General features: G+C 72.6%; 100 protein-coding genes and 3 pseudogenes (2 of these 103 running past the window's edge). 67 read left to right on the plus strand and 36 right to left on the minus strand.

What is annotated here, in order from left to right:
- On the minus strand, positions 1-924 hold the 5' portion of the coding sequence (locus Air01nite_RS00785) for an efflux RND transporter periplasmic adaptor subunit (protein WP_203699784.1). 252 nt of this gene lie to the left of the window's left edge; the window shows 924 of its 1176 coding nt (coding positions 1-924); it begins with the start codon at positions 922-924; its stop codon lies off the left edge, out of view.
- A gap of 195 nt (positions 925-1119) precedes the next feature.
- On the opposite strand from Air01nite_RS00785, the gene Air01nite_RS00790 reads away from it, so the two are divergent.
- From Air01nite_RS00790 to Air01nite_RS00815, 6 genes and pseudogenes are all read left to right on the plus strand, one after another.
- A complete protein-coding gene (locus Air01nite_RS00790) occupies positions 1120-1683 on the plus strand; it encodes a hypothetical protein (RefSeq protein ID WP_239090406.1) in 564 nt (187 codons plus the stop codon).
- 414 nt (positions 1684-2097) lie between these two features.
- Positions 2098-2871, plus strand: a pseudogene (locus Air01nite_RS00795) (MIP/aquaporin family protein); the annotation flags it as partial.
- Between the two features lie 275 nt (positions 2872-3146).
- Positions 3147-4664 (plus strand): glycerol kinase GlpK, encoded by a 1518-nt coding sequence (glpK, locus tag Air01nite_RS00800; RefSeq protein WP_203699785.1) that lies wholly within the window; start codon positions 3147-3149, stop codon positions 4662-4664.
- A 68-nt stretch (positions 4665-4732) separates the two neighbouring features.
- Positions 4733-6436 (plus strand): glycerol-3-phosphate dehydrogenase/oxidase, encoded by a 1704-nt coding sequence (locus Air01nite_RS00805; protein WP_203699786.1) that lies wholly within the window; start codon positions 4733-4735, stop codon positions 6434-6436.
- A 67-nt stretch (positions 6437-6503) separates the two neighbouring features.
- On the plus strand, positions 6504-7718 hold the full coding sequence (locus tag Air01nite_RS00810) for an MFS transporter (protein WP_203699787.1): 1215 nt from the start codon (positions 6504-6506) through the stop codon (positions 7716-7718).
- Between the two features lie 19 nt (positions 7719-7737).
- Positions 7738-8715 carry a Gfo/Idh/MocA family protein gene (locus tag Air01nite_RS00815; protein ID WP_203699788.1) on the plus strand — a complete coding sequence of 326 codons (978 nt, stop codon included), beginning with the start codon at positions 7738-7740 and terminating at the stop codon, positions 8713-8715.
- On the opposite strand, the gene Air01nite_RS00820 is transcribed toward Air01nite_RS00815, so the two are convergent.
- Positions 8682-9248, minus strand: a complete 567-nt coding sequence (locus Air01nite_RS00820; protein ID WP_203699789.1) for a CGNR zinc finger domain-containing protein — start codon at positions 9246-9248, stop codon at positions 8682-8684. The genes Air01nite_RS00815 and Air01nite_RS00820 overlap by 34 nt on opposite strands.
- Before the next feature lie 19 nt (positions 9249-9267).
- Between Air01nite_RS00820 and Air01nite_RS00825 the strand changes: the two genes are divergently transcribed.
- Both Air01nite_RS00825 and Air01nite_RS00830 read left to right on the plus strand, forming a co-directional pair.
- Positions 9268-10461, plus strand: a complete 1194-nt coding sequence (locus Air01nite_RS00825) for an MFS transporter (RefSeq protein WP_203699790.1) — start codon at positions 9268-9270, stop codon at positions 10459-10461.
- A 64-nt stretch (positions 10462-10525) separates the two neighbouring features.
- Positions 10526-11854: a GMC family oxidoreductase gene (locus Air01nite_RS00830; protein WP_239090407.1), complete on the plus strand. Its 1329-nt coding sequence runs from the start codon at positions 10526-10528 to the stop codon at positions 11852-11854.
- Here the strand turns inward: Air01nite_RS00830 and Air01nite_RS00835 are convergent.
- A complete protein-coding gene (locus Air01nite_RS00835; RefSeq protein WP_203699792.1) occupies positions 11844-12425 on the minus strand; it encodes a TetR/AcrR family transcriptional regulator in 582 nt (193 codons plus the stop codon). The two genes, Air01nite_RS00830 and Air01nite_RS00835, sit on opposite strands and share 11 nt — an antisense overlap.
- A gap of 69 nt (positions 12426-12494) precedes the next feature.
- Here Air01nite_RS00835 and Air01nite_RS00840 point away from each other — a divergent pair, with 69 nt between their 5' ends.
- Genes Air01nite_RS00840 through Air01nite_RS00855 form a run of 4 tightly spaced genes read left to right on the plus strand, consistent with a single transcriptional unit; the run spans position 12495 to position 17242 of the window.
- Positions 12495-13358 (plus strand): NAD(P)-dependent oxidoreductase, encoded by an 864-nt coding sequence (locus Air01nite_RS00840; RefSeq protein WP_203699793.1) that lies wholly within the window; start codon positions 12495-12497, stop codon positions 13356-13358.
- 29 nt (positions 13359-13387) lie between these two features.
- Complete coding sequence (locus Air01nite_RS00845; protein ID WP_203699794.1) at positions 13388-15841, plus strand: FUSC family protein; 2454 nt, start codon at positions 13388-13390, stop codon at positions 15839-15841.
- A 32-nt stretch (positions 15842-15873) separates the two neighbouring features.
- A complete protein-coding gene (locus tag Air01nite_RS00850; RefSeq protein ID WP_203699795.1) occupies positions 15874-16686 on the plus strand; it encodes an alpha/beta fold hydrolase in 813 nt (270 codons plus the stop codon).
- Complete coding sequence (locus Air01nite_RS00855; protein ID WP_203699796.1) at positions 16679-17242, plus strand: TetR/AcrR family transcriptional regulator; 564 nt, start codon at positions 16679-16681, stop codon at positions 17240-17242. Before Air01nite_RS00850 ends, Air01nite_RS00855 begins: the two co-directional genes overlap by 8 nt.
- Here the strand turns inward: Air01nite_RS00855 and Air01nite_RS00860 are convergent.
- Entirely contained in the window at positions 17239-18462 is a 1224-nt protein-coding gene (locus Air01nite_RS00860) for an FAD-binding protein (RefSeq protein ID WP_203699797.1), read from the minus strand. The two genes, Air01nite_RS00855 and Air01nite_RS00860, sit on opposite strands and share 4 nt — an antisense overlap.
- A gap of 19 nt (positions 18463-18481) precedes the next feature.
- Positions 18482-19387: an MHYT domain-containing protein gene (locus Air01nite_RS00865; protein WP_203699798.1), complete on the minus strand. Its 906-nt coding sequence runs from the start codon at positions 19385-19387 to the stop codon at positions 18482-18484.
- Between the two features lie 198 nt (positions 19388-19585).
- Between Air01nite_RS00865 and Air01nite_RS00870 the strand changes: the two genes are divergently transcribed.
- On the plus strand, positions 19586-20143 hold the full coding sequence (locus tag Air01nite_RS00870) for a GNAT family N-acetyltransferase (protein ID WP_203699799.1): 558 nt from the start codon (positions 19586-19588) through the stop codon (positions 20141-20143).
- On the plus strand, positions 20140-20478 hold the full coding sequence (locus Air01nite_RS00875) for a DUF952 domain-containing protein (RefSeq protein WP_203699800.1): 339 nt from the start codon (positions 20140-20142) through the stop codon (positions 20476-20478). The genes Air01nite_RS00870 and Air01nite_RS00875 overlap by 4 nt, the downstream gene beginning before the upstream one ends.
- 19 nt (positions 20479-20497) lie before the next feature.
- Here Air01nite_RS00875 and Air01nite_RS00880 read toward each other — a convergent pair whose 3' ends face one another.
- The 7 genes from Air01nite_RS00880 to Air01nite_RS00910 form a co-directional block, all read right to left on the minus strand.
- Positions 20498-23443, minus strand: coding sequence for a glycosyl hydrolase (locus tag Air01nite_RS00880; protein ID WP_203699801.1), 2946 nt, complete (start codon positions 23441-23443; stop codon positions 20498-20500).
- 97 nt (positions 23444-23540) lie between these two features.
- Positions 23541-25055: an ATP-binding protein gene (locus Air01nite_RS00885; RefSeq protein ID WP_203699802.1), complete on the minus strand. Its 1515-nt coding sequence runs from the start codon at positions 25053-25055 to the stop codon at positions 23541-23543.
- Positions 25010-25582 (minus strand): DUF4062 domain-containing protein, encoded by a 573-nt coding sequence (locus tag Air01nite_RS00890; RefSeq protein ID WP_203699803.1) that lies wholly within the window; start codon positions 25580-25582, stop codon positions 25010-25012. The genes Air01nite_RS00885 and Air01nite_RS00890 overlap by 46 nt, the downstream gene beginning before the upstream one ends.
- A gap of 36 nt (positions 25583-25618) precedes the next feature.
- On the minus strand, positions 25619-28018 hold the full coding sequence (locus Air01nite_RS00895; RefSeq protein WP_203699804.1) for a glycoside hydrolase family 3 protein: 2400 nt from the start codon (positions 28016-28018) through the stop codon (positions 25619-25621).
- Positions 28015-28857: a carbohydrate ABC transporter permease gene (locus tag Air01nite_RS00900; RefSeq protein ID WP_203699805.1), complete on the minus strand. Its 843-nt coding sequence runs from the start codon at positions 28855-28857 to the stop codon at positions 28015-28017. The genes Air01nite_RS00895 and Air01nite_RS00900 overlap by 4 nt, the downstream gene beginning before the upstream one ends.
- Entirely contained in the window at positions 28857-29777 is a 921-nt protein-coding gene (locus tag Air01nite_RS00905; RefSeq protein ID WP_203699806.1) for a carbohydrate ABC transporter permease, read from the minus strand. The genes Air01nite_RS00900 and Air01nite_RS00905 overlap by 1 nt, the downstream gene beginning before the upstream one ends.
- A gap of 22 nt (positions 29778-29799) precedes the next feature.
- Entirely contained in the window at positions 29800-31098 is a 1299-nt protein-coding gene (locus tag Air01nite_RS00910; RefSeq protein WP_203699807.1) for an ABC transporter substrate-binding protein, read from the minus strand.
- Between the two features lie 623 nt (positions 31099-31721).
- Between Air01nite_RS00910 and Air01nite_RS00915 the strand changes: the two genes are divergently transcribed.
- From Air01nite_RS00915 to Air01nite_RS00935, 5 genes are read left to right on the plus strand one after another with little or no spacing between them, the layout of a single operon-like run.
- On the plus strand, positions 31722-32561 hold the full coding sequence (locus Air01nite_RS00915; RefSeq protein ID WP_203699808.1) for a sugar phosphate isomerase/epimerase family protein: 840 nt from the start codon (positions 31722-31724) through the stop codon (positions 32559-32561).
- Between the two features lie 14 nt (positions 32562-32575).
- On the plus strand, positions 32576-33199 hold the full coding sequence (locus tag Air01nite_RS00920) for a ThuA domain-containing protein (protein WP_203699809.1): 624 nt from the start codon (positions 32576-32578) through the stop codon (positions 33197-33199).
- 55 nt (positions 33200-33254) lie between these two features.
- Positions 33255-34172 (plus strand): aldo/keto reductase, encoded by a 918-nt coding sequence (locus Air01nite_RS00925; RefSeq protein WP_203699810.1) that lies wholly within the window; start codon positions 33255-33257, stop codon positions 34170-34172.
- Positions 34169-34324 carry a hypothetical protein gene (locus tag Air01nite_RS00930; RefSeq protein ID WP_203699811.1) on the plus strand — a complete coding sequence of 52 codons (156 nt, stop codon included), beginning with the start codon at positions 34169-34171 and terminating at the stop codon, positions 34322-34324. Before Air01nite_RS00925 ends, Air01nite_RS00930 begins: the two co-directional genes overlap by 4 nt.
- 10 nt (positions 34325-34334) lie before the next feature.
- Positions 34335-34982 (plus strand): SDR family oxidoreductase, encoded by a 648-nt coding sequence (locus Air01nite_RS00935; RefSeq protein WP_203699812.1) that lies wholly within the window; start codon positions 34335-34337, stop codon positions 34980-34982.
- A 4-nt stretch (positions 34983-34986) separates the two neighbouring features.
- On the opposite strand, the gene Air01nite_RS00940 is transcribed toward Air01nite_RS00935, so the two are convergent.
- The gene (locus Air01nite_RS00940) at positions 34987-36039 is read right to left on the minus strand and encodes an AI-2E family transporter (RefSeq protein WP_505606713.1); all 1053 of its coding nucleotides are present in this window, start codon (positions 36037-36039) and stop codon (positions 34987-34989) included.
- A 318-nt stretch (positions 36040-36357) separates the two neighbouring features.
- Positions 36358-37041 (minus strand): helix-turn-helix domain-containing protein, encoded by a 684-nt coding sequence (locus tag Air01nite_RS00945; RefSeq protein ID WP_308439942.1) that lies wholly within the window; start codon positions 37039-37041, stop codon positions 36358-36360.
- Positions 37042-37683: 642 nt separating this feature from the next.
- Between Air01nite_RS00945 and Air01nite_RS00950 the strand changes: the two genes are divergently transcribed.
- The 7 genes from Air01nite_RS00950 (at position 37684) to Air01nite_RS00980 (ending at position 44876) form a co-directional block, all read left to right on the plus strand.
- A complete protein-coding gene (locus tag Air01nite_RS00950; RefSeq protein WP_203699815.1) occupies positions 37684-38907 on the plus strand; it encodes a sensor histidine kinase in 1224 nt (407 codons plus the stop codon).
- Position 38908: 1 nt separating this feature from the next.
- Entirely contained in the window at positions 38909-39571 is a 663-nt protein-coding gene (locus Air01nite_RS00955; RefSeq protein ID WP_203699816.1) for a response regulator transcription factor, read from the plus strand.
- 104 nt (positions 39572-39675) lie between these two features.
- Positions 39676-41946 carry a tetratricopeptide repeat protein gene (locus tag Air01nite_RS00960; protein ID WP_203699817.1) on the plus strand — a complete coding sequence of 757 codons (2271 nt, stop codon included), beginning with the start codon at positions 39676-39678 and terminating at the stop codon, positions 41944-41946.
- Positions 41947-42063: 117 nt separating this feature from the next.
- The gene (locus Air01nite_RS00965; protein ID WP_239090409.1) at positions 42064-42630 is read left to right on the plus strand and encodes a DUF8817 family protein; all 567 of its coding nucleotides are present in this window, start codon (positions 42064-42066) and stop codon (positions 42628-42630) included.
- Positions 42631-42754: 124 nt separating this feature from the next.
- A complete protein-coding gene (locus tag Air01nite_RS00970; protein WP_203699818.1) occupies positions 42755-43162 on the plus strand; it encodes an ester cyclase in 408 nt (135 codons plus the stop codon).
- Positions 43159-44118 (plus strand): Gfo/Idh/MocA family protein, encoded by a 960-nt coding sequence (locus tag Air01nite_RS00975; protein WP_203699819.1) that lies wholly within the window; start codon positions 43159-43161, stop codon positions 44116-44118. The genes Air01nite_RS00970 and Air01nite_RS00975 overlap by 4 nt, the downstream gene beginning before the upstream one ends.
- A gap of 17 nt (positions 44119-44135) precedes the next feature.
- Entirely contained in the window at positions 44136-44876 is a 741-nt protein-coding gene (locus Air01nite_RS00980) for an alpha/beta fold hydrolase (protein ID WP_203699820.1), read from the plus strand.
- Between the two features lie 367 nt (positions 44877-45243).
- Here Air01nite_RS00980 and ku read toward each other — a convergent pair whose 3' ends face one another.
- On the minus strand, positions 45244-46200 hold the full coding sequence (ku, locus tag Air01nite_RS00990) for a non-homologous end joining protein Ku (RefSeq protein WP_203699821.1): 957 nt from the start codon (positions 46198-46200) through the stop codon (positions 45244-45246).
- Positions 46201-46317: 117 nt separating this feature from the next.
- Here ku and Air01nite_RS00995 point away from each other — a divergent pair, with 117 nt between their 5' ends.
- From Air01nite_RS00995 to Air01nite_RS01015, 5 genes are all read left to right on the plus strand, one after another.
- On the plus strand, positions 46318-47502 hold the full coding sequence (locus tag Air01nite_RS00995) for an FAD-dependent monooxygenase (RefSeq protein ID WP_203699822.1): 1185 nt from the start codon (positions 46318-46320) through the stop codon (positions 47500-47502).
- 62 nt (positions 47503-47564) lie between these two features.
- Positions 47565-48071, plus strand: coding sequence for a toxin-antitoxin system HicB family antitoxin (locus tag Air01nite_RS01000; RefSeq protein ID WP_203699823.1), 507 nt, complete (start codon positions 47565-47567; stop codon positions 48069-48071).
- A 32-nt stretch (positions 48072-48103) separates the two neighbouring features.
- The gene (locus Air01nite_RS01005; RefSeq protein ID WP_203699824.1) at positions 48104-48946 is read left to right on the plus strand and encodes a DUF4097 family beta strand repeat-containing protein; all 843 of its coding nucleotides are present in this window, start codon (positions 48104-48106) and stop codon (positions 48944-48946) included.
- A gap of 89 nt (positions 48947-49035) precedes the next feature.
- Positions 49036-49980 (plus strand): ATP-binding cassette domain-containing protein, encoded by a 945-nt coding sequence (locus Air01nite_RS01010; RefSeq protein WP_203699825.1) that lies wholly within the window; start codon positions 49036-49038, stop codon positions 49978-49980.
- Positions 49977-50753: an ABC transporter permease gene (locus Air01nite_RS01015; RefSeq protein WP_203699826.1), complete on the plus strand. Its 777-nt coding sequence runs from the start codon at positions 49977-49979 to the stop codon at positions 50751-50753. Before Air01nite_RS01010 ends, Air01nite_RS01015 begins: the two co-directional genes overlap by 4 nt.
- A gap of 65 nt (positions 50754-50818) precedes the next feature.
- Here the strand turns inward: Air01nite_RS01015 and Air01nite_RS01020 are convergent, their stop codons facing one another.
- A complete protein-coding gene (locus Air01nite_RS01020) occupies positions 50819-51412 on the minus strand; it encodes a TetR/AcrR family transcriptional regulator C-terminal domain-containing protein (protein WP_203699827.1) in 594 nt (197 codons plus the stop codon).
- Between the two features lie 29 nt (positions 51413-51441).
- On the opposite strand from Air01nite_RS01020, the gene Air01nite_RS01025 reads away from it, so the two are divergent.
- The 6 genes from Air01nite_RS01025 to Air01nite_RS01050 all read left to right on the plus strand — a co-directional run bounded on the left by Air01nite_RS01025 (position 51442) and on the right by Air01nite_RS01050 (position 58160).
- On the plus strand, positions 51442-52680 hold the full coding sequence (locus Air01nite_RS01025; RefSeq protein WP_203699828.1) for a beta-ketoacyl-[acyl-carrier-protein] synthase family protein: 1239 nt from the start codon (positions 51442-51444) through the stop codon (positions 52678-52680).
- Positions 52681-52723: 43 nt separating this feature from the next.
- Positions 52724-53194, plus strand: a complete 471-nt coding sequence (locus Air01nite_RS01030) for a hypothetical protein (RefSeq protein WP_239090410.1) — start codon at positions 52724-52726, stop codon at positions 53192-53194.
- Positions 53195-53226: 32 nt separating this feature from the next.
- The gene (locus Air01nite_RS41820; protein ID WP_373310274.1) at positions 53227-53595 is read left to right on the plus strand and encodes a UBP-type zinc finger domain-containing protein; all 369 of its coding nucleotides are present in this window, start codon (positions 53227-53229) and stop codon (positions 53593-53595) included.
- 94 nt (positions 53596-53689) lie between these two features.
- Complete coding sequence (locus Air01nite_RS41505; protein WP_203699829.1) at positions 53690-56293, plus strand: DUF3376 domain-containing protein; 2604 nt, start codon at positions 53690-53692, stop codon at positions 56291-56293.
- Between the two features lie 81 nt (positions 56294-56374).
- Positions 56375-57388, plus strand: a complete 1014-nt coding sequence (locus Air01nite_RS01045; protein ID WP_203699830.1) for a LacI family DNA-binding transcriptional regulator — start codon at positions 56375-56377, stop codon at positions 57386-57388.
- A gap of 133 nt (positions 57389-57521) precedes the next feature.
- The gene (locus Air01nite_RS01050) at positions 57522-58160 is read left to right on the plus strand and encodes an HNH endonuclease family protein (protein ID WP_203699831.1); all 639 of its coding nucleotides are present in this window, start codon (positions 57522-57524) and stop codon (positions 58158-58160) included.
- Positions 58161-58208: 48 nt separating this feature from the next.
- On the opposite strand, the gene Air01nite_RS01055 is transcribed toward Air01nite_RS01050, so the two are convergent.
- From Air01nite_RS01055 to hrpB, 3 genes are all read right to left on the minus strand, one after another.
- Positions 58209-59237 (minus strand): nitronate monooxygenase, encoded by a 1029-nt coding sequence (locus tag Air01nite_RS01055; RefSeq protein WP_239090411.1) that lies wholly within the window; start codon positions 59235-59237, stop codon positions 58209-58211.
- Positions 59234-60631, minus strand: coding sequence for a M1 family metallopeptidase (locus Air01nite_RS01060; protein ID WP_203699832.1), 1398 nt, complete (start codon positions 60629-60631; stop codon positions 59234-59236). The genes Air01nite_RS01055 and Air01nite_RS01060 overlap by 4 nt, the downstream gene beginning before the upstream one ends.
- Positions 60632-60699: 68 nt before the next feature.
- Complete coding sequence (gene hrpB / locus Air01nite_RS01065) at positions 60700-63099, minus strand: ATP-dependent helicase HrpB (protein WP_203699833.1); 2400 nt, start codon at positions 63097-63099, stop codon at positions 60700-60702.
- Positions 63100-63196: 97 nt separating this feature from the next.
- Here hrpB and Air01nite_RS01070 point away from each other — a divergent pair, with 97 nt between their 5' ends.
- The 6 genes from Air01nite_RS01070 to Air01nite_RS01095 all read left to right on the plus strand — a co-directional run bounded on the left by Air01nite_RS01070 (position 63197) and on the right by Air01nite_RS01095 (position 69425).
- Positions 63197-63715 carry a DUF6328 family protein gene (locus Air01nite_RS01070; RefSeq protein WP_203699834.1) on the plus strand — a complete coding sequence of 173 codons (519 nt, stop codon included), beginning with the start codon at positions 63197-63199 and terminating at the stop codon, positions 63713-63715.
- 56 nt (positions 63716-63771) lie between these two features.
- The gene (locus tag Air01nite_RS01075; protein ID WP_203699835.1) at positions 63772-65046 is read left to right on the plus strand and encodes a WD40 repeat domain-containing protein; all 1275 of its coding nucleotides are present in this window, start codon (positions 63772-63774) and stop codon (positions 65044-65046) included.
- 48 nt (positions 65047-65094) lie between these two features.
- The gene (locus Air01nite_RS01080; RefSeq protein ID WP_203699836.1) at positions 65095-65763 is read left to right on the plus strand and encodes a response regulator; all 669 of its coding nucleotides are present in this window, start codon (positions 65095-65097) and stop codon (positions 65761-65763) included.
- Entirely contained in the window at positions 65760-67505 is a 1746-nt protein-coding gene (locus Air01nite_RS01085; RefSeq protein ID WP_203699837.1) for a sensor histidine kinase, read from the plus strand. Before Air01nite_RS01080 ends, Air01nite_RS01085 begins: the two co-directional genes overlap by 4 nt.
- Before the next feature lie 81 nt (positions 67506-67586).
- Positions 67587-68438, plus strand: coding sequence for an oxygenase MpaB family protein (locus Air01nite_RS01090; protein WP_203699838.1), 852 nt, complete (start codon positions 67587-67589; stop codon positions 68436-68438).
- Between the two features lie 75 nt (positions 68439-68513).
- Entirely contained in the window at positions 68514-69425 is a 912-nt protein-coding gene (locus Air01nite_RS01095; RefSeq protein WP_203699839.1) for a UbiA prenyltransferase family protein, read from the plus strand.
- On the opposite strand, the gene Air01nite_RS01100 is transcribed toward Air01nite_RS01095, so the two are convergent.
- Complete coding sequence (locus Air01nite_RS01100) at positions 69412-70398, minus strand: aldo/keto reductase (protein WP_203699840.1); 987 nt, start codon at positions 70396-70398, stop codon at positions 69412-69414. The genes Air01nite_RS01095 and Air01nite_RS01100 overlap by 14 nt on opposite strands.
- A 14-nt stretch (positions 70399-70412) precedes the next feature.
- Positions 70413-71270: a helix-turn-helix transcriptional regulator gene (locus Air01nite_RS01105; protein ID WP_203699841.1), complete on the minus strand. Its 858-nt coding sequence runs from the start codon at positions 71268-71270 to the stop codon at positions 70413-70415.
- Between the two features lie 126 nt (positions 71271-71396).
- Here Air01nite_RS01105 and Air01nite_RS01110 point away from each other — a divergent pair, with 126 nt between their 5' ends.
- Positions 71397-72419, plus strand: coding sequence for a zinc-dependent alcohol dehydrogenase family protein (locus Air01nite_RS01110; RefSeq protein WP_203699842.1), 1023 nt, complete (start codon positions 71397-71399; stop codon positions 72417-72419).
- Between the two features lie 4 nt (positions 72420-72423).
- On the opposite strand, the gene Air01nite_RS01115 is transcribed toward Air01nite_RS01110, so the two are convergent.
- Positions 72424-75150: an ATP-binding protein gene (locus Air01nite_RS01115; protein ID WP_203699843.1), complete on the minus strand. Its 2727-nt coding sequence runs from the start codon at positions 75148-75150 to the stop codon at positions 72424-72426.
- A 128-nt stretch (positions 75151-75278) separates the two neighbouring features.
- On the opposite strand from Air01nite_RS01115, the gene Air01nite_RS01120 reads away from it, so the two are divergent.
- From Air01nite_RS01120 to Air01nite_RS01155, 8 genes are all read left to right on the plus strand, one after another.
- A complete protein-coding gene (locus tag Air01nite_RS01120) occupies positions 75279-78008 on the plus strand; it encodes an ATP-binding protein (RefSeq protein WP_203699844.1) in 2730 nt (909 codons plus the stop codon).
- A gap of 54 nt (positions 78009-78062) precedes the next feature.
- Positions 78063-78845, plus strand: coding sequence for an MBL fold metallo-hydrolase (locus Air01nite_RS01125; protein ID WP_203699845.1), 783 nt, complete (start codon positions 78063-78065; stop codon positions 78843-78845).
- Positions 78846-78930: 85 nt separating this feature from the next.
- Positions 78931-79728: an alpha/beta hydrolase gene (locus Air01nite_RS01130; protein WP_203699846.1), complete on the plus strand. Its 798-nt coding sequence runs from the start codon at positions 78931-78933 to the stop codon at positions 79726-79728.
- A gap of 160 nt (positions 79729-79888) precedes the next feature.
- On the plus strand, positions 79889-80212 hold the full coding sequence (locus tag Air01nite_RS01135; RefSeq protein ID WP_203699847.1) for an STAS domain-containing protein: 324 nt from the start codon (positions 79889-79891) through the stop codon (positions 80210-80212).
- Between the two features lie 38 nt (positions 80213-80250).
- Complete coding sequence (metX, locus tag Air01nite_RS01140; protein WP_203699848.1) at positions 80251-81456, plus strand: homoserine O-acetyltransferase MetX; 1206 nt, start codon at positions 80251-80253, stop codon at positions 81454-81456.
- Positions 81457-81474: 18 nt separating this feature from the next.
- On the plus strand, positions 81475-82800 hold the full coding sequence (locus tag Air01nite_RS01145; RefSeq protein WP_203699849.1) for an O-acetylhomoserine aminocarboxypropyltransferase/cysteine synthase family protein: 1326 nt from the start codon (positions 81475-81477) through the stop codon (positions 82798-82800).
- A 7-nt stretch (positions 82801-82807) separates the two neighbouring features.
- Positions 82808-83290: a CoA-binding protein gene (locus Air01nite_RS01150; RefSeq protein WP_203699850.1), complete on the plus strand. Its 483-nt coding sequence runs from the start codon at positions 82808-82810 to the stop codon at positions 83288-83290.
- A gap of 44 nt (positions 83291-83334) precedes the next feature.
- Positions 83335-84585: an EAL domain-containing protein gene (locus Air01nite_RS01155; protein WP_203699851.1), complete on the plus strand. Its 1251-nt coding sequence runs from the start codon at positions 83335-83337 to the stop codon at positions 84583-84585.
- On the opposite strand, the gene Air01nite_RS01160 is transcribed toward Air01nite_RS01155, so the two are convergent.
- A complete protein-coding gene (locus Air01nite_RS01160) occupies positions 84582-85007 on the minus strand; it encodes a VOC family protein (RefSeq protein ID WP_203699852.1) in 426 nt (141 codons plus the stop codon). The genes Air01nite_RS01155 and Air01nite_RS01160 overlap by 4 nt on opposite strands.
- A gap of 77 nt (positions 85008-85084) precedes the next feature.
- Here Air01nite_RS01160 and Air01nite_RS01165 point away from each other — a divergent pair, with 77 nt between their 5' ends.
- Positions 85085-85669 (plus strand): TetR/AcrR family transcriptional regulator, encoded by a 585-nt coding sequence (locus Air01nite_RS01165; RefSeq protein WP_203699853.1) that lies wholly within the window; start codon positions 85085-85087, stop codon positions 85667-85669.
- Here Air01nite_RS01165 and Air01nite_RS01170 read toward each other — a convergent pair.
- Positions 85638-88106 carry an ATP-binding protein gene (locus Air01nite_RS01170; protein ID WP_203699854.1) on the minus strand — a complete coding sequence of 823 codons (2469 nt, stop codon included), beginning with the start codon at positions 88104-88106 and terminating at the stop codon, positions 85638-85640. The two genes, Air01nite_RS01165 and Air01nite_RS01170, sit on opposite strands and share 32 nt — an antisense overlap.
- A gap of 131 nt (positions 88107-88237) precedes the next feature.
- On the opposite strand from Air01nite_RS01170, the gene Air01nite_RS01175 reads away from it, so the two are divergent.
- Positions 88238-88651: a hypothetical protein gene (locus Air01nite_RS01175; protein ID WP_203699855.1), complete on the plus strand. Its 414-nt coding sequence runs from the start codon at positions 88238-88240 to the stop codon at positions 88649-88651.
- A 50-nt stretch (positions 88652-88701) separates the two neighbouring features.
- Here the strand turns inward: Air01nite_RS01175 and Air01nite_RS01180 are convergent, their stop codons facing one another.
- Entirely contained in the window at positions 88702-89784 is a 1083-nt protein-coding gene (locus tag Air01nite_RS01180; RefSeq protein WP_203699856.1) for a Kelch repeat-containing protein, read from the minus strand.
- A gap of 86 nt (positions 89785-89870) precedes the next feature.
- Between Air01nite_RS01180 and Air01nite_RS01185 the strand changes: the two genes are divergently transcribed.
- The 4 genes from Air01nite_RS01185 to Air01nite_RS01200 all read left to right on the plus strand — a co-directional run bounded on the left by Air01nite_RS01185 (position 89871) and on the right by Air01nite_RS01200 (position 92708).
- Entirely contained in the window at positions 89871-90251 is a 381-nt protein-coding gene (locus Air01nite_RS01185) for a hypothetical protein (protein ID WP_203699857.1), read from the plus strand.
- A 44-nt stretch (positions 90252-90295) separates the two neighbouring features.
- Positions 90296-90784, plus strand: a complete 489-nt coding sequence (smpB, locus tag Air01nite_RS01190) for an SsrA-binding protein SmpB (protein WP_203699858.1) — start codon at positions 90296-90298, stop codon at positions 90782-90784.
- An 82-nt stretch (positions 90785-90866) separates the two neighbouring features.
- Positions 90867-92081 carry an MFS transporter gene (locus Air01nite_RS01195; RefSeq protein WP_203699859.1) on the plus strand — a complete coding sequence of 405 codons (1215 nt, stop codon included), beginning with the start codon at positions 90867-90869 and terminating at the stop codon, positions 92079-92081.
- Positions 92082-92126: 45 nt separating this feature from the next.
- Complete coding sequence (locus tag Air01nite_RS01200) at positions 92127-92708, plus strand: TetR/AcrR family transcriptional regulator (protein ID WP_203699860.1); 582 nt, start codon at positions 92127-92129, stop codon at positions 92706-92708.
- Here the strand turns inward: Air01nite_RS01200 and Air01nite_RS01205 are convergent.
- Positions 92705-93181 carry a GNAT family N-acetyltransferase gene (locus Air01nite_RS01205; protein ID WP_203699861.1) on the minus strand — a complete coding sequence of 159 codons (477 nt, stop codon included), beginning with the start codon at positions 93179-93181 and terminating at the stop codon, positions 92705-92707. The two genes, Air01nite_RS01200 and Air01nite_RS01205, sit on opposite strands and share 4 nt — an antisense overlap.
- A 74-nt stretch (positions 93182-93255) precedes the next feature.
- Here Air01nite_RS01205 and Air01nite_RS40915 point away from each other — a divergent pair, with 74 nt between their 5' ends.
- Both Air01nite_RS40915 and Air01nite_RS40920 read left to right on the plus strand, forming a co-directional pair.
- On the plus strand, positions 93256-93519 hold the full coding sequence (locus Air01nite_RS40915; protein ID WP_239090412.1) for a hypothetical protein: 264 nt from the start codon (positions 93256-93258) through the stop codon (positions 93517-93519).
- Positions 93520-93551: 32 nt separating this feature from the next.
- Positions 93552-93980, plus strand: a complete 429-nt coding sequence (locus Air01nite_RS40920) for a DUF1810 domain-containing protein (protein WP_239090413.1) — start codon at positions 93552-93554, stop codon at positions 93978-93980.
- Here the strand turns inward: Air01nite_RS40920 and pgm are convergent.
- The 3 genes from pgm to Air01nite_RS01225 all read right to left on the minus strand — a co-directional run bounded on the left by pgm (position 93977) and on the right by Air01nite_RS01225 (position 97819).
- Positions 93977-95620, minus strand: coding sequence for a phosphoglucomutase (alpha-D-glucose-1,6-bisphosphate-dependent) (gene pgm / locus Air01nite_RS01215; protein WP_203699862.1), 1644 nt, complete (start codon positions 95618-95620; stop codon positions 93977-93979). The two genes, Air01nite_RS40920 and pgm, sit on opposite strands and share 4 nt — an antisense overlap.
- Before the next feature lie 78 nt (positions 95621-95698).
- Positions 95699-97054 (minus strand): ABC transporter permease, encoded by a 1356-nt coding sequence (locus Air01nite_RS01220; RefSeq protein ID WP_203699863.1) that lies wholly within the window; start codon positions 97052-97054, stop codon positions 95699-95701.
- Positions 97055-97057: 3 nt separating this feature from the next.
- A complete protein-coding gene (locus Air01nite_RS01225) occupies positions 97058-97819 on the minus strand; it encodes an ABC transporter ATP-binding protein (RefSeq protein ID WP_203699864.1) in 762 nt (253 codons plus the stop codon).
- A 111-nt stretch (positions 97820-97930) separates the two neighbouring features.
- On the opposite strand from Air01nite_RS01225, the gene Air01nite_RS01230 reads away from it, so the two are divergent.
- Entirely contained in the window at positions 97931-98719 is a 789-nt protein-coding gene (locus tag Air01nite_RS01230) for an endonuclease/exonuclease/phosphatase family protein (RefSeq protein ID WP_239090422.1), read from the plus strand.
- Here the strand turns inward: Air01nite_RS01230 and Air01nite_RS01235 are convergent.
- Both Air01nite_RS01235 and Air01nite_RS01240 read right to left on the minus strand, forming a co-directional pair.
- Entirely contained in the window at positions 98709-99500 is a 792-nt protein-coding gene (locus tag Air01nite_RS01235) for a hypothetical protein (RefSeq protein ID WP_203699866.1), read from the minus strand. The genes Air01nite_RS01230 and Air01nite_RS01235 overlap by 11 nt on opposite strands.
- Positions 99501-99539: 39 nt before the next feature.
- Positions 99540-100424 carry a fumarylacetoacetate hydrolase family protein gene (locus tag Air01nite_RS01240; RefSeq protein ID WP_203699867.1) on the minus strand — a complete coding sequence of 295 codons (885 nt, stop codon included), beginning with the start codon at positions 100422-100424 and terminating at the stop codon, positions 99540-99542.
- A 122-nt stretch (positions 100425-100546) separates the two neighbouring features.
- Here Air01nite_RS01240 and Air01nite_RS01245 point away from each other — a divergent pair, with 122 nt between their 5' ends.
- The gene (locus tag Air01nite_RS01245) at positions 100547-101071 is read left to right on the plus strand and encodes a septum formation family protein (RefSeq protein WP_203699868.1); all 525 of its coding nucleotides are present in this window, start codon (positions 100547-100549) and stop codon (positions 101069-101071) included.
- A 61-nt stretch (positions 101072-101132) separates the two neighbouring features.
- Here Air01nite_RS01245 and Air01nite_RS01250 read toward each other — a convergent pair whose 3' ends face one another.
- Positions 101133-101987: a LysR family transcriptional regulator gene (locus Air01nite_RS01250; RefSeq protein ID WP_203699869.1), complete on the minus strand. Its 855-nt coding sequence runs from the start codon at positions 101985-101987 to the stop codon at positions 101133-101135.
- A 68-nt stretch (positions 101988-102055) separates the two neighbouring features.
- Here Air01nite_RS01250 and Air01nite_RS01255 point away from each other — a divergent pair, with 68 nt between their 5' ends.
- Positions 102056-102904, plus strand: a complete 849-nt coding sequence (locus tag Air01nite_RS01255) for an EamA family transporter (RefSeq protein ID WP_203699870.1) — start codon at positions 102056-102058, stop codon at positions 102902-102904.
- A 5-nt stretch (positions 102905-102909) separates the two neighbouring features.
- Positions 102910-103278: a VOC family protein gene (locus Air01nite_RS01260; RefSeq protein WP_203699871.1), complete on the plus strand. Its 369-nt coding sequence runs from the start codon at positions 102910-102912 to the stop codon at positions 103276-103278.
- Here the strand turns inward: Air01nite_RS01260 and Air01nite_RS01265 are convergent.
- On the minus strand, positions 103275-106334 hold the full coding sequence (locus tag Air01nite_RS01265) for a discoidin domain-containing protein (protein ID WP_203699872.1): 3060 nt from the start codon (positions 106332-106334) through the stop codon (positions 103275-103277). The two genes, Air01nite_RS01260 and Air01nite_RS01265, sit on opposite strands and share 4 nt — an antisense overlap.
- 190 nt (positions 106335-106524) lie before the next feature.
- Between Air01nite_RS01265 and Air01nite_RS01270 the strand changes: the two genes are divergently transcribed.
- On the plus strand, positions 106525-108291 hold the full coding sequence (locus Air01nite_RS01270) for a galactose-binding domain-containing protein (RefSeq protein ID WP_203699873.1): 1767 nt from the start codon (positions 106525-106527) through the stop codon (positions 108289-108291).
- Positions 108292-108334: 43 nt separating this feature from the next.
- Here Air01nite_RS01270 and Air01nite_RS01275 read toward each other — a convergent pair whose 3' ends face one another.
- Together Air01nite_RS01275 and Air01nite_RS01280 are read right to left on the minus strand one after the other, a co-directional pair.
- Positions 108335-109225 (minus strand): expansin EXLX1 family cellulose-binding protein, encoded by an 891-nt coding sequence (locus Air01nite_RS01275; RefSeq protein ID WP_203699874.1) that lies wholly within the window; start codon positions 109223-109225, stop codon positions 108335-108337.
- A gap of 111 nt (positions 109226-109336) precedes the next feature.
- Complete coding sequence (locus Air01nite_RS01280; RefSeq protein ID WP_203699875.1) at positions 109337-110872, minus strand: DHA2 family efflux MFS transporter permease subunit; 1536 nt, start codon at positions 110870-110872, stop codon at positions 109337-109339.
- Between the two features lie 198 nt (positions 110873-111070).
- Here Air01nite_RS01280 and Air01nite_RS01285 point away from each other — a divergent pair, with 198 nt between their 5' ends.
- Complete coding sequence (locus Air01nite_RS01285) at positions 111071-111451, plus strand: hypothetical protein (protein ID WP_203699876.1); 381 nt, start codon at positions 111071-111073, stop codon at positions 111449-111451.
- A pseudogene (locus Air01nite_RS40925) lies at positions 111441-112124 on the plus strand (caspase family protein); the annotation flags it as partial. The gene Air01nite_RS01285 and the pseudogene Air01nite_RS40925, both read left to right, overlap by 11 nt.
- A gap of 179 nt (positions 112125-112303) precedes the next feature.
- Here the strand turns inward: Air01nite_RS40925 and Air01nite_RS01290 are convergent.
- Positions 112304-113931, minus strand: a pseudogene (locus Air01nite_RS01290) (MMPL family transporter); it runs 549 nt beyond the window's last position.

Consider the following 113931-nt stretch of genomic DNA (forward strand, 5'->3'; position numbering starts at 1 on the left):
CGCGCCGAACACCACGAGCGATCCGTCGGTCGTGCCGACCGGATCGACCTGCACGACGTTGGCCGTCAGCGGCGCGTCCGCGCGGTCGGCGAGCGTGACCGTCGCGGTCTGCCCGGCCGCGAGCCGGCCGGCGTCGGCCTCCGGGAACGTGGCGGTGACCTGCATGGTCGCGGGATCCGCCATGGTGACCACCGAGCTGCCCGCGGGCACCGACGCGCCGACCGCGCCGGAGACCGACAGGACCGTGCCCGCGACCGGCGCCTTGATCGTGGTGCCGGCCAGCGCGTCCTCCGCGTCGGCGAGCGTGACACCAGCGGCGGTGAGCTGCTGGCGGGCCCGCAGCACCGGGTCTTCGGTCGAGCCCGTGCAGGCACCGCCGGTGCGGCCGGCCGACGGCGCGGTCGTCGCCGGTGGTCGCGACTGCGTGCCTTGCGACGCACCCGGGCGGGCGGTGGCGCTGGGTCGGGCCGTCGGCGTCGGCGACGCCGGCACGGTCGGCGTGGTGCGCAGCGCGCTCTGCACCGTGCGGCCACCGCACGTGGCGGTCCCCGCCGACTCGGCCGCGTCCAGGGCGTCGCCGGCCCGGTCCACCGCGTCCCGCGCGGACGACACCCGCTCCTTGGCCGCCGTGTCGTCGATCCGGGCCAGGACCTGGCCCTTGGCCACCTTGTCACCCGCGTGCACGGCGAGCGTGGTGACCGTGCCCGCCGTGCCGAAGCCGAGCGCGTAGCTGCGGGCCGGCGACAGCGTGCCGGACGTCGCCACGGCCAGCGAGACCGCCCCGCGGTCGACCTTGGCGGTCTGCGCCGTCGACAGCACGGCGGGTGGTTCGCGGGTGAGCGCCACCGCCACCGCACCGCCGGCCGCGAGCAGCGCGACCACCCCACCAGCCACCCACGGCCACCGCCGCCGCCACAGACCCATGGGCGCAGAGTGTCCCGGGCGGCGGTCGGCGTTTCCTCGACCGCACCTCGGAGTTGGCTGGGAGCCGCGGTCCTGAGCTGATTCCCAGCTTCACCCGAGGTGGCCCGGAGGTCGCACCGGTTGCATGAGCCCCGCGTGCCGCGGGAGACAGCCCCGAACCCCGCGGCACGACCACACCCCCACATAGGAGGCGTCGTGCCCCGACGGTCAGGTTTCGTCCTCGCGGCGGCTGCCGCCATGCTCCTGGCCCTCGCCGGCTGCGGCGGCGAGAGCGACGCCGCGGGCGCGTCGGGCACGGACGACGGCGGCTTCACCGCTTACCGGGACTGCCTCAGCCAGCACGGCATCACGCTTCCGTCCGGCCAGCCGGGCGCGGGACAGGGACGCCCGTCCGGCTTCCCGTCCGGCCGGCCGGAAGGCTTCCCCTCCGGACGGCCCGAAGGTTTCCCGTCGGGGCGTCCGAGCGGCTTCCCGTCAGGTGGGCCGGGCGCCGGCGGGCCGGGTGGCGGCTTCGGCGGCCTCCGGCCCGAAGGCGTCAGCGAGGAGCAGTGGCAGCAGGCCCAGGAGGCGTGCGCGTCGGTCCGCCCGAGCATGGGGCCGGGGGGCCAGGGCGACCGCCGGGGCGGCGGCAACCGCGGTGCGGACACCGCCTACCGCAACTGCCTCAGCGACCACGGCGCCACGCCCGGCACCACGCCGAGTGCCGAGGCGGAGCAGGCCTGTGCGGTGCTGCGGCCCACGCCGACCCCCACCGCGTGACCACACCGGCCACGGTGGACGGCCGCGGCACCATCGGTTACCGCCATTGTGGATGGTGTGCGATCCGGACTCCCGGCACGGTGCGGCGGGTTAGCCTGACATAGGTGATCGACTCCGGCCGCGATTTCGGCCCCGGGAAATCGGGCGACACCTCGCATGCGCCGCATCCCGTCGTAAAAAAAGAGCAAATCTCGGGTTTAAAGCCATTGGCTGTGGCCCTATCAGAGGTCACGTGCTTGACTGACGGTGATAGAGGGCGAATCCGAATATTCAGACATAGCCGTTAGTTACGTGTCTATCCCCTGGTTGGGGCCTTCATCCTTTTTGTTGGCCTTCAGGCGCGCTTCCTTGCGGTGACTGCCATCAGCGATTCGCCAGGTTGCACGCTGTTGGGGGGCTAAAGCTGTGGCTGGGATGAGAGGAATTCTCAGCAGACAAAACATCGTGGTCCAGATGATTGCCGAATTCCTGGGCACGATGATTCTGCTGCTATTCGGTATCGGTGTAGTGGCACAGGTGGTGGCCGGTGGGTCAGCGCTTGGTGACCACAACTCGATCGCCTGGGCATGGGGTTTCGGTGTTGTGCTCGGTGTCTACACCGCGGCACGCATCAGTGGTGCGCACCTGAACCCGGCGGTCACGATCGCACTCGCCACGTTCCGCAAGTTCCCGTGGCGAAACGTCGTTCCGTACATCTTCGCGCAGGTCCTGGGCGCCTTCTGTGGTGCTCTCCTGGTGCGCTGGGCGTACAACTCGGTGCTGCACAACGCGGACCCGGGGCTGACCAGGAAGACGCAGATCGTCTTCTCCACCCTGCCCGGTAACGGCTCGTTGCCGGTCAGCCTGTGGGGCGGCTTCCTGGACCAGGTCATCGGCACGGCGATCCTGGTGTTCCTGATCTTCGTGCTGACCGACCGGCTCAACGACCCGCCGTTGTCGAACCTGACACCGTTCATGGTGGGTATCGTCGTTGTCGCGATCGGTATGGCCTGGGGCACCAACGCCGGCTACGCCATCAACCCGGCTCGTGACTTCGGGCCTAGATTGGCGTCCTACATCACCGGATACGGAACGGCCTGGCGAGATCAGTACAACCAGCTCTACTGGTGGGTGCCCATTGTGGCACCGATCATCGGTGGCCTCATCGGTGGTCTGATCTACGTCCTGCTCATCGGCCGTGTTCTGCCGTTCCTCCAGGCCGCAGCCCCGCCCGCGGGCCGTGGTGGCGAGATCGAGACTCCTGTCGACGCGACCGGCGCCGCCGAGACCGGCACGCCGACCGGCGAGCGGGGTCCGATCCAGCCTGGACCGCGCGGTGAGGATCCGCGTCGACCGGGTGGTGGTCCCGGAACGGGACGTGACTATCCGGGTGGCGGACGAGATCCCGGTGCCGGGCCGACAGATCCGGGGCCAGGGCCCAACAGATAGCGACCGGACCCACGAACCCGGAAGGAACGACTGAGATGGCGGATTACGTAGGCGCTATCGACCAGGGAACGACAAGCACACGATTCATGATTTTCGACCACGAGGGGCGCGAGGTCGGGCGCCACCAGGTCGAGCACGAGCAGATCCTGCCGCAGGCCGGGTGGGTCGAGCACGACCCGCTCGAGATCTGGCAGCGCACGCAGGAGGTGATCACCACGGCGATGAGCCGGCAGAACCTGTCGGCCGGCGACCTCGCCGCGGTGGGCATCACCAACCAGCGCGAGACGAGCGTGGTGTGGAACCGCCGAACAGGGCGGCCCTACTACAACGCGATCGTCTGGCAGGACACCCGGACGGACCGGATCGCGGCCGCGCTCGAGCGCGACGGCCGGGGCGACGTCATCCGGCGCAAGGCCGGTCTCCCGCCGGCGACGTACTTCTCCGGCGGGAAGATCCAGTGGATCCTCGAGAACGTCGACGGGGTCCGCGAGGCCGCGGAGAACGGCGAGGCCATCTTCGGCAACACCGACGCGTGGGTGCTGTGGAACCTCACCGGCGGACGGGACGGCGGTCTGCACATCACCGACGTCACCAACGCCAGCCGGACGATGCTGATGAACCTGGAGACGCTCGACTGGGACGACGAGCTCCTCTCGTTCTTCAACATCCCGCGGCAGATGCTGCCGGAGATCCGGCCGTCGTCGGACCCGAACCTGTACGGGATGACGAAGGCCAGCGGCCCGTTCAAGGGCGAGGTGGCACTTCCCGCGTCGCTCGGCGACCAGCAGGCGGCCACGGTCGGCCAGGTCTGCTTCGCCGTCGGCGAGGCGAAGAACACCTACGGCACGGGCAACTTCCTGTTGCTCAACACCGGAAACGAGATCGTCCACTCGCGGGCGGGCCTGATCACCACGGTCTGCTACAAGTTCGGCGACACGGACCCGGTGTACGCACTGGAAGGCTCGATCGCGGTGACCGGCTCGGCCGTGCAGTGGCTGCGCGACCAGCTCGGCATCATCCGCAACGCGGCCGAGAGCGAGACCCTGGCGCGCAGTGTCCGGGACAACGGGGGTGTCTACTTCGTACCCGCGTTCTCCGGTCTGTTCGCTCCGTACTGGAAGTCCGACGCGCGTGGCGCGATCGTCGGCCTGTCGCGGTTCAACACGGCCGGCCACCTCGCCCGCGCGACGCTGGAGTCGATCTGCTACCAGTCCAAGGACGTGGTGGAGGCGGCACAGAAGGACTCCGGGGTCACGCTGGACATCCTCAAGGTCGACGGCGGCATCACCGCCAACGACCTGGCGATGCAGATGCAGGCCGACGTCCTGGGTGTGCCGGTGAGCCGGCCGGTGGTCGCCGAGACCACCGCGCTCGGTGCCGCGTACGCCGCGGGCCTCGCCGTGAAGTACTGGAACTCGGTCGAGGAGCTGCGTGCGCACTGGCACGAGGACCGGCGCTGGACGCCCGAATGGAACGACCAGCAAAGGGCCGAAGGTTACAAGATGTGGAAGAAGGCCGTCGACCGGACGATGAACTGGGTCGAGGTCGACTGAGGTACCAACCGGGGCGTCGCAGGCGTACGCGCATGCGGCGCCCCACCGCATGACAGCAGGAGGTTGCCGTGGAGGCCGTGGCCCTTTCCGCAGCACAACGAAGCCGGGCACTCGCCGGGATGGCCGAGCGCGAGCTGGACATCCTGGTGGTGGGTGGCGGCGTGGTCGGTGCCGGCTGCGCCCTCGACGCGGTCACCCGTGGGCTGTCGACCGCGCTGGTGGAGGCCCGCGACTGGGCGTCCGGCACGTCCAGCCGGTCGAGCAAGCTGATGCACGGCGGCCTGCGCTACCTGGAGCAGTTCGAGTTCGGCCTGGTGGCCGAGTCGCTGCGGGAGCGTGGGCTGCTGCTGCAACGGATCGCACCGCACCTGGTGCATCCGGTGCAGTTCCTCTACCCGCTCAAGCACCGTTTCTGGGAACGCCCGTACGTCGGCAGCGGCCTGATCCTCTACGACACCATGGGGCTCACGTCGGGCACGGCGCGCGGCGTGCCGCACCACAAGCACCTGACCCGGCGCGGCGCGCTGAAGGTGGCGCCGGGCCTCAAGAAGTCGGCGCTGATCGGCGCGGTGCAGTACTACGACGGGCAGGTCGACGACGCCCGGCACACCATGACCGTGGTACGCACGGCGGCGAGCTACGGCGCGCTGGTGGCCAACCGGGCCCGCGTCCTGGACTACCTGCGCGAGGGCGACCAGGTGGTCGGCGCGCTGGTCGAGGACCTGATGACGGGCGAGACCCGCGAGGTCCGGGCCAAGCAGGTGATCAACTCGACGGGCGTGTGGACGGACGACACGCAGCACCTCGCCGACACCCGCGGCGAGTTCCACGTCCACGCCTCGAAGGGCGTGCACTTCACGGTGCCGCGCGACCGGATCCAGCTCGACACCGGGCTGATCCTGCGCACCGAGAAGAGCGTGCTGTTCGTCATCCCGTGGGGCCGGCACTGGCTGATCGGCACCACCGACACCGACTGGGACCTCGACAAGGCGCGCCCGTCGGCCACCTCGACGGACATCGAGTACCTGCTCGAACACGTCAACCGGGTGCTGGTCAACCCGTTGACCACGGCGGACATCGAGGGCGTCTACGTCGGACTGCGCCCGCTGGTGGCCGGTGCCGCGGAGTCCACCGCCAAGCTGTCCCGCGACCACTCGGTGGCCCGCCCGGTCCCCGGCATGGTCGTGGTGGCGGGCGGCAAGTACACCACCTACCGCAAGATGGCCGAGGACACGGTCGACGCGGCCGTGCGCGGGCTCGAACAGGAGAACGTGCCCGAGTCGGTGACCAGGGACATCCCGCTGCTGGGCGCCGACGGCTACCGGGCACTGTGGAACCAGCGGCACGAGCTGGCCGAGATCTGGGGCCTGCACGTGCACCGCATCGAGCACCTGCTCAACCGGTACGGCTCGCTCTGCTTCGAGGTGCTGCGGCTGATCGCGCAGGACCGGAGCCTGGCCGACCCGCTGCCCGGTGCCGACGACTACCTGCGGGCGGAGGCGCTCTACGGTGCCAGCAACGAGGGCGCGCTGCACCTCGACGACGTGCTGGCCCGGCGCACGCGGGCGTACTTCGAGACGTTCTCCCGCGGTGTCGAGGCGGCGCCGGACGCGGCCCGGCTGATGGGCCGGGTGCTGGGTTGGACGCAGGCCGACGTGGACCGCGAGGTGGCGGCCTACGAGCAGGCCATCGAGGCGGACCGCAAGGCGCAGGAGGCGACCGACGACCAGGCGGCCGACGCCGCCCGCCTGGTCGCGGTGGACCTGGGCTGACCGTTCACGAGAGGGGATCCGCGACCGGGTCCCCTCTCACCATCCCAACAACCTGTATAGTACAGCTATGTCCACCAACCCGTTCAAGCAGCCGCGCGCCGTCTGGGCGGTCGCGTTCGCCTGCGTCGTCTCGTTCATGGGCATCGGCCTGGTCGACCCGATCCTGCCGGCGCTCGCCGACGACCTGCACGCGACGCCGAGCCAGGTCTCGCTGCTGTTCACCAGCTACCTGGTGGTGACCGCGGTCGCGATGCTGGTGGTCGGCGCGGCCGCCAGCCGGATCGGCGCCAAGCGCACGCTGATCGTCGGCCTGGCGGTGATCGTGGTGTTCGCCGCGCTGGCCGGCGCGTCGGACTCGATCGGCGGGATCGTCGGCTTCCGGGCCGGCTGGGGCCTGGGCAACGCGCTGTTCATCGCGACCAGCCTCGCCGTGATCGTCGCCTCGGCCAGCGGCGGCTTCGCGGGCGCGATCATCCTCTACGAGACGGCGCTGGGCCTGGGCATCGCGGTGGGTCCGCTGCTCGGCGGCGAACTGGGCAGCATCAGCTGGAAGGGTCCGTTCTTCGGCGTCTCGGCGCTGATGTTCATCGCGCTGGTGGCGACCGTCGCATTCGTGCCGGAGCTGCCCAAGCCTGCGCGCCCGACGAGCCTGTCCGCGCCGCTGAAAGCGCTGCGGCACCGTGGGCTGCTGGTGATGGGCCTGACCGCGCTGCTCTACAACTGGGGCTTCTTCACGATGCTCGGGTACGCGCCGTACCCGATGGAACTGGACGCACACCGGCTCGGGCTGGTCTTCACGGGCTGGGGTCTGCTGGTCGCGCTGTTCAGCGTGTTCTTCGCGCCGCGGCTGCAGGCCCGGTTCGGCACGGCCAAGGTGCTCTACGTCAACCTCGCCGCGCTCGGCGTGGTGATGGCGGTGATCGCCGCCGGGGTGTCCACCCCGACGGTCGTGATCGTCGCCGTGATCGTCAGCGGCGCGTTCATCGGCATCAACAACACGCTGACCACCCAGGCGGTCATGCTGGTCTCGCCGGTCGAGCGCCCGGTCGCTTCTTCGGCGTACGGCTTCGTCAGGTTCATCGGCGGCGGCCTCGCACCGTTCGTCGCCGGCAAGCTGGCCGACGCGTGGTCCCTGTCGGTCCCGTTCTACGTGGGCGGCGTGACCTTCGTGCTGGCGATCGCGGTGCTCGCCACGGGCCACCGGCTGCTCGGCGAGGCAGAGCGGTCCATGGCGATCCCGGCCGCTGTCGAGACGGCCGCGCTGGCGGAGCAACCCGCCTAGGAGCTTCTAGACTGCGGCGGTGAGGATCGGGGTGCTCGGCGCCGCGCGGATCGCGCCGGCGGCGTTGTTCCGGGCGGCGCAGGCCGTCGACGGTGTCGAGGTCGCCGCGATCGCCGCGCGCGACCGTGCCCGCGCGGCGCGGTTCGCCAGGCGGCACCACATCCCGACCGTGCACGACTCGTACGACGACGTGGTCTCCGATCCAAGCCTGGACGCCGTCTACGTCCCGCTGCCCAACGGGCTGCACGCGCGGTGGACCCTCGCCGCGATCGCGGCCGGCAAGCACGTGCTGTGCGAGAAGCCGTTCACCAGCAACGCCGCCCAGGCGATCGAGGTGCGGGACGCCGCGGCCGGCACCGGGCTCGTGGTGATGGAGGCGTTCCACTACCGCTACCACCCCCTCGCGCGGCGGATGGCCGGCGTGGTGCGGGAGGGCCTGCTCGGCGCGATCGAGCGCGTCGAGACCTCGATGTGCTTCCCGCTCCCCCGCTTCCGCGACATCCGCTACCAGTACGACCTGGCCGGCGGGGCGCTGATGGACGCCGGCTGCTACGCGGTGCACTGCCTGCGGATGCTCAGCCCCGGTGAGCCGGTGGTGACCGCCGCCCACGCGCTGCCGCTGCGCCGGGACCCGCGCGTCGACCGGGCCATGACCGCCGACTTCACGCTCCCCGGGGGCGGCACGGGGCGGATCCAGGCGTCGATGTGGTCATCGACGGTGCTGAGCATCCGCGCCAAGGTGGTCGGCACCCGCGGCACGATGTCGGTGTTCAACTACGCGACACCGCAGCTCCCGTCGCGGTTCTCACTGACCGTCGACGGGCGCCGGCAGCAGGAGCGGTTCGGCGGCGAGCCAACCTACGTGCACCAGCTCCGCGCGTTCGTGGCGGCCGTGCACGGCCGGCGCACCAACCTCACCCCGCCCGACGACTCGGTGGCGACGATGTCGCTGATCGACGGGATCTACGAGGCGGCCGGGCTGCCCCTGCGGCCCTGACGCGCGGCCGCCCGGTGCGCGGCGACGCGTACCCGGCTCGCGCACGTTCCCGAGCAGAACCGCCGGGTCGGCCCGGCACCGGTCCGCAGCAACGCGTCGCGGCAGTCCTCGGCCGCGCACCTGCCCAGCACGTGCGCGCCGTGCTCGGCGACGAGCAGCGCGAGCCCCATGGCGCCGGACGCGGCGAGCCAGCCGCCCCAGGACGCGCCGGGTGGGTCGACGTGCAGATGCAGGGGTACGCCGGCGTGCGCGACCAGCCTCGGCCGGGCATTGCCGGCGAGCATGGCGTTGAGGCGCTCGGCCAGGGCGGCCTCGTCGCGCGCGTCGAAGACGGCGGTGAACGCGTCCCGGGCGGCCAGGGCGTCCCGCAGGTCGGCGCCGTCGACCTCGACCGGCTCGGGCTCGTCGTGCGCGCGCAGCAGGGCGGCGAGGTCACCCGGCGCGCGCAGCAGGTCGGCGTGCCGTTGCCTCGGCCCCGTGTTGGCGAGCGCGGTCGCGAGGGCGGCCCAGCGGGAGTATCCGAACGCGGTCACGCCTGTTACGGTACTCGACGTGCAACCCGTTACAGCGCCGACCCGCCTCCTGGTCGCGGCGACCGGCTCGCGCCTGGCCGACGAGGCGGCCGCGGTGGCGGTGGCGCTGCACGTGGTCGCCCGCACCGGCGACGCCGGCCTGGCCGGCCTCGTGGTCGCGGCGTTCGCCCTGCCGACGCTGGCCACGGGCCCGGTGCTGGGCGCCCTGCTGGACCGGGCCCGCCGCCCCCGCGCCCTGTTCCTGGCCAACCAACTCACCCTGGCGGGCGCGCTGACCGGCATCCTGCTGCTGGCGGGCCACGCCCCGGCGCCCGCCCTGATCGGCCTCGGCCTGCTGGCCGGGCTGACCGCCCCGGTGCTGACCGGCGGCTTCAGCGCCCTGGTGCCCCGCCTGACCACCGCCGGCGGGTTGCCCCGCGCCAACGCGGCCGACGCCGCGAGCTACGACGTCGCGGGCCTCGGCGGCCCCGCGCTGGTCGCGGTCGTCGCCAGCCTGGCCGACGCAGGCCCCGCGCTCGCCGCCACAGCGGCCCTGGCCGCGATCGCGCTGCCGCTGGTGGCCCGGGCGCCGATGCCGGGCCCGGCCGCGGAACCCGCCGACCGGGAGCCGCTGCCGACCGCGGTCCGCGACGGGCTCGCCCTGCTGTGGCGGGTCCGGCCGTTGCGGGCGGCCACCGCCGCGACCACACTGGGCTTCGCGGCGCAGGGTTTGCTGCCGGTCGGCTTCCCGCTGCTCGCCATCCACTTCGGACACCCGGCGGCCCACGGCGCCTGGTTCCTGACCGCGATGAGCGCCGGGTCCCTGGCCGGCGCCCTGGCCTCGGCCCGGCTGCTGACCCGGTTCGCGCCGATCCCGGTCCTCGCGGCTGCGCTTGCGGTGCTCGGCACGTCCCTGGCGGCGGTCGCCGCGGCGCCGACCCTGGTGGTCGCCCTGACCGCGGCGACGGCCGGCGGGGTGGCGACCGGCCCGATGCTCGCCGCGACCCTGGCGGTGCGCCAGCAGTCGGTCCCGGCCCGCCGCTACGGCCAGGTGGTCGCCACGGCGGCCAGCATCAAGGTCGGCGCCTTCGCCCTCGGCGCCTCGGTCACGGGCCCGGTCACCGCCTGGCTCCCTCCGCGCGGCGTGCTCCTCCTGGTCGGCGCGGCCCAGCTCGTCGCCCTGCTGCCGTTGGCCACCGCGACCGCGCCCCGCGTCGCGCAGATGACCCGTTGAGCTGCGGACGGCGCCCGGGCATGCCTAGCATCGACTGATGGGCCGATCCCCGGGAGGATCCGCCATGCGCTCGTACGACTATGTCGTGGTAGGCGCCGGTACGGCCGGCTGTGTGCTGGCCGCCCGCCTGTCCGCGGACCCCGACGTCAGCGTGCTCCTGCTGGAGGCCGGCCCCGCCGTGCCGCCCGCCGCGGACTGGGGTTTCCACACCGTTCCGCAGGTCGACGCCGATCGCGCCGCGCTCGCCTACCCACTGGGCAAGGCGCTCGGCGGTTCCAGCGCCGCCGACGGGCTCATGCCCGGGCTCGGCGACCCGGGCAGCTACGACGCGTGGGCCGAGGCCGGCGCCACCGGCTGGACCTACGACGCGCTGCTGCCGCTGCTCGGCGCCGGCGCGGCCTCGCCCTTCGGGCCCACCGCCGACCCGTTCTCGGCCGCCGCGCTCCAGACCGGGCACCACCCGCAGCCCGACCGGGACGCCGACCACGCCGAGGACCGGCTCGCGGCCGTCGCCGACCGGCCCAACCTGACCGTGCTACCCGGCGCGCAGGCCGTGGGGCTCGTCGTCGAGGACGGCGCCTGCCGCGGCGTGGCACACCAGGCCGCCGGGCGCACCACCGTGACCTGGGTGGACGGCGAGGTGCTGCTGGCCGCCGGCGCGATCGGGTCGCCCCGGCTGCTGATGCTCTCCGGCATCGGGCCCGGCGACCACCTCCGCGACCTCGGCCTGCCGGTGATCGTGGACCTGCCCGGCGTCGGCGCCAACCTGCACGACCACCCACGCTCGCAGGTCGCCTACGCCTCCGGCGCACGCCTGCCGGACGGCACCTCGCACGTGCTGGCCAGCACCGAAGCCGACGGGCCGCCCGACCTGCACATCGCGTTCGGCGCCCGGCCGCTGCATCCGCGCAACGAGCCCGGCGACGAGGACGGCTACTCGGTCGTGTTCGCCCTCACCCGCCCGCACAGCCGGGGCACCGTGCGGCTGCGCGACCACGACCCGTACGCCGAGCCGCTGATCGACCCGGCCCTGCTCGCCGACGACACGGACGTCGACCGCCTGGTGACCGGGCTGCGGATGGCCCGCGAGATCGGCGCCGCGCCCGCGCTCGGCGGCGTCGAGGAGTTCCCCGGTTCCACGGTGGACAGCGCGGCCGTGCTGGCGCAGTACGTGCGCGACACCGTGACGCCCTGCTCGCACCCGGTCGGGACCTGCCGGATGGGCATCGACGGCGCGGCGGTGGTCGACCCGGAGCTGCGGGTGCACGCCGTCGAGCGGTTGCGGGTCGCCGACGCGTCGGTGGTGCCGTCGATCGTCACGGGCAACACGCACGCGGCCACCCTGGCGGTCGCCGAGCGCGCCGCCCGGCTGGTCACCGGGCTCAGCGGGTGACGTAGCCGTCCAGCAGCGGGCCTAGCTCCCGGGCAACCGTGGTCAGCGCGCGGGTGTCGCGCTCGGCCCGGGCGATCAGGATCGCGCCCTCCAGCGCGCTGACCATCAGCGTGGCGGCGGCGGTGGCCTTGCGGGCCGGCACGCCCATGCCCACGAGCGCCCGGGCGATCGGCGCCCGCCACGCCGAGAACGCCGCCGCGGCCGCGGCCCGCGTCGACTCGGTGACCGAGGCGTCGACCGTGGCCGCCGCCACCGGGCAGCCCTGGTCGAAGCCGATGGCGGCGAACTCGTCGGTCCACTGCCGCACCATCGCGGCGAACAGCCGGCTCGGCGTCGGCCGCGCCATGCCCGCCAGGAAGCGGTCGATCCGGTTGGCCGCGTACCGGCCCGCCCAGTCGACCGCCTCGTTGACGAGCTGCTCCTTCCCGCCCGGGAAGTAGTGTCCGAGCGAGCCGCGCGGCGCCTCCGCGTGCGCCACCACGTCGCGCAGCCCGGTCGCCGTGACGCCCTCGCGCCGGATCAGCTGGGCCGTGCTGAACACCATCCGCTCGCGCGGACCGCGCTCGGCCATGCGCGCTCACCCCCTATGACGACTGTCATAACCGAGGCTACTATGACGGCCGTCATAGGGGGTGAGCGCATGCGGGTCGGATTCGCCGGTCTCGGCGTGATGGGTGCACCGATGGCGCACAACCTGCTCCGCGCCGGCACACCGCTGGTGGTCTGGAACCGCACCGCGGCAAGCGCCGAGCCACTGCGCGACGCCGGCGCGACGGTCGCCACGAGCCCGGCCGCGCTCGTCGAACAGGTCGACGTGCTGCTGATGATGCTGGCCGACGCGGCCGCCATCGACGCCACGCTCGGCGACGCGCCGCTCACCGACAAGATCATCGTCCACATGGGCACGACGGCCCCGGAGCACTCGCGCGCCCTCGCGACCACGGTCGCGGCGCGCGGCGGCCGGTACGTGGAGGCGCCCGTCTCCGGGTCCCGCAAGCCCGCCGAGGCCGGTGAGCTGGTCGTCATGCTGGCCGGCGACCCCGACACCGTGGCGATCGTCGAGCCCCTGCTCGCCCCACTGTGCCGGGCGGCGTTCACCTGCGGCCCCGTGCCCGGTGCCCTGACCATGAAGCTCGCCGTCAACCTCTACCTGATCACCCTGGTCACCGGGCTGGCCGAGGCCGTGCACTTCGCCGCCGGGCACGGGCTCGACCTGGAGCAGTTCGTCACCGTGCTCGACGCCGGCCCGATGGCGAGCGCGGTCTCCCGGGTCAAGGCTCGCAAGCTCGTCGACCGGGACTTCGCGGTCCAGGCGTCGATCGCCAACGTGCTCGACAACAACCGCCTCGTCGCGGCGGCCGCCCGCCAGGCCGGGCTGGCCTCCCCGCTGCTGGACGCCGCGCACGCGCTCTATGCCGAGACCCTGGCGCTCGGCCACGGCCCCGCCGACATGGCCGCGGTGCTGCACGCCATCGAACGCCGCACCACCACCCAACGGTGTTAGCCTGGGAGAAAGATTCTTAATTTCCCGATATGTCGGTGTTGGGGCGGGTGATGACCCAGGTCGCGTGGGTGAACGCCACGGCCCGCTTCGCCCACCGCCTCTGGGTCGACGGCGCCGTCCGCCGGGCCGCCCGGGCCGCGGTCGTGGCGCCCAGCGTCTTCGCGATCGGGCTCGAGGTCATCGGCTCCGTCTCGATCGGCACGTTCGCCGCCATCGGCGTGTTCTGCCAGCTCCTGCTCGTCGAGTTCGGCGGTCCCATGCGCGAGCGGATCCAGGCCGAGCTCTGGCTGGTCATCGCCGGCGGCGTCCTGATCGCGATCGGCACGCTGGTCTCACCGCACGTCTGGCTCGCCGCCCCGATCATCCTGCTCGTCGCGTTCCTCATCCTGTTCTCCGGCGTGGTCAGCTCCGTGCTGGCCGGCGCCAGCGTCTCGCTGCTGCTCGCGGTGATCCTGGCGGTGTCGCTGCCCGCGGGCGCCGGCCAGGTCATCCCCCGCCTGGCGGGCTGGGGGCTGGCCGCCGGCGCCTCGTTGCTCGCCGTCCGCTTCCTCTGGCCCTCGCCGGCCCGCGACCCGCTGCGCGCCCCGACGGTCGCCGCGTGCCGGGCGCTGGCCGACACGATGCACGCCGGTGCCGCGATCTGGCGCGGCGGCGGGCCGTCGCACGACGACTACACCGCCCTCGTCGACAAGGCGGACGAGGCCGTCCGGAGCCTGCACCGCGGCTTCCTCGCCACCCCCATCCGCCCCACCGGCCTGACCACCTCGGCCCGCACCCGCGTGCGGCTCATCGACGAGCTCGGCTGGATCCGCGACGTCGTCCGGCACCCCGTGCCCCGAACCTTCGGCACCGGACCAGCAGCCGCCACCGACGGCACCGGACCAGCGGACGCCGCCAGCAGCACCGGACCAGCGGACGCCGTAAGCGGCAATGGACCAACCGCGGCCGCCGCAAGCGGCAATGGACCAATCGCGGACGCCGCCGGCGGCAACGAACCAGCAGCCAGCGCCGGCGGCATCGGACCAACCGCGACCGCAGCAGGCGGCACCGAGTCGGCCGCCGCGGCCAAGGAGGCCACCGGTGACCTGCTGGACGCGGCGGCCGACCTCCTGGAGAACCCGGAGCGCCCGCCCGACGACCTGCACGCCGCACAGCGCCGGCTCGACGCGGCGCTGCGCCGGATGGGCACGGCGACGACGGCGACCCGGATCACCGGCGACGGCCGGTCGGCCGAGCTCGTGAGCGCGCTGGAACCCAGCTTCCGCGTCCAGGAGATGGCGTACGCGGTCCGCCTCGTCGCCCGCAACGTCGAGCTGAGCGTCGCCGCCGAGCGCCGCACCTGGCTCCAGCGCGCCCTCGGCCAGCAGCCCGGCGGCCTGTCCGGCCCGTTCGCCACGGCGCGCGAGCGCGCGCTTGCCCACCTCCAGTGGCACTCCACCTGGCTGCACAACAGCCTGCGCGGCGCGGTCGGCGTGGCCGCCGCGGTCGTGGTCGTCCACTACACCGGCGTCCAGCACTCGTTCTGGGTGATCTTCGGCGCGCTCGCCGTGCTGCGTTCCAACGCCCTCGCGACCGGGCAGAGCGCGGTGCGGGCCATCGCCGGCACCGTCGTCGGCTTCGTGATCGGCGCCGTGATCCTGATCGGCATCGGCACCAACATCGACGTGCTCTGGGCCCTGCTGCCGGTGGCCATCCTGATGGCCGGCATCGCGCCCGCGTTGATCTCGTTCGCCGCCGGGCAGGCCGCGTTCACGGTCACGCTGCTGATCCTGTTCAACATCCTCCAGCCGGCCGGCTGGCAGCTCGGGCTGATCCGGATCGAGGACATCGCGATCGGTGTCGGGATCAGCCTGCTGGTCGGGCTGCTGCTCTGGCCCCGCGGCGCCCGCGAGGAGTTGCGCGTCGCGCTCGCCGACGCCTACGACAGCAGCGCCCGCTACCTGCACGCCGCCATCGCGTACGCGGCGTCCTGCTGTGACGGCGCCGTCCGCCCGCCGCCGCCGACCGCGGAGGCGCAACGGTCCGCGGCGGCCGCCCGGCGGCTCGACGACACGTTCCGCACCTACCTCACCGAGCGCGGCGCCAAGACGATGCCGCTCGCCGAGATCACCAGCCTGGTCAACGGCGTGGCCGGGCTGCGGATCGCCTCCGACGCGGTGCTCGACCTGTGGCAGCGGGACCACACCAGCGCCGGCGACCGCGCCGCCGCCCGTTCGCTGCTGCTGCGCACGAGCCGGACCACCGAGCGCTGGTACGCCGACCTCGCCGCGAGCATCGCCGGTGAGCGCACGGCACCGGCTCCCGAACCCGCCGACGTGACCGCCGACCGCCAGCTGGTCGAGGCGCTCCAGCCCGACCTGACCGGCCAGGACGGGGGCGACAGCGCCACCGCCGTCCGGGTGATCTGGACCGCCGACCACCTCGACGCCGCCCGCCGGGTGGAGGTCAGCCTCGCCGAGCCGGCCCGGCGGACCGGGACTTGACGAACGAAGTTAATAGGGTTAGCTTTTTGGCTATGAACATTAACTACCTCGACCGCGGCGCCGGACGCCGCATCGCATACGACGTCCAGGGCGACGGCCCGCTGGTGGTCGGCCTGCACGGCATGGGCGACCTGCGCTCGGTCTTCCGGTTCACCGTCCCCGCCCTGGTGGACGCCGGCTACCGGGTCGCCACCTTCGACTCCCGCGGCCACGGCGACAGCTCCGACGGCTTCGACGCCTACGACGACGTGGCACAGGCCACCGACGCGCTCGACCTGATCGACCACCTCGGCGGCGGTCCCGCCGCGCTGCTCGGCAACAGCATGGGCGCCGGCGCCGCCGTCTACGCCGCGGCGGAGCGGCCCGCCGCGGTCACCGCGCTGGCTCTGCTGGGCCCGTTCGTCCGCGACCCGAAGCTGAGCGCCGGCGCCAAGCTGGCCGTCTCGCTGATGCTGCGCAAGCCGTGGGGTCCGGGCGCCTGGGCCGGCTACTACAAGCGCTACTACCCCGGCAACCCGCCGGCCGACCTCGCCGCGCACCAACTCCGGATCAAGCAGAGCCTGCGCAGCGCCGACCACCTGGCGTCGTTCCGGACCACCGCCGGCACCAGCCACGCGCCGGCCGAGCAGCGGCTGTCGCGGGTTTCCGCGCCGGCGCTGGTGGTCATGGGCGAGAAGGACATGGACTGGCCCGACCCGATCGCCGAGGCCCGCTTCGTCGCCGAGTCGCTCCACGCCGAACTGGTGCTGGTGCCCGACGCCGGCCACTACCCGCAGGCCGAGCGGCCCGACCTGGTCAACCCGGCCCTGGTCGCGTTCCTCGGCAAGGTGTCCGCAGGTGCCTAGGGCCGGCCTGACGCCGGCGGTCGTCGTCGACGAGGCGGCGCGGCTCGCGGACGAGGTCGGCCTGGACCGGCTGACCCTCGCCAAGGTGGCCAGCCAGCTCGGCGTGACCCTGCCCAGCCTCTACAAGCACGTCGCCGGTCTCGACGGGCTGCGCCGGCTGCTGGCCCTGCGCGGCATCCACGAGCTGACGGCGGCCACGACCGCGGCCGCCGTCGGCCGCAGCGGCACCGACGCGCTGCGCGCCGTGTCGGCCGCCTACCGCGACTACGCCCGCGCCCACCCGGGGCCCTACGCCGCGGCGCTGCGGGCACCGGAACGGGGTGACACCGAGCACCAGGCCGCGGCCGAGGGCGCGGTCGCGATCTTCCTGGCCATGCTCGACGGGTACGGCCTGAGCGGCGAACGCGCCATCGACGCCGTCCGGGTGGCCCGCAGCGCGCTGCACGGCTTCGTCGCCATCGACGCGGCCGGCGGCTTCGGCCTGCCGCAGAGCGTCGCCGCCTCGTTCGACCAGCTCGTCGAGGCCCTCGACCGCGCCCTGCGCACCTGGCCCTAACCGACCAGCTTGTCCACCAGGGCGTTGCTGAACTTGCCGGCCGGGTCGACGCGGGCGCGCAGCGCGCGGAAGTCGGCCATCCGGGGGTAAAGCGCGGCGACCTCGGTGGAGACGAAGCACTTGCCCCAGTGCGGCCGGGCGCCCAGCGGGAGCAGGAGCGCCTCGATGTCGGGCAGCAGGGCATAGACGCGCTCGGCGTCCTTGACCCAGGTGAAGTGGATGCCGACCACGTCGCCGCCGTACGCGCAGCTCAGCCAGAGGTCGTCGGCGGCCACCGTGCGGATCTCGGTGACCTGCAGCACCTCGGCGATCCGCGCGCCGAGCGGCCGCAGGGCGGCGAACGCCTCCTGGACCGCCGACCGGGGCAGCAGGTACTCGCTCTGCAGCTCCTCGCCGCGGCTCGGCGTGAAGGCCAGCCGGAAGTGCGGCAGCCGCTCGTGCCACGGCCCGGGCACGCCCTGCTGGCCGGTGACCGCCTCGGTGGGCGCGCCCGCCAGCATGTGCACCGGCTCGTCGGCCGCGGTCGCACCGAACAGGTCGGCGGGCAGGTCGCCGCGGCTCTTCAGCCAGACCTGCGCGATCCGGTCGCTCGACCAGTCGAGGAACAGGCTGACGCTGTAGGCGGCGCCGGTGAGCGCGTCGAACCCGGTCTCGGCCACCGACCACGGCAGGTCGCGGTAGACCGCTTGCTTGACCACATAGGACGGTTCGACGTCGAGGGTGACCCGGGTCACCACGCCGAGCGCCCCGAGCGCGACCACGCTGCCGGCGAAGTCGGGCTCGCCGCGGGAGACCCGGCGCAGGGCCCCGTCCGGGCCGATCAGCTCGACCGCGCGGACGGCGGCGGCGAGCGACCCGGTGCGGTCGCCGGAGCCGTGCGTGCCCGTCGCCACCGCGCCCGCGACGGAGATGTGCGGCAGCGAGGCCATGGTCGCCAGCGCCCAGCCGCGCGCGTCGAGCGCGACCGCGACCTCGCCGTAGCGGGCGCCCGCACCGACCGTGGCCGTGCCGGCGGCCTCGTCGAGCTCGAGGTCCATCGGCAACCCCGCGGTGGAGAGCAGGAGCCCGGGCGTGTCGGCGAGGCCGGTGAACGTGTGCCGCGTGCCGAGCGCCCGCACCCGGTCGGCGCCCGCGACCAGCTCGCGGGCCTCGTCGACCGTCGCCGGGCTGGCCAGCCGCGGCGCGCCGTACCGGTGGCTGCGGGCCCAGTTGAACTCCATGAGCAGCAACGCTAGGTGATCAGCGGCGGCTTTGGAACCGCGACGACAGCCCGTCGGAGCCCGGGTTGGGCTTGGCCGCGCCGTCGCCCGACCGGGCCGCGAGGCCGTGCGGGTCCGGCGCCGGCGCCGGCGCCTCGGGCGTCAGGCTGTCGAGCCGGTCGGCCATCCGGCTCTGGATGTACTCCACGCCCGCCCGGTCGTCGGCCGTCGGCGCGGCGAGCACCGCGTAGACGAGTCCGATCACGACCAGGATCACCGCGAGCACGATCGGCACGAGCAGGTTGGACGCCGTCGCGCCGGACGCGGTGCCCTGCTCCTCGTGCAGGGTGGCCGACATCGCGTACATGCCGGTGAAGTGCATGCCGTTGACCGCGACGCCCATCACGAGGGCCGAGCCGAACAGGGCGAGGGCGCCCCGGACGTTGGTGGCCAGCCAGAGCGCGACCGCGGCCGCGACCACCGCGATGGCGATCGACAGGCCGACCCGGGTGCTGTCGTAGTGGACCTCGGCGTGCAGCCGCATGGCGGCCATTCCGGTGTAGTGCATCGCCGCCACGCCCAGGCCGGCCACCACGCCGCCGATGAGGACCTTGACCAGCATGGACCGGCCCATTCCGGCGATGAACAGGCCGATGCCGACCGTCACGATGGCGATCAGCGCGCTGGCCGCGGTGAGACCGATGTCATAGCGGATCGGCGCCCCCGTGACCGAGAAGCCGAGCATCGCCATGAAGTGCATGCTCCAGATCGCGGTGCCGCCGATCGCCCACGCGGCGAGCATCAGCCACCAGGCCCGTTGCGCGGTGCCGTGTGCTTCGCGTGCGCGCTGCGCGCAGATCAGGCCGAGCACCGAACCCAGCACCGACAGCGCGTAGCTCAGCGCCGGAGTAATCCAGCCGTACCCGAATTGGTCGATATGAGCCATTGTCCGCTTCCGTCCCCCGCCAACTGGTTGCGAGATCAACAATGTCCCATCGATGGGACGATGAACATGCAACTTTCGGTCAGAAAGCATTGTGTAGCCTCACGCTGACCGGACGGCGTGCGTCGATGCATCGCGTCGGGCGTCCGATCAGCGGAACTCAGGGGCGTGGACACCACCTCGGGTGGTAGGAAGGCGGGCATGCCCGCACTGCTGCCGCCCACGGTCGACGTCCAGCGTTCCTTCCTCACGGCCATGGCCGAGTTCCGGTCCGAAGGGCGCGGCGGCGCCGGCGACGAGACGATGATCGGGCGCGAGATCCGGGAATATGGTGACCGCTGGGCTGACCCTGACGTCTTCGCCGACTACGTCACCGGCCTGCGCGCGGACGCGTTGGAGGAGTCGCCCCGGCCGGCGAACTTCGTGCCCGCCACCACACTGTGGTGGGTCGACGACGACGCCTACCTCGGCCGGATCGCGATCCGGCACCGGCTCACCGCGTTCCTGCTGGAGCTGGGCGGGCACATCGGGTACGACGTGCGGGTGACCGCCCGTCGGCTGGGTCACGCGACCGCGATGCTGCGCGCGGCGCTGCCGGTCGCGCGGGGCCTCGGCATCGAGTCCGCGCTGGTCACCTGCGACGTCGACAACGTCGGGTCACGGAAGGTGATCGAGGCCAACGGCGGCGTGTTCGAGGACGAGCGCGGCGGAAAACTGCGCTTCTGGGTGCCGACCGCGCCGGTAGGCTCGGGCCGGTGATCTACAAGCTGCTGAGCACCGCGGAATGGCGGGCCGCCGAGGCCGCCGGGGTCTACGCGGGTTCCGACTTCGACCGCGGCGACGGCTTCATCCACTTCTCCGCGGCCGACCAGGTCGTCGAGACCGCGGCCCGGGTGTTCGCCGGCCAGAGCGACCTGACCATGCTCGCCGTCGACCCGGACGTGCTCGGCGCCGACCTGCGTTGGGAGGTCTCCCGGGGCGGCGCGCTGTTCCCGCACCTGTACGCGGCGATGCCGCTGTCGGCCGTGGTGGCCGCGATCACGCTCCGCGACGACCTTCCCGTGGACGAGGCGGTGGCGGCGGCACTGCCCTGAGTGCCGCCGCCCGCGTGCCTCAGGAGACCGTGAACGGCACGGTCACCGTCGACTGCCTCCCTTCGGTGGCGGTGGCGTCGACCCGCACGGTGGTGGGCGCGTTGCCGATCGCGTTCCACACCTCCAGCTTCGCGCAGCCGCCGGTCATCGCGGCCAACGTCCCGGACGACGAGCGCAGCCCGGCGGCCTGGGTGTAGGTCTCGGTGCCGACCACCGGGTCCGTGGCGAAGTAGTTGTAGGTCTCGACCCGGCTGAAGGTGCCGGTGCCGGCCGGGTCGTAGGAGACCCGGGCCTGCACGCCCTGCGCCACCGCGGTGCCCGCGTCCACGTACAGCTGGAACGCCGTGGCACCGCCGACCGGGCCGCGCAGCCCGCACAGCGTGAACGTGGCCGGGTTGTGCGGTGTGCCGTCCCAGTTGCCGTTGGCCGCGGCGAGGGTGACGGTGGCCGCGCCCGCACCGGCCGATGTGGACAGCGCACCGCCGGACCGCACGAACAGCCTGTTGGAACCGACCGGCGGGTTGCTCGTGGGGGGATTGCTGGTCGGCGGGTTGCTGGTCGGCGGGTTGCTGGTCGGCGGGTCCGTCGGCGGGTTCGCGACCCCGCCACCGCCGCTCCAGGTGAACGCGCCCGTGGTGGCCGTGCGTCCGGCCGCGACCGTGAGCGTGCGGCCGTCGGAGAACCGTACGGTCAGCGGGTTCGCCGACACGTTGGTCGCCACGTACGTCCGGACGCCGTTCTTCGTGAACACCGCGTACAGCGGCGTGTCCGCGGTAACCGTCGTGTCGAGCGTGCCGAGCGCGGCGACGTTGCGTACCCAGTGGAAGGTGTGCGCCCTGGTCTCGCCGTCCTCGGGCGGGTAGCCCGGGTTGGCCCGCAGTGCGGCCAGCGCCGCGTCACCGGACCCGCCGGAGCCGAGCGCCCGGAACGACCAGAGCACGTCCTGCCAGACCGTCGGCTGGCCGCCGTTGTTACGCACGAGCTCGTCCCAGTTGATGTTCACATAGGCCGGCCGCTGGCCCAGGTAGAGCGAGCCGCCGGTGATGGGCAGCAGGTTGATGCCCTGGATCATCTCGGGCTCGCCGCTGAACCAGGTGGCGTACGCGCCGCCGTCGCCCCAGACCATGCCGACCGTGCTGTGCCCGAACGCCGCCGGGTAGTTGGTGTCGGACGAGTCGAACCAGTACTCCTGGATCGCCTGTGCCTGGGTGGTGTAGATGAACAGGCCGGCGTCGCGCACCGCGGTCTGTCCGGTCGCGATGCCCCACTGGATCAGGGCGTTGGCGAAGTTCATGCCCTCCGACGACGACTCCTGGTTGTTGCCGGCACCGAACGCCGCGTGCCCCGACGCCCAGTCGTGCCCGGCGTAGATGTCGAAGTCGCGCAGGAACGGGAACATCGCGTCGTTGCGCTGCCAGCTGTTGGCGTCGCGGATCAGCAGGTTGACCATCGCGCCGTACTGCGACTGTGCCGCCCAGGCCGGGTCGAACCGGGCCAGCGTGGCCGCCGCCGCGATGAAGTAGCCGTAGTGGAAGTGGTGGTCGTTGAGCTCGGTGTCCGACCCGTACGAGGCCGGGAACCCGACCAGCGTGCCCCAGGCGGCGTCGTACGCGAAGACCCGCTGGGTCTTGCCGGCCGAGGCGGTGAACCAGTCGGTCAGCCGGGTACGGATCGCGGACAGCATCCGGTCCCGCTGTGCGGTGCGGCCGAGCTGGTCGGCGATCTCGGCGAGCCGGGCTGCCCGACCGAGGCCCTTGCCGGTCCAGTAGGTGTCGTTGCCGACGCCGGCCATCGGGTCGCCGTTGGCCACCTGGTCGAGCAACGTGCCGAGGGTGGTCAGGTCGGCGCCGGTCGACGTGGCGACGGCCGGGACCTCGGGCAGCACGCCGTTGAACCGGATCGCGGTGGTGAACGAGGAGACCCCGACCAGCGTCTTCATCGGACCACGGGCCGACACGTACGTCGGTGTGATCGGTGTGCCGGAGGCCAGGTTCTTCCACTGGTGCGGATAGAGGCTCACCACTGTCGGCCCACCGCTGCCCTCGCGGGCGGTCGTGGTGAACGCGTACGTGGCGTTGACCGTGCTGGTCGCCTGGCTGTAGGACCAGCTCACCGTGGTGCCGGTGACGTGCCGGTGCGCGTACGTGGCGTAGCTGTCGGCCAGGGCGGTCCGCTCGGCGGCCGGCGTCGAGGTGGTGGTCGGCAGCAGCGCCACCGACAGGTAGCCGCGACCGGCCAGGGTGGACGTGATCGTGGCGCCGCTGACCGTCCACGTCGCACCGGTGGGCGCGAACGCGACGTAGTCGTGCCCGCGCATGGTGAAGCCCACCCGGTTGCCGCTGTTGACCCAGACGGCGGGTGCGCTCGGGAACGACAGCACGGCGTCGCCACCGCTCACCTGTGCGTACACGAAGGGCAGTCCGTGCCCGATCGTGGCGCGCAGGGTGCGGCCGTTGCCGGCCCAGTACGGCGAGACGGTCCAGTCAGTCCAGCCGTCGACCTTCACGTCGGGTGAGCTCAGCCCGGCGACGCCGAGGGTGAACTCCCGGCTGTACGGGTAGTGGTACTCCCCCACGGTCGTCGGCGTGCCGGAGACCGTCGGGGTGGTGGTGTAGGAGACGCCGAGGCCGTCGCCGGCCGGCTGGAACGACATCGGGTGCGCGTGCAGCGGTGCGGAGTACTGGCAGCCGACGTTGTCGCGCTTGTAGAGCAGCGACGACCACCAGTCGTTGGTCGGCACCGCGCCGGCCGGGGCGTTCGCGGTGACGTAGAGGCGGGGGTTGGCGGACACGCCGGCACACGCGACGGGCGCCGAGGCGCCGGCCGGGCGGCTGGTGGCATAGCTGCCGGCGCCCAGCGGAGCGGCACCGGCCGGGTCGAGCATCGTGAACGAGAGCGCGGTGGTCACCAGCGCCACGGCGAGGACGGCCGCGGGTGCGCGCCATCGGCGGGAGAACGGTTTCATGGAGCCTCCGGGGACGGTCGGGGGCGTTCTGTTGCAGAGCAGGTCACCAAACCCAGCGGCAGATGTCAATGGGTTCTCAGTTGACGAGAGAGCGCTCTCAGCGTGGGGCGGCCAGCGTGAGCACGTCGGCGAGGGCGAGCCGGGCGCCGCGAGCGGTCAGCCGGCGGTACCGCTGCGCGCCCAGCCGCTTCCGCAGGCGACCAGCGGTCTCGGCGTGGGTCTCCCGGTCGACACCCCACAGGTCGGACCCGGAGGTCCCGCGCACCCGCCCCGCCGCGCCGAACAGCGTCGCGGCCCGCTCGCTGTCGCCGGTGCGGTCGGCCACCGCGGCGAGACCGTCCAGCGCCCGCGGGATCGTCTCCCGGCTGCCGATCGCGACGCTGCGGTCGAGCCCTTCGCCGAGCTCGCCCGCGGCCCGGTCGAGGTCGCCCTGGCGCAGGTGCGCGAGCCCGAGCCCGACCAGGCCGTTGCTGACCAGCACGTCGTCCTCCAACTCGCGGGCACCGCGCACGCCCTCGTCGAGGACGGCGACCGCCTCGTCCTCCCGGTGCGCCGTCACCCGCGCCACGCCGAGCCCGAGCAACGCCAGCAGCAGCCACCACCGGTGGTCGAGGCGGCGGAGCGTGTCGACGGCGCCGCGCAGGTCGCGCTCTCCGGCGTCGGGATCGGTCGCCAGCACGCCGCACGCGAGCGCGATCGTCGCGGCCGCGCGCTCGTCGCCGAGCGCGACGAACCGATCGCGCGACGGCGGCAACACCTCCGCGGCACGGTCGTAGTCCGCGCCGAGGAAGGCGAGCATGCCGAGCACGAACCGGGCGTACGCGCGGTTGTCGTCGGTCAACGCGGTGCCCGGCGCCAGCGCCCGCTCCATCGCCTGCCGCACGTCGCCGGAGAGGCGCTGGTCGAACAGCAACGGCCAGATGGCCAACCCCATCCGCACCGCGGACCCGGCGTCCCCCGCGGCGACGAACCACCGCAACGCCGCACCGCAGTTGTCCTCGTCGGCGACACAGGTGCGCACCAGCGGACGGATCTTGCCGTTGCCGTCCAACTCGGCGCCGACGTCGAACGCTAGCTGGCGAAAGTACTCGGCGTGCCGCTGGTGCAGTCGGTCGGCCTCACCGGCGTCCGCGAGCCGGGCCAGCGCGAAGTCCCGCACGAGCTGCAACATGGAAAATCGAGGCTGACCGTGTACGGAGTGGTCCGCCCGCAGCAGGGCCTTGTCCACGAGGGACGCGACCCCGTCGAACACGTCGTCGCCGCAGATCGTCTCCGCAGCCGCCAGGCTGAAGCTGCCCGCGAACACGCCGAGCCGACGGAACAGCGTCCGCTCCGCCTCGTCGAGCAGGTGGTAGCTCCACGCGATCGTCGAGTCCAGCGTGCGCTGCCGGGAGGGCCTGTCCCGCGCGCCCGCACCCAGTGCGTCGAAGCTGCTGTCCAGCCGCGACAGCAGGTCGTCGAGCGCCAGCACCCGGGCCCGGGGCGCGGCCAGCTCGATCGCCAGCGGCAGGCCGTCCAGGCGCCGGCAGATCTCGGCGATCGTCCGCACCTCCGCGTCGTCGAGCGTCAGGTGTGCGCCCGCCGCCTCGGCCCGGTCGGCGAACAGCCGCACCGCGTCAGAGCGTTTCGCGGACTCGGCGCTGTCGGACCAGTCGCGACGGGCGCCGGGGGCGTGCCCGCACCGAACCGCTCGCTGAGCAGCAACGCGAGGTCCTGCCCGATGAGCGCGACCAGCTCGCCGGGTTGCGCGAACGTGCGGTAGGAGACGCCGCTGCGGGCCACCCGTTCCAGCATCTCGGCGAGCCGTGGCTCCCGGTGCGGCGCCGGCAGCTGCACGTACACGAGCTGGGGTTTGCCCGCGGCGGCGAGGAACTCGTCCTCGAGCCCGGAGACGGACCGGCCCGGTTCGACGGTCCCGTAGCTCTCGCCGTAGATCGCGACGAACACGTCGCTCTGCGCCAGGTAGGCGAGATAGAGGTCGCGCGGCGGATAGGGCCGGGCACCCAGCTCGAACATCACCGGCGTGAGGTGGAGTTGCTCGATCGCGCGCCGCGCGGCCACACGGGCGTCCGACAGCTCGTTCATCGTGGAGCTGACGAAGACGCGTAGCCGCTGGTCAGGCGTGCGGATTTCGGTCATACCCGGACGCAAGCCTACCATCCGGGTCCGACTCGTTCAGGCGTCCAGCGGGATCGTGAGCCGCAGGTCCGTCACCGATCTGCCGAGGCGGGCGCGCAGGGCCTGCGCGGGCACGACCCATCGCCGCGCCGCCGGGTCCCAGGTCTCCCGCGCGCGGCGCCTCACCCGGACCGTGGCCGTCACGGTCTCGGCCGGACCTGCCGTGACCACGGTGGCACCGGCCAGCCAGCGCAGGGGACGCTCGGGCGCCGACGCCGGGTCGACCGGCTCGAGGTAGCACTGCACCACTTCGGTCCCGGGTCGGGTGCCGGTGTTGGTCAGCTGGACCGTCACCGCCAGGTCGTCGTCGCCGGCCGTGGCCACGTCTGCCGTCTCGTAGCGCCAGTCGGTCCAGCCCAGGCCGTGGCCGAACGGTGCGGCCGGTTCCGCGCCCGCCCGCAGCCAACCGCGGTAACCGACGTGGATGCCCTCCGGGTAGCTCAGCACCAGGTCGTCGCCGGGGATCGGGCGCGGCGTCGGCACGTCGGCCTCGTCGGCCGGCAGTGTCCACGGCAGACGGCCCGCCGGCTCGGCCCGGCCGAGGACGACGTCGGCCAGGGCGGCCCCGGCCTCCTGCCCGGGGAACCACGTCCACAGCACCGTCGCCGCCCGCGTGAGCCACGGCAGGACGACCGGCGCACCGGCGTTGACCGCGACGACCGCGTCGGGCGCCACCGCCAGGATCCGGTCGACCAGCTCGTCCTGCCGGCCGGGCAGCGCCAGGCAGGTGCGGTCCCAGCCTTCCGACTCGACGTCGCTGTTCGTGCCGACGACCACCACCACGAGGTCGCACCGGCGGGCGAGCGCGACCGCCTCCGCGATCTCGTCCTCGACGGTCGGACCCGGCGGCCGCAGGCGCAGCTCGCCGCGGACGACGCGGCCGAAGCCCTCGGCCGGGATCGCGGTCAGCACGGCCCGCACGTCCACGTCGCGCGGCTCGTGGACGACGAGGTCGGCACCCCGTCCGGGCGGCGCGTTCACGCTCGAATCGAGGAAGACCTCGGGCCCGGCCGGTTCGTCGCCGGACGCCACCACGACATCGTCCACGCGGAGCACGAACCGCCCGACGGTGCCCAGCTCGATCCGGTAGTCGCCCGGTTCGGCCAGCCGGAGCACGGTGTGCAGCTCCACGGTCTCGACCTCGGCGGGCACGGCCCGGTCCCAGCCGTCCCACTCCGCCAGCGTGACGCTGCTGAGCAGGGCGCCCGCCGCGTCGAAGGCGCGCATCCGGGCGACGCCCGGGCCACCCTCCGGGTCGTGGCCGAGCGACGCGAGGTCCGCGGGTGGGAGGTGGACCCGCGCGTCCCCGCCGCGGGCCAGCGTGACCTCGGCGTGCGGCAGCGCGGCGGCGAACGCCTCGGGCACGCCGACGACCTGCCGCGGCGAGACGACCGAGCTGCCGCCGCCGAGCACGAACGGAGTCGCGGCGTTCGGCCCGATGACCGCGACCGACCGGACGGCCGCCGGGGCGGCCGGGAAGCCTCCCGGGTGCCGGCGCAGCACGACTGTGGACCGCGCGGCCAGCTCACGCAGGAACGCCCGGTCGTCGCCGAAGACGGGCGTGGGCTGCCCGCCGGTGCGGGCCGCCAGCCGCAGGATCCGTGCGACCTTGTCGTCGATGACGCTCTCCGGGACGCGGCCGTCCTTGACCGCGGCCAGCAGTTCCTCGTCCCACGGGCCACCGGGCCCGGGCATGACGAGGTCGAGGCCGCCGTTGGCCGGCCCGACCGTCGCGGTGGTGGCCATCCAGTCGCTGACTACGACGCCGTCGAACGCCCACTCTCCTTTGAGGACGTCGCGTAGCAGCGGCGCGTGTGCGGTCATCGGGCTGTCGTCTCCGTAGGCGTCCGCCCGGTTGTAGGCTGCCATCACGCTCCAGACGCCGGCCTCCCGGACAACACGCTCGAACGGCGCCAGGTAGACCTCCCGCAGGGCGCGCTCGTCCGCGCGGGCGACGTACCGCGTGCGGTCCCGTTCCGAGTCGTTGAGCACGTAGTGCTTGACGCACGCGGCGACGCCGTGGCGCTGGATCCCGGCCACGAGCGGGCCGGCGATCTCCGCGGTCAGCAGCGGGTCCTCGGAGAAACACTCGAAGTGCCGGCCGGCGTACGGCGTGCGCTGGATGTTGACCTGTGGTGCCAGCACCACGTCGACGCCGTGGCGGCGCGCCTCGACGGCGAACAGGTGCCCGAGCCGGTCGGCCACGGCCGGGTCCCAGGTCGCTGCCACCGCGCTCGGCGACGGGAACAACAGGGAATGGCCCTCCCCCGTGCCGCGCACGCCGACCGGCCCGTCGGAGAGCACCAGCGACCGGAGGCCGACCTCCGGTCGCGGATGCAGCACCCAGGTGGTCATCCCCGTGAGCAGCTCGATCTTCCGCGCGATGTCGAGGTTCATACCCGGATCCGCCCCAGTGCGTTGCCGCCCTCGTAGAGGAAGCGTTGACCGAAGAAATAGACCATCACCATGGGTACGGTCAGCAGCATGCCGCCGGCCATGATGAGGTTCCAGTCGGGGGTCTGCCCGACGTTGCTGGTCTGCGTCATCGCGTAGAGCCCCAGCGCGAGGGGATATTTCTCCGGGTCGTTGATGTAGATGAGCGGCCCCAGGAAGTTGCCCCACTGGAAGGTGAACGTGAAGATCGCGACCGTGGCCAGCGCGGGCACCGACAGCGGGACGATGATGCGCCGCCAGATGCCGAAATAGCCGAGCCCGTCCAGTCGCGCCGCCTCGTCGTACTCGGTCGGGATCTGCATGATGAACTGGCGCATCAGGAAGATGCTGTAGCCGCTGCCGAACAGCTGCGGCACGATCAGTGGCCAGAACGTGTTGATCCAGCCGAGGTACTGGAAGGTGACGAAGGTGGGGACGATCGTCGCCTCGTACGGGATCATCAGGGTGGCCAGCGTGACGACGAACCAGATCCGCCGGCCCGGTGCCCGCAGGCGGGCGAGGGCGTAGCCCGCGAACGAGGACGCCACCACCTGGCCGACCATCGACGGGATCACGATGACGACCGAGTTGAACAGGTAGCGGCCGAGGTCGGTGTCCGAGAAGATCCGGCCGTAGTTCGCGAACTCGAAGGTGTCGGGGAACAGCTTCGGCGGGAACGTCGTGACGTACTTCGTGCTCGCCAGCGAGGTGCTGACCATCCAGAGGAGGGGCAGCACCATCAGGGCGGTGCCGAACAGCAGGACCACGTACACCGGGATCCGTTGGCCCCACCGCGGGCGCATCAGCTCACCTCGCCTTCGTAGTGGACCCAGCGCCGCGACCACCGCAGGACGACCAGCGTCAACAGCATGATCATCACGAACAGCAGCACCGCGATCGCCGACGCGTAGCCCATCTTGTTGAACTCGAACGCGTTCTCGTAGAGGAACGGCACCAGCATCAGCGCCCCGGCGTTGTGGCCCTGTGTCACGACGTAGACCTGGGTGAAGACCTGGAGGGCGCCGATGATCCCGTTGATCAGGTTGAACAGGATGATCGGCGAGAGCATCGGGACCGTGATCGACCGGAACTGCCGCCACGGTCCCGCGCCGTCGAGCATCGTCGCCTCGTAGAGGTAACGCGGAATCGCCTGCAACGCCGCGAGGAACAGCACGACGCCGCCGCCGAGCTGCCAGACGCCCATGATGATCAGGCCGTCCTTGACCCGGGCGGGGTCGACGAGCCACGCGGGCCCGTCGACCCCAACCGTCCCCAGCAGCGAGTTGACGATGCCGGACGGTGCCAGCAGCCAGCTCCACAGCATCACGACCGCGACGATGGGTATGGTGCTGGGCAGGTAGAACGCGGTGCGGAACCACCGGCGCAGCACGATCGGCTTGTTGAGCAGCAGGGCGAACCCGATGCTCAGGGCGAGGTTGACCGGCACCAGGATCGCCGCGTAGTAGGCGGTGTTGCGCAACGCCAGCCAGAAGTTGCTCCCCTCACCGGTGAGCAGGCTGCTGTAGTTGCGCAGGCCCACCCACTGCGGTGGCTGGAAGAGGTCCCAGTCGGTGAAGCTGAGGACCACGCTGGCCACCAGCGGCACCGCATAGAGGGCCAGGATGCCGACGATCCAGGGGAGCATGAACAGGTAGAAGGCGACCGTCTCCCGCGTCCTGTTCGACATCGTGCGGCGCGTCGGCGCCCGCCCGCTCCGGGTCATGGTTCCCACCGGTCGACCTCCGTCAGCTGCCGGCCAGCGTGGCCTTGATGTGCGACGCCGCGTTGGAGGTCGCCTCCTCCACCGAGGCGCTTCCGGTGAAGAACGGGTAGAGATCCTGCTCCACCTGCTTGGCGATCTGGTTGGCCTGCGGCGGCCGGGCCGGGGAGAACACCTGGTTGCTGGCCTTGGTCAGATCCGCGTACGAGATGCCCTGCGGCAACGCCTTCTCCCACTCCGGGATCAGCGCCTTCGCGCTCGGCACGTCCTGTTGGTTGGCGACGATCGGCTCCTGGCCGTCGACCGAGAACATGTACTGGACGACCGCCCAGGCGGCGTCCTGCTGCTTCGACCGCGAGCCGACCGCGAGGCCGGTGCCGAAGGCCATCATCGTGGGGTTCGCGGCGTCCGGGCTCGGCGGCGGCGCGATGCCGAAACTGAGGCCCTGCTTGACGAAATCGGGAATGTCCCACAGGCCGGCCCAGATCATCGCCGTCTTGCCCTGCGCGAACAGGGCGTCCCGGTTGACGTTCTGGCCGAAGTCCGCGTAGTCCTGCAGCGTCGGCGAGACCTTCAGCTTGGCCGCCAGGTCGTAGTAGGTCTGCAGGCCCGTCCGGAACTGCGGCGAGTCGATGGCCGGCCCGTCGAGCGCGTCGTTGAGGATGGTGCCGCCGAACGAGCGGGTCACCGACTCGACCGCCTGCGGCCAGTTGTCGATGGCGACGCCGTACTGCGTGGTCTTGCCGCCCTCGACGATCGTCAGCTTCTTGGCCGCCTCGGTGAACTCGCCCCAGGTCCAGCCCGCCTTCGGCAGCGCGACGTTCGCCTTCTCGAACATGGTCTTGTTGTAGTAGAAGACGAGGTTGCCGCCGCGGTCCGGCAGCGCGAACTGCTTGCCCTTGAGGTTGTACCCGCTGATCCGGTTGGCATCCACGGTGTCCTCGAGCTTGAGCCCCGCGGACTGGATCCGTGGTGCGAGGTCGAGGATCGCGCCGCGCGAGGCGAGCGCCGGGCCGCGGGTGCTGTCGACGAGGATGATGTCGGGCGAGCTGCCGCCGGCGATCATCGTGTCGACCTGCTGGTCGTAGTTCTCGATCGGGATGTTCTTGACCGTCACCTTCACACCGGGATGGGTCGCCGTGTAGGCGTCGGCCCTTTCCTGATACGTCTTGGTGTCGTTGGTGCTGCCCCAGATCGACATGACAAGGTCGGCCTGGTCGGCCGTACCCGATTGTTCGGTATCGCTTCCGCATGCGGCGAGCCCGAGGCCCACCGACATCGCGGCGAAGACCGCCATCGCGCGCAGCGCGGCACGTCTTTTCATTTCTAGGTTCCTCTCCGCCGGAAAACCTAGTCGACTGTGCGGAACGCGACTGGTGGCCGGGAGCGCCCGCCGGCTTCCCACGGCGAGCGGCACCCGCCGCGGCACAGGGCGTGCCGCGGTTTGCGTCAGTCACGATGTACGCGAACCCATGCCGCGAAAGGCGATCAGACGATCGCTGGCATTCGGGTGGCGTGCCACGGAGCCCGGAGAGTCGTACTGACGACGTTCGCGCGTAAGACCATCCGGCACCCAGAGGCCGAGTGTTCGCGCGCCGTCGGCGGAGCCTTATCCCCCCTGCGCGGGCCAATAGGCCGAGCGCAACGGTCCGGCGCTTCTATGAAGCATCGAAGCTAAAGATAAGTCCCAGTACGAGCTATCCGACACCTCCTGTTGACGAGCACGAAACGATGTGACAAGGAGGTAACCACACTTGCTGACGGCCAGCAAGGGGGGTCTTTCTCGGCGACCCCCCCTCTTGCCGGCCGCTCCGCCGGTGTGGTTATGTCGAGAAGCCGTGAGCGAGGCCGGGTCTCCCGCCGCACACGGTCGGCAGCGCTTCCCCTGCCGTCACGTCTGCCACCGCACCCATTCGGTCCGCAGCGACCGGGAAGAGGCATGCCACCATGACCGACACGATCAAGCTCGGCCTTGTCACCGACGTGGTCCCCATCGAGGAGATCGCCGAAGGCTGGGACTTCTACGAGATCCCCAACTCCGTGCACATCCTGCCGTTGCACAGCGAGTCGACCTGGGCCGCCAACCGCGACCGCTACCTGGCCCGGGCGGTGCCGACGCCGGTCGCGAGCCACTACGTCAGCGGCACCGATCCGCTGCACGGCTTTGGTTCGTTCGCTTCGGGACCGTCGTACGACCGCGAGCAGCAGCTCTTCTGGGCGGCCCGGTCGTTCCGGCGGATGCACGAGATCGGCGTCACGGTCGCGGGTGTCTGGGGCGGCTTCTTCCGTTGCCCCGACGGCTACCCGCGGACCAAGGCGTGGGACGACGCGGTCAGCTTCTGCAACATCCTCGCCGACGAGGGCGAGCGCTGGGGCATCGACATCGCACTGGAGCCGAACGCCGACCCCGACACGCTGTTCCCCAGCTACACCGAGGGTCTGGCGTTCGCGAAGACGGTCAACCGGCGGGCGATCAAGATGATGGTCGACCTCAACTACTTCATCAAGCTGGGCGAGTCGTTCGACATCGTCAGGGAGGACCCGGCGTACTGCGTACACGTGCAGATGGCTGGTGAGGGCAACGGCCACTCCCAGACGAACATCGAGCCGCGCACCGAGGCCTACCACCAGCTGTTCACGGTGCTGAAGGACATCGGCTACCGGAGCACGGTGTCGGTGGCCGCGCCCTGGCTCAGCTCGACGGGCGACGATCCCATCAACTACGGGTACGAGACGCGGGTCACGCTGAAGTACATGCAGGACCTCCGCGACGCACACTTCGGCTGAGCGGAGCGGTCAACATGAAGGTCGCCGTCATCACCGAATGGCATCCGTTCGACGTCGTCAACTTCCAGCGGCTCTTCTGGTCCTTCGACGACATCGAGGCGTACCCGCAGCCCTGGGACATCTTCTGTAAGGACCCCGGACGCGACGGCTACGACGCCCTCGTGTTCTACAACATGAGCTTCCCCGCCCCGGCGTCGGACGATTCGCGCCGGCGCTACCTGGAGGACTCGTTCGGCACGACCGGTCAGGGGATCGTGCTGCTACACCACGCGATCCTGAGCTACGAGACCTGGCCGTTCTGGGACGGGGTGTCGGGCACGCGGGACAGGCGGTTCACCTATCACCCGGAGCAGGAGCTCCGGTGCGCAGTGGTCGGCGACCACCCGATCACGCGCGGGCTCGGCGACTTCACCGTCGTGGACGAGTCGTACGCGATGGCGGAGCCGGCGGAGGACAACGACGTCCTCATCACGACCGACCACCCGCGGAGCCTGCGGGCTCTCGCGTGGACGCGGACCTACCGGAACAGCCGCGTGTTCTGCTACCAGTCGGGTCACGACGACACGACCTGGCGCGACCCGACGTTCCGGACCGTGCTGCGGCGCGGCATCTTCTGGACCGCGGGACTACTGGACTGAATGGACGGCGGCCCGGGTGGATCTCCGGTCCACCCGGGCTCCACAAAGGAGACACATGAGGTACGTGGACATCGGCGGCTCCGGGCTGCTCGGCTCGACGGTGGCGCTGGGCTGCATGCGGATCGCGAGCCTCGACAAGGCCGAGCTGGTGAACCTGCTCGGTGTCGCCGTCGACGCCGGCATCAACCTCTTCGACCACGCCGACATCTACGGCGGCGGCCGGTGTGAGGAGGTCTTCGGCGAGGCGTTCCGGTCGGTTTCGGTGCGGCGGGAGGACGTGCTGCTGCAGACCAAGTGCGGCATCCGCGACGGGTTCTTCGACTTCTCGAAGGAGCACATCCTCGCCTCCGTCAATGGCTCCCTTTCCCGGCTGGGCACCGATCACGTCGACCTGCTCCTGCTGCACCGGCCGGACGCACTGGTCGAGCCCGCGGAGGTTGCGGCTGCCTTCGACGAGCTGCACGCCGCGGGCAAGGTGCGCGCCTTCGGGGTCAGCAACCAGCACCCTATGCAGATCGAGCTGCTGCGCCGGCACGTGCGCCAGCCGCTGGTCACCAACCAGCTCCAGCTCAGCGTGGCGCACACCGGCATGATCGACGCCGGGATCAACGTGAACATGACCAGCCCCGGGGCGTTCGACCGGGACGGCGGCGTCCTCGACTACTGCCGGCTGCACGGGATCACGATCCAGGCCTGGTCGGTCCTCCAGTACGGGCAGATCGAGGGCACGCTGCTGGACGCCGAGCAGTTCCCCGAGCTGGACCGGGCGTTGCGCGACACCGCCGACCAGCTCTCGGTCACGCCCGCGGCGGTGGCGGTCGCCTGGATCCTGCGGCACCCGGCGCGGATGCAGGCGATCGTCGGCTCGACCAACGCCGCGCGCGTCGCGAGCCTCGCGGCCGCCAGCGACGTGGAGCTGAGCCGGCCGGCCTGGTACGAGGTCTACCGCGCGGCCGGCAACCGCCTGCCGTGACCGTCAGGCCGGGCGCCAGCCCGGCCGGTGGACGTCGGCGCCTGGGGTATGCGGACCAGGGCCACCTGACCCGCGACTTCACCGCGGTGGTCGGGGAGCCACCGGCCTGTTACGCGCGCGCCCAGCCCGGCGCCGCTGCGGGCCAGGAGTAGCGTCGCCGGTATGAGGATCGTCATCGCCGGCGGCCACGGGCAGGTTGCCCGACTGCTCAACCGGCGGCTCGCGGACGCGGGCCACACACCGGTCGGCATCATCCGTAACGCCGCGCAGTCCGACGAGGTGACCGCGTCCGGCGCCGAACCGGTAGTGCTGGACCTCGAGAAGGCCTCCCGCGACGAGGTCGCCGCGGTACTCGCCGGCGCCGACGCGACCGTGTTCGCCGCCGGCGCAGGCCGAGGCAGCGGCCCAGCTCGCAAGTGGACGGTAGACCGGGACGCGGCGATCCTGCTCGCCGCCGCGGCGGCCACGGCCGGCGTACGCCGTTTCGTGCTGCTCTCCGCGATCGGCGCCGACGACTTCGACCGCACGCTGGACGACGACTTCGAGGTCTACCTGGAGGCCAAGAGCGCCGCCGACGCCGCGGTCCGCGACAGCGACCTCGAGTGGACGATCCTGCGCCCGGACGGTTTCACCGACAAGCCCGGCACCGGCAAGGTCACGGTGGCCGAGACGGTCGGCCGGTCGAGCATCCCGCGCGCGGACGTGGCCGCGGTGATCGCCGCGCTGGTGACCGGCACCCTGGCCGTGCACCGCCAGTTCGAGGTGACGGGCGGCGACACCCCGATCGACGAGGCGATCGCCGCCCTCTGACCGCTCAGGCCCGGGCAGGCGGCTGGTCGACCGACGACTCGACGTCGGGCACACCGGCCGCCTTCTCCTCGTCTTCGTCCTCGTCGGTGGGTTCGGTGCCGGGCGGCTCCCGGTCGGGCGTCGGCTCCCCACCGGGATGGTCGGCGAGGTACCGCACCGCGGTGTTGCCCACGGCGAGAATCGGCACGGCCACCAGACCGCCGACGATGCCACCGACCACTACACCGGTGGCGATCGCCAGAATGACGGCGAGCGGATGCAGCGCCACCGCCCTCCCCATGATCAGCGGCTGCAGCACGTGCCCTTCGAGCTGCTGCACGCCGATCACGATGGCGAGCACGATGAGAGCGCTGATCGGCCCCTGGGTGACCAAGGCGACCAGCACGGCGACGGCGCCGCTCACGGTCGCACCGATCACGGGGATGAACGCACCGAGGAACACGAGCGCCGCCAACGGAAGCGCGAGCGGGATCCCCATCACGGCGAGCCCGATCCCGATGCCGACCGCGTCGATCAACGCGACGAGAACGGTGGCCCGCACGTACGAGACGAGGGTGTGCCAGGAGTAGTGCCCGGCCCTGGCAACCGGCACCCGCGCGCCACGAGGCAGCAGCCGGCACAGGAAGGTCCAGATCGACTCACCGTCACGCAGGTAGAAGAAGAGCGTGAACAACGCGAGCAGCACACCGGTGGCAACCTCACCGATCGTGGTCGCCGTGCTCAGCGCCCCGGTCGCCAGACTGTCCCGGTTGTCCATGAACTGCCGCTGAAGCTGCTCGATCGCGTCGCTGACCTGACTCTGCGAGATGTGCAACGGACTGTTCGCGAGCCAGGTCTGCACCTCGTCGATCCCCTGCCCGACCTGATCGGACAGATCATCGAACTGCGCGATGAACGTCTGCACGATCAGACTGAGCCCGCCGAACACGACGATCAGCCCACCGATCAGCACCAACGCGGCGGCCAACGACCTGTTCATCCCGCGCCGCCGCATCGCGGCGGCCACAGGCTCGAGCAACGCCGCGAGCAGGATCGCCACCACGACAGGGATCAGCACGATCCGCAGAACCCCGATAACCCGGAACAAAAGGTACGCGGCGGCAACGAACAACACGATCCGCCAGGCCCAAGCCCCCGCGACCCGAACCGCACGAGGTATCCCGTCGTCAACGGTCGGCTTCGGATCAACCACCACCACCGGCGCAACGGCCGGCGCCAACCGCTGATTGGGAGTAAACGGCGGCGGCCCACCCTGCCGCCCAGCGGCACGCATGGTGCTACGCGCACGCTCCCGCACGGACTCGACCCACGTCATGCCGCACTGCGTTGCCCACCGGCGAGGACCCGGAAACCCACAACGGCGGCAAGCGCGAACCTAAGAAAACCCGTAGAACGCCAACTCGGTCGGAGGAGGCGGCACTCCACGATATTTCTGCACTCTCACTTCCCACTGACTCCGCCGCCGCTGCCGATCCCGCCGCCCCCGATCCCGATAAAACGTCTCAGGCGGCCGAGCCAGCCCGTAAAGATCCCCCCACCACTCCCCCAACAACGGATCAAGAATCACGTCAAGATGAGCGGGAAACCGCCGCGAGCCGCCATCGACCGTGTTGTCGCTCTCCACCATCGGCATCAGCCTGCGCCGAGTCTCATCGACAACCACGATCCGAAACCCGCAGGCCCCCAACAAGCGCTCAACCATGGCCAGGCTGGGAACCAAATCCCCGGACTCGATCCGCCCCACAGTGCCATGACTGGCCCCACTCTTCTTAGCCAACTGCCGCTGACTGAAATCGGCCCGCCGCCGAGCAGCCCGCACCAACCCAGAAACCGACCAAACAAGAGAAGCACGAACCGATCCACTCATGGCCCCAGCATGCCGCCCCACCACCGACCCCAAAACCCCACGCCAAAACCTGTGGATAACCCCGACCAGCCCACACCCACCACCGGCCGCTTTGCTCTGCATCCATATACGCACCACCCCGAGCCAGGGGTGGTGCGTATATGGATGCAGAGCAAAGCGTGGATGACAGGGTGGCTTGGCGACCTGGCTCATGGTTGGCGTTGAGGGCTGCTGACTGGCACGGCGCGTGACCGACCGGCACCGTGTTGGCCGTGATCGCCATCGATGACGGGATCGCCCGTTAGGCCCGTTATTACTCTGTTCGTCTCTTGGAGCCAGCCCCGGAGGTGCCTGCGCGTCGTCGTCGACTCGGCTGCCGGTCGCGTTGCTCCTCCAAGCGCTGGTTGGTCGATCGGGGTGTCCGTCCCCGAAATGCGCGAGGACCTCGCCGTCGCCCTCGCGCGGCACCACCTACCCTCACCCGGCGACGACCGCCGACGGCTGGCCGATCGGTCGGGTCTTGTGGCTGGCCCTGTAATGGTCGGTGGGGTCGACGGTTGGGCTCCAGGGCTCGGTGCGATTCGTGGACCTTCGGCGGTGCGTGGCGCGGGTGCGGGGCGGCGGACCTCTTGGGAGCGTGCGGTTGACCGCACTGGGATTGGGCGGGCGGCTCGGTGGTTCGGCGCTGCGGTGGTTGCGAGGCTGGGGCTGCGGGTGACGGATCTCGGGGCGGGTGGTGGCGGTTGTGATCTGCGAAGCTGGCATCATGGCGGTCATTGGGCTCGTCCTCGCCGTCGGTGCGGTGGGTGGGACGCCGGTGCCGGTCGTCCACTCCGCGTCGATCGAGGCGGCGCGGTGAGGGCCGTTCTGGTTGGTCCGTTCGAGTGGCGGACCTGGCGGCAAGTTCTGTATGCCGTGGCCGGGGTGGTGCTGTCGGCGCCCGCGCTTCTCGTGCCGGTTGTGCTTGTCGTTGTCGTGCCGGCGGGACTCGTTGGGGTCGGGCTGCCGCTGGTGGTTGGGGTGTTGTTGCTCGCCCGGCGGTTGCCTCGCTGGTTCGGCTTGTTGTCCCGGCCGTTGCTCGGGTGGGAACTGCCGCCTCCGCCGCCGTTGCGTGGGCGGACGCTGCTTGGTCTGGCGCGTTTGGTGTTGGTCGATGGGCGGGGCTGGCGGGCCGCCGTGTACGCGTTCGTGAAGGTGCCTTTGGCCTTTGTCTCCGCTTATGTGGCTGTGGTCGGGACGCTTTTTGCCGTTATGTTGATTTTCTCGCCGGTGTGGTGGGCCGTTGGCGCCGACGATCTCAGTCCGGTTGGCGTTGATCGGCGGGGCGACACCGCGTATGTCTCGGCTATCGGTGTCGTCTCATTGTTCTTGTTTCCGTGGTTGTTGCGCGGTCTGGTCGCTCTCGATCGCGCGTTGGCGACGTTGTTGCTTGGGCCCGGGCCGGCGGCTGAGCGCATCGACGAGCTGGTGACCAGCCGGGCTGCGCTGACCGCCGATGCCGCTGCCACGTTGCGGCGGCTCGAGCGTGACCTGCACGACGGGACCCAGGCTCGGCTCGTGGCGCTCGGCATGACCCTGGCCCGGATCGAGAAGAGACTCGGGCCCGACGAACACGAAGCGCTCGCGCTGGTTGACGCCGCCCGTGGTGGTGTGACCGATGCGCTCGACGAGCTTCGGGAGATCGTTCGCGGTATCCATCCGCCGGCGTTGGACGCGGGACTGCCGACCGCGCTCGGTACGTTGGCGGCGCGCAGTGGGCTGCCTGTCACCGTTTCGGTGTCGTTGGACCGCACCCCGTCGGCCGACGCGGCAACCACCGTGTACTTCACGGCCGCCGAATTGCTCAGCAACGCGGCCAAGCACGCTGGTGCGCGGACCGTGGAGCTGTCGCTCAGCGGCGCGGACGGGTGGTTACGGTTGGTCGTGACCGACGACGGGCGCGGCGGTGCGGCGGCCTCTTCCACGGGTACGGGTCTGCGTGGGCTGATCGCCCGCGCGCGGGCCCTCGACGGGCGGCTCGAGGTGTCCAGCCCCGACGGCGGTCCGACCACGGTCGTCTTGAGCCTTCCAGGAGCCTGATGTGCGTACCGTCATCGCCGAGGACAACGTGCTGATGCGCGACGGCATGTCCGCATTGCTCGGCGACCACGACGTGTCCGTGCTCGCCGCGGTATCCGACGCGGCTGGTCTGTTGGCCGCCGTCGAGGAGCATCGCCCCGATGTGGCGATCGTCGACGTGCGCATGCCGCCGACGTTCACGGACGAGGGTGTACGGGCGGCGATCGCCATCCGGTCTGCGTACCCGGAGACGGGTGTCCTGGTTTTCTCGCAGTGGGTTGAGACCGTGTACGCGAACCAGTTGCTCCGCGACCACCCCGAGCGGGTCGGTTACCTGCTCAAGGATCGGATCGTCAGCACGGCGGCGTTCCTGGACGCCCTGCGGCGCATCGCCGACGGCGGTGTGGCGCTGGATCCGGAGGTGATTCGGCAGCTGCTATCGGCACCCACAGTGGACGCCGGGCTGGCCCGGCTCACCCCGCGCGAGCGCGAGATTCTGGCGTTGCTGGCGGAGGGGCGCTCCAACGTCGCCATCGCGGCGGATCTGCGTCTGGCCGGCCGTAGCGTGGAGAAGCACGTCACGGCCATCTTCACGAAGCTCGACCTGCCGCCGGCGCCCACCGATCATCGCCGCGTTCGCGCGGTCCTGCGGTACCTCGAAGCCCAACGCCTGTCCACTCAGTAGGATGGCGCGTTGCCGGCCTCGGCCTGGTCGCGCGATCATCGACGCCAGGTGATGGCTCGTCTTACCGGGACCGGGGGTACATGCAGGCGCTCGATCCGCGCGCAGTGACGACCGTCGAGGAGTTCGTCGTCCTGTTGCGCCGCGTGCGGGACCGTTCGGGCCTGTCCTACCGGACGATCGCGAAGCGGGCCGAGTTGGCCGGCGCCGTGTTGCCCGCCAGCACGCTTGCCACGATGCTCACCCGGCGCACACTTCCCCGCCGGGAGCTCGTGTCGGCCGTCCTCGCCGCGTGCGAGGTGCCGCCCGGCGCGATCCGGCACTGGCTCGACGTCTGGGGACGCCTCGCGGAGCGCGCCGACGACGCCTCAGCCGACGAGGAGGATGGCGGCGCCGCGATCGGCCCTGTGCCGTTCCAGTTGCCTCCGCCGCCGCCCGCTCTCGTCGGCCGGGGTGCCGAGCTCGACCTGCTCGCCGCCGGACTGGCCGAGCCGCCGGGCGCGTGGCTGCTCACCGGTGCCGGCGGCGTCGGCAAGTCCGCCCTCGCGGTGTTGTCCGCGCACCGGGCCGGCGGGCGATACCCGGGCGGCTGTCTCTACGTCGACCTGCGCGGGGCCAGTGCCGAAGGGGCGCCGAGCGAGCCGTACGACGTGCTCCTCGGGTTCCTGCGCGCGCTCGGCGTGCGCATGGCGCCCGGCACGGTGGACGAGGCGAGCGCGTTGTTCCGCAGCATCACCGCCGACCGGGCCATGTTGGTCGTGCTCGACAACGCCGGTTCGGCGGCGCAGGTGCGGCCTCTGCTGCCCAGCGGCCCGCGGTCGACCACGCTGGTCACGAGCCGTTGGCGGCTGCCCGACCTCGACGTGACCGGGCGCCTCGCGGTGGAGCCGTTGCCGGCGGCCGGCGGGCGTGCGCTGCTGGCGCACCTGTGCGGTGCCGGCCGGGTGACCGCCGAGGCCGCGGCCGCCGCCGACATCGTGCGGCTCTGCGGTGGCTCCCCGCTGGCCCTGCGGATCGTGGGCGCCCGGGCCGCCAGCCGGCAGGTCCCCGGGACGCTCGGGGTCCTCGCCCAGCACCTCGGTGACGACGCCCGACATCTCGACGCGCTCGAGGTCGGCGATCTGTCGGTGCGCGCCGGCTTGCGGGTGGGATACCGGAGCCTCGTTGACGTCGACGCCACCGCCGCGACCTTGTTCCGGCTCGCCGCCGTGCCCGACTGGATCGAGCTGAGTGTGGATGCCTGCGCGGTCATGCTCGACGCGCCGGCCGTGACCGTCGACCGGGCGCTCGACCTTCTCATCGACGCGCACCTCGTCGAGGGCACGGCGCCGGGGCGGTTCCGCTACCACGACAGCGTGCGGATCTTCGCGCGCGAGCTGGCCGCCGCGTCGGATCCCGCGGACGCCCAGCTCGCGGCGCGGTCCCGGCTGGTGTCGGTGATGTTCAGCGCCGCCGCCGGTGCTGCCCGCACGCTCTTCCCGCACGACACGCTTCCCTATGGCGAGCTCGGCGCGACCCCACAGCGGTTGATCAGGGCGGACGCCACCACCGCCGAGGCCTGGCAGTGGCTCGAGCTGGAGCGGGTCAACCTGCGGATGCTCGCCGGTCAGGAGCTGGCGGCCGGCAACTGCCTGCCGGCGATCCGCGATCTGGGTGTCGCCGTCGCCAAGTACCTCGACTACGCGGGGCACTTCGTCGACCAGGCCCGGCTCGGGCAGATCGCGATCGACGCCGCGCGGCGGCTCGGCGACCGCAGCGGCACGGCGCAGGCACTCAACATGCTGGCGATCGCCATGCTGCGCCACGAGCGGCGGGGTGAGGGCATCGCGCTGCTCGACCAAGCGCTGGTGATCCGGCGGGAGCTGGGCGACCGGGCCGGCGAGGCCGCCTGCCTCAACAACCTCGGCAACGCCCATCGCGACGACGGCGACCTCGACGCGGCGTTGGGGTGCCTTCAGCAGAGCCTGGCGCTGCGGAAGGAGCTGAGCGACCGCTACAAGACCGGGTCGGCCCTCGACAACATCGGCATCGTGCTGCGCCGGATGGGCCGCTATCAGGAGGCGCTGGACCACCACCGCGCCGGGCTCGCGATCACCCGGGAGCTGGACGACCGGCTCCGCGAGGCGCTCGTGCTCACGAACCTCGCCGAGACCGAACACCTGGCCGGTCAACCCCGGCAGGCACTCGGTCACGCCGAACAGGCGCTGTCCATCAGCCGGGAGCTGCACCACGACCGCGGGCGCGGCCTCGCCCTGCAGGTGATGGGCGACGTCTGGACGACGCTCGGCCAGCCCGCGCGCGGACGGGCGTGCCACGACGAGGCGGCGGAGCTGCTGCACGAACCGGCGATCGGCGCGCCCACGCCGATCGCCGGCTGACCAGTGCGCCGGATGGCCCCCGAACGCCATCCGGCACGCGGTGTGGCAATCGTCGGTGCGCCGTACACCGATCGAAAGGATCTCGAACACTCTCGAACGAACCCGAACACCGGCCATGTGCGGTCGGGGCGGGGCAGCGGGGTCGACCCGGCCGAGGAGACGACCGGCGGGTGTCTGGTGATGGTGGACCAGGTCGCTCCCTACCATGCCGCCTTCACCGCGGCGATGCGGCAGGCGCACGGGAAGGTTCTTTCCAAGGGCCTGCCGCGGATCACGCGTTACCGGGCCGGTGCCTCACGGTTCACCGTGATGGATCCGTCCGGCAACTCGATCGTCTTCATCCAGCGCGACGAGCCGGCGGAGCTCGAGTACGGCGGCTCGAAGGAGCTGAGCGGCCTGGCGAAGGTCCTCGACAACGCCCGGATCCTGCGCGAGTTCAAGGAGGACGACCGGGCCGCGTACCGCTCGTTGAACTCCGGGCTGCGCCGCCACGGCGCCGGCGCGACCGCCGTCGAGCAGGCCGTGGCGCTGGCTGTCCTCATCGAACTGTCGACGGCTCTCGACGAGCCCGTGCCAGTCTGGGGAGACCGGCTGCGCCAGCTGACCCTGACCGCCGAGGAACGCCGCCAGGTCGATGCGGCCGTTGCCGACCCGGCGCTGCTGAAACCGTGGCTGCGCGCGTGATCGGTGCCAGTGGTACGCATGCGGCGGACGAGCCGCGCCATCGCGACCGCCAGCGCCCGCACCCGCTAGTAGGTTCGAGGCAGGGGGCGGATCGATGGCTGCTGAGCAGCGGAACCTGGAACTGATGCAAACGTTGGACGATGCCTGGAACGACCAGGATCTCGGGACGTTCAACAGCCGCCACGCGTCGGATGTGGTCGTGCGGTGGCCCGGCCGGCCCGAGACGCACGGGGGGCACGACCACGAGGTCGAGGCGCGGCAGTTCTTCGCGGCGTTTCCGGATCAGCACCTCGACAACCGTCCGTACAAGGTGCTCTTCGCGTCCGGTGAATGGACCTGTTCGGTCGCGCACTGGACCGGCACCATGACCGGGCCGTTGCCCGGTCCGGACGGCTCCGAGATCGCGCCCACCGGCAAGTCGTTCGCCGTGGACTTCTGCACCGTGGCGCACTGGGTGGACGGGAAGATCGTCGAGGAGAACCTCTTCTACGACCTGACGACCTTCATGAAGCAGATCGGGCTGGGGTCGTGACCGACGTCGGCGTCGGGATCGTCGGGACCGGGTACATCGCCAAGGGGGCGCACGGGCCCGCTGTGACGGAGACGCCGGGTGCGCGGTTGGCCGGGGTGCTGTCCCGGTCCGAGAGTGCGGGCCGGGAGTTTCTGTCCACATTCGATGCTTCCGACGCCAAGGCGTACGACGATCTCGGTGCGTTTCTCGCTGACCCGGGCATCGGGCTCGTCGTTGTCGCGTCGCCCGACGGGCTGCATTTCGCGCAGGCCGAGGCGAGTTTGCGGGCCGGTAAGCATGTCGTCGTCGAGAAGCCGATGGCGTTGAGCATGGGCGAGGCGCGCACGCTCGTCGATCTCGCCGACAGCGGTGGGCTGGTGCTCGCGGCCGGCTATCACCTGCGCTGTCATGTCGGCCATCAGCTGCTTCGGGAGCGGGTGTTGGGCGGCGAACTCGGCACGTTGCGGCATGTGCGGGTCAGTTGGCCCTTTCCGATCGCCGAGACCAACTGGCGGGCGCAGGGCGAGGTCGCCAAATGGTGGTCGTTGTCCGCGACCGGGACGCACTGTCTGGACCTGGCCCGGTGGTACGCGGACGACATGGCCGACTGGGCCCAGTTCCGGTCGGTTCTCAGCAACAGCAAATGGCACGCCCGCAGTGACGAGGCGGCGGTCATCGCGGCTCAGCTCGCCTCGGGGCCGACCGTCGACGTGCTCAGCGCGATGCAGTTCGACGCCTTCACCCGGCTGGAGCTGTTCGGCGACCACGGGTCCGCGGTCGCGGAGAACACGTTCGGGTCGCACGGCGGTGGCGAGATCACCGTCAACGGGGAACGGCTCGCCTACACGCCCGAGAACCCGTTCGAGCGCCAGCTCGCGGGTGTGCTGGCCGCCATCGCGGGTCAGGGTCCGCCGCCGGCGGACGGGGCCGTCGGGCTGCGGGCCGTCGAGGACCTGGTGCTCGCCGACGACCGCTGACGGCTACCGTCCGGTGGATGAGTCATCAGCTCTACTACGAGGACAGCGGGCGGGGCGACGCCGTCGTGCTCATGCCCGGCTGGGGTGGCAGCATCGTCGACCTCAATGGCGTACGCCGGGAGCTGGGGTCCGGGTTTCGGGTCATCGCCGTCGACCTCCCCGGTTCCGGGCGGTCGCAGCCGCAGCCGCGGGACTACCCGCCGACCTACTACCGCGACGACGCCCACCTCCTGCTCGGCCTGCTCGACGAGCTCCGGGTCGACGCCGCGCACCTGGTCGGCTTCAGCGACGGCGGCGAGGAGGCGCTGCTCATGGCGCAGCTTCAGCCGGCCCGGGCGCTGTCGGTGCTGACCTGGGGTGCGGCCGGCCAGATCGTGGCGTCGCAAAAGCTGCTCGACGGGCTCACCCGGCTCGTCGACGAGCCCATCGACGAGCTGAAGCCGCTGGCCGCGTACCTGGCGGAGAAGCACGGTGTGGCCGGCGCCCGCACGATGGCGAGCAGCTGGTCCCGGGCGATGGCCGCGGTCGTCGACGCGGGCGGCGACGTCAGCCGGTCCGGTGCCGCCGCGATCCGCTGCCCTGCCCTGCTGATGACCGGGACCTACGACCCGTTCTGCCCGCCCGAGCTGGTCGAGGAGATGGCCGGCGCCATCCCGCGCGGCCGGTTCCTGGAGATCATGGGAGCCGGACACGACGCGCACCTGTCGCATGCCGGGTTCCTGTCACGCACGGTCGTGTCGTGGCTCGCTGACCACTAGCCGTACTCGCCGCGGATGGGCAGGTAGTAGGCGGGCGTGAAGCTGGCGATGATGACGACTCCCGCGATCGGTGCGAACGCGCCGACGACGATGCCGACGCCCAGCCCGCGGTCCACAGGGTGATGCCGTAGAAGACGATCGCGGTCCCGACGCCCTCGTCCGCGCGGAGGGCGCCGGCGAGCACCCTCGTCGAGAACGGGAGGAAGGCGATCACCATCAGCAGCACGGTGTTGAAGAACAGGACGGCGCGGTCGACGTGGCGGCGTCACCGCGATCGCGAAGACCGCGTCGCTGAACGCGACGAGGCGGCCCGGATTACGCAGGAGGCGCGGCAGGTGGGCGGTGCCTCGCTGCCGCGCGGGAGCCATCACGCGACCCGGCGGCCGGTTTTCTTGGCAGTCTTCTTCGCGGGGGTCTTCTTCGCGGTGGTCTTCTTCGCCGTCTTCTTGGCCGTCGTGGTCTTCTTGGCGGCCGGCGCCTTCCGGGTGGCGGTCTTCTTCGCGGCTCCCTTCTTGGCCGCGGCCTTGCGGCCACCACCGGCGCGGCGGGACTTCGCGTCCTCGACGCTGCGTCGCAACACGTCCATCAGGTCGGTCACGTTCGTCGCCGCCGGGGCCGCCGCCGTTTCGGTGATCTCCTCGCCGGCCTTCTTCGCCTCGATCAGTTCGTTGACCCGGTCCGTGTAGGTGTCCCGGTATTCCTCGGGCTTCCACCCGCTGGCCATCGAGTCGATCAGCTGGGCCGCCATGCTCAGCTCCGTCGGCTTCAGCTTGATCCTGCCCGGCACGTCGGCCAGGTCGGCGGCCTCGCGGACCTCGTCGGCGAAGTACATGGTCTGCAGCACGAGCACGTCGCCGTCGGCGCGGATCGCGGTGAGGTATTCCTTGCCGCGCATGACCAGCGTCCCGATCGCCGCCCGGCCCGCGTCGACCATCGCGTCGCGCAACAGGGCATAGGTGCGCGTCGACTCCTCGCCGCCCGGGCCCAGGTAGTAGGCCTTCTGGTAGAAGACCGGGTCGATCTCCTCGACGTCGACGAACGCGTGGATCTCCAGGCTGCGGGACCGCCCGGGCGCGATCGAGTCGAGCTCGTCGGGGTCGAGGATCACGTGCTGCCCGCCGCCGATGTCGGCGCCGCGGACGATGTCGGCGTACTCGACCTCCTTGCCCGTGCGTTCGTTGACGCGCAGGTAGCGGATGCGGTCGCCGGTGCCCTTCTGGAACTGGTGGAACGAGACCTCGTGCTCCCGGGTCGCCGAGTACATCCGCACCGGCACCGCCACCAGCCCGAAGCTGATCACACCTGTCCAGATCGGACGCGCCATCCCCGACCACCTCCGTAAGCACCAGCAAGCACTACCGCGAGCCTCGCACGCAACCCGGTCGGTCGCTGACGAACAGCCGTCTTGCACAGATGTCTCAGACGTGCGTACCATCGATTCATGACACGCATCGCGAACGCGAGGATCCTGGTTTCGGGCGCCGGCATCGCCGGCACGGCGCTGGCCTGGTGGCTGGCCGAGCACGGCGCCGACGTCACCGTGGCCGAGCGGGCCGAGGAGCCGCGCGACGGCGGCTACAAGGTGGACATCCGGGGCGCGGCGCTGACCGTGGTCGACCGGATGGGCCTGCTCGACCAGGCCCGGGCCGTCCGGACGGGCGTGCGCGCCGGCTCCGTGGTCGACGCCACCGGCCGCCGGGTGGCCAGCATGGACGCCGACACGTTCGGCGGCCGCGTGCACGACGACGCTGAACTGCTCCGGGGCGACCTGGCCCGGATCCTGCGCGAAGCGACCACCGGAAGGGTCGGCTACCGGTTCGGCACCGAGATCGAGGCACTCGACCCGGACGGCACGGTGACCTTCGCGAACGGCGGCGCGAGCGAGCGCTTCGACCTCGTGGTCGGCGCCGACGGGCTGCGCTCACGCACCCGCTCACTGGCCTTCGGGGAGGGCGGCGTCCACGACCTCGGCCACTACATCGCGATCTGCTCGGTGCCCAACCACCTCGGCCTCGACCGCGAGGAGCTGACCTACGTCGGCCCGGGGCGCACCACGCTGGTCTACAGCACCGCCGGCCAGAGCGACGCCAAGGCGATGTTCCTGTTCTCCGGCGACGCGCCACGCCCGCAGGGGCAGGAGGCGCAGAAACGGTTCCTGACGCAGGCGTACGCGCAGGAGGGTTGGGAAGTTCCCCGCCTGCTCGAAGCGATGGGCGACGCCACCGACTTCTACTTCGACACGATCAGCCAGGCCCGCCTCGACCGCTGGTCGACCGGCCGGGTGACGCTGGTCGGCGACGCCGCCTACTGCGCCTCCCCCGCGTCGGGTCAGGGCACGAGCCTGGCGCTGGTCGGCGCCTATGTGCTGGCCGGCGAGCTGGCCACCGCCGGCCTCGACGAGGGTCCGCACCGCTACGAGGAGCTGATGCGCCCGTTCGTCGTCGCCAACCAGAAGCTCGGCCCGGCCAACATCAAGCGCATGGTGCTGCGCAGCCGCGGCCAGGTGCGGATGTCGATGCGGATGCTCGGGCTGCTCAACCGGCTCCCGGGCAAGGAGCGGATGCTGGCGAAGGTCGTCGAGCCGATCCACCGCGCCGCGACCGCGATCACCCTGCCCACTTACTGACCTCTGGCACCACGATGGCACCACCCCTTGCGGTGGTGCCATCGTGGTGCCATAGTAGTGCCATGGACCTGACGCCCTACGTCGACAAGCTCCGCGAGGAGTTGGCCGTCGCCGCCGAAGCTGGTGGCGACGAGGCCCGCGCGCTCGCCGAGCGGCTGACCGCTCCCCTGGACTCGGCCGTCCGGCTGGCCTTTCTCGAGGCGCTGTCGGCCGCGGCCGACGAGATCACCCGTGACCTGGCGCCCGGCTCGGTCGACCTGCGGCTGCGCGGCCGTGACCCGCAGTTCGTGGTCACGGTGATGCCAACTGGCACCACGCCGGCACCAACGCCGGCCGCCGCGCCGGTCGACGAGGCCGCGCTCACCGCGGGCGCCGCGTCGGCCCGGATCAACCTGCGGCTCCCCGACGAGCTCAAGGCCCGCGTCGAGACGGCCGCCGCCCGCCACCACGTATCCGTCAACACCTGGCTCGTCCGCGCGGCCGCCGCCGCCCTCGACACCGACAGCCAGCCCACCGCTCCCGATCGGGGCGCCGGCGAGGGCCAGCGCTTCACCGGCTGGGTGCGCTGACCCGAGCTCCAGACACACACGAGGGGACCACCATGCCCACATTCGACACTCCCACCGCCATCGACGTCGAGATCAGCCTCGTCGTCGGCCACGTGCGCATCACCGCGGACGAGCGCGACACCACGTCGGTCGAGGTCCGGCCGGCCAACTCGGCCGGCAGGTCGGTCAAGCTGGCCGAGGAGACCCAGGTCGCGTACGCCGACGGGCGGCTGTCCGTGCGCACTCCCAAGAACCTGACCCGCTGGTTCTCCGGCAAGACCGGCCTGATCGACGTCGAGATCGCCGTCCCGGCCGGCTCGCGGCTCACCGGCAGCACGGACGCCGGCGACCTGCACGTCACCGGCACGCTCGGCGACACCCGCTACAAGTCGGGCTACGGCGCGCTGCGGTTGGCACAGACCGGCCGGCTCCGGCTCGACACCGGCGCGGGTGAGATCACCGCCGAGCGCGTCGACGGCGACGCCGAGGTGACCACCGGCACCGGCCGCGTGCACCTCGGCCGGGTCGAGGGCGCCACCGTGGTCAAGAACTCCAGCGGCGAGACCTGGATCGGCGAGGCGGTCGGCACCGTGCGGGCCAACGGCGCCAACGGCAGCATCGAGGTCGACCGCGCGGCGGGCGGCGCGACGCTGAAGACGGCCAACGGCAGCGTCCGCGTCCGTGCGGCCGTGCGCGGCCAGGTCTCGCTCGACACCGCGGCCGGCTCGATCGAGGTCGGCATCCCCAGCGGCACCGCGGCCTGGCTCGACCTCGACGTCAAGAACGGCGCGGTGCGCAACAACCTCGCCGGCACGTCGGGTCCCGCGGAGACCGACGAGAAGGTCGAGATCCGCGCCCGCACCTACTTCGGAGACATCACGATCCAGCGGGCCTGACCCCCGCTCCCGCTCCACCACACCCGCAGCCGCGGCAGCTCTGCTGCCATGGCTACCCATGCTGCCCTGGTATCAAAGGAAGGACCATCATGACCGCGATCGAGGTGTCCGGCCTGCGCAAGGCGTACGGCAAGCACACCGTGCTCGACGGCATCGATCTGCACGTCGCCGAGGGGTCGGTGTTCTCCCTGCTCGGCCCGAACGGCGCCGGCAAGACCACCACCGTCGAGATCCTCACCACCCTGCAGGCACCGGACGCCGGCCGGATCGTCGTCGGCGGGCACGACCTGGCCCGGGACCCGCAAGGGGTACGCGGAGCCATCGGCGTGACCGGCCAGTTCTCCGCGGTCGACAACATCCTCAGCGGCCGGAAGAACCTCCAGCTCATGGCCGATCTGCGGCACATGGGCAAGCGCGCCGGCCGGGCGCGGGTGGCCGAGCTGCTGGAGCGCTTCGACCTCGTCGAGGCGGCCGGGCGGCCCGCGTCCACGTACTCCGGAGGCATGCGCCGCCGGCTCGACCTGGCCATGACGCTGGTCGGCACGCCGCGGATCATCTTCCTGGACGAGCCGACCACGGGCCTCGACCCGCGCAGCCGCCACACGATGTGGCAGAGCATCCGCGAACTGGTCGCGGCCGGCACGACGATCTTCCTGACCACCCAGTATCTGGAGGAGGCCGACCAGCTCGCCGACCGGATCGCGCTGCTCAACGGCGGCGTCCTGGTCGCCGAGGGCACGCCGGCCGAGTTGAAGCGGCTGGTGCCGGGCGGCCACGTGCGGCTGCAGTTCAGCGACCCGGCGCGGCTCGACGTCGCGGCGGCACGGTTCGCCGACGGTACGCGCGACGACGACGCCCTGACGCTCGACGTGCCCGGTGACGGTGGTGTGTCGTCCCTGCGCACCCTCCTGGACCGGCTCGCACACGAGCGCGTCGAACCCGACGGCCTCGCCGTGCACACCCCCGACCTCGACGACGTCTTCCTCGCCCTGACCGCCACCGCCCCCGCTCCCATCAAGGAGAAGGTCCGATGACCACCACCGTGCTCGACTCCGTGACGCTGTTCCGCCGGGACATGACGCACGCCCTGCGCTTCCCGATGATGACGATCAGCGGCATCGGCACCGCGTCATTTTTCCTGCTCCTGTTCGTCGGCGTGTTCGGCGACGCGCTCGGCGCGGACTTCCTGCCGGGGGACGGCGGCCACTACGTCGACTACATCGCGCCGGGCATCATCCTGATGGCCGCCGGCACCGGCACCGCGGCGACCGCGATCAAGGTCAACCAGGACATGCAGGAGGGCTTCATCGCCCGCCTGCGGACGATGTCGATCGCCCGCATGTCGGTGCTGACCGGTCAGGTGGTCGGCAGCCTGGTCCGCACGATCCTCAGCGTGGTCCTGGTCGTCGGCGTCGCGCTGGCGCTGGGCTTCCGCCCGTCGGCGACGCCGCTGGAATACCTTGCGGCGCTGGGCGTCTTCGCGATGCTGACGTTCGCGCTGACCTGGATCGCGGTGGCATTCGGCCTGGCCACCAAAACGGTCGCGGGGGCGAACAGCCTGTCGCTGATCCTCCAGTTCCTCCCGCTGATCTCGAGCGCCTTCCTGCCGACCGACTCGATGCCGGCCGGGGTGGCGTGGTTCGCCGAGCACCAGCCGTACACGCCGATCATCGAAACCCTGCGCGGCCTGCTGATGGGCTCGGGCATCGGCGCCAGCGCCTGGTGGGCGATCGGCTGGTGCGCGGTCCTGGCCACGGTCGGCTTCTTCTGGTCCCGCGCCCTCTACAACCGCCCGCGCGGCGCCTGAGGGCTAAGCAACGGTCCGCTATTAACGCTTTCCGCATAGGAACGGTCCGTTATTAACACTGCGTGTTAATAACGGACCGTTCCTTCGTGGACCGTCATCACGCCGGCTACGTCCACGTCGGCCGACGTGCCCGGGTAGCCGGACTCCGCGATCAGGCGGGCGCCGAGGACCGCGCTCCAGAACGTGCGGGCCTCCACTTCGGGCGTACGGTCGACCGCCCACCCCCGCCGCGCCAGGATCGCGGACAGGTAGTGCTCCGCCTGCCGGAACAGGACCGTCAGGTTCTGCTCCGCGAGCGGCCGCAACTCCGGGCGCCGTCGCGTGATCGACATCGCCTCGACCAGCGACGGCAGTGAGGGCAGGGCCAGCGCCGTGCGGGCCAGCGTCGTGCGGAACGCCTCCGGTGTGCGCTGGCGGCGGCCGATCGGCTCGAGCCGGGCCGCGTCGCGCAAAAACATGAGGAACGCCGCGTGAACGAACAGGGCGTCCTTGGAGCCGAAGTAGTAGGTGATCTGGTTCGGGTGCGCACCCGCCGCCGCGGCGATCTCGGCCACGTTGACCTGGTCGAACCCGCGTGCGGCGAACAGCTCGACCGCCCGGTCGAGGATCAGTGCACGGGTGCGCCGGCCGCGCAGCCTGGGTGGAACGGTGGTGGACACCTCTTAGTTGTATGCGATACAACTAAGGTATGTCCACCACCCCAGACGTCGTCGTCACCGGTCTGGGTGCGACGACCCCGCTCGGCGGCGACGTCGACGCCCTGTGGCAAGGAGTGCTCGCCGGCCGCTCCGGGGTCCGCCGGATCGACGACCTGGTCGCCGCGTTCACCTTCGCCGACGACCTGCCCGCCAAGATCGCCGCACCGATGGCGGTCTCCCCCGCCGACGCGCTGACCCGCGTCCAGGCCCGCCGCATGGACCGCGCCGAGCAGGCCGCCTTCGTCGCCGCCCGCGAGGCGTGGCAGGCCGCCGACACCCCCGAGGTCGAGCCCGAGCGCCTGGCCGTCGCGATGGGCACCGGCATCGGCGGCGTCACCACCCTGCTCGACCAGGACGACCTGATCGAGGAGCGCGGCCCCGGCAAGGTCTCGCCGCTGACCGTGCCGATGCTCATGCCCAACGGCCCGGCGGCCTGGATCAGCATCGAGTACGGTGCCCGCGCCGGCGTCTTCACCCCGGTCTCGGCCTGCGCGTCGGGCGCCGAGGCGCTGGCCCTCGGCGCGAAGCTGATCCGCGACGGCGAGGCCGACGTGGTCATCGCCGGGGGTGCCGAGGCGGCGATCAACCCGTTGACCATCGCGGGCTTCGCACAGGCCCGCACGCTCAGCCGCCGCAACGACGAGCCGGAGGCCGCCTCCCGCCCGTTCGACGCGGCCCGCGACGGCTTCGTGCTCGGCGAGGGCGCGGGCGCGATGGTCCTGGAGCGCGCCGACTTCGCCGCCGCCCGCGGCGCCCGGGTGCTGGGCCGGGTCGCCGGCTTCGGCATCACCGCCGACGCCTTCCACATCACCGGCCCCGACCCGACCGGCGCGGGCCAGATCCGCGCGATCCGCAAGGCCCTGGCCGACGCCGGCCTCGAGCCCGCCGACATCGTGCACGTCAACTGCCACGCCACGTCCACAGTGGTGGGCGACGTCGGCGAGTCGGCCGCGATCGCCACGGCGCTCGGCCCCGAGGCGGTGCTCACCGCCCCGAAGTCCAACATCGGCCACCTGGTCGGCGCGGCCGGCGCGGTCGAGGGCATCGTCGCGCTGCTCTCCGCCGTCGAGGGCGTGGTGCCCCGGACCCTCAACCTCGAGGAGAAGGACAAGGAGGTCACCCTCGACGTGGTGGCCGGCGCGACCCGCACCACCCGGCCCGGCCCGGTGCTGAGCAACTCCTTCGGCTTCGGCGGCCAGAACGTGAGCGTGATCTTCACACCTGCGTGACGGTCGTGATCTTCGGTGCCGGCGCAACGGTAAGGTCCCTGGCGTGGGACAACGGCGGTGGAGTGCGGTGCCGGCGGTCGCGCGGCCGATCGCGGACGCGGCCGACGACGCGGTGGTCGCGGCCGGGACGCGGGACGCCGAGGCGCTCGACGGCGCGGTCGCGCGGCTGGCCGCGTACGACCCGGCCCAGGTCGGTCTGCTGCTCGGCACCGTCGTGCGGCACGCGCTCGAGGAGGCCAACCCCGACGGGCTGAGCAGCGACGACGTGCGCGAGACGCTCAAGGCGGCGGTGACCGACGCCCGGCAGTGGCGCGGCGACGTCGACCCCCAGGTCGTGCTCCTGCTGCTCGCCGGAGCCCTCGGCGTGCACGAGCCCGACCCCGACGAGCCGCCGGTCAAGGCCGACGTCTCGGCCCGGCACGGCGCCCTGCTGGTCGCGCACCTGGTCGATCCGGCCACGTTCGCGGCGCGCCTGGAGCGGGCCGCCACGGAGCTGGCGCAGCACGCCGAGTGAGCGCGATAGGTTGATCGGGTGGGAGCGACACCGTGTTGAGGCGCCGTCGGGGCGGGTCCGGCGAGCCGGACGACGAGCGGCACGACAAGCCGTTACGCCTGTTCCGCCAGCTCGTCCGTTCCGGGCAGCTGCCCGTATACCAGCCCGAGCTGTGCGAGCACCTCGACGCCGCGCCGGCCCGTGACGTCGGCCGGCCGACCGCGTGCGAGGACCACCTGCCGACCGACGAGCCGGTGGTGCACCTGCGGGTCTGCCTCACCTGCGGGCACGTGGCCTGCTGCGACTCGTCGCAACCGAGGCATGCCACCAAGCACGCGCACAAGACCGGGCATCCGGTGATCCAGTCGGCCGAGGTCGGCGAGACCTGGCGCTGGTGCTATCCCCACGAGCTGCTCGGCTGAACGTGAAACACCGCCGGCAAACGGTCGTCGTACGCTAATTTTGCGAGGAATGCCCGATTAAGACCCGGGCGGCACCGAGCAGGAGCGGGCGACGATGCCAACCACCACCCACCCGACCGAGCTGCGCCTCGCGCTGGTCTTCAACGGCGGGGTCAGCCTGGCCGTCTGGATGGCCGGCGTCACCCACGAGATCGACCGGCTGCGCCGGGCCGAGGGACCCTGGCGCGACCTGCTGCGGGACGCCAACGTGCGGGTCGTCGTCGACATCGTCGCGGGTACGAGCGCCGGCGGCCTCAACGGCACCCTGCTGGCCTGCGCCGTGGCGGCCGGCGAGCCCCTGCCGAGCGAGCTGCGCGACCTGTGGATCCGAGACGCCGCGCTGACCACGGGAAAGCTGCTCGACGACACCGCCGAGACGCCGCACAGCCTGCTCGACGGCGGCTACCTGACGCGGATGATCCGCTCGGTCGTCGGGCCGCGCGCCCAGCGCGTCGCGGACCGCGGCGGCCACCCCGCCGATCCGGTCACGCTGTTCGTCACCGCCACCGCGACCGGCGGGCCGCAGCCGCGCGGCACGGACTCGCTCGGCCAGCGGTTCGGCTACGAGGACCACCGGCGGCTCTACCGGTTCGTCGCGGACGGGCAGCGCCAGGTGCACGACCCCGAGCTCGGGCCGCACCCGACGGTCCGCAACGACTTCACCGCGGGCGAGGCCCTGGTCACCGCGGCCCGCGCCTCGGCCGGCTTCCCGGGCGCGTTCCCGCCGGTCAGCGAGGAGCCCCTGCTGGCGCTGCCCGACCTGCGGGTACACCCGGACCTGCCGCACCTGCGCGACCTGCCGACCTTCCTGGTCGACGGCGGCGTGCTGGACAACGCGCCGTTCGCCCCGGTGGTCGAGGAGATGGCGCAGCGGACCGTCAACGGGCCGTACCGCCGGATACTGGCCTATGTCGTGCCCAGCTCCGGCGTGCGCGGCTCCGGCGCGGTGGTCCCCGCCAGCGACGTGGCCGGCTTCCGCCCGCCCCTGCACAGCGTCGTCTCCGGATCGCTGAACCTGCCGCGGGAGGTCGACTTCCGGACGGACGTCGACGAGCTCGACGAGCGGCTCGCGGTGGCCGAGGAGTCGCCGGCCGACCGCCTCTTCGACCGGCTGCACGGGCCGGCGGGCAGCGACCTGCGGGCCACGGCGGCCAGGCTGATCCAGGAGTACCGGCGGGCGCGTACCGTCGACGGGGTCTGGAAGGCGCGCCGCCTGCTGCGCCGCCGTCCACTCTCGACCGACCTCGGCCGCCCGGAGCGGGTCGACGTCTCCGAGCTGCTCGGCGACCACAACCTGTGGGTGCCGCCCGCCGGCACGCCGCTCGACCACGCGCTCGACGGTCCCCTGTGGACCTGGGGCGTCTCGGCCGCACAGCAGGTCGTCACGGTGATGCTCCGCGACGTGCGCCGCCACCTCGACGGCGACAAGCAGGCGCCCGAGTTCGCCGAGCCGCAGCGGCTCGCGCACGGGCTGAGCGCGGCGCTGGCGAAGATCCTGGCGATCGACTCCGCGGTGCGGCGGGCGACGCTGGACCACGCGCTGGCCGCCGGCGTGGGTCCGGCCGCGTCCGACGAGACGCTCGCCGGGGTGGTCAACGCCGCGTTCACGGAGCAGCGGGTACGCGAGCACCTGCTGGTGGTCGTCCGTTCCGCGACCTCGGCGTACGCGGAGTCGGTCGGCTCGGATCCGGCCGAGGTGGTGTCCCGGGCGCTGGCGGCCGAGGTGCTCTCGCGCGCGTTCGCGGAGCCGTCGATGCGCGCGCACACGCCGCCGTTCGACTTCGTGCGGATCGGGCCCGACGTGGACAGCCCGCTGGTCGCGCTCGGCGACTACCGCGACGTCGGCGACCGCAAGCTGTTCGGCACGCGGGTCGGGCACTTCGGCGCGTTCGCCGCCGACGGCGCGCGGGCCCACGACTGGCTGTGGGGCCGGCTCGACGCCGCCGCGCACTTGACCAGGCTGGTGCTGCGCGACGAGCCGCCGGCGGCGGTCGAGCGGCGGGTCGCGGCGGTGCAGATGGCGATCCTGGACGACGAGTCGGGGCGGGCGGGAGCGCCGGACGGTGCCGCGCTGCTGCAGCGGTTGGCCGCCGCGCACCACCGGGTCACCGGCGACGGGCGGGAACTGGTCCGCTCGTTCCTGCGCGGCGACGACGGGCGGTCGACCGCCACAGGCGTGGCCCGGGCCGCGACCCGGCTGCTCACCCACGGCTGCTTCCAAGCGGTCAACCCCTCCTCGGGTACGCCGCCGCGGGCCGGCTGGCAGCGCACGCTGGAGGCGGTCGTGGCACCGTCTCGGCCGGCCCGGCTGACGGCCGGCAACCGGTTGGCGCGGGCCGTCACGGGGCCGCTGCGGACCGGGTTGTGGACCGGGCTGAGCGACGACCCGACCCGGCTCGCGCGGCGGATGCGCACCCGGCTGATCATGCTGCTGCTCGGCTGCGCGGGCGTGGTGTTCGTGCTGGGCGCGCTGGTCGGCGCGGCCGCAGCGCTGTACCACAGCGGAGACCAGGTCATCCGGTGGACGACGTTCGGTGTGGTGCTCGCGGTGGTCGTCGCGTTCCTGACGGCGGCGTGGCGCACGCTGGCGGCACCGGACCCGGCGCCAGCTCCGGCCCCGGTCCCTCCCGAACCGGCGCCGGCCGCCGCGGCACCCTAAAGTTTTCGACATCGGTTTCGATTTGCCGACCAGGGGTGTAAGGTGCCGACACACCCCTTGGATCGAAGGTTTTCGAAACTCATGGCAGGCACCGGGCGACCGACCATGGCGGAGATCGCCAAGGAGGCCAACGTCGCGATCTCGACGGTGTCCAAAGTGCTCAACGGACACACGGACGTGTCGGCGGCGACCCGCAGCCGGGTCGAGCGGCTGCTGGCGGAACGCGGCTACCGCCGCCCGCGCGCGGTGCGCCGCGCCGGGCGGGGCAGCGACCTCGTCGACCTGGTGATCAACGACCTGGACAGCGTCTGGGGCCTGGAGATCCTGTCGGGCGTCGAGGAGGTCCTCGAGGCGGCCGGCCACGCCCTGGTCGTCTCGACGGTCCACAATCGCCAGTCGCTGACCCGGCGGTGGGTCGACTCGGCGCTGGGCCGCGGCTCGCTGGGCGCGATCCTGGTGCTCTCGGAGCTGACGGCCAGGCAGCAGGCGGACCTGGACCGGCGCGGCCTGCCGATCGTGGTGATCGACGGCGTGAGCCAGCCGCCGCCCGAGGTGGCGTCGATCGGCGCGACGAACTTCGCGGGCGGCTACGCGGCGGCCGAGCACCTGACGTCGTTGGGCCACCGCCGCATCGCCGCGATCGGCGGCCCGGAGCGGTTGCAGTGCACGCGGGCGCGGATCGCCGGCTTCCGGGCGGCGTTGGAGGCGGCCGGCGTGCCCGCTGACCGGGCCCTGGTGCGGTACGGCAACTTCATGCACGAGGGCGGGCTGCGCGGCGCGCAGGCGCTGCTGGCCTTTCCGGACCCGCCGACGGCGATCTTCGCGGGCAGCGACCAGCAGGCGACGGGCGTCTACGAGGCGGTGCGCCGGGCGGGGCTGACCATACCGGGCGACGTCAGCGTGGTCGGCTTCGACGACCTCAACTTCGCCGAGTGGACCGCGCCACCGCTGACCACCGTCCGCCAGCCGCTGCACGAGATGGGCGTGGCGGCCGCCCGCACCCTGCTGCGCATCGTCAACGGCGAGCGCCTGGAGTCGACCCGGATCGAGCTGGCCACCCACCTGGTCGTCCGCGGCAGCACCGCCGCGCGTTAACACGGCGTTCACGGTTCTGTGCCGGACGGCTGTGGACCTTGGACACACACATCTGGTTTCATCGATGCGACGTGCGCCGCGTCCCAGCCCGGAAACCCCCGTCCGGCCGCGGCCACAAAGGTCAGGAGATCCGATGGTCCGCACCCTCAGGGCCGCCGTCGCCGTGGCGGCCACCACCGTGGCCACCCTCGCCGTCACCCTCGTCGCCAGCCCCGCGCAGGCCACCCCGCCGAACATCCCGTCCTACAGCACCGCGCTGAGCCGGCTCAACTCGCTCACCGTCGCCGCCGAATCCCACCACTCGACCTACAACCGCGACCTGTTCCCCCACTGGATCACCATCACCGGCAGCTGCAACACCCGTGAGCAGGTGCTCAAGCGCGACGGCACCAGCGTCGTCGTGGACAGCAGCTGCGCGGCCACCTCGGGCCGCTGGTACAGCCCCTACGACGGTGCCACCTGGAGCGCCGCCTCCGACGTCGACATCGACCACATGGTGCCGCTGGCCGAGGCCTGGTCGTCCGGCGCCTGGGCGTGGACGACGTCGCGCCGGCAGACGTACGCCAACGACCTGGGCGGTCCCGAGCTGTGGGCCGTCACCGACAACGTGAACCAGTCCAAGAGCGACCAGGACCCCGCCACCTGGCAGCCGCCGCTGTCCTCGTTCCGGTGCACCTACGCCCGGGCCTGGATCCAGGTCAAGTACTACTACGGCCTCACCGTCGACAGCGCCGAGAAGTCGGCCCTGAACGGCATGCTCGCCACCTGCTGAGACCGCGCGCCTCATGACGACCTCGTGGCGGCGGGCCCGCCCGGGCGGTCAGGCCGTGGAGGACAGCCGGGCGAGGATCGTTGCCACGGGGTCGTCGGAGGCGTGGTGGAAGGCGGTGCCGGCCCACAGGTGGAGGTGGTCCGGGTCGTTGGTCGCCGCGGCCGCGCGGCGTATCGGGCGGGTCAGGTGGTGCAGGGCCGGGTAGCCCAGTGGGGCCGCATCGCTGTAGCGGTCCGTGAACGTGTTGCGGAGGCCGCGGGCCGGGCGGCCCGTGAAGGCGCGGGTGACCACCGTGGTCGTTCTGGCCGGGTCTGTCAGGGCCGCACGATGTGCCGGGGTCGTGCCCACCTCGCTGGCGCGCAGCAGAGCCGTGCCGACCGCGACCAGGCTCGCGCCCGCGGACAGCGCCGCGGTCACGTCGGCCGCGGTGCCGACGCCGCCGGCCGCCACCACCGGGAGCCGCACCGCGGACCGGACCACGGCGACCAGGTCCGCGAGCGGCAGTGCCGGCACCGGGCGGTCCGGTGTGAACGTGCCCGAGTGGCCGCCGGCGGCGGCGGACTGCACGACCAGGACGTCGATCCCTGCCGCGGCGGCCGCCTGGGCCTCCGGCACCGAGGTCACGGTCTGCGCCAGGACCGCGCCCGTCGCGCGCAGCAGGGTCAGGTCCGTGGCCGGTGGCAGGCCGAACGTGAAGCTGATCAGCGGGACCGGACGCTCGCGGAGCACGGCTACCTTGGCGGGCCAGCCGTCGTCGTCCTCCTGCGGCGCCGTGGGCAGAGCGACACCCAGGCGCGACGCCTCCGGCGCGAGCAGCGCCGCATAGCGGGCGTAGGCCGCCGCGTCGATCGGGATCGGGTTCGGGGCGAAGAGGTTCACCCCGAAGGGGACGCCGGCGGCGGTGACCGTGGCGACGTCGGCAGCCAGCGCCGAGGGTGTCAGGTAGCCGCCGGCGACGAAACCCAGCGCGCCGGCGCGGGCGGCGGCGATCGCCAACGCCGGTGTGCCCGGGCCCCCGGCCATCGGCGCGGCGATGACCGGCAGGGCCAGTGGGAGCCCGGGCAGCGCCGCTGTCACCAGGTCGTCGGCTTGCCGGGCTGGTAGAGCCAGGTCTGGAAGAACGCGTCCAGTTGCTGGCGGCCGTGCTTCTCGGCCAGTCGGACGAAGTCGGCCGTGGTGACGTTGCCGTTGCGGTTCTTGGCGTACCAGTCTCGGAGCAGGTCGAAGAACGCCTTGTCGCCGATCTTCACCCGCAGCGCCTGCAGGGTCATCGCGCCACGGTCGTAGACCGCGCTGCCGAACATGAACTGCGGGCCGCCCACGTTGGCCGGCGGGCGGTTCCAGAACGAGCTGGTCGCCGGGCGGGCGTAGGACGCCTCGAACGACTGCTGCGCCGTGTCGCCGCCGTGCTTCTCGTCGTAGATCCACTCGGACCAGGCCGCGAAGCCCTCGTTGAGCCAGATGTCCGGCCAGACCGTCAGGCTCACGCTGTTGCCGAACCACTGGTGCGAGATCTCGTGGACGACCGTGCCGGCGCCCGGCGTCGAGTCGTATTGCGACTTCGTCTGCGACTCGAGCGCGTAGCCGACCTCGGGCGCGTGGTCGACCACCCCGCCGCCGCTGGTGAACGGGTAGGGCCCGTAGAGCTGCGCGAAGAACGTGATCACCTCGGCCTCGGCCGCCAGCCGCTCGAACGCGCCCTCGGGCACCTCGACCGGGTCGACCGCGTGGTAGAGCGGAATCTTGCCGACCTTGCTGATCCGCAGCTCGAACACGCCGTTGGTGACCGTCGCGAGGTAGGGCGCCATCGGCGAGTCTTCCCGCCAGCGCCACGTCGTCTTGTCCTTGTGGTCGCGCTTGGAGATCAGCTTGCCGTTGCCGATCGCGGTGATGCCCTTGGGCACCGTCACCGTGAACTCGAACGTCGCCTTGTCGCGCGGGTTGTCGTTGGCCGGGTACCACCCCGGCGAGCCCTGCGGCTCGTTGACCACGAACGCGCCGTCTTCGGTGGGCACCCAGCCCTCGCTGCTGCCGTCGGGGTCGATCACCTCGGTCGGCGTGCCCGCGTAGTCGACCCGCACCGTGAACGTGCGCCCGGCGCGCAGCATCTTCCTGGGGCTGACGATCAGCTCCTGCCCGTCGCGGCTGAACCGGGCCGGCGCGCCGTCGACCCGCAGCGAGCTGATCTCGAAGCCGCGCAGGTCGAGGTCGAACTGGGTCAGGTTTTGCGTGGCCCGCGCGGTGATCACCGCGGTGCCGTCGAGGAAGTTGGTCGCGCGGACGTAGTCGAGGTCGAGCGCGTAGTGGCGCACGTCGTAGCCGCCGTTGCCGGCCAGCGGGAAGTAGGGATCGCCGAGACCCGGCGAGCCGATCGTCGAGCCGCCGGTGGCGGCGGCGGGGGTGGCGACCGCGAGGGCGGTCAACGCGGCAACCACACCGGTGAGGGCGCGTCGCAACAGGACAGACGACACTGGCGGTCCTCCTTGGGAGAGCGGCACGACGATCTTCGCACCACCCACCGACAAAACCCAGCGTCTACTCAGGCGGAAGGGTCGACCGGCCAGGCATGCCGCGGGTACCGGCCGCGCAGCTCCGCCCGTACCTGCGGATAGCCGGTCCGCCAGAAGGACTCGAGGTCGCGCGTCACCGCCACCGGCCGGCCGGCGGGTGAGAGCAGGTGTAGCAGCACGGGTACGCGACCCTCCGCCACGGTCGGCGTCGTCCGCCAGCCGAACGCCTCCTGGACCTTGAGCGCGACCACCGGCGCTTCCGGATCGGCGTAGTCGACCCGCAGCCGCCGCTCCCCCGGCCCGGCCACCCGCTCGGGCGCGACCGCGTCCAACCGCCCGGCCACCTGCCAGGGCAGCAGCCGCCGCAACGCACCGGCGACGTCGATCCGGGCGAGGTCCGCCCGCCGCCGCGCGGAGGCCAGGTCGGGTGCCAGCCAATCCCCGGCCAGCAGCGCCGCGTCGCTCACGTCCGGCCACGGCTCACCCAGGGCCTCCCGCGCGAACGCGAGCCGTTGCCGCAACGCGACCGCCGCCCGGTCCCACCGCAACACCCCGAGCCCCTCACGGCGCAGCCCCTCGTGCAGCGCCGCCGCCATCAGCGACGGCGGCACCGTCGACAGTGGACGCGATACCAGCACGACCGCGCCGAGCCGCTCGACCTCCTCCGCCACCACGTCGCCGCCCGACCAGGCGACCGACGACTCCGTGCGCAACAACCCCGCACCCGCCTCGCGCGCCGTGGCCTCGTCGATCGCCACCGCCGACCGGATCCGCGCCGATGCCCGACCCGGCTGGCGGTCGGCCGCCGCGACGGCCAGCCAGTCGACGCCCGCCAGGGAAGACCCCGGCGCGAGCTCAGCGGCGGTCCCACCGCTCATCAGGTACGCGGACCCGCCCGCACCCCGCGCCTTCGCCAACCGTTCCGGGTACGCCAACCCGACCACCAGCCCGGCCGCGAGGTCATCCGACATCCGCGCCCCGGACGCACCCCGACGGTCCAGCGACGCGCGCAACCGGCGCGCCTCCTCCCGAAAGGCACCGTCACCGCGCACCCGCCGCCAGCCCGCGACGAGATCCTCACCGGCGCTCTCCCGATCGAGCAGCGCGACCACCTCGGCGGCCCGGTCGGCTCCGACCACGTCGGCACCGTCGAGCAGGGCCCGCGCGAGCCGCGGATGGGTGCCCACCCCGGCGATCCGCCGCCCACGCGCCGTCACCCGACCGCTGTCGTCGACCGCACCGAGCGCGACCAACGTCGACGTCGCGACCGCCATGGGCCCGGCCGGCGGCGGATCAGGCAACGAAAGCCCCGCCCCACCGGGCGCGCCCCACAACGCCAGGTCGAGCGCGAACCCGGTCAGATCGGCCCCCTCGATCTCGGGCGCCGGCCGGGCCGGCAACCGGTCGTGGGCCGCCTTGGACCAGCAGCGATAGACGGTTCCGGGCCCCTCACGCCCGGCCCGGCCGGCCCGCTGCTCCGCGGCGGCCTTCGAGACGGGCACGGTCACCAACGCACCGAGCCCCCGCGCGTAGTCGGTCCGCGGCACCCGCGCCAGACCCGCGTCGACCACGACGCGTACACCCGGAACGGTCAGGCTGCTCTCCGCCACCGCCGTCGCGAGCACCACCCGCCGGTCCGGCGACGGCCGCAGCACCGCGTCCTGCACGGCCGCGTCCTGCCGACCCAGCAGGGGATGCACCGGCAGGTCACGCAGCCGCTCCGCGACCGAGGCGATCTCGCCCGCACCGGGCAGGAACACCAGCACGTCACCGGACCGCTCGCGGAACGCCCGCCGGGTGGTCGCGGCGACGTGGTCCAGCAGCCGCGGATCCACCCGCAGCCCGTGCGGCGGGTCGACCTTCGCCGGCGGCGCCCACACCACCGAGACCGGGTGCAGGGCGTCGTCGGCGGTGACGGTCGCACCCAGCAACTCGGCGAGCCGGGCCGTGTCAGCGGTCGCCGACGTGGCCAGCAGCCGCAGGTCGGGCCGCAGGTTGGCCCGCACGTCGACGCAGAACGCCAACGCCAGGTCGGAGTCGAGGTGCCGCTCGTGGCACTCGTCGAGGATCACGGTGTCGACGCCGTCGAGCGCCGGATCGTGCTGCAGCCGGCGCACCAGCAGCCCGGTGGTCACCACCTCGACCCGCGTGTCCGCCGAGGTCCTGCGGTCGCCGCGGACCGCGTAACCCACCCGACCGCCGACCCGCTCACCCACCAGCGCCGCCATCCGCCGCGCGGCGGCGCGGGTCGCCAGCCGGCGCGGCTCCGCGACCAGCACACGCCCGTGGCCGGCGAGGTCCAGCGGCACGAGGGTGGTCTTGCCGGTGCCGGGCGGTGCCACCAGCACGGCGCTGCCCCGGGCGTCGAGCGCCGCGCGCACCGCCGGCAGCACACGGCGGATCGGCAGGTCGGGTTCGTCGGGCAGCACCGCATCATGATCCCCCACCGGACGTTTCACCCGAGCGCGGCGCGGGAAAGGTGTGCGGACTTCACGACACGGGCACGACACGCGGCGGAGGGGCGGCATGAGCCGGGAGACCGAGAAGCAGCGGTGGGACCGCAACTTCAGCGACCTGCTGCAGGAGCTGCGGGTGGCGCAGACGGGCGTGCAGATCCTGTTCGCGTTCCTGCTGACGCTGCCGTTCAGCAACGGCTTCCCGCGCACGACGGCCTTCCAGAAGGACGTGTACGTCGTCGCCCTGATCGCCGCCGCGTGCGCCGCCGCCCTGATCATCTCGCCGGTCGCCTTCCACCGCGCGCTGTTCCGCCAGGGCCGCAAGCCCGAGCTGGTGAGATACGCGCACAAGGTCGCCACCGGCGGCCTGTTCTTCATGTTCATCGCGATCGTCGCGTCGGTCCTGCTCGTCATCGACTACGTCCTGCCGGCGCCGGCCGCGCTGGTCCTCTCGGTGTTCACGGGCCTGTTCTTCGTCACGTTCTGGGGCATCCTGCCCTGGTCGCGCCGCGACTGGGGCGAGCCGGACGAGACCGAGAAGCAGATGGAGGAACGGCGGGAGAACCCGGAGCGCTACGAACTCGCGTAGCGGCCGCCACAACCGAATCCGGCCCTGAGAGACTCTTGGTCTTCCGGGAGGCTGGGTTGCGGGACGTACGGGAACACATCAGGCGGTCGTGGACCTTGTCGGTCGTCGTGCTGCTGCTCGCGCTCATGGTCGCGGGCAGCGCACCAAGTGCTCTCCGGACCGCCGGCCCCGTCGCAGGGCCGAGCGTGCCGGACCGGACCGCCGGATACTCGACGTTCACCGGCTCGGTCACCGGCGCTCCTCCCGGCCGGGCGATCGCGCTGTACGGCTACGGCAACGGCGAGCTGTTCAACATGTTCCAGTCGCTGGTCGTCGGCGCGGACCGCGACACCTACCGCCGGGTCGACGCCATGGAGGACCGCGACCGGCCGTCCGCGCTGCTCGCACCCGACGGCACCCACGTCCTCCTCGGCGACGAGCGGGGCGCCACCGACGACCTGATCCTGGTCGACCTGGCGACCGGAGAGCGCCGGTCCATCCCGCTCGGTGCCACGGTGGGCGTGCGGCTGCTGGCCTGGTCACCCGACGGCCGCTCCGTCGCCTACAGCGCCGCTCCCCTGACCGACACCAGCGAGTTCGGCAGCGTGAACGTCGTCGAGCCCGCGGTGGCCCGCGACGGCACCCTGCGGCTCCTCGACGTCGCGAGCGGAAGCAGCACCGACCTGCCCTCGGTGGAACCGCCGTGGACGGCGGCGTTCGCACCCGACAGCCGCCGGCTCGCCGTGCAGGTCGGCCAGCAGGTGCGCCTGATCGGCCTCGACGGAACCGAGTTCGACACCGTGGACATCGCCGCGGGACGCGAACTGGCGCCCGAGGTCGGCTGGTCGCCCGACGGCCGGTTCCTCGCCACGGTGCCCTGGGTCGGCGACGGCCCGACGGGCGGGTTCACCGGCCACGGCATGTTCCTGTGGGACTCCGGCGACGTCTCCTTCGTACCCCTCGACGACGCCGACTCGACGCCCACCGCGGTCCCGGACGTGGCCAGACTGCTCGGCTGGCGCTCGGCGGACACGATGGTCGTCGCGACGGTCGACGACGCGCAGCACGTCACGCTGGCCGAGGTCGACCGGGCCACCGCCAGCCGCCGCACCCTGTCCCGTTTCGACACCGGCAGCACCTGCGAGCTGCACACCCAGCCGTGCATGGTGTTCGACCTGCACCTCGCCACGGGCCTGCTGCCGGACCTGACGGTCCGCGACGCCGGAAACCCGCAGCGCGGCGGCGTCGGGCCGATCATCGTCAACAGCCTCGTCGTGGCCACCCTCCTCGGCGCCGCCTACCTGCTGTGGCGCCGCCTCCGCCGGACGGGATCGGGTCCGCCGCGGGGCTGACCTGTCCGCGCCGAGGCTGACCCGCGGGCGCTCGTTAGCCTACGGGCCATGACGCAGCGGATCCGGTTGTTGATCGCCGACGACCAGGCGATGATCCGCGCCGGTCTGCGGCTCGTGGTGGAGGCGTCGGCGGCCGACTCGATCACCGTGGTGGGCGAGGCGTCCGACGGGCGTGAGGCGGTCGACCTCGCACGCCGGCTGCGCCCCGACGTCCTCGTCATGGACATCGCGATGCCGAGGGTCGACGGTCTCGCGGCGGCCCGCACCCTGTTGACCGGGCCGCACCCGCCGAAGATCGTCATGCTGACCATGTTCGACAGCGACGAGCACCTGTACGCGGCCCTGCGGCTCGGTGTCAGCGGCTTCCTGCTGAAGGTCTCGCCGCCCGAGCAGCTCGTCGCCGCCGTGCGGACCGTGGCGGCCGGCGACGCGCTCATCGACCCGGCCGTCACCGGGCGCGTCATCGCCGGCTTCGCCGGCCGGCCCGCACCCGGCCCGGCGCCCGGGCTCGACCGGCTCACCGGCCGCGAGCACGAGGTGCTGGTGCTGATGGCGCGCGGGCTGTCCAACGCGGAGATCGGCGAGCGGCTGCGGGTGGGTGAGGCGACCGTGCGTACCCACGTGGGTCGGATCTTCCAGAAGCTCGGCCTGCGGGACCGGGTGCAGGCGGTGGTCTACGGCTACGAGTCGGGCCTCGTCGAGCCCGGGGCACGATGAGCGGCTGGCGTCCGTCGCGGCTCGACGTGCTGTTGGCCGTGGCGGTGGCCGCCGCCGGCACGGTCGAGGCGTACGGCCGCGCGGGGCCGGGGCCCGGACACGTCCACCACCCCACCCTGCTCGCCGCGGGCGCGTTAGCCGGCGGGCTCGTGCTGGTCCTGCGCCGCCGCGTCCCGATCGGGGCGCTGGTCGCGCTCACCGCGCTGACGACGCTGCTGCGGGCGGTCGTGATGGACGCGGACTACCCGCTCGCCGCCTGGCAGTTCTACTCCAACCTCATCCTCGTGCACACGGTCGGCAGCGAGGTCGTGCGACCGCGCGTCCGGGCGGCCGCCGTGCTGGCCGTCCTCGCCGACTACGCGTTGCTGCAGACGCTGCCCGGCCAGGATCTCGCCGAGAGCCTGATCGTCGCGATCTTCATGGGCGTCGCCTACGGCAGCGGTGTCCTGCTCCGCCGGCAGACGGCGCGCACGGTGCGGATGGCCGAGGCGGCCGCGCTGGCCGCCACCACCGAACGCGCCCGGATCGCCCGCGAGCTCCACGACGTCATCTCGCACAACGTCAGCCTGATGACGCTGCAGAGCGGCGGCGTGCGCCTCCTGCTCGGCACCGATCCCGCCCGTGACCGGGAACGCGACCTGCTCCGCGGTGTCGAGCAGGCGGGCCGGGAGACCGTCGAGGAGCTGCGGATCATGCTCGGCCTGCTCCGCGACGGCACCGCCCCGGCCCGCCTCGACCGGCTCGACGCGCTCGCCGGGCCCGTACGCGAGGTTGGGCTCGACGTCCGGGTCGTCCGCACCGGCGCCGGCCGCCCGGTGGCGCCGGCGGTCGACCTGGCCGCATACCGCGTCGTGCAGGAGGCGCTGACCAACTCGCTCAAGCACGCCGGCGCCACCGCGGTGACGGTCACGGTCGACCACGCCCGGGACGCCCTGCGTGTCGAGGTCAGCGACGACGGCGCGGGCACGCCGGCGGCCGGAGACGGGCACGGGCTGGCGGGAATGCGCGAACGGACGGCCCTACACGGCGGCACCTTCGAGGCCGGCTCCCGTCCGGGCGGCGGGTTCACCGTCACCGCCGTGTTCCCACTCGCGGTCGCTCATCCGCAGCATCCGCAGGCCGATGACGCCCGCGCCGGCGACGTAGAGCAGGCTGCCGGCGACCATCCCGATCGGATAGATCGGTCCGGTGAGCACGCCGACCAGGATCGCCGGCGGCGCCCACCACGGGACCTGGCGGTCGAAGGCGAGGACCAGACCCAGCAGGAGCACGCCGAGCAGCCCGAGGAAGCCGGGGATCTGGAAGCCCCACTGGGCACCGGCGAGCGCCTCGTCGGCGATCCGGCTGCCGCGTTCGGCGCCGAACTCGCTCTCGAGCCGGGCGTAGAAGTAGTCGCCGAGCATGAGCGCCGAGAAGTTGACGACGCCCAGCAGGGCCACCGCGCCGGCGACGTGGCCGAGGACGACGGCGCGCCGGCGGGTCAGGTGGATCATTCCGACGATGCCGGGCACGAGCAGGACCCAGCTCCAGTGCAGCAGGGCCGCGCTGACCGACACCTGATCGGGATGGCGCCCGTAGGCGCCCGCGGCGGCGTCGCCCGCGCGCAGGGCCGGATCGACGACCAGCCCGGCGACGTAGACCAGCGGCGCGGCGACGAGGCTGACCCCGGCCATCCACCGGCGAAGCGTGTGATGCATGACGACCTTTCGACGAGAACGGACAGTGGCGAGCCGAAACCGTAAGCGGGCACACCCCGCGGCGTCGTCAACCGCGACGCGGACCTCCGGTCAGCGCGCACGCTGACGGTCGGTATGGTCGGTGCGATGAAAGGCCGGTACGCGCACCTGGATCGCATCCGTTCCCTCGATCCGCGCCGCGACCACGTCGCCATCTACCAGACGACCGTGCGCCACGAGTTCCCGTGGGACATGCGGATGGGGCTCAACCTCGCGTTCATCCGGACGTTCTCGATGCCTGAGGTCGCCGCGATCCTCGTCGGGACCGGTGAGCTGACCGGGCGCACGCAGCGCCGGCTCGACGACACCGGGCTGCTGATGTACGAGATCGTGGTGCACGGCCTCGACCACCCGCGCAGCCGGGACGCCATCCGGCGGATCAACCAGCTCCACCGGCCCTATCGGCACGTCCCGGCCGACGAGTTCCGTTACGTGCTCGCCTGCCTCGCGATCCTGCCCATGCGCTGGCTCGACCGCTACGGCTGGCGCCAGCCCTGCTGCCACGAACGGGAGGCCAGCTACGGCTTCTACCGGGACCTGGGCGAGCTGATGGGCGTCGACGGGCTGCCCCGCTCACTGTCCGAACTGGAGGCCTGGTTCGACGCGTACGACCGGGAGCACCTGCGACCCGACGACAACGCGGCGGCCATCGAGCGGGCGACCCGCATGCGCATGGTCGAGCGCCTCCCCCGCTCGCTCGCCCCGCTCGGCAACGCGATGGTCAGCGCCCTCTACGACCCGCACCTGCGGGCGGCCACCAAGGTCGGCCCACCCGCGTGGCCGGTCCGGGCCGCCCTGCACCTGGGCTTCAAGAGCCGCGCGCTGATCGTCCGGCATTTCCACCGGCCCCGCGCGGTCGCCCTGTTCGCGGACGGCATCGTCACCAAGTCCTATCCCGACGGGTACGAGATCAGCCGGCTCGGACCGCCCGCGGGCTGATCTCCCCCGCGCGGGGGATCAGGCTGCCTCTCCGAGGTGAGGCCGGGCGCCGCCGGCGCTCCTAGCGTCGGTCGCATGGCGATCACCGTTGCGGCACCATCGGAAACAACACGGGCCTGGGCGCTCGTGCGCCTGACCCGGCCGTGGTTCTGGCCCCTCAGCTGGGCCGGCGCGCTCTTCGGCGCCGTGCTGGCCACCGGCGGGTGGCTGCCACCGCGCGGTGCCGTGCCGGCGAGCGTCGCCGCCGCCATCGTCCTCGGTCCGCTCGTGTGGGCCACGGTGTTCGCCCTCAACGACCTGCACGACCTGCCCAGCGACCGGCGCAACCCGCGCAAGTCCTCCGCGCCGCTGGTGACCGGTGTGCTCACACCGGCGGACCTGCGCCGGTGCGCCGGCTGGTGCGCCGCCGCGGCCGTCGCGACGGCGACCGTCGCCGGCCCGGCGTTCGTCGCGGGCACCGCGATCGTGCTGCTGCTCGGCTGGCTCTACAGCGCCCCGCCGGTCCGGCTCAAGGCCCGCCCCGGCTTCGACGTCGCCGTCAACGCGATCGTCGTCGGCGTGTTCGGGCCGCTCGCCGGATGGTCGCTGCACCGTCCCGCCGCCGACTATCCGCCCGTTCTCGCGGTGCTCGGCGTCCTTCTGGCCGCGGCGCTGTACCTGCCCACGACGGTCCTGGACCGGCAGGCCGACCGCGCGGCCGGCTACGCCACCTCGGCCGTGCGCTGGAGCGCGGACGCGTGCTACCGCACCGGACTCGCCCTGTGGGCCACCGCGAACGCGATCTGGCTGGCCTGCTGCCACCTGGACGTCTTCGTCGTACGCGATTCGTGGCTGCTGCAGACCGTCGCCGCTCCCGTGCTGGTCGCCGTGTACGCGTTCCTCGCCCGGCAGCCGTCGATCCCACGGCTCGCGGTCGTCGCGCTGGCGTTCGCGGTGCCGGCGACGGATTTCCTCCTCGCCTACACCGGCGGGGTCACAGATTGGTGAGGCGTTCCAGATGCTCCGGATAGCGGGCGCCCTGCACGTCGATCCCGGCCGCGGCGGCGTCGATGTGCCGCAGGTCGTCGGCGCTGAGCGCGACGCCGGCCGCGCCGATGTTCTCCTCCAGGCGCTCGAGGCGGCGGGTGCCGGGGATCGGGACGATCCACGGTCGCTGCGCGAGCAGCCACGCCAGCGCGACCTGGGCGACGGTGGCGTTCGTGCGGGCGGCGACGGTGCCGAGCAGGTCGACGAGGGCCTGGTTGGCCTGGCGGGCCTCGGCCGCGAAGCGCGGGATGGTGGTGCGGATGTCCCCGGCGGTGAACGCGGTGTCCACTGTGATCGTGCCGGTGAGGAAACCCTTGCCCAGCGGGCTGTAGGGCACCAGGCCGATGCCGAGCTCGGCACAGAGCGGCAGGATCTCCGCCTCGGGGCGGTTCCACCACAGGGAGTACTCGTTCTGCAGCGCGGTGACCGGTTGCACGGCGTGTGCGCGCCGGACGGTGTCGGCGGCGGCCTCGGACATGCCGAAGTGCTTGACCTTCCCCGCCGCGATGAGGTCCTTGACGGCGCCGGCGACGTCTTCGATGGGCACGTCGGGGTTGACGCGGTGCTGGTAGAACAGGTCGATGCGGTCGGTGCGCAGCCGCCGCAGCGACGCGTCGGCGACCTGCCTGATGTGCTCGGGGCGGCTCGACAGGCCGGCCTGCCTGCCGTCGGCGTCGAACGCGAACCCGAACTTGGTCGCGATGACGACCTGGTCGCGCACGGGTTCGAGGGCTTCACCGACGAGTTCCTCGTTGACGAACGGCCCGTACACCTCGGCGGTGTCGAAGAACGTGACGCCGCGATCGACCGCGGCGCGCAGCAGGGCGATGTTGGCGGCCCGGTCGGGGCCGGGGCCGTAGCTCTGGCTCATGCCCATCGCACCGAAACCGATGGCGGAGACCTCGAGGCCGGCGCCGAGCGTACGCGTATGCATGTGACGAAGTCCTTCTATCGGGGGGAAGAGGCGGTCGCCGCCCAGCTCGCCAGCAGGCGCAGCGCGTCGGAGGCAGGGGTGCCGGGTTCGGCGCTGTAGGCGGTGAGGGTGAGCCCTGGGTCGGCGGGCATCGGCATGGCCTCGAAGCCGAGGTCGAGCCGCCCGACGATCGGGTGGTCGAAGTGCTTGACGCCCGTGTGGTGGAGGCGGACGTTGTGCGCGCCCCACCGGGTGCGGAAGTCGTCGCTGCGGGTCGCCAGCTCGCCGACGAGGTCGGTCAGGCCCTTGTCGTACGGGTCGCGACCGGCCTCGGTGCGCAGGAGCGCGACGGTCGTGTCGGCGGCTCCGTCCCAGTCGGGGTAGAGGTCCTCGGCGCTGGGGTCGAGGAAGCAGAACCGGGCCAGGTTGACCGGCCGGGCCGGCCGGTCGAAGGCGACCGAGTAGAGCGCCTCGCCCAGCCGGTTGACGGCGAGGATGTCGAGCCGGCCGTTGCGCACGAACGCCGGCGCGTCCGTCATCGCGTCCAGCAGATGCCGGGTGCCGGGCCGCACGTGCTGCCTGGCCGGGCGGCGGCGGGTGCGGGTGGCGGTGTTCGCGGCACGCGCCAGGTCGTAGAGGTGCGAGCGCTCCGCGTCGTCGAGCCGCAGCGCCCGGGACAGGGCGTCCAGCACGCTGTCCGAGACGCCGGACAGGTTGCCGCGTTCCATCCGGGTGTAGTAGTCCGGGCTCACCCCGGCGAGCATCGCCACCTCGGCCCGGCGCAGTCCGGCGACCCGACGGGTGCCGCCGAAATCGGGCAGACCGGCATCTTGCGGCGCGATCCTGGCCCGTCGAGAGGTCAGGAACTCCCGGATGTCGTCCCTGGTGTCCACGCCACCCACGCTACGACGGTCGCTCCCGGCGCATAGAGGTCCTGTCATTACCTGCTTCGCCAGTCACTGTCTGCCGGCGTCCTCGCCCGCTTTGCTGGTCGGGACACCCCACGAAGGAGAAATGACATGCGCAAGGTGGTCATCTACGCCCCGGGTGACGTACGCGTCGAAGAAAGCGAACGGCCCACCGTCGCCAAGCCGACCGACGCGGTCATCCGCGTCTCCGCGGCCTGCGTGTGCGGCTCCGACCTGTGGCAGTACCGCGGAGCCGAGCCGGTCGGCGACCCGCATCCGATGGGCCACGAGTACGTCGGCGTCGTCGAGGAGGTCGGCGCCGACGTCCGCACGATCAGGCCGGGGCAGTTCGTGGTCGGCTCGTTCTTCGCCTCGGACAACACCTGCGAGATCTGCCGGGCCGGCTACCCGAGCCGCTGCGTCAACCTGGAGTACGTCGGCGCCGGCGGCGCGCAGGCCGAGTACCTGCGCGTGCCGCTCGCCGACGGCACCCTCGTCGCGACCCCCGAGCTGCCGGACGACGACCTGATCCCGAGCCTGCTGACCGCTTCCGACGTGCTGGGCACCGGCTGGTTCGGCGCGGTCGCCGCGCAGGCCGGCCCGGGCCGGACCGTCGCGGTCGTCGGTGACGGCGCCGTCGGTCTGCTCGGCGTCCTCGCCGCTCGGCACCTGGGTGCCGAGCGGATCATCGCGATGAGCCGCCACGTGCCCCGGCAGAAGCTCGCGTTGGAGTTCGGCGCCACCGACATCGTCACCGAACGCGGCGACGACGGGGTGGCGAGGATCAGGGAGCTGACCGGCGGGCTCGGCGCCCACTCGGTGATCGAGGCGGTCGGCACGCAGGAGTCGATGATGCAGGCGATCCGCGCGACCCGCAGCGGCGGCCACGTCGGCGTCGTCGGGGTCGCACACGACGTCGCGCTGCCCGGCGACGAGGTCTTCTACTCCGCGGTCCACCTGCACGGCGGCCCCGCGCCGGTCCGTCGTTTCCTGCCCGACCTCGTCGACCTGATCGTCCGGCGCGAGATCGAGCCGGGCAAGGTCTTCGACCTCGACCTGCCGTTGGACCGGGCCGCCGACGGCTACCGGGCGATGGACGAGCGCCGCGCGATCAAGGCCCTGCTGCGGCCATAGGGGATCAGAGCACGCGGCCGAGCTGCCGGCGGGACTCGATCGCCAGCTTCCGGAAGACCTTGCGCAGGTGGTAGTCGACCGTGCTCGTGCTGATGAACAGCCGTTCGGCGATCTCCGGGTTGGTGAGCCCGTCCCGGGCCAGCGCGGCGATCGTGGCCTCCTGCGGGGTGAGGCCGTTGGCGGCGTCCGGACCGCGCTGCCGGGTGGTTTCGCCCGTGGCGTGCAGTTCCTGCCGGGCCCGGTCGGCGAAGCCCGGCGCGCCCATGTCCTCGAACATGGCCAGCGCGGTCCGCAACGCCTCCCGGGCGTCCTTGCGCCGTTTCTGCCGGCGCAGCCACTCGCCGTGCAGCAGGTGGGCGCGGGCGACGTCACCGACCGCGGCGGTGGCGCCCAAAGTGGACAGTGCGGACCGGTAGAGCGCGTCCGCGTCGGCCGGCGGCGCCAGCAGCGCCCGGGACCGGTCCAACAGGCCCAGCGCCCACGGCCTGCCGCTGGCGGTCGCCCGGTCGGTGAGCTGCGCCAGGGCCCGCTCGGCGAGGGGCCGGTCGCCCGCCCGGGCGGCGGCCTCGACTAGGTCTGGCAGGACCCGGCCGAACTCGCCGGCGGTCTCCTGGTCGATCAGCGCGTCCGCGACGGCGGCGGCCTCGGCGTAGTTGCCCGCCGCGAGCTCGAGCGTGACCAGGCCGACGCGGGAGAGGTTGGCGGCCGCACCGATGCCGAGCCAGGTCGACGCGGCGTGGGCGCGCTCGAGGCGCTCCCGGGCGTCCTGCGGCGCCCGCCACGCGACCTGCTCGGGGCTGCGGAAGACCTCCCACATCTCCGGCATGTCGGCCACCGCGCTGCGCAGCTCGCGCACCTCCAGCAGCAGCTCGTCCGCGGCGTCGAGGCGACCGAGCGTCGTCTCGTGCAACGACCACGAGTAGAGCACGGTCTCGAGCACGTGCAGGGCTCCGGTGCGCCGGGCGACGTCCGCGCAACGGCGCAGGACGGCTTCGCGGATCTCGTCGTCCCACAGCCGGGTCGAGGTGGTGACGACGACGAGGTAGTGGTCGAGCAGCTCCGCCTCGTCCAGCTCGCTGTCGGCGATGCGCGCGAAGGCACTCCGTAGCACCGGGATCGAGGCGCGGTAACCGGAGGTGACGAGCGTGCCGAAGCCGGCGAGCAGCTCGTCGGTCAGCGTGTCGCCGGTGGCGTAGGCCAGCGCGACCGCGCCGAGCTCGCGCATGTCGGTGCCCTCGGTCAGGTGCTCCGCGCGCAGTGCGAAGTCCACGGCGCCGAACAGCGCCTCGCGTGCCAGCTCCGGTGCCGCGGCGCGCAGTGTCGTGTGCGCGTCCAGACAGCTCTCGACCACCCGGGCCATCGCGCGTTCGCCGCCCACCGAAACCGTGGCACGACCGCGCAGCATCAGCCGGTTGCCCCGGTCGGTCGGCCCCAGCAGGTCGGGGTCGATGGCGTCGAGCAAACGGTGCGCCTGGCTGGGTGCGCCCGCGGTCAACGCGGCGTCGGCGGCGGCGAGCAGCCGCTCCGCGCGCAGGCGCTCGTCGGGGGTGAGCTCGGCGGCGCGGGCCAGGAAGGTGGCCCGGGCGGCGTAACCACCGCGACTCGCGGCGCGGTCGGCGGCGCGGACGAGGTCGGCCGCGACCGCTTCGTCCGGTTGGAGGCTCGCCGAGGCGCGGTGCCACGCGCGCCGGTCCGCGTCGTTCGTGCGGGTCGTCACCTCGGCCAACGCTCGATGCGCGGCCCGCCGCTGCGAGCTGGTCGCGCCGCCGTAGACGGCCGAGCGCACCAACGGGTGCCGGAAGCGCACCGTGCCGGCGAGGGTCACCAGCCGGGCCCGCTCGGCCGGGTCGGCGGCCTCCGGAGGCAGGCCCTGCGTCCCGGCCGCGGCGGTGACGTACCCGATGTTGCCCTGTGGCTCGGTCGCGGCGATCAGCAGCCACCGCTGGGTCGGGTCCGGAAAGCCGGCGATCTGCCGCAGGTAGTGCGCCTCGAGCCGGTGCCCGACCGGCAGCGGTTCCGGCAACAGGAGCGCACCGGAGAGCTGGTTGCCCGTCAGCGAGCCGGACAGGTCGGTGATCGCCAGCGGGTTCCCGCGCGTGGCGGCCGCGATCTGGTGTGCGACCTTGAGGTCGAGGGTTCCGTCGACGACCGACCGCAACAGGTCGAGCGCGTCCTGCTGCGGCAGCCCTTCGACGGGCAGCACCGGGAGGCCGTCGAGCACCGCGACGTCGTCGGTGCCGGTCCGGACGGTGAAGACCAGGCCGATCCCTTCGGCGTGTACGCGCCGGGCCACGAACGCGAGCACGTTGAGCGACTCCGGATCCAGCCACTGCGTGTCGTCGACGCAGCACAGCAGCGGGCCGCCGGAGGCGACGGTGGCCAGCAGCGACAGCACCGCGAGGCTCACCAGGAACCGGTCGGCGGCGGGGCCGTCAGCCATGCCGAACGCCGCCGACAACGCGTCGCGCTGCGTGTCCGGCAACTCGGCGAAGGCGTCGACCTGGGCGACGAGGAGGCGGTGCAGTGCCGCGTAGGGGAACTCCGACTCGGCCTCGACGCCGGCCACCCGCAGGACACGCAGATCTGTCGCCAGGTCGGCGGTCGCGTCCATCAGCGCGGTCTTGCCGATGCCGGCCTCGCCTCGGAGCACGACGACCTGGCTCATCCCGGCGCGCACCTGCGCGACCGACGCCGCCAGCGACGCCAGCTCGGTGTCCCGTCCAAGCAGCATCGCAGCAGACTACTCACCACGTGGCCGGAGACTACGTGGTCGACCGGATCGACTACGCACCTCCGTTGATGCGACGCGCGCCCCGGCGTTCCTAACCTGCGGCTGTCACCGTGTGTGGGGAGGCCGTCATGATCGATCCTGCCGGCCCGCACGCGATGCACGGCCGGGACGCCGAGTTGGCCGCCGTCGAACGGCTGCTCCGGGACGCCCGGGCCAATCGCGGCGCGGCGCTCGTCGTGCGCGGCGATCCGGGGATCGGGAAGACGATGCTGCTCGCGGCGGCCCGCGAGGCCGGGACCGCCGCGGGCATGGCGGTGCTGTCCACGAACGGCGCGGAGACCGAAGCGGCGTTGCCGTTCGCCGGCCTGCACCAGCTCCTCGCGCCGGTGCTGGGCGACCTGCGGGCGCTGACGCCGCGTCTGCGGCGGACGTTGCGGGGCGCGTTCGGGCAGGGCGACACCAGACCGGACCGGTTCACCGTCGGGCTCGCCGTGCTGGAGCTCCTCGGCGACCGCGCGGCCCAGGCACCCCTGCTGATCCTCGCCGAGGACGCGCACTGGCTCGACCCGGAGACCCTCGACGTCCTCGTCTTCGTCGCCCGCCGCCTCACGGTCGAGCCGGTGGCCGCCTTGATCGCGGCACGGGCTCCGCTGGACGGCACGGGCCTCGTCCACCTGCACCTGCGCGAGCTGGACGACGAGGCCGCCCGGCGGGTCCTGCACGACCGCTCCCCCGCGCTCGACCCGGGCCTGCGCGAGCGGATCCTGACCGAGGCGGCGGGCAACCCACTGGCGCTGGTCGAGCTGCCGGGCTGCCTCACGCCGGACAGCCCGACGGAGCTGATGCCGCTCAACGAACGCCTGGACAGCGCGTTCGCGGACCGGTTCGCCCAGCTGCCCGAGCCGACCCGCGCGTTCGTGGCCGCGTTCTCCGCCGACACCGGCGCACCGACGCCGGCGCTGGTGGCCGCCGCGGGCGCGCTGACCGGCCACGCGGTCGACACCCGGTGCATCCAACCCGCCATCGACGCGGGGCTGCTCCAGATCCACGCGCGGCGGCTGCGCTTCCGGCATCCGCTGATGCGGGCGGCGGTCTACCGCGCCGTCGACGACGTCACCCGGATGACGGTCCACCGCGCCCTGGCCGACGCGGCCACCGCCGACCCGGACCGGCGGGCCTGGCACCGCAGCGCCACCACGCTCGGCACGGACGAGGAGGTGAGCGCCGAGCTGGAGGCGACGGCGGGGCGGGCGGTCGAGCGGGGTGCGGTCGGCGTCGCCGTGGCCGGCCTGGACCGCGCGGCCGAGCTCACCGACGACCCGGCCCGCCGCGCGGCGCTGCTGCTGCGGGCCGCCGAGCTCGCCGCGGAGCTGCACGACCGGGGCCTCGCCGCCCGGATGGTCGCCAAGACCGACCCGGCGGCCTGCGACGTCGTCGACCGCGGCCGGCTGGCCCTGGTCGGTGACGTGGTCGAGCCCGGGGACGTGCGGGACACCGGCCGGATCGACCTGCTGTGCGGTCTCGCCGAGCAGGCCCACGCGGCCGGCGACACCGGCGTCGCGGCCGCGCTGTGCTGGCGGGCGTCCTCGCGCGTCTGGTGGGCGAGCCTGCCGGCGGAGGTCGGCGCCCGGATCACCGCGGTCCTCGACAAGATGGACCTCGACGCCGACGATCCGCGGGCGCTGGCGATCGGGGCGTACGCGCAGCCCGACGCGTTCGGCGCCGCGACGCTGCGGCAACTACCGGCCCTGGTGCCCGACCGGTCCGACATCGACGGGATGCGCTACCTCGGCGGCGCGGCCCTGATCCTCGGCGACTTCGTCACCGCGTCGTCCTACCTGAGCACCGCCATCGCCGGATACCGCGCCCGGGGGCGGCCCGCACCCCTCGCCCGCCTGCTGTCGTCCACCGGGCTCATCCGGCTGTGGCTCGGTCGCTGGCCCGCGGTCCGCGCCGACCTGGAGGAAGCCGAAGCGCTCGCGGCGGAGACCGGCGACCGGTTCTGGACCGTCGCGGCCCGCGCGAGCCAGGCCCTGCACGAGGCGATGAGCGGCAACGCCGGCGCCGCGACCCGGCTCGCCGACGCGGTGCTGGCCAGCCCGCTCCTCGCCGGGGTGCGGTTCGCCGCCGCGGCCGCGCAGCACGCCCGCGGCGTCGCCGCCAACGCCGCCGGCCGGCACGACGAGGCGTTCGACCTCCTGGTCCGCCTCTTCGACCCGGCCGACGCCGCCCACCACCTCGACCTGTCGGGGTGGGCGCTGCCCGACCTCGCCGACGCCGCCGTCCGCGTGGGGCGCCAGGACGACCTGCGGGAGATCGTCGGACGGGCGCGGGACCGGGCGGCCCGGCTGCCCTCCCCGATGCTGCACCGTTGCCTCGCGTACGCCACGGCCGTGCTGGCACCCGAACCGGAGGCCGGACCGGCGTTCGCCGCCGCCCTGGCCATGGACCTCGGACAGTGGCCCGTGCACCGGGCCCGCCTCGACCTCGCCCACGGGAGCTGGCTGCGCCGGCGCCGGCACATCCTGGAGTCCCGCCGGCTCCTGCGGGCGGCGCGCGACGGCTTCGACGCGCTCGGCGCCGGCGCCTGGGCCCGGCTGGCGCGCGAGGAGCTGCGCGCGGCCGGCGAGGAGAGCGCGAGCCGGGCGGTGCCCTCCGGCGAGCAGCTGACCGCCCAGGAGCTGCAGACCGCGATCCTGGCGGGGGCCGGGCTGAGCAACCGGGAGATCGGCCAGCGGCTGTTCCTCTCGCACCGGACCGTCAGCTCGCACCTCTACCGCGTCTATCCCAAGCTCGGCATCAGCGGCCGCGCCCAGCTCGCCGACGCCCTCGCCGCGCTCGACGCCCAGCCGCGCTGAACACCGTCACCGTACGGATGCGCGCCGCCCGCCGTCGTATCGATCCTTGCCGGTATGAAAAACGTGCGCGTGACGCATATCGGCGGCCCTACCGCGCTGGTCGAGGCGGCCGGCTGGCGCATACTCACCGATCCCACCTTCGACCCACCGGGCCGGCGCTACTCGTTCGGCTGGGGCACCAGCTCGCGCAAGCGCACCGGCCCGGCGCTGCGACCCGACGAGCTCGGGCCCGTCGACGCGGTGCTGCTCACCCACGAGCACCACGCCGACAACCTGGACGACCGGGGTCGCGCCCTGCTGCCCGACGTGCCGATCGTGGTCACCACCCGCGCGGGCGCCCGGCGGCTCGGCGGCGGCGCCCGCGGACTGCGGCCGTGGGCCGAGACGACCCTCACCGCGCCAGGCAGGCCACCCATCACCGTCACCGCGACACCGTGCCGGCACGGTCCGCCGCTCAGCCGCCCGATCGCCGGCCCGGTGGTCGGTTTCGCCCTGCACTGGGAGGGTCAGGAGCACGGCGTCTTCTGGATCACCGGCGACACCGTCCTCTTCCGCGGCGTGCGGCAGGTGCCCCGGCGCATGGTGGTCGACACGGTGCTGCTGCATCTCGGCGCCGTGCGGTTCCCCTCGACGGGGCCGCTGCACTACAGCATGACCGCCGCCGAGGCGGTGCAGCTGTGCACGCTGGCCCGCCCGCGCACGATCATCCCGGTGCACTACGAGGGCTGGGAGCACTTCACGCAGGGCCGCGACGCGGTGGAGAAGGCCTTCGCCGCGGCGCCCGACGACCTGGGCCAGCGCCTGCACTGGCTGCCACTGCGCACGAAACCGCACTAGCACCGTCAACGTACGGATACCGCGCGGCGCCTTGTTCGCCGAGCGTAGATCGCATCCTGCTCATCTTCCTGAAGGAGTACGACGCATGAGCACGATCGTCCTGGTGCACGGGCTCTGGGTGACCCCACGCAGTTGGGAGCACTGGGTCTCGTACTACGAGAGCAAGGGTCACCAGGTGCTGACCCCGGCCTACCCCGGCTTCGAGGTGGAGGTGGAGGCCCTGCGGGCGGACCCCACGCCGATCGCCACCGTCACGGTCCCGGAAACCGTGGCCCACCTCGAGAAGATCATCACCGCCCTGCCGGAGAAGCCGATCATCATGGGCCACTCCTTCGGCGGCACCCTGACCCAGCTGCTGCTCGACCGGGGCCACGGCGCCGCCGGCGTCGTGATCGACTCGGCGCCGCCCGAAGGCATCCGGGTCAACCCGCCGTCGCAGATCAAGTCGCTGTTCCCGATCCTCAACAACCCGGCCAAGCGCCACCAGGCCGCCGGGTTCACCGAGAAGCAGTTCCGCTACGCGTTCACCAACACACTGTCCGATGAGGACGCCCGCGCCGCCTACGAGCGCTACGCGATCCCCGCACCGGGCAGCTGGGTCTGGTCCTACGGACTGCTCGCGAACTTCACCCCGGGCAAGCAGGAGACCTGGGTGGACTTCCACAACCCCGACCGGGCGCCGCTGCTGTTCATCGCCGGCGGCGCCGACCACATCATGCCGCCGTCGGTCAACAAGTCCAACGCCGAGCACTACAAGGCGCCCGACACCGTCACCGACTACCACGAGTTTCCCGGCCGGTCCCACTGGACCTGCGCGGAGCCGGGCTGGGAACAGGTCGCCGACCACGCCCTGGACTGGGCCCTGCGGCACGCCGCCGCCTGACCCCCTGGGCGCGTCGTTCACCGGCCGCGGGCGACCGTGGCCGGTGAGTCGCGTGTGCCGGATGAGCCGGCACGGCGGCGCGCTTTCCGCCGTGCGGCGCAACCCGGCTCCGGTAGCGTCGATGTGATCGGTTGCCTGCCCGGGGCAGGAGGAGATGGTCATGACGCATGACTCCGTGCTGATGGTCACAGCCCGGGTCGACTCGTCGGGCGCGCGGGTGGTGCCGGTCGGCGAGGTCGTGATGGACACCGCCGACCGACTGCGCGGTGTCCTGCTCAACGCGCTCGGCCGGCGGCCGACGGCGTTGACCGTCGACCTGGGTGAGGTGTCGTTCCTCGACTCGACCGGGATCGCCGTCCTCGTCCAGGGCTACCGCCTGGCGGTCGAGTTCGCGGTGCCGATGACGGTCGTCAACTTCCGCCCTCCCGTGCGGCAGGTCCTGGAACTCAGCGGCGTTCTCCCACTCCTGGAAGGCGAACAGTGATCCCGTTGACCTAACGGGCCCAGGCTACGATCACACCCATGCTGCCCGCCCAGAAGATCAAAGCCGGGTCCGTCGGCAGCGTCGAAACGCGGTATCTCGACCTGCCGGAGCCGGTGCGCCTCGACTGCGGCCGCGACCTGCACCCGGTCCGGGTGGCGTACGAGACCTACGGAACCCTCTCGCCGGCGCGCGACAACGTCATCCTCGTGTGCCACGCCCTGAGCGGTGACGCACACGCCGCCGGCATCGCGAAGACGCCGCCCGCGGAGAGCACGCGGGACGGGTTCGGTGCGCAGGATCGCGACGGCACGACCGCCAAGGGGCTCGGCTGGTGGGACGGGATGATCGGCCCCGGCAAGGCGTTCGACACCGACCGGTTCTTCGTCGTCGCCACCAACCTGCTCGGCGGCTGTCGCGGCACGACCGGGCCGTCCTCGCCGGATCCCGCCACCGGCAGGCCCTACGGGTCGGACTTCCCGGTCGTCACGGTGGCCGACATGGTGCGCACCGAGCGGGCGTTCCTGGACGCGCTCGGCATCGAGCGGCTCGCGGCGGTGGCCGGCGGCTCCCTGGGCGGGATGCAGGCGCTGGAGTGGGCGGTCCTGTTCCCCGACCAGGTCGACTCCGTCGTGGTGATCGCCAGCACGCACGCGCTCGCGCCACAGGGCGTGGCCTGGAACGCGATCGCGCGTGAGGCCATCATGCGCGACCCGGACTGGCAGGGCGGTCACTACTACGGCACGGGTCGCGCGCCCGACGCCGGCATGGGTGTGGCCCGGATGGTCGGCCACATCACCTACCTGTCGGCGCCCGCGCTCGACGAGAAGTTCAGCCGGCGCCTGCAGTTCGCCGACGACATCCGGTTCACGATCGCCGAACCGGAGTTCGAGGTCGAGAACTACCTGCGCCATCAGGCCGCGTCGTTCGTCAAGCGGTTCGACGCCAACACCTACCTCTACACCTCGCGGGCGTTGAGCTACTTCGACCTCGCCCGGGAGCACGGCGGCGGATCGCTGGAGCGCGCTCTCGACGGCGTCATGGCGCGCACGCTGCTGATCGCGTTCAGCTCCGACTGGCTCTATCCGCCGGCCGCCCACGAGGAGATCGAGGTCGCGCTGCGCAACCTCGGCAAACCGGTCGAGTACCACCTGATCGACGCACCGTACGGCCACGACTGCTTCCTGCTCGAGGAGGCACGGCAGACGCCCGTCATCCGCCGGTTCCTGGCCAGCACCCCCGAGTAACGCCAGAAAGAGGTCAGCGTGACCACCGAACCCCACCGCGTCGAGGAAGCTCGCGCGTTCGGATTTGAGACCCGCCAACTGCACGCGGGGCAACGACCCGACCCGAACACGGGCGCACGCGCGGTGCCGATCTTCCAGACGACCAGCTACGTCTTCGAGGACCCGGAGTCGGCGGCCGCCTACTTCAACCTCCAGGAATACGGGAACACGTACTCCCGGATCATGAATCCGACCGTCGCGGTGTTCGAGGAACGGATGGCGAACCTCGAGAACGGCAGCGGCGCCGTCGCGTTCGCCAGCGGGATCGCCGCCCAGGCCGCGGCGCTGTTCACGCTGCTGGAGCCGGGCGATCACCTCGTGTCGTCCTCGGCACTCTACGGCGGCACCGTCAACCAGCTCAAGCACCTGCTGCGCAAGATGCGCGTGGAGCTGACCTGGGTCAACCCCGACGACCCGGACGCCTGGCGGCAGGCCGTCCGCCCCAACACCAAGGCCTTCTACGGCGAGACGATCGGCAACCCGGCCGGCAACGTGCTCGACATCGAGACCGTGGCCGCCATCGCACACGAGCACGACCTGCCGCTGATCGTCGACAACACGTTCGCCACGCCCTACCTGTGCCGCCCGATCGACTGGGGCGCCGACATCGTGGTCCACTCGGCGACGAAGTTCATCGGCGGCCACGGCACCAGCATCGGCGGCGTCGTCGTCGAGGCGGGCACGTTCAACTGGTCCAACGGTCGTTTCCCGGTCATCGCGGACCCGTCGCCGGCCTACCACGGGCTCAAGTTCCACGAGACGTTCGGCGAGTACGGCTACCTGATGAAGCTGCGCGCCGAGACCCTGCGCGACCTGGGCGCGGCGCTGTCGCCGTTCAACGCGTTCCTGTTCCTCCAAGGGCTGGAGACGCTGTCGCTGCGGATGGAGCGTCACGTCCACAACGCGCAGGCGGTCGCCGCGTTCCTGGAGTCGCACGAGCTGGCCGCGAACGTGACCTACGCCGGCCGGCCGGGCAGCAAGTATGCGGCGCTCGTCGAGAAATACCTGCCACGCGGTGCGGGCGCGGTGTTCTCCTTCGACTGCGCCGGCGGCCGGACCGGCGGGCAGGACCTCATCCGCGGCGTGACGCTCTGGTCCCACCTGGCGAACGTCGGCGACGCGAAGAGCCTCGTCATCCACCCCGCCAGCACGACGCACCGCCAGCTCAGCGACGACGAGCTCCAGGCCGCCGGCGTCGGGCCCGGCACGGTGCGGCTGTCGGTCGGCACCGAGTCCGTCGACGACCTGATCTGGGACCTCGCGCAGGGCCTCAAGAACGTCGCCGCGTCAGCGGCGGGGAGGTAGCACGCACATGACCGACCTCGAGCGCTACCAGGACCCGTCGACCATCCAACGGGTGATCCACACCGCGCGCACGATCGCGATCGTCGGCCTGTCCGCCAACGAGCTGCGCGCCAGCTACTTCGTCGGCTACTACCTCAAGCGACACGGCTTCCGCGTGCTCCCCGTGAACCCCCGCGAGACGGAGATCCTCGGCGAGAAGAGCTACCCGAGCCTGGCGGACCTCCCCGTGCCGGTGGACATCGTCAACGTCTTCCGCGCTCCGGACGCGCTGCCGGGCATCGCCCGGGAGGCGGTGGCGATCCAGGCCGGAACCCTCTGGTGCCAGTTCGGCGTGATCAACGAGGAAGGCGCGCGGATCGCGGAGGCCGGCGGCCTCACGGTCGTCATGGACCGCTGCCTCAAGATCGAGCACGCGCGCTACGTCGGCCGCATGAACTGGCTCGGCTTCAACACCCGCCGCATCACCTCGGTACGCACCGGACTCCAGTAGGCGCGACCCGGGCCGTTGCCCGAAACGCGAACTACTGTTGACGTGTGGCAAATGTGTCGTTGGGTGAGCTTCGTCACCGCGACAGCGAGTTCGTGCGGATCCTGCGGGATCGGCGGTTCGAGAGCGTTTTCCAACCGATCGTGCATCTGGCCAGCGGCGCGACGATCGGCTACGAGGCGCTGGTCCGCGGACCGGCGGGTTCGGCGTTCGCCGACGCGCACACGCTGCTGCGCCATGCCTACCTGAGCGGTCGCGTGGCCGAGTTCGACTGGGCCGCCCGCGCGGCGGCGTGCCGGGGCGCCATGGCCGCGCGGCTCGCGCCGGACCACCTCCTGTTCATCAACATCGAGCCGTTGGCGCTCGGCTCGGACTGCCCGCCCGACCTGTGGCCCGACATCGAAGAGGCGTTCACGCGGTTCCGGGTGGTGCTCGAGGTGACGGAGCGGTCGCTCGACCGCGACCCGCGGTCCCTGCTGGAAGGGATCGACCGCCAGCGACCCGACGTCGCCGGGCTCGCCGTCGACGACCTCGGCGCGAACCCCGCCGCGCTGTCCATGCTGCCGGTCCTGGCGGCGGACGTGATCAAGCTCGACCAGGCGGTCATCCAGGGCGGCCCCACGCCGTGGGCGATGCGGATCATGGACATCGCGTACGAGGAGGCGGAGCGCACCGGCGCGACGATCCTCGCCGAGGGCGTCGAGTCGCCCGTGCACGCCGCGTTCGCCCGCTCCGCCGGCGCGGTGCTCGGGCAGGGCTTCCACCTGGGGCCGCCGGCGCCGCTGCCCGCCGCCGGCCGGACGTCGCCCACTCCCCTGACCATCAACTCCGACCCGATTCCCGACCTCGCCACGCCCTTCGACGTGCTCGAGGAACGGACCACCGGCCGGGCGGACATCGCCTACGTCAACGCGCTCAGCCGCCACCACGCCGACCGGGCGGCCGAACTGACCGCTCCGGCGCTCTCGCTCCTGCTGCTGCCCGACCCGGGCCTGCTGACCGAAGCCGACCGGGCCAGACTGGCCCGGTTCACGCAGCGCGGCGTCGTCACCGGCGCGCTCGGGCCCGGCCTGCCGGACCCGCCCGCGGCCGGGGTCCGCGGGGCGCGCCTCCACGACCCGGCGCTCGACGGCCAGTGGGTCGCGCTGACCCTCAGCCCGGGCACGGCGTCGGCGATGCTGGCGCGGGTGGTGCCGGACGGCTCCGACACGTTCGAGTACGGCGTCACCCACGACCGCCGCCGCGTGGTCGCCGCGGCCCGCTGCCTGCTGCGCCGCCTCGGCGCGGGATCGGCCTAGGACTGCGCGGTTCCGGGAGCGAACGCGTCGGCGTACTCGGCGCTCGGCGCGATGTTGGTGATCACGTCGATCAGGACGCCGTCGGGGGCGGCGAGGATGAAGTGCCGCTGGCCGAAGTCCTCGCTGCGCAGCCCGAGCACCTCGGTGAGCCCCGCCTCGCCGACCAGGCGCCGGTGCTCGGCGTCCACATCGGACACTTCGAGGTTCAGCAGCAGGCCCTGCACCGGCTTGCGGTAGGCGGCCGGGAGCGTCGGATGAGCGTGGTCGAGCAGGGCGAGCTCGAACTGCGGTGCGTCGGCCCGGCGGAGGCTCACGTACCAGTCGGCCTCGAACGTCACCTCGAAGCCGAGGTGTCGGGTGTAGAAAGCCGCCGCGGCCGCGACGTCACGCGATGCGATCACCGGATAGAAGCTGGTCAGCATGTCGCCCTCCGCATTCACATACCGTGGGTATGTGAACGACGCTAGCTCGCATACCGCGGGTATGTCAAACTCGATCCGTGACGACGAGAGCCGCACAGCGTGCGGAGACCCGGCGGGCCCTGCTCGACGAAGGCCGGCGGCGGTTCGCCCGCGACGGCTACCACGCGGTCGTGCTGGAAGAGGTGGCCCGCGGGATCGGCGTCACGAAAGGCGCGGCCTACCACCACTTCGGCAGCAAGGCCGGGTTGTTCCGGGCGGTGGTCGCGGAGGCGCAGGACCGGATCGGTGCGGGCGTCGCGGCGGCGGCCGAGGCGCACGACGACCCCTGGGACCAGCTCGTCGCCGGTTGCCGCGCGTTCCTCGCGGCCGGGTCCGATCCCGAGTTCCAACGCATCGTGCTGCTCGACGCCCCGACCGTGCTGGGCTGGAACGAATGGCGGGAGATGGACGAGGCGTCCTCGGCAGCGCACCTCGGCGAGGCGCTGTCGGCCGTCATGGCGGCGGGGACGATCGCGCGGCAGCCTGTCGAACCCCTCACCCGCCTGCTCAGCGGCGCCATGAACGAGGCGGCACTGTGGATCGCCGGCACGCCCGACCCGGCGGCCTCCGTCAACGCCGCGATGGAGGCCCTCACCCGCCTGCTGGACGGGCTTCGCTCCTGACCGCGTCGGCGGCCGCGCGGGCTCGCGCCACGCGAGCCTTCTCCGCCAGCAGCGCGAACCCCCCGTCCTCGGCGAGGGTCACCGCGGCCGTCGCGTGGGTCACCGCCTCGTCCGGGCGGCCGTCGGCGCGCAGTGCGTCGGCCAGGGCGGTCAACGCCTCGATCTCCGGTTCCTTCGCCGCCGCGCCACGGGCCAGCGCCAGCGCCTGCTCGGCCGCGCCGATCCCGGTCCAGGACCCGTCGGCCGGTGCCGCGCCGCCCTGCGCCGTCCGGGCGGCGGCGATCACGACCAGCGCGTTCGCCGCGTTGGCAGGGTCGTCGATCTCGGTCGCCAGGGCGAAGGCGTCGGCGGCGTGCTTCAGGGCGGTCTCGTGGTCGTGGACCAGGTTCGCGACGTCGCCCAGGGCGACCAGTGCGACCGTGGTGCCGTAGCGGTCGCCCAGCTTCTCCTGAGTGGACAGTGCCGTCTGGAGGTGTTCCCGGCCCTGTGCCACCTCGCCGAGGTGGGCCAGGTTGAAGCCGAGACCGGACAGCACCATCGCCTCGCCGCCGAGGTTGCCCGTCTGCCGGTAGAGGGCGAGCGCCTGCGTCAGCACCTCGTTGGCCAGCCGCAGGTCACCCATCGCCGAGTGGAGCGTGCCGAGGTTGGCCAGCGCGACCGCCTCGCTGGCCGTGCGGCCGACCGCCCGGTAGATGGCGACCGCCTCCGCGATCCGGGTCGCGCCGACGCGCGGCTCGCCCAGCTCAGTGTGGATCACGCCCATGCTGCTGGCGGCCGACGCCTGCGCCTCCGGCCAGTCGATGTCGCGGGCGATGGTCGCGGCCGCGTCGAACTGTGCGGCCGCCGCGCGGAGCTCGGCCCGCACCCGGTGCGCGAGGCCGATGCTGAGATGCATGGCCGCGCGGCCGTGTCCGTCGCCGGCCACCTCCGCGGCAGCCAGGCCGCTGCGGGCGGCGCCGAACCAGTCGCCGTACGACCGGCGCAGCCAGAAGTAGCCCCGCAACGCGTCCGGTACCAGCCACGCCTCGGTTCCGCCGGTGGAGGCGGCGACCGCGACGAGGTTCGGCAGCATGCGGTCGACCCAGGCCCCGGCGGCCTCGGCGTCGTCGAACGCGGCGGCGGGCGCGTCAGCCTGCGGAATCGTGACCACCTGTGGGGCGAGCAGGGCGCCGGCCGAACGCACCGTCGTGAGGTAGTGCGCACACAACCTCTCCCGGGCCGCCGCGGCGTCGGCGTCGGGTCGTTCGCGGGCGAACTGGACCAGCAGGTCGTGCATGCCGAACTGGTCCGGAGCCTCACGGACGACGAGGTGTGCCGCCGTGAGCTCCGCGAGCAGGTCGACGGCCGGGCCGCCGAACAGCGCGGTGGCGGCGGCCAGGTCGAGGAACGGGCCGGGGTTCTCGCCCAGCAGCCGGAACGCGCGTTGGGCGCCGGCGGACAGCGTCCGGTAGGACCGGGCGAACGCCATCCGGACCGACGCGGCCGGGTCGCCGTGGAGGTCCAACGCGCGCAGCGCCAACGTCTCGGCGTACACGGTGATGTCGGTGGCCACCAGGTCGGCGATGGTGGCACCGACGATCCGCAGCGCGAGCGGCAGGTTGCCGCACGCCGTCGCCAGCCGGGCGACCGCGTCCGGCGGCGGCCCGGAGTCGCGGTCGACCATCTGCGTCAACAGGGCGACGCTCTCGTCGTCGTCGAGCACGTCGAGGTCGAGGCGGCGGGCGTGCTCGATCGCCACGAGCCCCGCGAGCCGGTCACGGCTCGTCACCAGCACCCGGCAGCCGGAACCGCCGGGCAGCAGCGGACGCACCTGCTCGGCGTGCGCGGCGTTGTCCAGCAGCACCAGGCACCGTTTGTGGTCGACGCTGCTGCGGTAGAGCGCCGTCGCCTCGTCCAGGTCGAGGGGCACGTCGGCCGCCGGCACCCCGAACGCGCGCAGGAACCGGGTCACCGCGTCGATCGGCTCCAGGGGACCGAGCGTGTCGTAACCGCGCAGGTTGACGTAGAGGTGGCCGTCCGGAAACCGGTCGCCGCGCTCGCGTGCCCACTTCGTCGCCAGCGCGGTCTTGCCCACGCCGGCCATCCCGGCGATCACGACGACGGCGGCCTCCGTCTCGTCGAGGAAGGCGAACTGCCGCGCGCGGCCGACGAACCCGGCCGCCGCCGCGGGCAACTGGCGTGGCCCGGCCGGCACCGGGTCGGCGCGGCCCGACCAGGCGTGGTCCGTGCCCGCCGCGACGAAGGCCGCCCGCTCGGCACCCGCCAGCCCCAGGGCGTCGGCGATCTGCTCGACGTTGCGGGGCCGCGGCCGCCGGCTCCCCCGCTCCATCTCGCGGATGGTCCGGTCGCTGACGTGCGAGCGCTCGGCCAGGGACTCCTGGGTCAGGCGCAACCGCACCCGATGACGACGCAGCAACTCCGGGAACGACTCCACCACGCTGCCGCGTCCTCCTGTCCGCCGGGCCACCGCAAACGTCCGGTGAAACGTCCTGTCACACGTCCGGTCGTGACTCTACGTTGATGGCCAGGCAAGCGCCGCCTGACATCGAACGGGGAGGACGATCCACTGTGTCCAGAATCAGACGGAACGTGGCCAGGATGCTGGTCGCCGGGGCCATGGTGATGGGCTCGCTGGTGGCGACCAGCACCGCCGCACAGGCGACGATCTACCAGCGGGAGATGCCCAAGGGCAGCTACCTGCTGCCGGGTGACGAGCTGCGGTACGTCGTCAGCACCATCACCGTGCGGCTGCGCATCGAGAACGGCACCTTGTACCTGCGCAAGAGCACCGCCGGCGTGCAGAAGCTGTGCTGGCTCCAGATCTACGCCAGCCACGCCGTCTACCAGCGCGACGGCAACTTCGTGACGATCAACAGCGCGGGCAACGTGTCGTGGGCCAGCAACACCGTGGGCCAGAGCGGCAACGCCCGGGTCGACGCCAACGGCTTCTACGTGGGCAGCAGGAAGATCGCTAGCTGCTGACCCCGCGGTGGCCGCGCCCGCCACGGGGGCCGGGCGCGGCCACCGCTGTCCTAATCGAACAGTCGCACCCGCAGGGCGGTGCCGGTGACCCGCGTGCGGTCGTCGTAGCCGCCCGTCACCAGGAGTGAGCCGTCCGGCAGCGCCGCCACCGCCGGATACTGCCGCTCCACCTCCCCCCGCGCCAGCGACCGGAAGCTGCCGCCCGCGTACACCTCGACGCCGAAGCCGCCCGCGACCGCGACCCGGCCGTCGGCCAGGGCGACCACCGCGTCGGAGATCTTGTAGCGAGGTTCCGCCATCCGCGGACCCGCCGTGAACCGACCGGTCGCCGGGTCGAAGACCAGGGTCGTGGCCAGCCGGGCGTCCGGGTCGTCGGCCGTCTGCCCGCCCACCACCAGCGCCCGGCCGTCCGGCAGGGGCGCGACCGCCAGCTTGTACGCCGGCACCGGCAGCCGCCCCGGCACCTCCTGCCACCGGTCGCGGGCCGGGTCGTAGAGCAGCGCGGTGTCCAGCAGGCCGACGCCGTGCGGCGCCGCGGTCTGGCCGCCCACCACCAGCACGCGGCCGTCGGCCAGCAGCGCCGCGCCGTGCCGGGACCGCGGCCCGGGCAGGTCGGCTACCGCGCGGAACCCGGTGCCGTCGAACACCTCCGCGCTCGCCAGCGCCGACCGCCCGTCGACGCCGCCCACGAGGAGCACCCGGCTGTCGCGCAGGCGGGTGGCGGTGTGGTTGCCGCGCGGCGCGGTCATCGCGCCCACGGACTCGAACCGGTCGCCGGTGAATACCTCGGCCGTGCCGCTCGGCGCCGAGCGCTCGTCCGGGAAGCCGCCCGCCACCAGCACCCGGCCGTCGCCCAGCGCGGTCGCGGTGTGGTTGAACCGGGGCCCGGACAGCGCCGGGCCGGGCGTGAACCGCCCGTCGGCGTAGAGCTCGGAGGCGACGGCCAGCTCGGTGCCGCCGCAACCGTCGGTCGCGCAGCCGCCGGCGAGCAGCACCCGGCCGTCGGGCAGCGGTGTGGCCGTGTGCGCGGCCCGGGCGACCCGCATCACGAAGCCCGGGGCCGGTTCCGGTGCCGGCGGGTCGCCGGCGCAGCCGGCCGACAGGAGCACGACAAGCAACGCTGCACGCCTCATGAGCCTGACGAGTCCCCAGAATGTCTTCAGGTTCACACCGGCCCGCTTTCAGCCGATTCCCACCGGCCCGCGCTACCTTGCAGGTCATGGACGAGAACCGCGCCCGCCGGGTGGTCGACGCGTTGCGCGACCGTGGTGTCCCGGCTCACGTTGCCCAGGCCAGCGCCGGCCGTTCGCAGACCGGCATCCGGGTCGTGCTGCCCGGCGACCGCGAGGCACTCTGGGACACCGACGGCACCGCCGGGCTCGAGGCCCAGGTGATGCGCGACGGCATGCTGGTCGGCTTCGTGCCGGCGATCCCGGGCTCCGAGGACTTCAGCGAGCCGCAGGTCGTCGAGACGATCGCGAACACCGACTACGACCAGCCGGTCGCCCGCCGGGCCGCGCATCCGGTGGCGCCGTCGCCGTCGCTGCCCCGCGAGGGTGGCTTCTTCCGCCGGATGCGTGAGGGGTTCAGGGAGAGCTGATATTCGTGGGTGCCGGCGATGGTCCGCTGGCACACTGGTCCGTCATGAGCCGCCAGACGCCGCGCAAGTTGATCACGTCCAACAAGCGGGCCCGGCACGAGTACGAGATCCTCAAGACCTACGAGGCCGGCCTCGTGCTGCGCGGCACCGAGGTCAAGGCGCTGCGGCTCGGGCGCGCCTCGTTGACGGGGGCGTTCGCCCAGGAGCTCGACGGTGAGCTGCATCTCTACGGGCTGCACATCGCGGAGTACGCCATGCGCGGCTGGTCCGACCACGGCCCGCGCCGCACCCGCAAGCTGCTCCTGCACCGGGCCGAGATCAACCGGATCCTCGACAAGATCCGCGAGCCGGGGATCACACTGGTGCCGCTCGCGCTCTACTTCGAGAACGGCTGGGCCAAGGTCGAGCTGGGCATCGCCCGCGGCCTCCGCGAGTACGACAAGCGGCACGCCATCGCCGAGCGTGACGCCAACCGGGAGATCGCCCGGGCCATGGGTCGGCACCTGAAGGGGCGCACCGCCGGGCGGCGGTGATCCGGCTCTCGTTGCTCGAACAGACAGGTCTGTCTAGTGTTGGCCACGAGCTAGACAGACAGGTCTATTCAGGGAGCAGCTCGTGACCCGAACCGCCGTAGCGTCCCGTCCATTTCGCCTCGGGCGCACCAGCTCTCTCGTGCTGCTCGCCTCGATCGTGGTCTCCCTGCTGGCCGCGTCCAGCGCGCCGACCCCGCTCTACGCCACGTACCAGGCCGAATGGGGCTTCTCCCCGATGACCACGACGGTCGTCTTCGGCGTGTACGCGGTCGCCGTGCTGGTCGCCCTGCTGATCTTCGGTCGCCTCTCCGACCACGTCGGCCGCCGGCCGGTCCTCTTCGTCGCGCTGCTCGTCCAAGCCGCCGCGCTGGTGGTCTTCGCCTTCGCCGGCGGCGTACCCGCGCTGATGGTGGCCCGGGTCGTCCAGGGCCTGGCCACCGGCGCGGCGCTGGCCGCCCTCGGCGCCGGGATGCTCGACGTCGACCGCGTCCGCGGCACCACCGCCAACGCGGTCGCGCCCGGCATCGGCACCGGCGGCGGCGCGCTGCTCTCCGCGCTGGTCGTGCAGTTCCTGCCGGCCCCGACCCACCTGATTTACCTGGCCCTGCTGGGCGTGCTCGCGGTGCAGGCGGTCGGCGTCGCGCTGATGCCCGAGACGGTCTCCCGCGCGCCCGGTGCCCGGCAGTCGCTGGTCCCGGAGATCAAGCTGCCGCGCCAGGTCCGCGGCCCGGTGGCGATCGCCGCGCCGGTGCTGTTCGCGGTCTGGGCGCTGGCCGGCTTCTACGCCTCGCTCGGCCCGGCGCTGGTGCGCGACCTGGCGGGTTCCACGTCCGCGGTCTACGGCGGCCTGGGCCTGTTCGTGCTCGCCGCCGTCGCCGCGCTCAGCGTGCTCGCGGTCGACAAGCGCCCGGCGCACACCGCGCTGACGGTCGGCATCGTCGGGCTCATCGTCGGGGTCGCGGGTTCGCTGTTCGCCATCTCGGCCGGCTCGACGGTGGGCTTCCTGATCGCGACGGGCGTGGCCGGCATCGGGTTCGGCAGCGGGTTCCAGGGCGCGATCCGGATCGTGGTGCCGCTGCTGCCCGCGCACGAGCGGGCAGGCGTGCTGGCCCTGCTCTACGTGGTCTCGTACCTCGGCCTCGGCCTGCCCGCCGTGGTCGCCGGCTACCTGGTCGTGCACGCCGGCGGCCTGCTGGACACGGCACGGGAGTACGGCGTCGCGGTGATCGTGCTGGCGGCCCTGGCCGGGATCGGGCTCGCCAGGCGGAACCTGCCCCGGATGCGGACGGCGGGGTGACCGGTGGCCGCGATTACGATGGCTGACGGAAGGCGGGTGAGCGGAATGCCAGCGCAGACGGCGCGGCCCTCGGCCCGGGAGCGGCTGCTCGCCGCGGCCGACGAGCTGTTCTACCGCGAGGGCGTGCACGTGGTCGGCATCGACCGGGTGATCGAGCACGCCGGGGTCGCGAAGGCCTCGCTCTACAACACCTTCGGCAGCAAGGACGAGCTGATCCGGGCCTACCTCGAGGGCCGGCACAAGGCGATCGAGAAGCGGGTCACCGACGGTTTGGCCGCCTACCCGACACCGCGCGAGAAGATCCTCGGCGTCTTCGACATCCAGGGCGCGCGCTTCCAGAGCCCGGAATACCGCGGCTGTCCGTTCATCTCCGCGACCGCCGAGGCCGAGCCGGGCGCGGGTTCACTGGCCGCCGCCGACGCCTACCGGGCCTGGGTGCGCGGGTTGTTCGCGGACCTGGCCCGCCAGGCCGGCGCGGCCGACCCGGAGGCGCTGGCCCAGCAGCTCCAGATCGCCTACGACGGCGTCGCGGTGAAGGTGCGGCTGGACCGCGACCCGGCCGCCGACCTCGCAGCCGGCCGAGCGCTGGCCGCCATGCTGCTGGACGCGGCGCTGGGGCCCGCCTAGGGCATTCCGGTCCAGCGCAGCCAGGTGTAGGGGCGGGGCTGCGGCGCGTTCCACTCGTCCTGCAGCTCCGCGGCGACGTCGGCGAACCCGGCACCGCGATAGGAGGCTAGCGCGGCCGCGTTGTCGGGGCGTACCCGCAGGAACACGTCGTCGAACCCGGCCCGCGCGGCCAGTGCCCGGGTCAGCACCCGGCCCACGCCGCGGCCCCGCTCCCCCGGCGCGACCAGCAGGCGGGCCAGCTCGGCCTCGTCCTCCTCGTCGTCGGACCAGACCTCGCCGTACGCCACGGGCCGGTCGCCGTCGACGAGCAGGTAGGCGGCGACGTCGTCCTGCGTGGACCAGCCGGCCACGACCTCGGCGGGAAACGGGTGCTCGGCCCGGGAACACCACATGTCGGCCTCGTCTGCGGACCGGACCCACCCGGCCACCAACGCGGCCCGGTCGACGGTGAACGGAACCAGTGCGAAACTCATGATGCCGTCGAGCGTAGCTGTGACAAATCTCCGCCGCCCTCGGCCCGGCGCCGGACCGGGCGTACAACAGGGACATGGACCTCGCCGAGCTGTTGGACGCGGGCGTGCTGGAGCCACCGACCCGCTACCGGGACGCCGGCGACGAGATCCGCCGCCGGCTGGTCGCGGCGGTCGACCTGGGCGCACCCGACCGCCCGCTGCGCTCCTATCTGGACGCCCTGGCCTGCGCGGGCGGCCCGATCGCGGAAGCGGCGTTCGCGCGCTGGCGGGAATACCCGCCTCCGCACGTCGGGGACGGCTACGACTTCGCGATCGAGCGGCACGGAGCGTCGGCTTGACCGGTGCCGCGGGTCGTGGCGAGGCTGGCCGGGTGAGCGACGACGACCCGTACCGGCTGAACCGCTTCGTCGAGGCGCAGGAGGGCGTCTACCCGCACGCGGTGGCGGAGCTGCGCGCCGGCTACAAGCGCAGCCACTGGATGTGGTTCGTCTTCCCGCAGATCGCGGGGCTGGGCCGCAGCTCGATGGCGCAGGCGTACGCGATCTCCGGCCTGGACGAGGCGCGCGCCTACCTCGCCCACCCGGTGCTGGGCCCGCGCCTGCGCGAGTGCACCACGATCCTGGTCGACGGCGCGGAGAACGACGAGCAACGCATCTTCGGCCCGGTCGACGCCATGAAGCTCCGCTCCTCGATGACGCTGTTCGCCCACGCGGCCCCGGACGAGCCGGCGTTCCGCGCGGCCCTGACCCGCTTCTACGACGGCAGCGAGGACGACGCCACCCTGGCCCGCCTCCGCTAGGCGGCCAGGGCCGCTCCCACCACGGCGCGCGCCTCCTCCTGGATGCGGGCGAGGTGGTCCGGGCCGCGGAACGACTCCGCGTAGATCTTGTAGACGTCCTCGGTGCCCGACGGGCGGGCCGCGAACCAGCCGTTCTCCGTCGCGACCTTGAGGCCGCCGATCGCCGCGCCGTTGCCCGGCGCCGACGTCAGGATCTCGGTGATCGGCTCCCCCGCCAGCGACGTCGCGGTCACCTGGGCCGGTGACAGCTTGCCCAGCACCGCCTTCTGCTCCCGGGTCGCGGGCGCGTCGACCCGCGCGTACGCCGGGTCGCCGAACCGGGCCACCAGGTCCGCGTGATGCTGCGACGGCGTGCGGCCGGTCTTCGCGATGATCTCCGACGCCAGCAGGCAGAGGATGATGCCGTCCTTGTCGGTCGTCCACACGCCACCGTCGCGGCGCAGGAAGGACGCGCCCGCGCTCTCCTCGCCGCCGAAGCCGACCGAGCCGTCCAGCAGGCCCGGCACGAACCACTTGAAGCCCACCGGCACCTCGAGCAGCCGGCGGCCCAGGTCCGCGGCGACCCGGTCGATCAGCGACGACGACACCAGCGTCTTGCCGACCGCAGCGTCGGCCGGCCAGCCCTCCCGGTTGCGGAACAGGTAGTCGATCGCGACGGCCAGGTAGTGGTTGGGGTTCATCAGGCCCGCGTCGGGCGTGACGATGCCGTGCCGGTCGGCGTCGGCGTCGTTGCCGGTGGCGACCTGGTACCGATCCCGCTTTTCGATGAGCGAGGCCATCGCGTACGGCGACGAGCAGTCCATCCGGATCCTGCCGTCCCAGTCGAGCGTCATGAACGCGAACCGGGGATCCACGACCGGGTTGACCACGCTCAGGTCGAGCCCGTGCTTCTCGGCGATCTCGGCCCAGTAGCCGACGCTGGCACCGCCCAGCGGGTCGGCGCCGATCCGCACCCCGGCGTCCCGGATGGCCACCAGGTCGACGACCGACGACAGGTCGTCCACATAGGACGCGGTGAAGTCGAACTCCTGTGTGGTCTCCGCCGCCCGCGCCCGCCCGTACGGCATCCGACGCACCCCGGCCAGCTTCTCGCGCAGCAGGTCGTTGGCCCGGTCCTGGATCCAGCTCGTCGCGTCGGTGTCGGCCGGGCCACCGTGCGGCGGGTTGTATTTGAACCCGCCGTCGTCCGGCGGGTTGTGCGAGGGCGTGACCACGACGCCGTCGGCACGGGCGGCCGGCCCGCGCTTGTTGTAGGTCAGGATCGCGTGCGAGACCGCCGGCGTCGGCGTGAACCCGTCGCGGCTGTCGATCAGCACGGTCACCCCGTTGGCGGCGAACACCTCCAGCGCGGTCTGCGTCGCCGGCTCCGAGAGCGCGTGCGTGTCCCGGCCGAGGAACAGCGGGCCGTCGGTGCCCTGCAGCGCGCGGTATTCCACGATGGCCTGGCTGGTCGCCGCGATGTGGTCGTCGTTGAACGCCTTCCGCAGGCTCGCACCCCGATGCCCGGAGGTGCCGAACGCGACCCGCTCCGCCGGCACCGAGGGGTCCGGGTGCAGGTCGTGGTAGGCACCGAGAACGGCCTCGAGGTCGATCAGATCACCGGGCTCCGCCGGCTGCCCGGCGCGGGGGTTGTTGGCCACGCCCGCATCGTAACGCCAGCGCAAGGAACGGTCCGTTGTTAACGGATTCCGTTGCGCAACGGACCGTTCCTAACGCCGTCAGGCGGTGAGGCCGACTGCCTCCACCGCCGGGGTGCGCAGCGCGCGGCGCGCGGAGCCGATGCTCGCCGCCAGCGTCAGCACGACCGCCGCCAGCGCGATCGCCGGCCAGATCACCGCCGGCGCGTCCGGCACGAGCCGGTCCGTGCGGGCGATCGTGTACGGGACGATCGTCGCCAGCGACGCCACCGAGCCGGCCAGCACGCCGGTCACCGCCAGCACCGCTGCCTCCGCGCCGACCATCCGCCGCACCTGTCCGGGTGTGGCGCCGGCCAGCCGCTGCTGCCCGAACTCGCGCCGCCGGTAGGTGGTCGCCGCGATCAGCGTGTTGACCAGCATGATGGCCGCGAACAGCGCGATCATCCCGACCACGACGAGGTTGAGCGTCTCGATGTTGCGCTGCATCGACGCCGGGATCGTGCCGCCCGGCGCGTCGGCGCGGTTCTCGACGCTCTGCATCACCAGGGTGCCGACGGAGATGCCGGTGAACAGGATGATCGGCATCAGCGCGCCGCCGAGCTGGTGCGAGCGCCGCCGCAGGTTCGCGACGGTGAGCCAGCCGCCGGCGCCGCCGAGGCGGGCCAACGGGCCGCCGAGCACCGCGGTGACCGCGCGGATCAGCGCCGGTGACAGGAGGGCCAGCCCGGCCGACGCGAAGATCGACGCCGAGCCGGCGGTCTGCATCGCGTCGGAGCCCGCGCCAGAGAACAGCAGCACGGTCAGCAGCCCGTTGTTCGCGCCGACCGCGACCAGCAGCACGCCGGCCGCGACCCGTTTCCAGCCCATCCGGCGCGGCTCGTCGGCCACGAGGGCCTCCTGGGCCGCCATCCGCCCGAGCCGCCGGGCGGTGGCCAGCGCGGCCAGCAGCGCGCCCAGCACGGTCACCCCGACGCCGATGCCGACGGCGATGGAGCCGAACCGGTAGGCGACCTCCGCCGGCACCTGGTCGGTGCGCACGAGCAGGGTGAACAGCAGCCGGCCGAGCCCGTAACCGGCCGGGACGGCGAGCACCGCGGCGGCGAGCGCGACCACGGCGGCCTCCACGACGACCATCCGGCCGACCTGGCCCGGTGTCGCGCCGACGCTGCGCAGCAGCGCCAGCTCCCGGTCGCGCTGCCGGACCGCGAGGGTCAGCGTCGAGGTCACCGCGAACGCCACGATCAGCAGGCACCAGCCGCCGGCCACGCTCGCCATCAGCGTCAGCGTCTCCTCGGTCGCGGTGTCGACGCCGCCCGCGGCGGTGTCGAACAACGACGCGAACGCCATCAGGATCGTGGCGCCGAGGAACGTGGCGGCGAACGTGGCCAGGAAGCCGCCGGTGCGGTGCCGCAGCGTGCGCAGCGCGAGGGTGACCATCGTTCACACCCCCGCCACGGCGACCGCGTCGGTCAGGTGCGCCAGCCGCTCCGCGACGGCGTCCGCGGTGGGCCGGGCCAGGTGGCCGACGATCCGGCCGTCGGCGAGGAAGACCACGGCGCCGGCGTACGCGGCCGCGGCCGGGTCGTGGGTGACCATGACGACCGTCTGGCCGTGGTCGCGCACGGCGGTGGCGAGCAGCGCCAGCACCTCGCGGGCGGCGCGGCTGTCCAGGGCGCCGGTCGGCTCGTCCGCGAAGATCAGCGCCGGCGAGCTCGCCAGCGCGCGGGCGATCGCGACCCGTTGCTGCTGGCCGCCGGAGAGCTGCGCCGGCCGGTGGTGCAGCCGGTCGCCGAGACCGACCTGGGCCAGCAGCGTCGCGCACCGCTTCCGGTCGACGCGCCGGCCGGCGAGCCGCGCCGGCAGCGTCACGTTCTCCAGCGCGGTCAGCGTGGGCAGCAGGTTGAACTGCTGGAAGACGAACCCGATCCGGTCCCGCCGGAACTTCGTGACGGCGGCCTCCCCGCCGGTCGGTATCGGCTGGCCGGCCACCGTCACGCTGCCCGAGGTGGCCCGGTCGAGACCCGCGGCGCACTGCAGGAGCGTGCTCTTGCCCGACCCGGACGGACCCATCACCGCGGTGAACGAGCCGGTCGGCAGGCGCAGCGTCACGCCGTCGAGGGCGGTCACCGGGTTGTCGGCCGTCCCGTAGACCTTGCGTACGTCGTCGAGGCGCAACGCCTCGCGGGCATCCAGGGAACTCATGCCTCGACGCTAGGAAAGCGGACGGCGCGGGTGAATCCGACCGACCCCCGTTGCCGGGGTGGGGTCAGCACCACCGTGCGCGGGTGTGCGACGGTGATCGGTGTGCGGGTGATGACGTGGAACCTGTGGTGGCGGTTCGGCGAGCCGGAGCGACGCCGCGCGGCGATCCTCGCGGTGCTCCGCGAGCAGCAGCCCGATCTGGTCGGCCTGCAGGAGGTCTGGGCCGACGACGACACCAACCTGGCGGGCTGGCTGGCCGACGAGCTCGGCCTGCACTGGGCGTTCGGCGCCGGCAGCGACCAGGAGACCTGGCGGGTCCGCGTCGACGGCGGGCCCGGCCTGCGCAACGGTGTCGCGGTGCTCAGCCGGTGGCCGATCCGCGCCGACAAGGCGTACGACCTGCCCGGTGATCCCAGCCGTGCGGCGCTGAGCGTCCTCGTCGAGGCGCCGCACGCCACGATCCCGCTCGTCACCACGCACCTGAGCGTGCTGTCCGGCTCGGCGGGCCGGATGTCCCAGCTCGACTGGCTGGCGCGGCACGTGGCCGGCCTGCCGCAGGACGGCCACCCGCCGCTGGTCGTCGGCGACTTCAACGCGCTCCCGGACTCCGACGAGCTGCGCCGCTTCGTCGGCGAGCTGACCGTCGGCTTCGTGCCGGACCAGCGGATGATCGACGCGTGGTGGTTCGCGGACCACGGCGACCCGGGCTACACCTGGGACCGGGCCAACCCGCACGCGGCGGCCTGGGTGGTGCCGAGCGGCCGCATCGACTACGTCCACGTGCTGCTGAGCAACCACCGCGCGGGGCGCGTCCTGGCCGTCCACCGCGCCGCCACCGCGACGATCGACGGTGTCTGGCCCAGCGACCACGCCGCGGTGGTGGCCGACCTCAGCGAGTGAACAGCTTCGTGGAACAACCCGGGCCGCCCGGTCGGAGCGCCTTCGGGTCGTAGGCAGGCGCGTGGACCTCACCGTCCGGGGTCTTGACGAGCAGGAAGCACAGGGGCTCCCCGCGTACGCCGACGGCGGCCACGAGCGTGCCCTGCTCGACGGCGGTGTCGGCGAACAGGTAAGGCTCCGGGATCACGCTCAGCACGGATGCTTGGAGGATCTCCGGCGTCGCCGCCCGCAGCGCGGACTCCAGCCGGTTCCGGATGTCGTCGGGCAGCCGCGGCACGGGTGACGGGCGCGGCACCGGCGGGGTGACCGACCGGTCGGGGCAGTCGATCTCGCGTCGGGTCGGCGGGCGGTGGAGCTCCCGTCGGAACCGGTAGCACCGGGTCGCCTGCCCGGCCGAGTGACCCTGAGCGCCGACGGCCGCCGGCACGAACTCACCCACGCGCACGGAGATCCGGACGTCGACGGTGGCCTGCTCGCTGCCCCAGGTCCGGCCGGCCCAACCGAGCGGCGTCAGCTCGGCGGTCCACGGGTCGACGGAGTTCCCACCCGCGTACTCCCGGGGAATTCTGTCGCGGGCGGCGTCCTCGGCCCAGCCGAACCCGGGGCCTTGCCCGAGGTCGGCCCCGACGTCCTGTGCCACCTCTTCGACGTTGTCCCGGGCAACCGCATCGCCGTCGCGGTCACCCAGCTGTCCGCGCACCGCGACGGCGCCCAGCACACACGCCACGACCGTCGCCATGAGACAGACCGACGTCAGCACCACCCGGCGGCCCCCATGCATGCCGCCACGCTATGCGCGGCGCGCGACGGCCCGACTGCGTCAAGGTCGCGATTCGACTTCGATCCCGGGTCGCTGGTGTTCGAAGTGCTCCTTGCCCACGACCACCGGGTTGGTCAGCTCGCCGATGCCGTCGATGGCGATCGTGACCACGTCGGCGGGCTGGAGGGTGAAGTCCATCGCGGGAGCCAGGCCCGTGCCCGTGGAGAGGACCGCGCCGTCCGGGAAGTGGTCGGCGCGGAAGAGGTAGTCGACCAGCTCGGCGAACGGGCGCTTGAGGCGGGCGGTCGACGTCGTGCCGGACCAGACCGCCACGCCGTCGCGGGTCACCCGCACCGCGACCGCGAGGTCGGCACCGTTGACCTCCCACACCGGGCGGATGCCGGCGGACAGGGCGCACGCGCCGGCGTACACCTTGGCCTGTGGGAGGTAGAGGGGGTTCTCGCCCTCGATCGCGCGGGAGCTCATGTCGTTGCAGACCAGGTAGCCGGCGATCTCGCCGAACCGGTTGACGACCAGGGCCAGCTCGGGCTCGGGCACGTCGAGCCCGGAGTCGGCACGGATCGCGACCGGCTCACCGTCGACGACGACCCGCCAGGCGGCGGACTTGAAGAACAGCTCGGGGCGCGCGGCCTCGTACACGCGGCCGTAGATGTCGGCCTCGCTGCTCTCCTCCATCCGCGCCTCCCGCGACCGCAGGTAGGTCACACCCGCGGCCCACACCTCGGTCGCACCGTCGACGGGCGCGAGCAGCCGGGCATCCTCGACGACGTCGCCGGGCGCGCCCAGCAACGCGCGAAGGTCGGCGACCCGCTCCCGCAACAACGCGGCGACGGACGGCACGGGCAGCTCACGCACCACCCCGTCGTCGCGCACGCCGACTCCGGGCGTCCCGTCCTGGCCCCGGCGGTATCTGACGATGTGCATGAGGGGCAGCTTAGGCGGACCGTGCCCGGTAGCCTCCCGCACGTGATCGCCCCGAACCCCGCGGGATGCCGACCTTTCGCTGGAGGCGGAGGCTCGTGAGTGACCCGACCCCCAGTCGGTTTATGGCGGAGCCGCCGCGCCGGATCCCCGCCCCGCTGCCCGTCGAGGACGGCTATGTGCCGCCCGAGAAGTCCAAGCGAGGGATGCGGATCTTCCTGGTCGCGCTGGGCGCCGTCCTGCTGGCGTGCGGCGGTGCGCTCGCCTGGTCGGCGGCCAACCGTAGCGAGCCGCCGCGAAACGTGGAACGGCTCGGCGAGCTCGGGATCGGCACGTGCTTCGACTGGTCCGAGCACGAGGGATCCATGAACGTGCCGGTGGTGAACTGCAACCGTCCGCACGACGCCCAGGTGATGGCGCGGCACATCGTCGACGACCGGGCCGCGTGGCCGGGCGAGGCCTGGTTCGAGGAGGAGTACGGGCCGCGGTGCGAGCGCACGCTGCGGAACTACGCGCCCGACGCGTACGACGACCCGGCGATCGAGGTCGGCTGGGTCGCCACGGACGAGGTCGGCTGGCGGCAGGGCCACCGGTGGGTGTCCTGCGTCGCCGGCGACTCGGTCAACAAGCGGTCCGAGCCGCTCCACTGAGAGGACGCCAACAGGCGACCCGACGCGCAAGCGGACCGGTTCGCTGCGCTGACGGGCGGTGTCAACCCAGGCAGATCTCGCGGGTGAGGGCGAGCAGGTCCGCGACGGCCGGGTGGCTCGGCGGCTCGCGCCAGGCGAGGTGGACGGTGACGTCCGGCGCGTCGGTGAGCGGCACGTAGGCGACCGCCGGGTGCGGGTGCATCGCGGCGGTGGCCGTGGTGGTCACGCCCACGGCGCGGCCGGCGGTGATGGCGGCCAGCCAGTCGTCGGTGTTGGCGACCTCCACGGCGGCGGCTGGGATCCGGTCCGGCGGCCACAGTTCCAGGGTCGTCGTGCCGCTGCGGGTGTTGACCGCGATGGGTTGGTCGGCGAGGTCCGCCAGGCGGAGCGCGGCCCGGGCGGCGAGGGCACTGTCGACCGGGACGGCGGCCACCCGCGGCTCCCTCAGGACCGACTCGACCACGACGTCGGGCAGGTCGACCGGGCCCCGCAGGATCGCGACGTCGACCCGGCCCCGGGCGAGGCCCGCGTCGCGCTCGTCGACGCGCAGCAACTCCAGGGGTGTCTCCGGGTGTGCCCGCGGCCACCGGCGCAGCAGCGTCGTGGTGTGCTCGCCCAGCGCCGACCAGGCGTGGCCGAGGCGCAGCGGCCAGGTGCCGGCCCGGGTGGGGTCGAGCACCTCGTCGACCCCGGCGACCGCGGCGGCGGCCCGGTCCCGGAAGGCGATCCCGGCGGCGGTCAGCCGGAGGTGGTGGGTGGAGCGGTCGACCAGCCGGACGTTGAGGTGGGCCTCCAACTGCCGCAGCGTGCGGGACAGCGCGGGCTGCGTCAGGTGCAGACGTGCGGCGGCGCGGGTGATCGTGCCCTCCTCGGCGATCGCGAGGAAGGCACGCAGGTGCCGCAGGTCGGCGGTCATAACTGCGAAGCATAACCGCAGCCAAACCGGCATTTCCGGGCCCGCCGGCCGGCACCTAGCGTCGAGGCGTGACCCTGGTGCTCGCCGGCGCGCTGTCCGTGCAGTTCGGCAGCGCGGTGGCCGCGCTGTTGTTCCCCCGCGCGGGCGTTGCCGGGGTGGTGACGCTGCGACTGTCCATCGCCGCCGTGGTGCTGCTGGCGGTCTGCCGCCCGCGCCTGCACGGCCGCACCCGGGGCGACTGGGTGCTGGCCGGTGCGTTCGGTGTGGCGCTGGCCGGCATGAACACGCTCTTCTACCAGGCGATCGACCGCATTCCGCTCGGCCTGGCGGTCACCCTCGAGGTGCTCGGCCCGCTGGTGCTGTCGGTCGCGACCGCCCGCCGGGCCGCGAGTTGGGCCTGGGCGGGCCTGGCGCTCGCCGGCGTCGCCCTGCTCGGCCGCGCCGGCCTGGGCCGGCTGGACGCGGCCGGGGTCGCCTTCGCCCTCGGCGCGGCCGCCATGTGGGCCGCGTACATCGTGCTCAGCGCCCGTGTCGGCGCCCGGTTCGCGAAACTCGACGGCCTGGCCCTGGCCATGACCGTCGCCGCCGTCCTGACGTTGCCGCTCGGCGTCACAGCGCCCCTGCTGCATCCACCGGTCCTGGCCCTGGGCGGGGCGGTGGCGGTGCTCTCGTCCCTCCTGCCGTACACGCTCGAACTGACCGCCCTGCGGCGGATGCCGACGACGACCTTCGCCGTGCTGATGAGCCTGGGCCCGGCGATCGCCGCGCTCGCCGGCTACCTGGTCCTCGGCCAGCGGCTCACCCTCACCGACGGGCTGGCCGTCGCGCTCGTCGTCGCCGCCAGCGCCGGAGCCGTCCATACCCCGAGGGCGGTACGTGTGTCCGGTTGCGACCCTGCGTCACCCCTGGTGAGCTGAGAGGCATGTCGGTTGGTGCGGTGTCGCAGATCCACGTCAGTGTGAGCGAGCTCGAGCGGTCGGTCCGGTTCTATCGGGACGTGCTCGGCGTGCCCTTCGTGTTCGACGTGCCGGGGCAGTCGATGGCGTTCTTCCAGAGCGGCGACGTCCGCCTCTACCTCGGCGTGCCCGAGTCCGAGGCGTTCGCCAGCAAGGTGACGCTCTACTTCACCGTCGACGATCTCGACGCGGAGCGCGAGCGGCTCGTCAAGGAAGGGGTCTCCTTCCTCGACGAGCCGCATGTCGTGCACCGGGACGGGAACGGCGAGCTGTGGATGACGTTCTTCCGTGACCCGGACGGGCACAACCTCGCTCTCACACAGACGAAGAGCTAGAACCCGGTGCGCCCCGCTCCGTACTGGTAGAGCGGGTTGCCCGTCGGCGTCGGCTGCTGGCCCGCGTCGATCTGGGCCCGCAGCGTGGTGCGCTGCGCGGCCGTCGCGCCGAGGTCGTAGGGCAGGTCCCAGGCCTCCGTCGCGTCGGCCAGCACGTCGCTGCCACCTGGGCGGAGCACGTCGGCCAGGCTGCGCGGCAGTTGCCACGGCAGCTTGCCGGTCGGCGCGTAGTCACCGAACAGCAGGCTGGCCAGCGCCGGGCCCATCTCCTCGCCACCGCGGTAGGTGACCACGATCGCGTTCGCGAGGTCGTTCCATTCAGTGATCACGTACGGGCGGGGCATGACCAGGGCGACCACCACCGGGATGCCCCGGGCGCGGAAGTTCTGGATCAGCGCGAGCTGGTCCGGCGGCAGGTACGGCTGCTCCTTCACCCACTGCGTCCCGTGCGTGTAGGAGCCCTCCCCGACCGCGACGATCGCGACCTTCGGGTTGGGCGCGTCACCGGACACCACGTTGACACCGGCGGTGGCGCCGCGGGCCCGGATGGCGTCCAGCATGGTCAACGAGCCGTACTCCTGGTGGAAGTAGCTCGTCCAGATGCAGCACGCCGACGTGTCGGTCGCCCGCGGACCGGCGACCACGACGGTGTCACCGGCGTTCAGCCGCAGTGGCAGCACCGCGCCGTCGTTCTTCAGCAGGGTCATCGCCTCGCGCGACGCCTGGTTGGCGAGCGCCGTGTAGGACGGCTGGTGCATCCGGTACGGGCCGTTGACCGGGTCGCCGTACGGGTTCTCGAAGATCCCGAGCTGGAACTTGATCCGCAGCACCCGGCGGACGGCGTCGTCGATCCGGGCCGCCGGCACGCCCGCGATGAACGACGACATCGTGAAGCCCACGGCACCCGGGTCGGCGCCGCCCATCACGTCGGAGCCGGCCCGCGCCGCGCCGATCCAGGAACCCCAGGGCAGCCAGTCCGTGGTGATCAGGCCCTGGTAGCCGAGGTTCTGCCGCAGGTACGCCAGGATCGGCGCGCTGTCGCCCGCACCCGGGCCGCCCGGGTCCAGGAAGGACGAACCCGCATACCCCGGCATGATGTTGACCGCGCCGGCCTCCATCGCCGCCCGGAACGGGATCATGTGGTACTTGATGGTGACGCCGTCGTACACGATCAGCGCCTCGCCGCCCGCGCCCTCGCCCGGCCAGTGCTTGACGGTCGCCAGCACCGAGCGCGGGTTGAGCTCCGGGCCGCCCTGCAGGCCGGCGACCAGGGCCCGCACCTGCGCCGCGGCCACGGCGGCGTTCTCGCCGTTGCCCTCCTGGATGCGCGGGTAGAGGACCTTGGTGCCGACCTCGGCCAGCGGGCCGAGCACGCCGCGGGTGCCGACCTCCAACTGCTCCCGGCGCTGCATGTCGCCGAGCTTGTACTGGAGCGCGTAGTCGCGGCCCGCGGCGAGCGCGCTCTGCGTCGGGTACGTGGTCTGGTAGCCGTGGATCGTGTCGCCGGCCGAGACGAACGGGATGCCGAGCCGGGTGCCCGACGACCCGAGCAGCGCGGCGTGCAGGTCGGCCGCGCCGGCCGGGCCGAAGTGCCAGCCCGAGCGCGGGAACGCCTGCGCGTTGTAGAACATCTGGTAGGCCTTCTCCTCGGCCGTCATCCGGCCCAGGAGGTCGTTGACCCGGGTCTCGACCGGCTGGCGCCAGTCCTCGTAGGGTGCGATCGTGCCGTTGCGGTCGAGGTCGCGGGCGCCGGCCACGATGCCGATCCCGTCGGCGACGGTCTCCAAGGTGGGCACGTAGACGCTGAAGCGACGGATGCTGCTGGTGGCTCCGTTCGCCGTGACGTACCACTTGTAGGTCCAACGATCGGCAAGATCCCAGCTCGGCGTGTACGACGTGCCGGTGACCTCGGCGACCCGGGTGTAGAGGTCGATCAGGTTGCCGGACGCGGCGAAGTCGTAGTCGGTCCGGCTGACGTTGATCCAGACCTGGTAGCGGGTCGCGCCGGAGACCGCCGCCCACGACAGGGCCGGGCGCCGGGTGGTGGTGACCATCGCGCCGTCAGCCGGTGTGTTGAGCGCGAACTGCCCGGTGGTCGCCGGCGGCCGGGTCGGCCCGGAGAGCAGCGGCGGGCTGGTAGCGCTGTTGTCGACGGTGCCGAAGACCTGCAGCTCCCACAGCGAATAGCCGTAACCCGTGGCGCGGGCGGTCCCGTACAGCCGCAGGAACCGGCCGGTGGCGGTGACCGCGAGCCGCTCGACGCCGCCGCGGCCGGCGGCGGTGCTGTACACGGTGGTCCAGGCGTTGCCGTCATTCGAGGTTTCCAGGCGGTACGCGGACGCGTACGCGCTCTCCCAGTTGAGCACGACCTGGTTGACGCTGGCCGTGCCGCCGAAGTCGACGCTGATCCACTGTGGATCGCTGAACTGGCTCGACCAGCGGGTGGTGGTGCGCCCGTCGACGGCGGCGGCCGGTGCGTTGCCACCCTCGTACGACGACGCGTTGACAGTCTTGAACGCCGAGATCGGCGTGCCGCCGGCCGGCGGCGGGTCGGTGGGCGGCACGCCGCCGATGGTCCCGAAGATCCGGAACTCCCAGAGCGAGTAGCCCCAGCCGGTGGTCCGGGCGGTGCCGTACATGCGGACGTAGCGCCCGGAGCCGGTGACCGCCAGGGTCTGCGTGCCGCCGGTCGCGGTGGTGGTCGAGTAGATCGTGGTCCAGGGCCCGGTCGCGGCGGCCGCGACCTGGATCTGGAACGCGGACGCGGCGGCCGCCTCCCAGACGAGCTCGACCTGGTCGATCGCGGCGGTGGCGCCGAGGTCGACCTGCAGCCACTGCGGGTCGGCGAACGCGCTGGACCAGCGGGTCCCGGCGTTGCCGTCGACGGCGGCCGAGGCGGGGGTGCCGGCGTTCTCGGTCGACGAGGCGGTGGCGGTCTTGCCCTGTGAGATCAGGGGGCCGGCGGCGGCGGCCGGGCTGGCGAACAGGCCGCCGGCGATGAGCAGCGTGAGGATCGCGCCGGCGACGAGCGCGCGGCGGCGGGGTGGGGCTGGCATGTGCACTCCAATACGGGGACGGACGACGTTGGAGAGCGCTCTCCAACAGAGTCACGACTCAGCGCGCGCCAGTCAAGGGGACGAATATTCGCCGTAGTCGAATTGGTTCTTGACAACCTCGCCGCGTGGGACGAACGTCTCCGCCTGAGAGCGCTCTCTCACCCCTGCTTCCGTCCCCGCAGGAGTCCAGATGCCCTACGCCCCGTCCCGCCGCCGCGCCGCGCTCGCCGTGGCCGCCGCGGTCACCCTCCTCACCGGACTGTTCGTGGTGACCTCCCGGTCGCCCGCGGACGCCGCCCTGGTCCTGGTCTCCCAGGGCAAGCCGGCGACGGCCTCCTCGACCGAGAACGCGGCCTCGCCCGCGTCGGCCGCGGTCGACGGCAACACCGGCACCCGCTGGTCCAGCGCGTTCGCCGACCCGCAGTGGATCCAGGTCGACCTCGGCTCGACCACCCAGGTCGCCCAGGTCACGCTGCAGTGGGAGGCCGCATACGCGCGCGCCTTCCAGCTCCAGGTCGCTGCGGCGGCCGGCGGGCCGTGGACCACGATCTACTCGACCACCACCGCTACCGGCGGGACCCAGACCTTGGCGGTCACCGGCTCCGGGCGCTATGTCCGGATGAACGGCACCGCGCGCGGCACGCCCTACGGGTACTCGCTCTGGGAGTTCCAGGTCTACGGCCTGATCGACACCGGCGGCGGGTGCAGCGGCAACGCGGCGCTGAACCGGCCCGCGGCGGCCTCGACGGTCGAGAACGCCACGATGCCCGCCTCGGCCGCGTTCGACGGCAACGGCGCGACCCGGTGGTCCAGCGCGTTCGCCGACCCGCAGTGGATCCGGGTCGACCTGGGCAGCACGCAGACGCTCTGCGAGGTGGTGCTGCAGTGGGAGCCCGCATATGCGCGTGCGTTCCAGATCCAGGTCTCGGCCGGGCCCGACGGTCCATGGCAGACGGTCTACTCGACCACGACCGGCACCGGCGGCACGCAGACGCTCGCGGTCAGCGGGTCCGGCCGCTATGTGCGGATGAACGGCACGGCGCGGGCCACGGCGTACGGGTACTCGCTGTGGGAGTTCGTCGTGCGCACCACGGGTGGTGGGCCGACCCCGCCGCCGACGACGAACCCGCCTCCCACCGGCGGCTTCTGGGGCGACACCTCGTCGATCCCGGCCGCGCAGAACGTGGTCATGGTCAAGATCCTCAACCGGACCAACGGCCGCTACCCGGACAGCCAGGTCTACTGGAGCTACAACGGGCAGGTGCACTCGATCGCCGAGCAGCCGTACTTCGACATGCCGGCGAACACGGCCGGGCGGATGTACTTCCACCTCGGTTCGCCGACGAGTGAGTACAACGACTTCATCGAGTTCACCGTCGGGCCGTCCGTGTTCAACGGCAACACCACCCGGGTCGACGCGTTCGCGCTGAAGCTCGCGATGCGGCTGCACGCCCGCGACGGCTACGACGTGGCGGTCGGCGAGACCGAGGCGACGTTCGCCGAGTCGCGGGAGGTGACGTTCCAGCGGTTCTCGGACGCGATGCCGGCGGAGTTCAAGCACCTGGCCACGATCCAGGCGCCGTACCGGATCCCGTCACCGGGCAACTCGCCGCAGTTCCGCGCCGGCGGTGTCTACCAGAACTACATGAGCACCTACGCGTCGCAGAACGGCCTCGCGGCGTCCACATCGGACATCTTCGGCTGCGCCGGACCGTTGGCCAACAACGCGGCCGGCTGTGCGGCCCTGAACCGGCACGTGGCGCACCTGCCGCAGGCGCAGTGGTCCAACCCGGCGAACTTCTACCAGGCCGCACCGGCCAACTACTACTCGAAGTTCTGGCACGACCGGGCGATCAACAACCTGTCGTACGGCTTCCCGTACGACGACTACGCGGAACAGTCCTCGTTCGTCTCCCACGGCGGCCCGCAGTGGCTGCTGGTGGCCGTGGGCTGGTGACCGAACGCGGCGGCGACCCGGACCGCCCGGCGGTCCGGGTCGCTCAGCCGCAACGGCTGCCGAGGCCTACGTCGGTGTTGGTCAGGATCGCGGCTTCGGTGAGCGGTGCGGCCGCCGGTGGCGTGGTCGCCGCGGCGGTCGGCGTCGGGCTGGCCGAGGCGGTCGGGGTGGGCGTCGGCTTCTTCGACGGTGTCCTCTTCGACTCCGGCGCCGGGGCGCCGGCGCCGCCGAGGCGTACACCCGAGGTCTGTGTCGTGCCCGGGGCGAGCTTGATGTTCGTCGCGGTGGCGGTGCGGCCGCGGACGTCGGTGACCCGGATGCTGTAGGGACCCGAGCCGATGCCGCTGTCGATCAGCCAGTAGTTGTAGGGCTCGCGCTGCGCGGTCTGCCAGCCGTCGCCCGGGCCCTTGGCCTCGACCTTGCGCAGCGCGTTGCCCGTGTTGTCGACCAGCACCGCGAACCAGTACTGGCTCGCGCCCTCCTTGATGCGGAACGTCAGGTTGGGCGTGCGCGGGCTGGCCACCGTCGTGTAGGTGACCGGGATGATGCCGTCGACCGGGTCGCCGATCTTCGCGAACGCCTCGCGGCTCAGGTCGATGTGGCCGCTCTCGCACGGCGGGCACTGGTCGACGACCTTGACGCGGACGCTGCCGTTGGGACCCTTGACGTCGAGGTAACCGCCGCATTGGGCGCCGTCGGCGTACTCCGCCGGCGAGAGGGCCACGAACAGCCGGTCCTCGGGCGGGCTCGGGTAGGAGCAGTTGCCCCCGTTGTCGGTGTAGAAGGTCGCCTTGCCGGTCGTCGCCCGGGCCGCGGACACCTCGGCCGCGCAGGCCGAGCCCGCGCCGCGGAGCGCGAACGCGCCCGTCAGGAGGGACGCGACGACAACCGCGCCCCCCGCGATCCACCAGCGCCGTTGCAATGCTCCGGTCACGGCGACCGATCCTGCCGTACGCGGGCCGAACGCACCAAACGTGAGATCAGCCGCGCGGCGTAGCCCGGCCGGACGGATCCGTGGACCCGTCCGGCTGAGTGGGCCGCGACGTCAGTGCATACCGACCGGCACGGCGAGCGCCTCGTCCGGCGTGTCGGCCGCCTTCTCGATCCGGCGGCGGGGCAGGAACAGCGCCGGCACCAGGCAGAGCGCGAGCAGCACGACCGCGACCAGCCACGTGTTGCCGAACGCGCCGGCGAGCGACGCCTGGCCCGCGGTGAGCACCTCCCGCGGCACCTCGCTGGCCGGCACCCGGCCCTGGGTGACCGCGCTGTAGGCGGTGGCCTCCGCGCTGTCGAGCACCTGGTTGGTGAGGATCACCGACATCACCGCGGTGCCGATCGAGCCGGCGGTCTGCTGGATGATGTTCATCATCGTCGAGCCGCGGGCCACCTGCTGGTGGGTCAGCGACGCGAGTGCGGCCGACATGATCGGCATCATCGTCATGCCCATGCCGAGGCCGCTGACGAACAACGAGCCGAGCAGCAGCGGGTACGACGACTCCGGGGTCACCTGGGTGAACGTGGCCATGCCGAGCGCGATCAGCAGGAGACCGGGCAGCACCAGCTTGCCGGGGCCGATCTTGTCGGTGAGCCGGCCGGCGACCGGCATGGTGACCATCGCGCCGAGACCCTGTGGCGCGAGCAGCAGGCCGGCGGTGAGCGTCGACTCGCCGCGCACCTGCAGGAAGTAGCTGGGGAACAGCAGCATCGCGCCCATGAACGCGACCGTGAAGAGGGTCAGCGTGACCGTGGAGACGGTCAGGTTGCGGTTCTTGAACAGCCCCAGGTCGATCAGGGCGTGCTCCTTGCGCAGCGCGTGCAGCACGAAGGCGACCAGCAGCACCAGGCCGACGATCGCCGGCAGCAGCACCCGGCTCGCGGCGATCGTGCCCTTCTCCGGGATCGACGAGACGCCGAAGAGGAACAGCGCGAGGCCCGGCGAGAGCAGCAGCATGCCGAGGAAGTCGAAGGACTCGGACGGGTGCGGCTCGTCCTTGGGCAGGATCCGCAGCGCCAGGACGAAGGCCACGATGCCGATCGGCACGTTGATCAGGAAGATCCAGTGCCAGCTCGCGGTGTCGACCAGCCAGCCGCCGAGGATCGGGCCGCCGATGGGGCCGAGCAGCATCGGCACGCCCAGCACGGCCATCACCCGGCCGACCCGGTCGGGGCCGGCGGCACGGGTCATGATCGTCATGCCGAGCGGCATCAGCATGCCGCCGCCGAGACCCTGCAGCGCGCGGAACACGATCAGCGGACCGATGTCCCAGGCGACGCTGCACAGCGCCGAGCCACCGACGAAGAGCACGAGGGAGAGCAGGTAGAGCCGCTTCGTGCCGAACCGGTCCGCGGCCCACCCGGTGATCGGGATGACGGTCGCCAGGGCCAGCGTGTATGCCGTCATCGTCCAGGCGACGTCGGCGTAGCTGGCGTTGAACTCGCGTTGGAACGTCGGCAGCGCGACGCTGACCACGGTGATGTCGAGGATCGACATGATGGCGCCGAGCACCACCACGCCGGCGACCTTCAGCACACCGCTGTCGAGCTTGTCCGACCCAGCCGCGGGTGCGGCCTGCGTTGTCATGCCCGATTCCCCCCATATCGACGGGCCCCCATCGAGGGCGAGATGATGTTCTCAGACAGACGTACGAGTCCTGAAACGAATTTCACGTTGGGTGACGGTCCTCACGTTTCGACCGCCATTTACGTCCACAATTGACACGATCAGTCCGCTTACTCACCGTCATCGATCCGATGCGCCGCGTACCGGTACGCTGTCCCGATGGCCCACCCGCTGCGGATCCGGCTCGATATCAGCGCCGATGCCGACGACGACGTGCTGGACCGCATGGCCGGCGACCTCCGCGCCGAGTTGCTCGAGCTCGACGTCGACTCGGTCGACCGGGCGGGCGACGGCCCGTTGCCCGCCAACGCCAAGGCCGGCGAGGTGCTCACCGCCGGCGCCCTGCTGCTCGCCGTGGCGCCCGGCGTCGTCGAGGGCGCGATGGCGATCCTCGCGTCCTGGCTGTCCCGCCAGCCGCGCGACGTCGAGGTCGAGATCGACGGGCAGCGCTTCTCGGGCACGGTCACCCGCGAGCAGCGCGCGGCCCTCGTCGCGGCCTACCTCGCCCGGGTAGGCCCGCCGCCCGCCGATGGCCGCTAGCCAGTTCCGGACGGCGCCGCCGCTGCGGGCGGGGCCGCGGCGGGCGCTGGTCGTCGCCACCACCGACTACGCCGACAGCACACTGCGCAAGCTGCGCTCACCGGCGCAGGACGCTGCCGACCTCCTCGCCGTGCTGGCGGACCCGGCCATCGGCGGGTTCGACGTCACCGTGTTGGCGAACCCGTCGGCCGGCGAGTTGCGCGGCGCCATCGCCGACTTCACCGCTGACTGCGGCCGCGACGACCTGGCCCTGGTCTACCTGTCCTGCCACGGCCTGCTCGACGCGCGCCGGCGGCTCTGGTTCGCCGCCACCGACACGGTCAAGGCCCGCCTGGCGGGCACCGGCGTCGACGCGACCTGGCTGATGGACCGCATGTCCGACTGCCGGGCGCGCCAGCAGCTCGTGATCCTGGACTGCTGCTTCAGCGGCGCCTTCGCCCAGGGCGCCAAGGGCGACGACGACGCCGCGCTGGAGTCCCGGCTCAAGGCCCGCGGCACGGTGGTGCTGACGGCCTCGGGCGCCACCGAATACTCCTTCGAGGGCGACCCGCTGGCCGGCGAGCCGCAATCGTCGGTGTTCACCGCCGCCCTGGTCGAGGGCCTGCGCACCGGCGCCGCCGACACCGACGACGACGGCCTCATCTCGGTCGACGACGCCTATTTCTTCGTGCACGACCAGGTGGCGGGCACGGGCCAGACGCCGCGGCGCTGGTCCGTCGACGCGTCGGGACGCATGATCCTGGCGCGCAACCCGGCCGGGGTGCGGGTCACGCCCGCGGCGATCCCGCCCGACCTACGCGCCCTGCTCGACCATCCGCGCCCGGGCAACGACGACGCCGCCCGAGGGATGACTCACCGGGGCGTGGCGCCGGCCAGCTCGGGTTCGGCGGCGGTCTCGTCGAGGTGGCGGCGGAGGTTCGCGCCTTCCAGGTCCACGTCGGGCAGGGCGCGGTCGAGCCAGCGCGGCAGCCACCATGCCGCGCGGCCCAGCAGGGACATCACCGCCGGGACCAGGGTCATCCGGACCACGAAGGCGTCGATCGCGACGCCGATCGCGAGCGCGAAGCCCATCGACTTGATCACCGGGTCGTCGAGCAGGACGAAGCCCGCGAACACGGCCGTCATGATCAGGGCGGCCGCGGTGACCACCCGGGCGCCGTGGCCCATGCCGTTGACGGTGGCGCGGGTCGGCGGGTCGCCGTGCACGAAGTCCTCGCGCATCCGGGACACCAGGAACACCTCGTAGTCCATCGCCAGGCCGAACAGGATGCCGATCAGCAGGATCGGCAGGAAGCTGACCAGCGGGCCGGGCGTGTCGAGGCCGACGAGCCCGGCCAGGTGCCCCTCCTGGAACACCAGCGTGGTCAGCCCGAACGTCGCCCCGACGGTGAGCAGGAAGCCCAGCGCGGCCTTGACCGGCACCAGGATCGACCGGAACACCACCGCCAGGAGCAGGACCGACAGGCCGACGACCAGCAGGAGGTACGTGGGCAGCGCGCTGGACAGCTTCGACGACACGTCGATGCCGACCGCGGTCTGTCCCGTCAGCGCGATGTCGGCGCCGGCCACCGACCGGGCGCGGTCGCGGACCTCGTGCACCAGCGTCTCCGTCGCCGGGTCCGTCGGCCCGGTCTTCGGCAGCACGCCCAGCAACGCCGTACGCCCGTCGCCGCTCAGGTTCGGCGGCGTCACGGCCAGCAGGTCGGGCGTACCCGCCAGCCGGTCCGAGGCCTCGGCCACCGCGGCGGTCGTGGCGGCCGCGCTGTCGGTGCTGACGACCAGCGCGAGCCGCCCGGTGAAACCCGGCCCGAAGCCCTCCGTGATCAGGTCGTTGGCGTCCCGGGTGGGGCTGCCCACCGGCGCCGTGCTCGCGTCGGGCAACGCGAGCCGCATGTCCAGGGCCGGCAGGGCCAGCGCGCCCAGCCCGAGCACCCCGACGAGCAGCAGCGGCACCCGCAGCCGGATCACGCGGCGGGCCCAGCGGAAGCCGCCCGGCTCGCGGCGCTGCCGACGCGGCCGGCCCGCTCGGCGCGGCAGCACCCGACGGCCCGCGAAGCCGAGCAGCGCCGGCAGCAGCGTGACCGCGACGAGCACGGCGACCGCGACCGTGCCGGCGGCGGCCAGGCCCATCACGGTCAGGAACGGGATGCCGACCAGCGCCAGCCCGGCCAGCGCGATCACCACCGTGCCACCGGCGAACAGCACGGCGGAGCCGGCGGTGCCCAACGCCCGCCCGGCGGCGTCGTCGAGCGCGAGCCCGTCCCGGACGTGCTGGCGGTAGCGGGACGTGATGAACAGCGAGTAGTCGATGCCGACGGCCAGCCCGAGCATCAGCGCGAGGATCGGGGCGGTGCTGGTCAGCCCCACGACGCCGCTGAGCGCGAACAGCCCGGCCATGCCCGCGCCGACGCCGATGAGCGCGGTCAGCATGGTCATCCCGGCGGCCACCAGCGAGCCGAGCGTGACCACCAGGACGGCGA

The sequence above is a fragment of the Asanoa iriomotensis genome (assembly GCF_016862515.1).
Lineage (GTDB): Bacteria > Actinomycetota > Actinomycetes > Mycobacteriales > Micromonosporaceae > Asanoa > Asanoa iriomotensis.

What these genes read in the sequence shown, in the direction of transcription:
- Air01nite_RS00935 (WP_203699812.1), top strand. Translation starts at nt 34,335, where the DNA reads ATGAGGATCGTCATCGCCGGCGGCCACGGGCAGGTTGCCCGACTGCTC.
- Air01nite_RS00840 (WP_203699793.1), top strand. Translation starts at nt 12,495, where the DNA reads ATGCGGGTCGGATTCGCCGGTCTCGGCGTGATGGGTGCACCGATGGCG.
- Air01nite_RS01245 (WP_203699868.1), top strand. Translation starts at nt 100,547, where the DNA reads ATGGCGGAGCCGCCGCGCCGGATCCCCGCCCCGCTGCCCGTCGAGGAC.
- Air01nite_RS00915 (WP_203699808.1), top strand. Translation starts at nt 31,722, where the DNA reads ATGACCGACACGATCAAGCTCGGCCTTGTCACCGACGTGGTCCCCATC.
- Air01nite_RS01120 (WP_203699844.1), top strand. Translation starts at nt 75,279, where the DNA reads ATGATCGATCCTGCCGGCCCGCACGCGATGCACGGCCGGGACGCCGAG.
- Air01nite_RS01220 (WP_203699863.1), bottom strand. Translation starts at nt 97,054, where the DNA reads ATGGTCACCCTCGCGCTGCGCACGCTGCGGCACCGCACCGGCGGCTTC.
- smpB (WP_203699858.1), top strand. Translation starts at nt 90,296, where the DNA reads ATGAGCCGCCAGACGCCGCGCAAGTTGATCACGTCCAACAAGCGGGCC.
- Air01nite_RS00995 (WP_203699822.1), top strand. Translation starts at nt 46,318, where the DNA reads ATGACACGCATCGCGAACGCGAGGATCCTGGTTTCGGGCGCCGGCATC.
- Air01nite_RS01280 (WP_203699875.1), bottom strand. Translation starts at nt 110,872, where the DNA reads ATGACAACGCAGGCCGCACCCGCGGCTGGGTCGGACAAGCTCGACAGC.
- Air01nite_RS01240 (WP_203699867.1), bottom strand. Translation starts at nt 100,424, where the DNA reads ATGCACATCGTCAGATACCGCCGGGGCCAGGACGGGACGCCCGGAGTC.
- ku (WP_203699821.1), bottom strand. Translation starts at nt 46,200, where the DNA reads ATGGCGCGTCCGATCTGGACAGGTGTGATCAGCTTCGGGCTGGTGGCG.
- Air01nite_RS00870 (WP_203699799.1), top strand. Translation starts at nt 19,586, where the DNA reads ATGCCCGCACTGCTGCCGCCCACGGTCGACGTCCAGCGTTCCTTCCTC.
- Air01nite_RS00810 (WP_203699787.1), top strand. Translation starts at nt 6,504, where the DNA reads ATGTCCACCAACCCGTTCAAGCAGCCGCGCGCCGTCTGGGCGGTCGCG.
- Air01nite_RS01025 (WP_203699828.1), top strand. Translation starts at nt 51,442, where the DNA reads ATGTCCACCACCCCAGACGTCGTCGTCACCGGTCTGGGTGCGACGACC.
- Air01nite_RS01005 (WP_203699824.1), top strand. Translation starts at nt 48,104, where the DNA reads ATGCCCACATTCGACACTCCCACCGCCATCGACGTCGAGATCAGCCTC.
- Air01nite_RS01100 (WP_203699840.1), bottom strand. Translation starts at nt 70,398, where the DNA reads ATGCATACGCGTACGCTCGGCGCCGGCCTCGAGGTCTCCGCCATCGGT.
- Air01nite_RS01115 (WP_203699843.1), bottom strand. Translation starts at nt 75,150, where the DNA reads ATGCTGCTTGGACGGGACACCGAGCTGGCGTCGCTGGCGGCGTCGGTC.
- Air01nite_RS01085 (WP_203699837.1), top strand. Translation starts at nt 65,760, where the DNA reads ATGAGCGGCTGGCGTCCGTCGCGGCTCGACGTGCTGTTGGCCGTGGCG.
- Air01nite_RS01270 (WP_203699873.1), top strand. Translation starts at nt 106,525, where the DNA reads ATGCCCTACGCCCCGTCCCGCCGCCGCGCCGCGCTCGCCGTGGCCGCC.
- Air01nite_RS01010 (WP_203699825.1), top strand. Translation starts at nt 49,036, where the DNA reads ATGACCGCGATCGAGGTGTCCGGCCTGCGCAAGGCGTACGGCAAGCAC.
- Air01nite_RS01260 (WP_203699871.1), top strand. Translation starts at nt 102,910, where the DNA reads ATGTCGGTTGGTGCGGTGTCGCAGATCCACGTCAGTGTGAGCGAGCTC.
- Air01nite_RS01205 (WP_203699861.1), bottom strand. Translation starts at nt 93,181, where the DNA reads ATGAGTTTCGCACTGGTTCCGTTCACCGTCGACCGGGCCGCGTTGGTG.
- Air01nite_RS00845 (WP_203699794.1), top strand. Translation starts at nt 13,388, where the DNA reads ATGTCGGTGTTGGGGCGGGTGATGACCCAGGTCGCGTGGGTGAACGCC.
- Air01nite_RS01090 (WP_203699838.1), top strand. Translation starts at nt 67,587, where the DNA reads ATGAAAGGCCGGTACGCGCACCTGGATCGCATCCGTTCCCTCGATCCG.
- Air01nite_RS00980 (WP_203699820.1), top strand. Translation starts at nt 44,136, where the DNA reads ATGAGTCATCAGCTCTACTACGAGGACAGCGGGCGGGGCGACGCCGTC.
- Air01nite_RS01150 (WP_203699850.1), top strand. Translation starts at nt 82,808, where the DNA reads ATGACCGACCTCGAGCGCTACCAGGACCCGTCGACCATCCAACGGGTG.
- Air01nite_RS01000 (WP_203699823.1), top strand. Translation starts at nt 47,565, where the DNA reads ATGGACCTGACGCCCTACGTCGACAAGCTCCGCGAGGAGTTGGCCGTC.
- Air01nite_RS00910 (WP_203699807.1), bottom strand. Translation starts at nt 31,098, where the DNA reads ATGAAAAGACGTGCCGCGCTGCGCGCGATGGCGGTCTTCGCCGCGATG.
- Air01nite_RS01015 (WP_203699826.1), top strand. Translation starts at nt 49,977, where the DNA reads ATGACCACCACCGTGCTCGACTCCGTGACGCTGTTCCGCCGGGACATG.
- Air01nite_RS00890 (WP_203699803.1), bottom strand. Translation starts at nt 25,582, where the DNA reads ATGACCGAAATCCGCACGCCTGACCAGCGGCTACGCGTCTTCGTCAGC.
- metX (WP_203699848.1), top strand. Translation starts at nt 80,251, where the DNA reads ATGCTGCCCGCCCAGAAGATCAAAGCCGGGTCCGTCGGCAGCGTCGAA.
- Air01nite_RS01285 (WP_203699876.1), top strand. Translation starts at nt 111,071, where the DNA reads ATGGCCCACCCGCTGCGGATCCGGCTCGATATCAGCGCCGATGCCGAC.
- Air01nite_RS01185 (WP_203699857.1), top strand. Translation starts at nt 89,871, where the DNA reads ATGGACGAGAACCGCGCCCGCCGGGTGGTCGACGCGTTGCGCGACCGT.
- Air01nite_RS00900 (WP_203699805.1), bottom strand. Translation starts at nt 28,857, where the DNA reads ATGCGCCCGCGGTGGGGCCAACGGATCCCGGTGTACGTGGTCCTGCTG.
- Air01nite_RS01050 (WP_203699831.1), top strand. Translation starts at nt 57,522, where the DNA reads ATGGTCCGCACCCTCAGGGCCGCCGTCGCCGTGGCGGCCACCACCGTG.
- Air01nite_RS01110 (WP_203699842.1), top strand. Translation starts at nt 71,397, where the DNA reads ATGCGCAAGGTGGTCATCTACGCCCCGGGTGACGTACGCGTCGAAGAA.
- Air01nite_RS01045 (WP_203699830.1), top strand. Translation starts at nt 56,375, where the DNA reads ATGGCAGGCACCGGGCGACCGACCATGGCGGAGATCGCCAAGGAGGCC.
- glpK (WP_203699785.1), top strand. Translation starts at nt 3,147, where the DNA reads ATGGCGGATTACGTAGGCGCTATCGACCAGGGAACGACAAGCACACGA.
- Air01nite_RS01235 (WP_203699866.1), bottom strand. Translation starts at nt 99,500, where the DNA reads ATGCATGGGGGCCGCCGGGTGGTGCTGACGTCGGTCTGTCTCATGGCG.
- Air01nite_RS00920 (WP_203699809.1), top strand. Translation starts at nt 32,576, where the DNA reads ATGAAGGTCGCCGTCATCACCGAATGGCATCCGTTCGACGTCGTCAAC.
- Air01nite_RS01160 (WP_203699852.1), bottom strand. Translation starts at nt 85,007, where the DNA reads ATGCTGACCAGCTTCTATCCGGTGATCGCATCGCGTGACGTCGCGGCC.
- Air01nite_RS01080 (WP_203699836.1), top strand. Translation starts at nt 65,095, where the DNA reads ATGACGCAGCGGATCCGGTTGTTGATCGCCGACGACCAGGCGATGATC.
- Air01nite_RS00835 (WP_203699792.1), bottom strand. Translation starts at nt 12,425, where the DNA reads ATGGCCGAGCGCGGTCCGCGCGAGCGGATGGTGTTCAGCACGGCCCAG.
- Air01nite_RS00945 (WP_308439942.1), bottom strand. Translation starts at nt 37,041, where the DNA reads ATGAGCCAGGTCGCCAAGCCACCCTGTCATCCACGCTTTGCTCTGCAT.
- Air01nite_RS00925 (WP_203699810.1), top strand. Translation starts at nt 33,255, where the DNA reads ATGAGGTACGTGGACATCGGCGGCTCCGGGCTGCTCGGCTCGACGGTG.
- Air01nite_RS00905 (WP_203699806.1), bottom strand. Translation starts at nt 29,777, where the DNA reads ATGACCCGGAGCGGGCGGGCGCCGACGCGCCGCACGATGTCGAACAGG.
- Air01nite_RS01135 (WP_203699847.1), top strand. Translation starts at nt 79,889, where the DNA reads ATGACGCATGACTCCGTGCTGATGGTCACAGCCCGGGTCGACTCGTCG.
- Air01nite_RS01225 (WP_203699864.1), bottom strand. Translation starts at nt 97,819, where the DNA reads ATGAGTTCCCTGGATGCCCGCGAGGCGTTGCGCCTCGACGACGTACGC.
- Air01nite_RS01130 (WP_203699846.1), top strand. Translation starts at nt 78,931, where the DNA reads ATGAGCACGATCGTCCTGGTGCACGGGCTCTGGGTGACCCCACGCAGT.
- Air01nite_RS01250 (WP_203699869.1), bottom strand. Translation starts at nt 101,987, where the DNA reads ATGACCGCCGACCTGCGGCACCTGCGTGCCTTCCTCGCGATCGCCGAG.
- Air01nite_RS01070 (WP_203699834.1), top strand. Translation starts at nt 63,197, where the DNA reads ATGAGCCGGGAGACCGAGAAGCAGCGGTGGGACCGCAACTTCAGCGAC.
- Air01nite_RS00830 (WP_239090407.1), top strand. Translation starts at nt 10,526, where the DNA reads ATGCGCTCGTACGACTATGTCGTGGTAGGCGCCGGTACGGCCGGCTGT.
- Air01nite_RS00865 (WP_203699798.1), bottom strand. Translation starts at nt 19,387, where the DNA reads ATGGCTCATATCGACCAATTCGGGTACGGCTGGATTACTCCGGCGCTG.
- Air01nite_RS00850 (WP_203699795.1), top strand. Translation starts at nt 15,874, where the DNA reads ATGAACATTAACTACCTCGACCGCGGCGCCGGACGCCGCATCGCATAC.
- Air01nite_RS01095 (WP_203699839.1), top strand. Translation starts at nt 68,514, where the DNA reads ATGGCGATCACCGTTGCGGCACCATCGGAAACAACACGGGCCTGGGCG.
- Air01nite_RS01265 (WP_203699872.1), bottom strand. Translation starts at nt 106,334, where the DNA reads ATGCCAGCCCCACCCCGCCGCCGCGCGCTCGTCGCCGGCGCGATCCTC.
- Air01nite_RS01125 (WP_203699845.1), top strand. Translation starts at nt 78,063, where the DNA reads ATGAAAAACGTGCGCGTGACGCATATCGGCGGCCCTACCGCGCTGGTC.
- Air01nite_RS01200 (WP_203699860.1), top strand. Translation starts at nt 92,127, where the DNA reads ATGCCAGCGCAGACGGCGCGGCCCTCGGCCCGGGAGCGGCTGCTCGCC.
- Air01nite_RS00970 (WP_203699818.1), top strand. Translation starts at nt 42,755, where the DNA reads ATGCAAACGTTGGACGATGCCTGGAACGACCAGGATCTCGGGACGTTC.
- Air01nite_RS01230 (WP_239090422.1), top strand. Translation starts at nt 97,931, where the DNA reads ATGACGTGGAACCTGTGGTGGCGGTTCGGCGAGCCGGAGCGACGCCGC.
- Air01nite_RS00895 (WP_203699804.1), bottom strand. Translation starts at nt 28,018, where the DNA reads ATGAACCTCGACATCGCGCGGAAGATCGAGCTGCTCACGGGGATGACC.
- Air01nite_RS00860 (WP_203699797.1), bottom strand. Translation starts at nt 18,462, where the DNA reads ATGGAGTTCAACTGGGCCCGCAGCCACCGGTACGGCGCGCCGCGGCTG.
- Air01nite_RS41505 (WP_203699829.1), top strand. Translation starts at nt 53,690, where the DNA reads ATGCCAACCACCACCCACCCGACCGAGCTGCGCCTCGCGCTGGTCTTC.
- Air01nite_RS40915 (WP_239090412.1), top strand. Translation starts at nt 93,256, where the DNA reads ATGGACCTCGCCGAGCTGTTGGACGCGGGCGTGCTGGAGCCACCGACC.
- Air01nite_RS00880 (WP_203699801.1), bottom strand. Translation starts at nt 23,443, where the DNA reads ATGAAACCGTTCTCCCGCCGATGGCGCGCACCCGCGGCCGTCCTCGCC.
- Air01nite_RS01180 (WP_203699856.1), bottom strand. Translation starts at nt 89,784, where the DNA reads ATGAGGCGTGCAGCGTTGCTTGTCGTGCTCCTGTCGGCCGGCTGCGCC.